Annotated in this window: 95 protein-coding genes, 1 tRNA gene, 2 pseudogenes and 1 riboswitch; of the genes and pseudogenes, 65 read left to right on the top strand and 33 right to left on the bottom strand. The window is 66.1% G+C overall.

Annotated elements, in window-relative coordinates:
- The 3 genes and pseudogenes from J8I82_RS30690 to J8I82_RS30680 form a co-directional block, all read right to left on the bottom strand.
- Positions 1-200: pseudogene (locus tag J8I82_RS30690) on the bottom strand (allantoinase); the annotation flags it as partial.
- A gap of 111 nt (positions 201-311) precedes the next feature.
- A complete protein-coding gene (locus J8I82_RS30685; RefSeq protein WP_209763311.1) occupies positions 312-1,718 on the bottom strand; it encodes a nucleobase:cation symporter-2 family protein in 1,407 nt (468 codons plus the stop codon).
- A gap of 194 nt (positions 1,719-1,912) precedes the next feature.
- Complete coding sequence (locus J8I82_RS30680; RefSeq protein ID WP_209763310.1) at positions 1,913-2,680, bottom strand: GntR family transcriptional regulator; 768 nt, start codon at positions 2,678-2,680, stop codon at positions 1,913-1,915.
- 310 nt (positions 2,681-2,990) lie between these two features.
- On the opposite strand from J8I82_RS30680, the gene uraH reads away from it, so the two are divergent.
- Together uraH and J8I82_RS30670 are read left to right on the top strand one after the other, a co-directional pair.
- Positions 2,991-3,344, top strand: coding sequence for a hydroxyisourate hydrolase (gene uraH / locus J8I82_RS30675; RefSeq protein ID WP_209763309.1), 354 nt, complete (start codon positions 2,991-2,993; stop codon positions 3,342-3,344).
- A 31-nt stretch (positions 3,345-3,375) separates the two neighbouring features.
- Positions 3,376-4,581, top strand: coding sequence for a urate hydroxylase PuuD (locus J8I82_RS30670; protein ID WP_209763308.1), 1,206 nt, complete (start codon positions 3,376-3,378; stop codon positions 4,579-4,581).
- Between the two features lie 266 nt (positions 4,582-4,847).
- Here J8I82_RS30670 and J8I82_RS30665 read toward each other — a convergent pair whose 3' ends face one another.
- From J8I82_RS30665 to xdhA, 7 genes are all read right to left on the bottom strand, one after another.
- Positions 4,848-5,423, bottom strand: coding sequence for a TMEM165/GDT1 family protein (locus tag J8I82_RS30665; protein WP_209763306.1), 576 nt, complete (start codon positions 5,421-5,423; stop codon positions 4,848-4,850).
- A 31-nt stretch (positions 5,424-5,454) separates the two neighbouring features.
- Positions 5,455-5,686, bottom strand: a riboswitch (yybP-ykoY riboswitch).
- Positions 5,687-5,738: 52 nt separating this feature from the next.
- Positions 5,739-6,899 carry a fatty acid desaturase gene (locus J8I82_RS30660; protein ID WP_245180305.1) on the bottom strand — a complete coding sequence of 387 codons (1,161 nt, stop codon included), beginning with the start codon at positions 6,897-6,899 and terminating at the stop codon, positions 5,739-5,741.
- 204 nt (positions 6,900-7,103) lie between these two features.
- Entirely contained in the window at positions 7,104-8,423 is a 1,320-nt protein-coding gene (gene guaD, locus J8I82_RS30655; RefSeq protein WP_209763304.1) for a guanine deaminase, read from the bottom strand.
- Positions 8,424-8,488: 65 nt separating this feature from the next.
- Positions 8,489-9,544 carry an adenosine deaminase gene (locus J8I82_RS30650; protein WP_209763302.1) on the bottom strand — a complete coding sequence of 352 codons (1,056 nt, stop codon included), beginning with the start codon at positions 9,542-9,544 and terminating at the stop codon, positions 8,489-8,491.
- Between the two features lie 51 nt (positions 9,545-9,595).
- Positions 9,596-10,585, bottom strand: coding sequence for a xanthine dehydrogenase accessory protein XdhC (gene xdhC, locus J8I82_RS30645; protein ID WP_209763300.1), 990 nt, complete (start codon positions 10,583-10,585; stop codon positions 9,596-9,598).
- Positions 10,586-10,738: 153 nt separating this feature from the next.
- Positions 10,739-13,093, bottom strand: coding sequence for a xanthine dehydrogenase molybdopterin binding subunit (xdhB, locus tag J8I82_RS30640; protein ID WP_209763298.1), 2,355 nt, complete (start codon positions 13,091-13,093; stop codon positions 10,739-10,741).
- A gap of 19 nt (positions 13,094-13,112) precedes the next feature.
- Positions 13,113-14,615, bottom strand: a complete 1,503-nt coding sequence (gene xdhA / locus J8I82_RS30635) for a xanthine dehydrogenase small subunit (RefSeq protein ID WP_209763297.1) — start codon at positions 14,613-14,615, stop codon at positions 13,113-13,115.
- 220 nt (positions 14,616-14,835) lie between these two features.
- Here xdhA and J8I82_RS30630 point away from each other — a divergent pair, with 220 nt between their 5' ends.
- A complete protein-coding gene (locus J8I82_RS30630; protein ID WP_063241445.1) occupies positions 14,836-15,783 on the top strand; it encodes a LysR substrate-binding domain-containing protein in 948 nt (315 codons plus the stop codon).
- 16 nt (positions 15,784-15,799) lie between these two features.
- Here J8I82_RS30630 and J8I82_RS30625 read toward each other — a convergent pair whose 3' ends face one another.
- Positions 15,800-16,645, bottom strand: a complete 846-nt coding sequence (locus J8I82_RS30625) for an ABC transporter substrate-binding protein (protein ID WP_209763295.1) — start codon at positions 16,643-16,645, stop codon at positions 15,800-15,802.
- A gap of 144 nt (positions 16,646-16,789) precedes the next feature.
- Here J8I82_RS30625 and J8I82_RS30620 point away from each other — a divergent pair, with 144 nt between their 5' ends.
- The 5 genes from J8I82_RS30620 (at position 16,790) to J8I82_RS30600 (ending at position 22,446) form a co-directional block, all read left to right on the top strand.
- Entirely contained in the window at positions 16,790-17,887 is a 1,098-nt protein-coding gene (locus J8I82_RS30620; protein ID WP_209763293.1) for a substrate-binding domain-containing protein, read from the top strand.
- A 113-nt stretch (positions 17,888-18,000) separates the two neighbouring features.
- On the top strand, positions 18,001-18,609 hold the full coding sequence (locus J8I82_RS30615) for a DUF4126 domain-containing protein (RefSeq protein WP_209763292.1): 609 nt from the start codon (positions 18,001-18,003) through the stop codon (positions 18,607-18,609).
- A gap of 120 nt (positions 18,610-18,729) precedes the next feature.
- On the top strand, positions 18,730-21,351 hold the full coding sequence (locus tag J8I82_RS30610) for an ABC transporter permease (protein WP_209763291.1): 2,622 nt from the start codon (positions 18,730-18,732) through the stop codon (positions 21,349-21,351).
- 25 nt (positions 21,352-21,376) lie between these two features.
- Positions 21,377-21,805 (top strand): group II truncated hemoglobin, encoded by a 429-nt coding sequence (locus J8I82_RS30605; RefSeq protein WP_209763290.1) that lies wholly within the window; start codon positions 21,377-21,379, stop codon positions 21,803-21,805.
- 44 nt (positions 21,806-21,849) lie between these two features.
- Positions 21,850-22,446, top strand: coding sequence for a DUF924 family protein (locus tag J8I82_RS30600; RefSeq protein ID WP_209763289.1), 597 nt, complete (start codon positions 21,850-21,852; stop codon positions 22,444-22,446).
- A 24-nt stretch (positions 22,447-22,470) separates the two neighbouring features.
- On the opposite strand, the gene J8I82_RS30595 is transcribed toward J8I82_RS30600, so the two are convergent.
- The 10 genes from J8I82_RS30595 to J8I82_RS30550 all read right to left on the bottom strand — a co-directional run bounded on the left by J8I82_RS30595 (position 22,471) and on the right by J8I82_RS30550 (position 29,957).
- The gene (locus J8I82_RS30595) at positions 22,471-23,055 is read right to left on the bottom strand and encodes an LOG family protein (RefSeq protein ID WP_209763288.1); all 585 of its coding nucleotides are present in this window, start codon (positions 23,053-23,055) and stop codon (positions 22,471-22,473) included.
- The gene (locus tag J8I82_RS30590) at positions 23,052-23,753 is read right to left on the bottom strand and encodes a TetR/AcrR family transcriptional regulator (RefSeq protein WP_209763287.1); all 702 of its coding nucleotides are present in this window, start codon (positions 23,751-23,753) and stop codon (positions 23,052-23,054) included. The genes J8I82_RS30595 and J8I82_RS30590 overlap by 4 nt, the downstream gene beginning before the upstream one ends.
- A 111-nt stretch (positions 23,754-23,864) precedes the next feature.
- The gene (locus tag J8I82_RS30585; protein WP_084402327.1) at positions 23,865-24,347 is read right to left on the bottom strand and encodes a diacylglycerol kinase; all 483 of its coding nucleotides are present in this window, start codon (positions 24,345-24,347) and stop codon (positions 23,865-23,867) included.
- Positions 24,277-25,389 carry a glycosyltransferase family 4 protein gene (locus J8I82_RS30580; RefSeq protein ID WP_209763286.1) on the bottom strand — a complete coding sequence of 371 codons (1,113 nt, stop codon included), beginning with the start codon at positions 25,387-25,389 and terminating at the stop codon, positions 24,277-24,279. Before J8I82_RS30580 ends, J8I82_RS30585 begins: the two co-directional genes overlap by 71 nt.
- Positions 25,390-25,446: 57 nt before the next feature.
- Positions 25,447-26,430, bottom strand: a complete 984-nt coding sequence (locus J8I82_RS30575; RefSeq protein WP_209763285.1) for a UDP-2,3-diacylglucosamine diphosphatase — start codon at positions 26,428-26,430, stop codon at positions 25,447-25,449.
- A gap of 132 nt (positions 26,431-26,562) precedes the next feature.
- Positions 26,563-27,543: a lipase family alpha/beta hydrolase gene (locus J8I82_RS30570; protein WP_209763284.1), complete on the bottom strand. Its 981-nt coding sequence runs from the start codon at positions 27,541-27,543 to the stop codon at positions 26,563-26,565.
- Entirely contained in the window at positions 27,540-28,079 is a 540-nt protein-coding gene (locus tag J8I82_RS30565; protein ID WP_209763283.1) for an RDD family protein, read from the bottom strand. Before J8I82_RS30565 ends, J8I82_RS30570 begins: the two co-directional genes overlap by 4 nt.
- Positions 28,080-28,175: 96 nt before the next feature.
- On the bottom strand, positions 28,176-28,958 hold the full coding sequence (locus J8I82_RS30560; RefSeq protein ID WP_209763282.1) for a DUF3106 domain-containing protein: 783 nt from the start codon (positions 28,956-28,958) through the stop codon (positions 28,176-28,178).
- Position 28,959: 1 nt separating this feature from the next.
- Positions 28,960-29,391: a DUF3619 family protein gene (locus J8I82_RS30555; RefSeq protein WP_209763281.1), complete on the bottom strand. Its 432-nt coding sequence runs from the start codon at positions 29,389-29,391 to the stop codon at positions 28,960-28,962.
- Positions 29,388-29,957 carry an RNA polymerase sigma factor gene (locus tag J8I82_RS30550; protein ID WP_209763280.1) on the bottom strand — a complete coding sequence of 190 codons (570 nt, stop codon included), beginning with the start codon at positions 29,955-29,957 and terminating at the stop codon, positions 29,388-29,390. Before J8I82_RS30550 ends, J8I82_RS30555 begins: the two co-directional genes overlap by 4 nt.
- Before the next feature lie 98 nt (positions 29,958-30,055).
- Here J8I82_RS30550 and J8I82_RS30545 point away from each other — a divergent pair, with 98 nt between their 5' ends.
- The 8 genes from J8I82_RS30545 to J8I82_RS30510 all read left to right on the top strand — a co-directional run bounded on the left by J8I82_RS30545 (position 30,056) and on the right by J8I82_RS30510 (position 38,095).
- Positions 30,056-30,343 carry a hypothetical protein gene (locus J8I82_RS30545; protein WP_209763279.1) on the top strand — a complete coding sequence of 96 codons (288 nt, stop codon included), beginning with the start codon at positions 30,056-30,058 and terminating at the stop codon, positions 30,341-30,343.
- 1 nt (position 30,344) lies between these two features.
- Complete coding sequence (locus tag J8I82_RS30540; protein ID WP_209763278.1) at positions 30,345-32,108, top strand: acetolactate synthase 3 catalytic subunit; 1,764 nt, start codon at positions 30,345-30,347, stop codon at positions 32,106-32,108.
- On the top strand, positions 32,108-32,599 hold the full coding sequence (gene ilvN, locus J8I82_RS30535) for an acetolactate synthase small subunit (protein ID WP_012352317.1): 492 nt from the start codon (positions 32,108-32,110) through the stop codon (positions 32,597-32,599). The genes J8I82_RS30540 and ilvN overlap by 1 nt, the downstream gene beginning before the upstream one ends.
- Positions 32,600-32,716: 117 nt before the next feature.
- Entirely contained in the window at positions 32,717-33,733 is a 1,017-nt protein-coding gene (ilvC, locus tag J8I82_RS30530; protein ID WP_209763277.1) for a ketol-acid reductoisomerase, read from the top strand.
- Positions 33,734-33,988: 255 nt separating this feature from the next.
- Complete coding sequence (locus tag J8I82_RS30525) at positions 33,989-34,639, top strand: phosphatidylserine decarboxylase (RefSeq protein ID WP_209763276.1); 651 nt, start codon at positions 33,989-33,991, stop codon at positions 34,637-34,639.
- 42 nt (positions 34,640-34,681) lie between these two features.
- Complete coding sequence (gene pssA / locus J8I82_RS30520) at positions 34,682-35,596, top strand: CDP-diacylglycerol--serine O-phosphatidyltransferase (protein ID WP_209763275.1); 915 nt, start codon at positions 34,682-34,684, stop codon at positions 35,594-35,596.
- A gap of 125 nt (positions 35,597-35,721) precedes the next feature.
- A complete protein-coding gene (lysM, locus tag J8I82_RS30515; RefSeq protein ID WP_209763274.1) occupies positions 35,722-36,225 on the top strand; it encodes a peptidoglycan-binding protein LysM in 504 nt (167 codons plus the stop codon).
- 328 nt (positions 36,226-36,553) lie between these two features.
- On the top strand, positions 36,554-38,095 hold the full coding sequence (locus tag J8I82_RS30510) for a 2-isopropylmalate synthase (RefSeq protein WP_209763272.1): 1,542 nt from the start codon (positions 36,554-36,556) through the stop codon (positions 38,093-38,095).
- Positions 38,096-38,196: 101 nt separating this feature from the next.
- On the opposite strand, the gene J8I82_RS30505 is transcribed toward J8I82_RS30510, so the two are convergent.
- Entirely contained in the window at positions 38,197-38,730 is a 534-nt protein-coding gene (locus tag J8I82_RS30505; RefSeq protein WP_209763270.1) for a hypothetical protein, read from the bottom strand.
- A 199-nt stretch (positions 38,731-38,929) separates the two neighbouring features.
- Between J8I82_RS30505 and J8I82_RS30500 the strand changes: the two genes are divergently transcribed.
- The 32 genes from J8I82_RS30500 (at position 38,930) to cyoD (ending at position 71,168) form a co-directional block, all read left to right on the top strand.
- Positions 38,930-40,207 (top strand): branched-chain amino acid ABC transporter substrate-binding protein, encoded by a 1,278-nt coding sequence (locus J8I82_RS30500; protein WP_209763268.1) that lies wholly within the window; start codon positions 38,930-38,932, stop codon positions 40,205-40,207.
- 176 nt (positions 40,208-40,383) lie between these two features.
- Entirely contained in the window at positions 40,384-40,653 is a 270-nt protein-coding gene (gene rpsO / locus J8I82_RS30495; RefSeq protein ID WP_010809136.1) for a 30S ribosomal protein S15, read from the top strand.
- Positions 40,654-41,098: 445 nt separating this feature from the next.
- Complete coding sequence (gene pnp / locus J8I82_RS30490) at positions 41,099-43,273, top strand: polyribonucleotide nucleotidyltransferase (protein WP_209763266.1); 2,175 nt, start codon at positions 41,099-41,101, stop codon at positions 43,271-43,273.
- Between the two features lie 145 nt (positions 43,274-43,418).
- Positions 43,419-44,423: an NAD(P)H-quinone oxidoreductase gene (locus tag J8I82_RS30485; RefSeq protein ID WP_209763264.1), complete on the top strand. Its 1,005-nt coding sequence runs from the start codon at positions 43,419-43,421 to the stop codon at positions 44,421-44,423.
- A gap of 143 nt (positions 44,424-44,566) precedes the next feature.
- Positions 44,567-45,304 (top strand): triose-phosphate isomerase, encoded by a 738-nt coding sequence (tpiA, locus tag J8I82_RS30480; RefSeq protein ID WP_209763262.1) that lies wholly within the window; start codon positions 44,567-44,569, stop codon positions 45,302-45,304.
- An 82-nt stretch (positions 45,305-45,386) separates the two neighbouring features.
- The gene (gene secG, locus J8I82_RS30475) at positions 45,387-45,761 is read left to right on the top strand and encodes a preprotein translocase subunit SecG (protein ID WP_133094161.1); all 375 of its coding nucleotides are present in this window, start codon (positions 45,387-45,389) and stop codon (positions 45,759-45,761) included.
- A 186-nt stretch (positions 45,762-45,947) separates the two neighbouring features.
- Positions 45,948-46,032 (top strand) — tRNA-Leu (locus tag J8I82_RS30470).
- A gap of 166 nt (positions 46,033-46,198) precedes the next feature.
- Positions 46,199-46,558: an NADH-quinone oxidoreductase subunit A gene (locus J8I82_RS30465; RefSeq protein ID WP_010809131.1), complete on the top strand. Its 360-nt coding sequence runs from the start codon at positions 46,199-46,201 to the stop codon at positions 46,556-46,558.
- 6 nt (positions 46,559-46,564) lie between these two features.
- Entirely contained in the window at positions 46,565-47,047 is a 483-nt protein-coding gene (locus J8I82_RS30460) for a NuoB/complex I 20 kDa subunit family protein (RefSeq protein WP_011297145.1), read from the top strand.
- Position 47,048: 1 nt separating this feature from the next.
- Positions 47,049-47,648, top strand: a complete 600-nt coding sequence (locus tag J8I82_RS30455) for an NADH-quinone oxidoreductase subunit C (RefSeq protein WP_209763260.1) — start codon at positions 47,049-47,051, stop codon at positions 47,646-47,648.
- A 9-nt stretch (positions 47,649-47,657) separates the two neighbouring features.
- Entirely contained in the window at positions 47,658-48,911 is a 1,254-nt protein-coding gene (locus J8I82_RS30450) for an NADH-quinone oxidoreductase subunit D (protein ID WP_209763258.1), read from the top strand.
- Positions 48,912-49,095: 184 nt separating this feature from the next.
- A complete protein-coding gene (gene nuoE / locus J8I82_RS30445; protein ID WP_029044768.1) occupies positions 49,096-49,593 on the top strand; it encodes an NADH-quinone oxidoreductase subunit NuoE in 498 nt (165 codons plus the stop codon).
- Between the two features lies 1 nt (position 49,594).
- Complete coding sequence (gene nuoF, locus J8I82_RS30440; protein ID WP_092314050.1) at positions 49,595-50,890, top strand: NADH-quinone oxidoreductase subunit NuoF; 1,296 nt, start codon at positions 49,595-49,597, stop codon at positions 50,888-50,890.
- Positions 50,891-50,902: 12 nt separating this feature from the next.
- Positions 50,903-53,269, top strand: a complete 2,367-nt coding sequence (gene nuoG, locus J8I82_RS30435) for an NADH-quinone oxidoreductase subunit NuoG (RefSeq protein WP_209763256.1) — start codon at positions 50,903-50,905, stop codon at positions 53,267-53,269.
- A 21-nt stretch (positions 53,270-53,290) separates the two neighbouring features.
- Positions 53,291-54,355: an NADH-quinone oxidoreductase subunit NuoH gene (nuoH, locus tag J8I82_RS30430; RefSeq protein ID WP_209763254.1), complete on the top strand. Its 1,065-nt coding sequence runs from the start codon at positions 53,291-53,293 to the stop codon at positions 54,353-54,355.
- Positions 54,356-54,426: 71 nt separating this feature from the next.
- A complete protein-coding gene (gene nuoI / locus J8I82_RS30425; protein ID WP_022534067.1) occupies positions 54,427-54,918 on the top strand; it encodes an NADH-quinone oxidoreductase subunit NuoI in 492 nt (163 codons plus the stop codon).
- Between the two features lie 175 nt (positions 54,919-55,093).
- Positions 55,094-55,738 carry an NADH-quinone oxidoreductase subunit J gene (locus J8I82_RS30420; RefSeq protein WP_209763251.1) on the top strand — a complete coding sequence of 215 codons (645 nt, stop codon included), beginning with the start codon at positions 55,094-55,096 and terminating at the stop codon, positions 55,736-55,738.
- Positions 55,739-55,754: 16 nt separating this feature from the next.
- On the top strand, positions 55,755-56,060 hold the full coding sequence (gene nuoK, locus J8I82_RS30415; protein WP_029044763.1) for an NADH-quinone oxidoreductase subunit NuoK: 306 nt from the start codon (positions 55,755-55,757) through the stop codon (positions 56,058-56,060).
- A 58-nt stretch (positions 56,061-56,118) separates the two neighbouring features.
- The gene (gene nuoL, locus J8I82_RS30410) at positions 56,119-58,206 is read left to right on the top strand and encodes an NADH-quinone oxidoreductase subunit L (protein ID WP_209763249.1); all 2,088 of its coding nucleotides are present in this window, start codon (positions 56,119-56,121) and stop codon (positions 58,204-58,206) included.
- A 27-nt stretch (positions 58,207-58,233) separates the two neighbouring features.
- Positions 58,234-59,700: an NADH-quinone oxidoreductase subunit M gene (locus tag J8I82_RS30405; RefSeq protein WP_209763248.1), complete on the top strand. Its 1,467-nt coding sequence runs from the start codon at positions 58,234-58,236 to the stop codon at positions 59,698-59,700.
- Between the two features lie 18 nt (positions 59,701-59,718).
- Positions 59,719-61,194 carry an NADH-quinone oxidoreductase subunit NuoN gene (gene nuoN, locus J8I82_RS30400; protein WP_209763246.1) on the top strand — a complete coding sequence of 492 codons (1,476 nt, stop codon included), beginning with the start codon at positions 59,719-59,721 and terminating at the stop codon, positions 61,192-61,194.
- 13 nt (positions 61,195-61,207) lie between these two features.
- The gene (locus tag J8I82_RS30395; protein WP_209763244.1) at positions 61,208-61,516 is read left to right on the top strand and encodes a DUF2818 family protein; all 309 of its coding nucleotides are present in this window, start codon (positions 61,208-61,210) and stop codon (positions 61,514-61,516) included.
- A 43-nt stretch (positions 61,517-61,559) separates the two neighbouring features.
- Positions 61,560-62,195 carry an NUDIX domain-containing protein gene (locus tag J8I82_RS30390; protein ID WP_209763242.1) on the top strand — a complete coding sequence of 212 codons (636 nt, stop codon included), beginning with the start codon at positions 61,560-61,562 and terminating at the stop codon, positions 62,193-62,195.
- Positions 62,196-62,365: 170 nt separating this feature from the next.
- Complete coding sequence (locus tag J8I82_RS30385; protein WP_209763240.1) at positions 62,366-62,821, top strand: DUF1178 family protein; 456 nt, start codon at positions 62,366-62,368, stop codon at positions 62,819-62,821.
- Positions 62,822-62,918: 97 nt separating this feature from the next.
- The gene (locus tag J8I82_RS30380) at positions 62,919-64,121 is read left to right on the top strand and encodes an acyl-CoA dehydrogenase family protein (RefSeq protein ID WP_133094174.1); all 1,203 of its coding nucleotides are present in this window, start codon (positions 62,919-62,921) and stop codon (positions 64,119-64,121) included.
- A gap of 13 nt (positions 64,122-64,134) precedes the next feature.
- Positions 64,135-65,253 carry an acyl-CoA dehydrogenase family protein gene (locus tag J8I82_RS30375; RefSeq protein ID WP_209763238.1) on the top strand — a complete coding sequence of 373 codons (1,119 nt, stop codon included), beginning with the start codon at positions 64,135-64,137 and terminating at the stop codon, positions 65,251-65,253.
- A gap of 353 nt (positions 65,254-65,606) precedes the next feature.
- Positions 65,607-66,050, top strand: coding sequence for a MaoC family dehydratase (locus tag J8I82_RS30370; RefSeq protein WP_029044754.1), 444 nt, complete (start codon positions 65,607-65,609; stop codon positions 66,048-66,050).
- Positions 66,051-66,086: 36 nt separating this feature from the next.
- Positions 66,087-66,563 (top strand): MaoC family dehydratase, encoded by a 477-nt coding sequence (locus J8I82_RS30365; protein WP_209763236.1) that lies wholly within the window; start codon positions 66,087-66,089, stop codon positions 66,561-66,563.
- A 642-nt stretch (positions 66,564-67,205) separates the two neighbouring features.
- A complete protein-coding gene (gene cyoA, locus J8I82_RS30360) occupies positions 67,206-68,165 on the top strand; it encodes a ubiquinol oxidase subunit II (protein WP_209763234.1) in 960 nt (319 codons plus the stop codon).
- A gap of 14 nt (positions 68,166-68,179) precedes the next feature.
- A complete protein-coding gene (gene cyoB, locus J8I82_RS30355) occupies positions 68,180-70,153 on the top strand; it encodes a cytochrome o ubiquinol oxidase subunit I (RefSeq protein WP_209763315.1) in 1,974 nt (657 codons plus the stop codon).
- Between the two features lie 5 nt (positions 70,154-70,158).
- The gene (gene cyoC / locus J8I82_RS30350) at positions 70,159-70,800 is read left to right on the top strand and encodes a cytochrome o ubiquinol oxidase subunit III (protein ID WP_151071395.1); all 642 of its coding nucleotides are present in this window, start codon (positions 70,159-70,161) and stop codon (positions 70,798-70,800) included.
- A complete protein-coding gene (gene cyoD, locus J8I82_RS30345) occupies positions 70,800-71,168 on the top strand; it encodes a cytochrome o ubiquinol oxidase subunit IV (RefSeq protein ID WP_209763232.1) in 369 nt (122 codons plus the stop codon). Before cyoC ends, cyoD begins: the two co-directional genes overlap by 1 nt.
- Positions 71,169-71,253: 85 nt before the next feature.
- On the opposite strand, the pseudogene J8I82_RS30340 reads toward cyoD, so the two are convergent.
- A pseudogene (locus J8I82_RS30340) lies at positions 71,254-72,535 on the bottom strand (gamma-glutamyltransferase); the annotation flags it as partial.
- Between the two features lie 334 nt (positions 72,536-72,869).
- Between J8I82_RS30340 and urtA the strand changes: the two are divergent.
- The 13 genes from urtA to ureG all read left to right on the top strand — a co-directional run bounded on the left by urtA (position 72,870) and on the right by ureG (position 84,918).
- The gene (urtA, locus tag J8I82_RS30335) at positions 72,870-74,126 is read left to right on the top strand and encodes an urea ABC transporter substrate-binding protein (protein ID WP_209763230.1); all 1,257 of its coding nucleotides are present in this window, start codon (positions 72,870-72,872) and stop codon (positions 74,124-74,126) included.
- A 95-nt stretch (positions 74,127-74,221) separates the two neighbouring features.
- Entirely contained in the window at positions 74,222-75,874 is a 1,653-nt protein-coding gene (urtB, locus tag J8I82_RS30330; RefSeq protein ID WP_209763228.1) for an urea ABC transporter permease subunit UrtB, read from the top strand.
- Positions 75,874-77,082 (top strand): urea ABC transporter permease subunit UrtC, encoded by a 1,209-nt coding sequence (gene urtC, locus J8I82_RS30325; protein ID WP_209763313.1) that lies wholly within the window; start codon positions 75,874-75,876, stop codon positions 77,080-77,082. The genes urtB and urtC overlap by 1 nt, the downstream gene beginning before the upstream one ends.
- Positions 77,079-77,927: an urea ABC transporter ATP-binding protein UrtD gene (gene urtD / locus J8I82_RS30320; RefSeq protein ID WP_209763226.1), complete on the top strand. Its 849-nt coding sequence runs from the start codon at positions 77,079-77,081 to the stop codon at positions 77,925-77,927. Before urtC ends, urtD begins: the two co-directional genes overlap by 4 nt.
- 2 nt (positions 77,928-77,929) lie before the next feature.
- Positions 77,930-78,622, top strand: a complete 693-nt coding sequence (gene urtE / locus J8I82_RS30315) for an urea ABC transporter ATP-binding subunit UrtE (RefSeq protein WP_209763224.1) — start codon at positions 77,930-77,932, stop codon at positions 78,620-78,622.
- A 104-nt stretch (positions 78,623-78,726) separates the two neighbouring features.
- Positions 78,727-79,596: an urease accessory protein UreD gene (locus J8I82_RS30310; RefSeq protein ID WP_209763312.1), complete on the top strand. Its 870-nt coding sequence runs from the start codon at positions 78,727-78,729 to the stop codon at positions 79,594-79,596.
- A 49-nt stretch (positions 79,597-79,645) separates the two neighbouring features.
- Positions 79,646-79,948, top strand: a complete 303-nt coding sequence (locus J8I82_RS30305; protein ID WP_209763222.1) for an urease subunit gamma — start codon at positions 79,646-79,648, stop codon at positions 79,946-79,948.
- Positions 79,949-79,997: 49 nt separating this feature from the next.
- A complete protein-coding gene (locus tag J8I82_RS30300; RefSeq protein WP_209763220.1) occupies positions 79,998-80,609 on the top strand; it encodes a HupE/UreJ family protein in 612 nt (203 codons plus the stop codon).
- 11 nt (positions 80,610-80,620) lie between these two features.
- Complete coding sequence (locus J8I82_RS30295; protein WP_209763218.1) at positions 80,621-80,926, top strand: urease subunit beta; 306 nt, start codon at positions 80,621-80,623, stop codon at positions 80,924-80,926.
- Entirely contained in the window at positions 80,926-82,641 is a 1,716-nt protein-coding gene (ureC, locus tag J8I82_RS30290) for an urease subunit alpha (RefSeq protein WP_209763216.1), read from the top strand. The genes J8I82_RS30295 and ureC overlap by 1 nt, the downstream gene beginning before the upstream one ends.
- Positions 82,642-82,670: 29 nt before the next feature.
- Positions 82,671-83,285 carry an urease accessory protein UreE gene (gene ureE / locus J8I82_RS30285; protein WP_209763214.1) on the top strand — a complete coding sequence of 205 codons (615 nt, stop codon included), beginning with the start codon at positions 82,671-82,673 and terminating at the stop codon, positions 83,283-83,285.
- Positions 83,286-83,581: 296 nt separating this feature from the next.
- Positions 83,582-84,274: an urease accessory protein UreF gene (locus J8I82_RS30280; RefSeq protein ID WP_209763212.1), complete on the top strand. Its 693-nt coding sequence runs from the start codon at positions 83,582-83,584 to the stop codon at positions 84,272-84,274.
- Positions 84,275-84,288: 14 nt separating this feature from the next.
- Entirely contained in the window at positions 84,289-84,918 is a 630-nt protein-coding gene (gene ureG / locus J8I82_RS30275) for an urease accessory protein UreG (protein WP_209763210.1), read from the top strand.
- On the opposite strand, the gene J8I82_RS30270 is transcribed toward ureG, so the two are convergent.
- Positions 84,915-85,355 (bottom strand): helix-turn-helix domain-containing protein, encoded by a 441-nt coding sequence (locus J8I82_RS30270; protein WP_209763208.1) that lies wholly within the window; start codon positions 85,353-85,355, stop codon positions 84,915-84,917. The genes ureG and J8I82_RS30270 overlap by 4 nt on opposite strands.
- A gap of 268 nt (positions 85,356-85,623) precedes the next feature.
- Between J8I82_RS30270 and J8I82_RS30265 the strand changes: the two genes are divergently transcribed.
- Entirely contained in the window at positions 85,624-86,475 is an 852-nt protein-coding gene (locus J8I82_RS30265) for a hypothetical protein (protein ID WP_209763206.1), read from the top strand.
- Between the two features lie 37 nt (positions 86,476-86,512).
- On the opposite strand, the gene J8I82_RS30260 is transcribed toward J8I82_RS30265, so the two are convergent.
- Together J8I82_RS30260 and J8I82_RS30255 are read right to left on the bottom strand one after the other, a co-directional pair.
- The gene (locus tag J8I82_RS30260; protein ID WP_209763204.1) at positions 86,513-87,205 is read right to left on the bottom strand and encodes a glutathione binding-like protein; all 693 of its coding nucleotides are present in this window, start codon (positions 87,203-87,205) and stop codon (positions 86,513-86,515) included.
- 173 nt (positions 87,206-87,378) lie between these two features.
- On the bottom strand, positions 87,379-88,641 hold the full coding sequence (locus tag J8I82_RS30255; protein WP_209763202.1) for an acyl-CoA dehydrogenase family protein: 1,263 nt from the start codon (positions 88,639-88,641) through the stop codon (positions 87,379-87,381).
- Positions 88,642-88,818: 177 nt separating this feature from the next.
- Between J8I82_RS30255 and J8I82_RS30250 the strand changes: the two genes are divergently transcribed.
- Entirely contained in the window at positions 88,819-89,757 is a 939-nt protein-coding gene (locus J8I82_RS30250; RefSeq protein ID WP_063241508.1) for a LysR family transcriptional regulator, read from the top strand.
- A 225-nt stretch (positions 89,758-89,982) separates the two neighbouring features.
- A complete protein-coding gene (locus J8I82_RS30245; RefSeq protein ID WP_209763200.1) occupies positions 89,983-91,173 on the top strand; it encodes a CAP domain-containing protein in 1,191 nt (396 codons plus the stop codon).
- 30 nt (positions 91,174-91,203) lie between these two features.
- Here J8I82_RS30245 and J8I82_RS30240 read toward each other — a convergent pair whose 3' ends face one another.
- The 3 genes from J8I82_RS30240 to J8I82_RS30230 form a co-directional block, all read right to left on the bottom strand.
- The gene (locus J8I82_RS30240; RefSeq protein WP_209763198.1) at positions 91,204-92,445 is read right to left on the bottom strand and encodes a hypothetical protein; all 1,242 of its coding nucleotides are present in this window, start codon (positions 92,443-92,445) and stop codon (positions 91,204-91,206) included.
- Positions 92,442-93,056: a sigma-70 family RNA polymerase sigma factor gene (locus tag J8I82_RS30235; protein ID WP_209763196.1), complete on the bottom strand. Its 615-nt coding sequence runs from the start codon at positions 93,054-93,056 to the stop codon at positions 92,442-92,444. The genes J8I82_RS30240 and J8I82_RS30235 overlap by 4 nt, the downstream gene beginning before the upstream one ends.
- Positions 93,057-93,123: 67 nt before the next feature.
- Entirely contained in the window at positions 93,124-94,875 is a 1,752-nt protein-coding gene (locus J8I82_RS30230; protein ID WP_209763194.1) for a vWA domain-containing protein, read from the bottom strand.
- A 195-nt stretch (positions 94,876-95,070) separates the two neighbouring features.
- On the opposite strand from J8I82_RS30230, the gene ggt reads away from it, so the two are divergent.
- Positions 95,071-96,966 carry a gamma-glutamyltransferase gene (ggt, locus tag J8I82_RS30225; RefSeq protein WP_209763192.1) on the top strand — a complete coding sequence of 632 codons (1,896 nt, stop codon included), beginning with the start codon at positions 95,071-95,073 and terminating at the stop codon, positions 96,964-96,966.
- A 979-nt stretch (positions 96,967-97,945) separates the two neighbouring features.
- On the opposite strand, the gene J8I82_RS30220 is transcribed toward ggt, so the two are convergent.
- The 4 genes from J8I82_RS30220 to J8I82_RS30205 all read right to left on the bottom strand — a co-directional run.
- The gene (locus J8I82_RS30220; RefSeq protein WP_209763190.1) at positions 97,946-99,022 is read right to left on the bottom strand and encodes a phosphotransferase; all 1,077 of its coding nucleotides are present in this window, start codon (positions 99,020-99,022) and stop codon (positions 97,946-97,948) included.
- A gap of 53 nt (positions 99,023-99,075) precedes the next feature.
- Positions 99,076-99,801, bottom strand: coding sequence for a histidine phosphatase family protein (locus J8I82_RS30215; protein WP_209763188.1), 726 nt, complete (start codon positions 99,799-99,801; stop codon positions 99,076-99,078).
- 81 nt (positions 99,802-99,882) lie between these two features.
- Positions 99,883-100,662, bottom strand: coding sequence for an oxepin-CoA hydrolase, alternative type (locus tag J8I82_RS30210; protein WP_209763186.1), 780 nt, complete (start codon positions 100,660-100,662; stop codon positions 99,883-99,885).
- A gap of 32 nt (positions 100,663-100,694) precedes the next feature.
- The coding region (locus J8I82_RS30205; RefSeq protein ID WP_245180302.1) for a 3-hydroxyacyl-CoA dehydrogenase family protein at positions 100,695-101,195 on the bottom strand (501 nt) is incomplete at its 5' end.

Here is a 101,195-nt window from a genome sequence, read left to right as displayed (position 1 = left end):
CGGTCGGGGTAGGCCGCGGCGCCGACGATCTCGGAGAGGAACTGCTCGGAAGCGGCGTCGCCGTGCAGCACGCAGTTTTCGCCGCCTTCCTCGTAGTTGAGCACGAACTGCACGGCGACGCGCGCGCCGCCCGGCCAGCGGGCGTGGGGAGGCTGGGCGCCGTAACCGATGAGATCGCGTGGATAGTTCTCTGTTGTCATGGTCGTTGCTTGCTTCAGGGGGAACCGTCCGGGCCGCGGCGCCCGCAAGCGCCGTCGACTGTGCAATGCGCGTGCCAGTCACTGGCCCGGCGGCATACTTCGATATAACCGTTATTCGGTGCCGTGCGAATTGGCGGCGGCGTTGCGCATCGCTTCCTCGCGCGACTGGATGCCGTTGTAGAACAGGTTCAGCGCTACGGCCACGATCGTGCCGAGCACGATGCCGCTATGGGTAAAGGGGTCAGTCCACTTCGGCAGATATTGGAAGAAAGTCGGCGCCAGCGTCGGGATCATGCCGAAGCCGATGGCGATGGCGACGATGAACAGATTGTGGCGATTGCGGTTGAAATCGCACGAGCCCAGGATGCGGATACCGGTGGCGGCCACCATGCCGAACATCACGATGCCGGCGCCGCCCAGCACGAACTGCGGCACCGAGGCCACCACGTGAGCCATCTTGGGGAACAGGCCGAAGGCGATCAGGATCAGGCCACCCGCTGCCGCCACATAGCGCGAGCGCACGCCGGTCACGGTGACCAGGCCCACGTTCTGCGAGAACGAGGTGTACGGGAAGGTGTTGAAGATGCCGCCGATCACGGTGCCCAGGCCATCGGCGCGCAGGCCGCGGGTCAGGTCGTCGTTGCTCAGCTTCTTGCCGGTGATATCCGACAGCGCCAGGAACATGCCGGTCGATTCCACCAGCGTGATCAGCATGACGATGCACATCGACAGGATCGCGGTCACCTCGAAGGTGGGCATGCCGAAATGCAGCGGCGTGATGACGGCGACGAAGCTGGCGTCTTCCAGGCCCTCGAACGACACCTTGCCCATGGCCATCGCCACCAGCGTGCCGATGATGATGCCCAGCAGCACCGCGCAGTTGGCCACCAGGCCGCGGCCGTATTTGGTCAGCAGCAGGATGATGACCAGCGTCAGGCCGGCGATGCCAAGGTTGGCCAGGTCGCCATAGGCCAGGTTGGGCACTTCCTTGACGACGCCGTCGATGACGGCGCGCGTGGTGGGCTGGCCGCCGGCCGACCAGTTGATGGCCACGCGCATCAGCGACACGCCGATCAGGGTGATCACCGTGCCGGTCACCACCGGCGGAAACAATCCGAGCATGCGCCCCATCATCGGCGAGATCAGGATGCCGAAGATCCCTGACGCAATCACCGCGCCGTAGATGCCGAGCAGGCCGACGTTGGGATCGGTGCCGATGGCGATCATCGGCGCCACCGAGGCAAAGGTCACACCCATCATCACCGGCAGGCGGATGCCGAATTTCCAGAAGCCGATGGCCTGGATCAGCGTGGCCAGGCCGGCCGCGAACAGGTCGGCATTGATCAGGAAGGCCAGCTGGTCCTTGGGCAGCTTGAGCGCGCCGCCGACGATCAGCGGTACGGCAACCGTGCCGGCGTACATCACCAGAACATGCTGCAAACCAAGCGCGAGCAGGCGCCCTGAAGGCAAACGCTCGTTGGTGAGGTCCGTTGGGACCGTGGTGCTTGCGGAATTCATTGGTGCGTCTCCTCTCCTTTGGTTTGATGGGAACGCCACGTCCGTGCCAGTTCTGTGCCAGCAATGCGTGTTGCCGGCTTTGCTATGGTTGTTGTCGGCCTGCCGTCGCTGCGCTCTCGTTTGCACTGCCTGGGCGCGGTGCGGACGACGGGCGTTCGGCCTTCTTCTTGCGGGGGCGTGGCGGGAACACCGTGCTAGGTGGAGCGGCCTAGTACGCTGCGAAGATCGAAGTTGCCCGGCTCATCCGGCTGCACGCGGTCGGCGCAGGCGCCGAGGTGGTGCGCCATGCGCGACTGGGCCAGCGCGGCATCGCCCTGCTCCAGTGCGTCGAGGATTTCCTCGTGTTCGTCGAACGAGCAGGCGTTGTTGCCCGGGGCTTCTACGCTGGCGATCATCAGCGTGGTGCGCGACACCAGCCGGCGCATCATGTTGACTAGCAGGGCGTTGCCCGACAGCTCCGCCAGCGCCGTGTGGAATTCGGCGGACAGGCGGATCCATTTCGGGCGGTCGTGCGTCAGGAAGGCCTGGCGCTCGCTGGCGACCATCTTGCGCAGCGGCGTGATCACGGTCTTCACGTCGGGCATGCTGGCGAGTTTTTCCAGCACCGCGCGCTCCAGCATCTGGCGCAGCTCGAACATGTCGTGCGCTTCGTCGGTGGAGGGGCTGGCGATAAAGGCGCCGCGGTTGGGTTCGAGGTCGACCATGCCGTCGGCGGCCAGGTGCGACAGCACCTTGCGCACGGTGTGGCGCGCGGTGGCATAGATCTCGCAAAGCGAATGCTCGGTGAGCTTGGTGCGCGGCGGCAGCCGATGCTCCATGATCGCGTCGTAGATCTCGTGGTACATGCGCTCTTCGACCGAGCCCTTGCGCGCGGGCTTGTCCGGCCTGGTGGGCAGGGACCCGGTCGGATCGGCATCGGAAACGCCGGTGGCACCGGCAATCAGCTTCAGGCTCTTGGACATCTTGGCACCAGCAGTCATGCAATCAGGTCGATCCGGACCCCCGTTATCCCCTGTATCAGGGTCTGGTGATCCGAAAATTGTTGACAATTATTTGGTTGAGGCTGCAATATTGTCAACAAAACCAGCTCAGGTTTTCGACAACTCAGGGAAATCCCTGAATTGCCAAGCGGGTCGGGCAGGCGCATTGTCGCCACGCACCACCCAGCGCCGGGATGCGTTACCAGACGTACCGAGCGGGCACCATTCCCATAAATGGTGCTAGTGAAGGCAGCGGCGCCCCTCACAACCCAATCGCAAAAGGACAAATACGATGGGACGCTTGACCACCCACGTTCTTGACACCGCTGCCGGCACGCCCGGACAAGGGATGTCGATTACTCTCCATAGAATTGTCGACAATCGTCGCGAAACGCTGAAGACCGTGGTCACCAACCACGACGGCCGCTGCGACCAGCCGCTGCTGGAAGGCGCCGACGTTGCCGCCGGCGTGTACGAACTGGAGTTCGCCGCGGGCGACTATTTCCGCGCACAGGGTACGAAGCTGCCCGAGCCGGCTTTCCTGGACGTGGTTCCCCTGCGCTTTGGCATTGCCGATGTCAACGCGCACTACCACGTACCGCTCCTGGTTTCGCCCTGGTCGTACTCGACCTACCGCGGCAGCTGACGCGGTGGCATAGGGAAACAGGAGACAAGACATGGAAGGCTATATCCTCGACTGGGCCAATATGCTGCTGCGGTGGGTGCACGTCATCACCGCCATCGCATGGATCGGCTCTTCGTTCTATTTCGTGTGGCTGGACAACAGCCTGACCAAGCCCACCGCGCCCGACCTGAAGGAAAAGGGCGTCGACGGCGAGTTGTGGGCAGTGCACGGCGGCGGCTTCTACAACCCGCAGAAGTACCTGACCGCGCCCAGGCAGTTGCCGGAGAACCTGCACTGGTTCTACTGGGAGTCGTACTCGACCTGGATGAGCGGCTTCGCGTTGCTGGTGGTGCTGTACCTGTTCAACGCCAGCACGTTCCTGATCGACAAGAATGTGTTCGACATGTCGCCTGGCGCGGCGGTCGGCTTCGCGGTGTCGTACCTGCTGATCGGCTGGATCGTCTATGACAGCATCTGCCGCCTGTTCAACAAGAATGACCGCCTGGTCGGCATCCTGGTGGCGATCTACATCGCGGCAGCCGCTTACGTCGCATGCCATGTCTTCTCCGGCCGTGCGGCGTTCCTGCTGACCGGCGCGATGGTCGCGACGATCATGAGCGCAAACGTGCTGGCGTGGATCATCCCGGGCCAGCGCAAGGTGGTGGCGGCACTGAAGGCCGGCCAGCCGGTGGATCCGATCCACGGCAAGCGCGGCAAGCAGCGCAGCGTGCACAACACCTACTTCACGCTGCCGGTGCTGTTCGCGATGCTGTCGAACCACTACAGCATGACGTACGCGTCCAAGTACAACTGGGTGGTGCTGATCCTGATCATGCTGTCGGGCGTGCTGATCCGCCAGTTCTTCATCCTGAAGCACAAGGGCAAGATCAACGTGCTGTGGCCGGCTGCGGGCGTTGCCGCGCTGGGCGTGGTGGCAGTGATGATCGCGCCGCAACCGCGGCCGGCGGTGGCCAAGGGTGGCGAGGCAGCCGCTGCGTCCGTCAGCTTCGCCAAGGTCCAGGAAGTGATGAATGCACGCTGCGTGCAGTGCCATGCCGAGCAGCCGAAGATGATGCCGACCGCGGCCAAGGGCATCAAGCTCGAGACGCCGGAAGACATCAAGGCCCACGCCCAGCTGATCTACCAGCAGGCGGTGCAGCAGAAGGCGATGCCGCTGGGCAACGTGACGCAGATTACCGACGACGAACGCGCGCTGCTGGGGCAGTGGTTCGAAGGCGGTGCCAAGACCACCAACTGATTGGTGGCATGAGCTGAAAAGTATTGGGGCCGGCTTTTGATGAGCCGGCCCGCGAAATCCGAGCATCGGTGATCGACGGTCTGGAGGGGTGTGCTGTTGGCATCCGTTAGTACCGGACCGGCGAGGGTTTGGACGGGGCCTTTGGGTCCCGTTTTTTTTGCAGGCTACGACACTTGACGGTGCCGACAGCATGTCACCAATGGCAACAACGCAGCTTCAACAGCCAACTGCACGTCATATCACCAGCAGCGACTAAAAACGCATAGTCACCCACCGATATTCATCAGCGCCAGCACGCCAAGCGCCACGAAGATTGCCGCAGCAATCTTATGCACCAGCCCGATCGGCATCTTGTTGGCAAACTTGTCGCCCAGCAGCACGGCCGGTGCATTGGCGATCATCATGCCGAAGGTCGTGCCGGCCACCACCGCGACCACCGCGTCGCTGAAGCGCGCCGCCAGCGCCACCGTGGCGATCTGCGTCTTGTCGCCCATTTCGGCGAAGAAGAAGGCCACGATGGTGGTGCCGAGCACGCCGATTGCGCCCTTTGCCGGCCTGGCCTGCTCGGCATCGTCGAGCTTGTCGGGAATCAGCATCCATGCGCCCATCGCGATAAAGCCCAGGCCCAGGATCCAGCGCAGCAGGTTTTCTCCGACCACATGCGTGATCCATCCGCCAAGTGCGCCGGCAAAGCCGTGGTTGACCAGGGTGGCGATCAGGATGCCAAGGATGATGGGAAGGGGTTTGCGATAGCGTGCCGCCAGAACCAGCGACAGCAACTGCGTCTTGTCGCCCATTTCAGCAAGGGCGACGATGCCTGTGGAGACGAGGAAGGCTTCCATGTTGTTATGTGGAATAACCGGGCCGCAATGCATCGCGAGATGCCAATGACGCACACCTTTCCCGGCCCGGCCAGAAAGGTATGGTCATCGGTCTCGCCAGGCATGGACGCTGCCTGGGCCAGTCTGGCCAGGCGGGTCCGGAGCTGCGCACGCCATAACCGCAAGCGGTCAAGTCTGTTGACGTACGCCCCTGTCCCCCGAAGTCCGCATTGCGCGGCGCGGTGAGAGCAGGGCGGCTACTCCCCAATGGAAGCGGCGATTATACCCGCGGCGGCGCTGGATCGTCCACCGCAGCCGCCGAGGTCGGCACAGTGATCAGGCCGGCACCGGCGCGTTCTCGCTGGTCTGGCGGCCGCGGAAATCGGTCCAGCACAGCGCCTTGAAGTCATACAGCTTGCAGCGGCGCGCCGTATCGAAATACCAGCGCCAGGAGAAGTTCTCGATGATGATGCGGCCAGGCAGCGCGTGCTCCAGAAGCGCCTGCGCGCGCTTGAGGCGATACAGCGGCACGCTCATGTCGACGTGGTGCGCGGTGTGCTCCATGATGTGGTGCAGCGCGGAGCCGATGCCATGGCGGAAGCGCAGGTGCACGGTGGTCGAGACAAACGGCTGCGCCTTGGCCCACATGGTCTTGGTGTCGTACCACGCCACGCTGGCATGGGTATGGTGCACGTACAGCACGAAACCCACGGTCACGTTCCACACCAGGAAGGGCAGCACGAAACCGGCGCCGACCAGCATCCAGGCCGACTGGCCCGTAGCAAAGGCCAGCGCCACCAGCCCGCCGATCCAGGCTGCGCCGAAGGCCGCCACCAGCAGGCAATCGCGCACGAACACCGGGCGGCGTGAGGCCATCTGCTGCTTGCTGGGAAAGAACAGCTTGCTCCACCAGATCTCGACCAGGTAATACAGGCCCGGGCCAAAGCCGGTGCGGTAGATGCGCTCCATCGCACGGCGCCAGCGCGGCAGCGCGTTGAATTCTTCCAGCGAGTAGGGCGCCCAGACGAAGTCGAAGCCTTTCAGGTTGGTATAGCCGTGGTGGACCACGTTATGGCCGACTTCCCACAGGCTGTACGGCGTCAGCGACGGCAGGAAGCTCAGCCGGCCCAGCCATTTGTTCAGGCCGCGGCGCGGTGTCAGGCTCTGGTGGCAGGCATCGTGGCCGATGATGAACAGGCGCGCGATCACCAGGCCGGCCAGCACGCCCAGCGCCAGCTTGGCGGCCCAGTGCGGGGCCAGCACCACGCCGGCCAGCACGGCGGCGAACAGCAGGTAGTCGAAGGCGAACAGCGCCAGCGCGCGCGGCGTGCTGCGCTCGCCCAGCGGGATCAGCCAGCTGCGGATGACCTTGCGCGACGGGAATGGCGCGTCCGGGGCGACCGGCTCGGGCAGCGGCAGCCGCCCCGGCTTGGCGGACTGCCGGGCATGCGCGGCATGCTCGGGATGCGCTGAGGGCGTGGATGGGATTGCGGTCATGCGGAACCTTCTGGGTTTGCGGTCGAATGGTGTCTGCCATGCGGCCGACGCATGCCGGCCATGGCGAAACCGCAAGGTTAGAAGGCTTTGCCGGTGGAGTTCTTGACGGGCGTCAATCCGGGGGGACGCGCTAAGCGGTAAAAGCGCGCCCGCCGCGAAGGGCGGGCGCCGTGGTCGCCGGACAGGAGTGCCGGATGTGACGGATCAGGCGGTAGCGCGCGCCGGCTCGCCCATGATGTAGACGCTGTCGATCACGCGGTCGTCGCCCAGCATGGCAAAGGCGAACAGTTCTTCTTCCAGCGTTTCCGAGCGGTTGCTGCGGCGGGCGATCAGCGGCGTGGCCTTGGGATCGAGCACGATGAAGTCGGCCTCGCAGCCCTCGCCGAAGCTGCCGACGCGGCCGGTCCAGCCCAGCGCCTCGGCGGCGGCGCGGGTGGCCAGGTAGAACATGCGCAGCGCGGTCAGGTAGTAGCCGCCCATGCGCGCGACCTTGTGCGCGGCATTCATGGTGCGGAACATCGAGAACGAGGTGCCGCCGCCGACGTCGGTGGCCAGCGTCACCTTCAGGCGGTTGGCGTCGGACTGGTGGAAGTCGTAGAAGCCGCTGCCCAGGAACAGGTTGGAAGTGGGGCAGTGCGCCACCGCGGCGCCGCTGTCGGCCAGCCGGCGGCGGTCGTCCTGGTCCAGGTAGATGGCGTGGCCGTACATCGCGCCGGGGCGCAGCAGGCCGTAGCGGTCGTAGACGTCCAGGTAGCTGCGCGCGTCCGGGAACAGCTCGGCGACCCATTTGACCTCATCGCGGTTCTCGGCCACGTGGGTCTGGATGAATGCGTCGGGGTAGGCGCGCGCCAGTTCGCCGCAGGCGGCCAGCTGCGCTTCGGTCGAGGTCGGGGCGAAGCGCGGCGTGATGGCGTACGACAGGCGGCCCTTGTTATGCCAGCGCGACAGCAGGTCGGCCGAGTCCTTCGCGCCGGTCTCGGCGGTATCGCGCAGGAATTCAGGGCAGTTGCGGTCCATCATCACCTTGCCGGTGACCATGCGCAGGTTGCGTGCCTCGCTTTCGGCGAAGAGCGCGTCGGCCGAGGCCTTGTGCACCGTGCTCCAGACCACCGCGCTGGTGGTGCCGTTGCGCAGCAGTTCTTCGGTGAAGAAACCGGCCACGCCGCGGGCGTAGTCGGCATCGGCGAAGCGGCGCTCTTCCGGGAAGGTGTAGGTGTCGAGCCAGTGCAGCAGGCCCGGCGACGGCGACGCGATCATGTCGGTCTGCGGGTAGTGCACGTGGGTGTCGATAAAGCCCGGCACGATCAGCTTGCCGCGGTGGTCGACGATCTCGGCGCCGGCCGGGATGCGGTCTGCCAGCTTCACATACTCGCCGGCGGCGGCAATGCGGCCGTCGGTGACGATCAGTACCCCGTCGTCCCAATACTGGTACGCATCCTCATGGAATTGCGGGTCGCGCAGGAAATGCAGCACGCGGCCGCGGATGGCACGGGTGGTGGACTCAGTCGTGGGGGTGGTCGTCATCGTTTGTCTCTTGTGGCCGGCCCGCGCGTGAACACGCGGCGGGCCGGGCTATTGGCATGCGCCGCTCAGGCCGTGGGGGCCTTCACGGGCGGGGATTTGGGCTTGGCCGACCAGAAGTGGTCGACCTCGGCCAGGAACTCGGCCTTCTGCACCTCGGACAGGAAGGCCGCTTCAAAGCTGTTGCGCGCCAGCTTGTGGGCGTCGGCGGCATCCAGCGGCAGTGCGTCGAAGGTGGCTTCCCAGTTGGCGTTCATGTAGCCGCCAAAGTAGGCCGGGTCGTCCGAATGCAGCGTGATCGCCACGCCCGCATCGAGCATGCGCTTGAGCGGGTGGTCGCGCAGGTCGGGGTAGACCTTGAGCTTGACGTTGGACAGAGGGCATACCGTCAGCGCCACGCGCTCGCGCGCCAGGCGCTGGACCAGCCCGGCGTCGTCAATGGCATGCACGCCATGGTCGATGCGCTCCACCTTCAGGATGTCGAGCGCATCGGTGACGTATTGCGCCGGGCCTTCCTCGCCGGCGTGCGCGACCAGGTGCAGGCCCAGCGCCTTCGCCCGCGCGAACACGCGTGCGAACTTCTCCGGCGGGTTGCCTTGCTCGGACGAATCCAGCCCCACGCCGACGAAGCGGTCCCGGTAGGGCAGCGCGGCTTCCAGCGTGGCAATGGCGTCTTCCTCCGGCAGGTGGCGCAGGAAGCACAGGATCAGGCTGCTGGAGAAGTCATACTCCGTGCGTGCCTGGGCCAGGGCGTCGGCAATGCCGTCGATCACCACGCCGATCGGCACGCCGCGCGCGGTATGGGTCTGCGGATCGAAGAAGATCTCGGCGTGGCGGACGTTGTCGGCGACGGCGCGCTTGACGTACGCCATGGTCATGTCGAAGAAATCTTCCTCGGTCAGCAGCACGCTGGCGCCGGCGTAGTAGATGTCGAGGAACGACTGCAGGTCGGTAAAGGCGTAGGCGGCGCGCAGCGCCTCCACGCTGGGGTAGGGCAGCGCCACCTGGTTGCGCTGGGCCAGCCGGAAGATCAGTTCCGGCTCAAGCGTGCCTTCGATATGCACATGCAGTTCGGCCTTGGGGGTACGGCGGATTTTGTCCGCCAGTGCGGCATCGATGGTCATGGGGGCCTCGTGTTCTCTATGCCCGCCGGCCAGGGCCGGCGGCACGGGTTCTCAGGGATGCACCGCCTCCGCCAGGCCCGCACGCAGCGCGGCTAAGCGCTGTTCGCGAACCTGGAGCAGCTGGGCGACGATGGCAACCGCAATCATAGCCGGAGCCTTGTCGGTGATCCCGGGAACCCCCATGGGGCATGTCATTTCCGCAAACCTGGCCGGGTCGATGCCGTGCTCGGCCATGCGGTGTTCAAAGCGTGCGCGCTTAGTCTTGGAACCGATCAGGCCGAAGTAGGCGAAATCGGTGCGCTTCAGGATTTCTTCGCACAGGGTCTGGTCGAGCGCATGGCTGTGCGTCATCACCAGGAAATAGCTGCCCGCGGGCGCCTGCGCGACCACGGCCTCGGGCGTATCGCTGGCCTCGGCCTCGACGCTGTCCGGCAGCCCGCCGGGGAACAGCGTGTCGCGCTCGTCGACCCAGTGCACGCGGCACGGCAGCGTCGCCAGCACCTTGACCAGCGCGTGGCCGACGTGGCCGGCGCCGAACAGCACCACGTGCATGGCGTCGGGCACCAACGTGTCGGTCCAGCTGCCGTCCGGCCGCAGGTCGACCGCGGGCAGGACGGCGCGGCTATCGGCAAAGGTCACCGCGCCGCTGGCCGGCACGTGGCGCTGCAGCGCGCGATGCACGGCGAAATTGCGTTCGACCGCATCGAGCCAGGGCAGGTCGGCCTCGTCCAGCACCTCGAACGCCAGCTGCACCACGCCGCCGCAGCACTGGCCCAGCGCCGGGCCGAGCGGGATGCGCTCGACGCGGCGCTGCTCATGCCGCACCAGCATCGCGCGCGCGATATCCATGCCGCGCCATTCCAGGTGGCCGCCGCCGATGGTCCCGACCAGGTCGTTGGGACTGACCAGCATGCGGATGCCGGGCTCGCGCGGGGCCGAGCCCTTGACCTCGACGATGGTGACCATCACCACCGGCACGCCGGTGCGCACCATGCGGGCGGCGTCGGCGAAGCGGAAGGGTTTGAGCGGTGCGTCCTGCATGTCGGGGCCTTTTGGAAATACTTGGTCTTGCTGGGGCGGGGTGGGCGCGCGCCTGCTTCGTCCGCCGGCCCCGTGCCTGTCAAGGCAGGCACGGGGGGAAAGTCCGGGGCGCCCGCGGGCGCGCGCTTCCTTGCGATCGCTTCGTTGCCGCGATCAGGCGGCCGGGGCTGCCGCTTCGCGTACCGCTTCCACGGCGTCGAGGATCGCCTCGCTGGTGGCGGGTGCCTTCAGCGGCGGGTTGATGCGGTAGTCACCCACCGCCGCAATCGCGTCGCGGATCGCGAAGAACACGGAGAACGGCAGCAGCAGCGGCGGTTCGCCCACCGCCTTGGAGCGGTGGATGCTGTCCTCGACGTTCTGGTTCTGGAACAGGCGCACGTTGAATTCCTCGGGGCAATCGTTGACCGTCGGGATCTTGTACGTGGACGGGGCGTGCGTCATCAGCTTGCCGTCCTTGTTCCACCAGAGTTCCTCGGTGGTCAGCCAGCCCATGCCCTGGATGAACGCGCCTTCGACCTGGCCGATATCCAGCGCCGGGTTCAGCGAGCGGCCGGCGTCGTGCAGCGCGTCGGCACGCAGCAGCTTCCATTCGCCGGTGAGCGTGTCGACCAGCACCTCGGAGCAGGCGGCGCCGTAGGCGTAGTAGTAGAACGGGCGCCCTTGCAGCTTGCTCTGGTCCCAGTGCAGCTTGGGCGTGGTGTAGAAGCCGTCCGACCACAGCTGCACGCGCGCCACGTAGGCCTCGCGCGCCAGCTCGCCGAAGGACACGCGCAGCTCGCCCGCGCTGACCAGGTCGTCGTTGAAGCGCACTTCGGAAGGCTCGACGCCTGCCTTGCGCGCGGCGAAGGCTGCCAGGCGCTCGCGGATCTGGCGCGCGGCATCCTGCGCGGCCTTGCCGTTCAGGTCGGCGCCGGTCGATGCCGCGGTCGCCGAGGTGTTGGCCACCTTGCTGGTATCGGTCGCGGTCACGCGCACGCGTTCCATGCGGATGCCAAGCTCATGCGCCACCACCATCGCCACCTTGGTGTTCAGGCCCTGGCCCATCTCGGTGCCGCCGTGGTTCACCAGCACCGAGCCGTCGTTGTAGACGTGCACCAGCGCGCCGGCCTGGTTGAAGTGGGCCACGTTGAACGAGATGCCGAACTTCACCGGGGTGATGGCGATGCCCTTCTTCAGGATCGGGCTCTGCGCGTTGAAGGCGCGGGTGGCTTCGCGACGGGCGCGGTATGCGCTGGACGCGACCAGTTCGTCGATCAGCTCATGGATGACGTTGTCTTCCACGGTCTGGCCGTAAGGCGTGACGTTGTTCTCGGTCTTGCCGTAGAAATTGGCGCGGCGCACCTCGAGCGAATCCTTGCCGACGTTGCGGGCCACGTTGTCGAGGATGTACTCGATCGCAAACGCTCCCTGCGGGCCGCCGAAGCCGCGGAAGGCGGTGTTGCTCTGCGTATTGGTCTTGCCGCAGTAACCGTCGATCTGCACGTTCGGCAGCCAGTAGGCGTTGTCGAAGTGGCAGATGGCGCGGGTCATCACCGGGCCGGACAGATCGGCCGAGAAGCCGGCGCGCGACACCATCTGGACCTTGACGCCCTCGATGTGGCCTGCGTCATCGTGGCCCACTTCGTAGTCGAACACGAAGTCATGGCGCTTGCCGGTGATCATCATGTCGTCGTCGCGGTCCGGACGCAGCTTGACCGGGCACATCAGCTTCCACGCGGCCAGCGCGGCGCAGCAGGCGAACAGCGCCGACTGCGATTCCTTGCCGCCGAAGCCCCCGCCCATGCGGCGGCACTCGACCAGCACCTGGTGCGCCTGCCAGCCCAGCATATGGCACACGGCGTGCTGCATCTCGGTCGGGTGCTGGGTCGAGCACCACACCTGCATGCCGTCGTTCTCGCGCGGGGCGGCGTAGGAGATCTGGCCTTCCAGGTAGAACTGTTCCTGCCCGCCAAGGTGGATCTTGCCGCCGTCCTGGTGGGCAGCGCCGGCGATATGGCGGGCCGCCTCGCCGCGCTTCAGGTGCATCGGCGGCAGCACATAGCTGCCGGCTTCGTGCGCGGCTTCCGGCGACAGCACCGGCGCCAGGTCTTCATACTCGATCACGCCCAGGCGGGCGGCGCGGCGGGCGGCGTCGTGCGAGGTCGCCACCACGATAAAGACCGGCTGGCCGATGAACTGCACCACGTCGCGCGCCAGGATCGGGTCGTCGTGGATGATCGGCCCGCAGTCGTTGGTGCCGGGGATGTCGTCCACCGTCAGCACCGACACCACGCCGGGCGCGGCGCGGACCTTGTCGAGCGAGATCGATTGGATGCGGGCGTGCGCGCGGCTGCTCATGCCGAGCGCGGCGTGCAGCGTGCCGGCCAGCTCGGGGATGTCGTCCGTATAGGTGGCGGTGCCTGCCACGTGGAGGTGGGCGGATTCATGCGGACGCGAGATGCCGACCTGTGGCACTGCCTCGGCGGCGATGCCGGCGTCAAGCAGGAAGGGTTCGGTTTGCTTGTTCATGCCGATTTTCCTTTTTCTCTCAGGCCGTGACGATTGCGATGGTGCCGGCGCCGGGCGCACGGACATTGACGGCTGCCGCGGGCAGCGCTTCGCTGGTGGTTTCCAGCCAGAAGCGGTACAGCAGGTTGGCGGCGCCGCGGCTGCGGTACGACGCGGTCGCGCGCATGTCGGTCAGCGGGGTGTAATCCTGCGCCAGCGCGGCCATGCCGGCGCGGGCGGTGGCTTCGTTCCACGGCTGGCCGGTCAGGGCCGCTTCCGTGGCGGCCGCGCGCTTGGGCGTGGCGGCCATGCCGCCGAAGGCGATGCGCGCCTCGCTGACGATGCCGTCCTGCACGGTGATGCCGAATGCGGCACACACGGCCGAGATATCCTCGTCAAAACGTTTGGACAACTTGTAGGTGCGGAAGTGCTGGGGCCCCGCCACCGGCACGCGCAGCGCGGCGACGAATTCGCCTGGCTGCATGGCGGTCTTCTGGTAGGCCAGGTACAGGTCTTCCAGCGGCAGCGTGCGGCGGGTTTCGCCACGCTGCAGCACCACTTCCGTACCCAGCGCAATCAGCGCCGGCATCGAGTCGCCGATCGGCGAGCCGTTGGCGATATTGCCGCCCAGCGTGCCGGCATTGCGGATTGGCAGGGAAGCGAAGCGCTTCCACAATTCTTCCAGTTCCGGATGCGCGGCATTCAGCGCGGCGTAGGCCTTCTCCAGCGTGACCGCGGCGCCGATCTCGACCATGCCGTCGCGTTCCTCGATCCGGTTCAGCTCGTCCACCTGGCCGACATAGAGCAGGTTGCCCAGCTCGCGGAACTGCTTGGTGACCCACAGGCCGACGTCGGTGCTGCCCGCCAGGATGCGGATATCGGGCTGCGCCGCCTTGATGGCGCCGAACTCGGCCGCGGTGCGCGGGGCGAAGAAATCCTGGCCCTGCGCGCGGTAGCGGAAGGTCTCGCCGCGCTTGAGGTTGCGCAGCGTGTCGGCGATCTGCTTCGGGTCGAGCTTGCCGTCCGTCGGGGCGGGCAGGGCCATCATGCGCTCGCCGGCGTCGATGATCGGGCGGTAGCCGGTGCAGCGGCACAGGTTGCCGGTCAGCGCGTCGCAGATGGTCTGGCGCGAAGGCGCCTCGCCACCGGGGATGTGCTGCTGGTACAGCGCCCACAGCGACATCACGAAGCCGGGGGTGCAGAAGCCGCACTGCGAGCCGTGGCACTCGACCATGGCTTCCTGCACCGGGTGCAGGGTGCCGTCGGCCTGGCGCAGGTCCTCGACCGTGATCAGGGCCTTGCCGTCGAGCGTGGGCAGGAACTGGATGCAGGCATTGACCGCCTTGAATTCGACGTCGCCGCCGTCCTGCAGCTCGCCGATGACGACGGTGCAGGCGCCGCAGTCGCCTTCGGCGCAGCCTTCCTTGGTGCCGGTGCAGCGGGCGTCTTCACGCAGGTACTGCAGCACGGTGCGGGTAATGGGGGCGTCGGATACTTCCTTGACCTGGCCGCGGTGGAAAAAGCGGATGGTTTGCGTCTCCATGGTCTTCTCTCTCTTGGGGATGGCGGAAACATAGCATCGCCACGTTTCTTGCAATATTCGGCCCAGGTGATATGCGCCATCAGCGGGCACGCCAGTCGGTGCCCGGCCGCACCGAGCGGGATGCGGATTTGACCGATTGTGGGGTGCGTGTCATACACTATGCGCCGTTCCCATCCCCCACGCCACCCATCCGGCCCCCGCCGGAGGGCTGCCCATCGCCATGCACGGACGCGACCATCTCGATACTTATTTGCTGCGGGTGCTCCACACCCTGCTGACCGAGCAGAGCGTGACCCGTACCGCCGTGCGCCTGGGCCAGTCGCAGCCCGCCATCAGCAACACCCTGAAGCGCCTGCGCGAGATCACCGGCGACGCCATTCTGGTGCGGGGCAAAAACGGCATGGTGCCGACCGAGCGTGGCCGCGAGCTGCTGGCGCTGGCCGAGCAAAGCCTCGCGGCGATGGACCGCATTGCCCGCCCGCCGCAGCAATTCGACCCGGCCACCACCACGCGCACCTTCCACCTGGGCGCGCCGGACTATCTTGACGCCTTCTTCCTGCCCAATATCGTCGAGCGCGTGCGCCGGCTGGCGCCGGGCGCCAAGCTGTTCGTCCATCCGATGACATCGTCGTCGGACTTCCTGGACGACCTGGAACAGGGCCAGCTGGATATCGTGGTCGGCAACTGGCTGTCGCCGCCGGAACACCTGCATATCTCGCCGCTGTTCGACGACGAGGTGGTGTGCATGCTGGGCGCGCAGCACCCGCTGGCGCGCAAGGGGCTGACGCTCAAGCACTACCTGGAAATGCCGCACCTGGCGCCCGCGCCGTACGCATCGATGCAGCGCAGCATGATCGACCAGGCGCTCGCCGAGCAGGGCTACAAGCGCAATATCCAGGTGACGCTGCCGTACTTCGGGCTGGTGCCGTATGTGCTGATGAAGACCGACATGGTCTTCACCACCGGCCGCCAGTTCGCGGCGCACTATGCGCAATACCTGCCGATCCGCATGGTGCCGTCGCCGGTATCGTTCCCGCGCATGCGCTTCTACCAGCTGTGGCACGAGCGCTGCCATGCGGCGCCGGACATCATGTGGATCCGGCGGATGATCGCGGAGGTGGCCGCAGACCTGCCGCAACTGCCGCGGCTGGAGGCGGAGGCAGGGTGATGCCCCCGCCGGCGTCTTACTTCTGCGCGGTCTGCGACTTGTGGTTCGGGAAGAACAGCTGTTCCCCTTCCACCTTGTACCCGGCGATCGCGTCCTGCCCTTCCTTCGACGTGATCCACTCCACCAGCTTCATCGCATCCGCATAGTTGGTGCCCGCATGCCTGGTCGGATTGACCGCGATGATCCCGTACGGGTTGAACATCTTCGGGTCGCCCTCGATGGCGATGGCCAGGCCGGTCTTGGCGCGGTAGGCGCCGTAGGTGGCGCGGTCTGACAGCGTGTAACCCGGCATCTGCGCGGACATGGTCAATACCTCGCCCATGCCCAGCCCCGCGCTGACATACCACGGCTTGCCCTTGGGCTCGATGCCGATCTCTTTCCAGTACTCCTTCTCCATCACGTCGGTGCCGGAGTTGTCGCCGCGCGAGATGAACTTGCTGCCGCTGCCGGCGAGCTTGCGAAAGCCGGCGAGCACGTCCTTGCCGCCCTTCAGGCCGGCCGGGTCGCTGGCCGGGCCGACCACGATGAAGTCGTTGTACATCACGTCGCGCCGGTTGACGCCGTAGCCGGCGGCGACGAAGGCGTCTTCCATCTTGCGGGCGTGGACCAGCAGCACGTCGACGTCGCCCATCTCTCCCATTTTCATCGCCTTGCCGGAGCCGACGGCGATCACCTTGACGGTGACGCCGGACTTCTGCTCGAAGCGCGGCAGCAAGTACTTCAACAGGCCGGAGTTCTCGGTGCTGGTGGTGGTGGCGAGCTTCAGTTCGCCGGCGTGTGCGGCCGACATCAGGGCGAGGCAGGCAACAGCGGCAATGCGGCGCAGGCGGCGGAACGGGCTGGAGGTGTGGCGCGGCTGCATGATGGGATCCTTCTAAATTATGTTTTTATGGACATAATTGCCTTTCGACAATGGTCTCAGGGAGAATGCGTCGAAAGACAAGAAACATGGGGTGTTCATTGTGGTTCAGCAAGTTTTCCCAAGTAAATATGAGGCGGAGAACATATGAGCTTTCGCTTTGACTTGTTCCCCGTCATCGCGCCCGACGACAATCCGCGCGCCAACGACAAGGTGTTCCAGCTGCTCAAGGCAGTGCGCGAGACCGGCTCGCTGCACCGGGCCGCGCGCGAGATCGGTTTGTCGTATCGCCATGCATGGGGCGTAATGCGAACGTGGGAGGAGATGCTGGGGCGCACCATGCTCGACATGGAGCGCGGCCGCGGCGCGTCGCTGACGCGTTTTGGCGAGAGACTGTTGCGCGCCGAGCTGCGCCTGCGCGAGTCGGTCGAACCGGTGGTGCAGAAGGCCATGGCGGATTTCATCGCCGAGCTTGACGATGCGCAGCAGCCGCAATCCAGCGTGCATTTCACCGGCAGCCATGATCCGGCGGTGGAACTGCTGGCCACAGCGCTTGGGGAGGCGGCCACGCCGCTGCAGCTCGACACCGTCTTCTGCAGCAGCGTAGAAGGGCTGGTCTGCCTGCAGGAGCGGCAGTCGGAGCTGGCGGGCTTCTATGTTTCTCCAATACAGACGGCGGGGTCGGTGGCGCATGTGACCCTGCGCAAGTGGCTGCGGCCGGCGTCGGTGCGGCTGCTGCGCCTGGCGTGGCGCGAGCAGGGGCTGATCGTGGCGCCGGAGCTGGCGCGCGAGATCCGCGACCTGCGCGACCTGGTGCGCACGCAGGCGGGTTTCGTCAACCGCCAGCGCAGTTCGGGCACGCGCATGCTGTTCGACCAGCTGCTGGCGGCGCAGGGTCTTTACCCTGACCAGATCGCCGGCTATGACGAAACCGAGTTCAGCAACGAGAAGGTGGCTGAAGCGGTGCATGGCGGCCGCGCCCAGGTCGGCTTCGGCTTGCGCATGAATGCCGAAAGCCACGGCCTGGCCTTCGTGCCGCTGACGCGCGAGGCCTATTACCTGGCGCTGCGCAAGAACGACCAGACCGCCGGCTGGCTGGCGGCGCTGATGGCCTTGCTGGCCGATCCGGCCTTTGCCAAACGCATCGAAGCGCTACCTGGCTACGCCATGGCGGAGCCGGCCGGCGTGCTGACGCCGCAGGAGGCGCTGCCCTGGTTCGGGCCGGATGGCAAGGAAGGCAGCTGAGCGGCGGCTTGCGGAGGGCGGCGGGAGGGTGGGCACGCTGCCCGCCCGCCCCGGTCGTATTACACTCCTTGCCAGGGCGTGCTCCGCGCGCGCCCGGCCTTGCAAGGAGCAACATGCTGGAAACCGCCGCGCTGGCCGCGGGCATGTCCTGGGCCAGCGGTTTTCGCCTCTACCTCGCCGTGTTCGCTGCCGGCGTACTGGCACGCCTGGGCTGGCTGGAACTGCCACCCGGGCTGCAGCCGCTGGAATCCTGGTGGGTAATCGGCATTGCCGCAGTGCTGGCCGTGGCCGAGTTCGTTGCCGACAAGGTGCCGGGGTTCGACTCGGTCTGGGACGGCATCCATACCTTCGTGCGCATCCCCGCCGGTGCAATCCTGGCGGCCGCCGCGTTTGGGCAGCTCGATCCGCATTGGGTAGTGGCAGCCGGCCTGATCGGCGGCACGCTCGCCGGCACCGCGCATGCGGCCAAGGCCGGTACGCGCGCGCTGATCAACGTCTCGCCGGAACCGTTTTCCAACTGGACGGCCTCATTCACCGAGGACCTGACCGCGACCGGCAGCCTGATGCTGGCGTTCTTCCTGCCAGTGGTATTCCTGGTCGTGCTGGTCCTGTTCCTGGTTGTCGCGGTCTGGCTGTTGCCCAAGTTGTGGCGCGGCTTGCGCCGGGTGCATGCCACGCTGCGCGGCAGCAGCGCGCGGCCGGGGCGGCAGGGACCTCCGTAGTGCTTTGCGTTCGCGCCGAACCGTATCCCTGACCGGCTTTCCGACTGAACCGAGGCGCGCCGGCGCCACGCAATAGCCGAACAAATAACCGAACAAATAACCGAAGACACCGAACCACCGATGCCCCCCGAGTCCGCCATCGACGCCCCGACCACCAACGCCAGTCCCGCCGCCAGCGCGAGCGCCGCGCAAGCGGGCAGGTTTTCCGCCTGGCGCCAGGCGTTGCGCATGGCACGCCGCGACTGGCTCGCCGGCGAGCTTTACCTGTTGCTGTTCGCGCTGGTGCTGGCGGTGGCGGCGCTGTCCAGCGTTGGCTTCATGGCCGACCGCATGCGGCTGGGGCTGGAGCGCGATGCGCGGCAAATGATTGCCGCCGACGTGCTGCTGGTCTCGGACCAGCCGTTCGATGCCGCCTTCGCACAGCGTGCCGGCCAGCAGGGACTGGCGGTGGCGCAGACGGTGACCTTTCCGAGCATGGCCACGGCCAGCGGCAAGCCGCGCCCCGCCGGCGCCGATGCGCCCAGCCAGCTGGCCGCGCTCAAGGCGGTGACCGACGGCTATCCGTTGCGCGGCAAGCTCAGGGTGACCAGCACGCCGGGCACGCCGGACGCGCCCGCCGAAGGCATTCCCGCCCCGGGCACGGTATGGGTCGACGAAGCGCTGCTGGGCGCTCTCGGTGTGAGCGTAGGCGACGCGCTGCAGCTCGGCAGCCGCACTTTCCGCATCGACCGCATCATCACGCAGGAGATGGACCGCGGCACGGGCTTCATGAACTTCGCACCGCGCGTGCTGATGCCACTGTCGGACCTTGAAAGCACCGGCCTGGTCGGCTGGGGCAGCCGCGTGACCTACCGGCTGCTGGTGGCCGGCCCAGACGGCGCCGGTGCCGCGTACCAGAAATGGGCGCAAGAGGAAATCGGCAGCCGCAAGCTGCGCAACACCCGCGTCGAGTCGCTTGAATCCGGCCAGCCGCAGATGCGCGCGACGCTCGACCGGGCCGAGCGCTTCCTGTCGCTGGTGGCGGTGCTGTCGTCGATGATCGCGGCGGTGGCGATTGCGATGTCGGCGCGCCGCTACATGCAGCGCCATACCGATGCCTGCGCGGTCTACAAGTGCCTGGGGCTGTCGCGCGGGCAGATCCTGCGCGCATTCGGGCTGGAATTCCTGCTGATCGGCGCGGCTGGTGCGCTGGCCGGCGTGCTGATCGGCTACGCGGCGCACTACGGGCTGCTGCTGTCGCTGGGCGGGCTCCTCAAGGTGTCGCTGCCGCAGCCGTCGGCGTTGCCGGCGTTGGTGGGTGTGCTGGCGGGACTGGTGCTGCTGACGGGGTTTGCGCTGCCGCCGCTGCTGGCGCTGACGCGCGTGGCGCCGCTGCGGGTGCTGCGCCGCGATATCGGGCTGCCGCCGGTATCGGCGTGGGTCGCGTACGCGCTCGGCCTGGGTGCCTTCGTCGCGCTGCTGCTGGTGGCGGCGCGCGACCTGCGGCTGGGGCTGACCACCGCGGGCGGCTTCGTCGGCGCCGGCGTGGTGTTCGGCTTGCTGGCGCTGGGGCTGCTCACGCTGCTGTCGCGCCTGCTGCGCGGACGCCTGCGCGGGGCCGCTTCGATGGGCTGGCGCTTTGCCCTGGCGGTGCTGGAGCGCCGCCGCGGCGTCACCGTGCTGCAGACCGTGGCGCTGGCGGTGGGGCTGATGGCGCTGCTGCTGCTCGGCATGACCCGCAACGACCTGGTCGATTCCTGGCGCAGCGCCACGCCGGCCGACGCGCCCAACCGCTTCATCATCAATATCCAGCCCGACCAGCGCGAGCCGCTGCGCAAGATGCTGGCCGGCGCGGGTATCAACGACCTGCTTTATCCGATGGTGCGCGGGCGCCTGACCCATATCGGCGAGCGCGCGATCCAGGCCGGCAGCTTCGAGGAAGGCCGCGCGCGCAACCTGGTCGAGCGCGAATTCAACCTGTCTTATACCGATGTCCTGCCGGAGGGCAACCGCGTGATCGCCGGGCGGTGGTCGGACGGCAGCGCCGGCGCCGAGGCGGGTGCTTCGGTGGAGGAGGGCATCGCCAAGACGCTGGGGATCCACCTTGGCGACACGCTGCGCTTTGACGTGGCAGGCCAGGCGGTGCAGGCGCGCGTGACCTCGCTGCGCAAGCTCGACTGGGGCTCGATGCGGGTCAATTTCTTCGTGATCCTGCCGCCGTCGGCGATGCAGGGCATGCCCGAGACCTACATCACCTCGTTCCACCTACCGGCGGCCAGTGCGCCGCTGGGTAACCGGCTGATCGCGGCCTTCCCCAACATCACGGTGGTCAACACCGACATGATCCTGCGCCAGATCCAGGACATCCTGGACCAGGTGATCGCGGCGGTCGAGTTCCTGTTTATCTTCACGCTGGCGGCCGGGGTCACGGTGCTGTACGCGGCGCTGTCCGGCGCGCGCGACGAGCGCATGCGCGACGCCGGCCTGCTCAAGGCGCTGGGGGCGTCGGCGGCGCTGGTGCGGCAGACGCAATACGCCGAATTCCTCGTGGTGGGCGGCCTGGCAGGATTGCTGGCCAGCCTCGGAGCGATCGCGGTGGGTTGGGGACTGTCGCAGTTCGTTTTCGATTTCCCCTACCGCTTCAACGCGTGGATCGTGCCGGTCGGCGTGGTTTCTGGCATGCTGTGCGCTTTTGCCGGCGGCTGGCTGGGCCTGCGCGAAGTGCTGCGCCAGCCGGCGCTGGCGACCTTGCGTGACGCCTGAGCGGCGCCGCGTACCCGAGTGTGTGATGAGTACTGAATCCAATCAACAATCCGGCAACGCCGACGGCACCCCCGAGGTCACCGCGTTCGAACTCGTCGGCGGCGAGGCGCGCGTGCGCGAGCTGGTCGACCGCTTCTATGACCTGATGGACCTGGAAACCCAGTTTGCCGGGCTGCGCGCGATCCATCCGCCTTCGCTGGAAGGCTCGCGCGACAAGCTGTACTGGTTCCTGTGCGGCTGGCTGGGCGGCCCCAACCACTTTATCGAGCGCTTCGGCCATCCGCGCCTGCGTGCGCGCCACATGCCGTTCGAGATCGGCGTCAGCGAGCGCGACCAGTGGATGCGCTGCATGGCACTGGCGATGCAGGACATCGGCCTGCCCGAGGACCTGCAGCTGCGCCTGATGCAGGCGTTCTTCCAGACCGCCGACTGGATGCGCAACGTGGCGCGCTGAGGCGCCTTAACGCCCTTTTTACTGTCAAAAAAAATCCAACCGCCATGTCCGTGCAACTGCCTGAAGCTGCCTGTCGCGTGCTCGATTTCTGGTTTGACCAGCCTGGTTCAGCGGCCTGGAATACCGAGCGCCGGGCATGGTTCACCAAGTCGGATGAGTTCGACGCCCGCATCCGCACGCACTTCCTGTCCGACTGGCAGGTCGCCAGCGAGGGCGCGCCGGACAACTGGTCGGTCACGCCCGCAGGCGCCTGCGCCCGCGTGGTGCTGCTGGACCAGTTCCCGCGCAACATGTTCCGCAACGACCCGCGCAGCTTCGGCACCGATGCGCAGGCGCTGGCGCTGGCCAAGCGCATCGTCGCCACGGGCATGGATCGGGCGCTGCCAACGGACTACCACCGCATGTTCTGCTATATGCCGTTCGAGCATTCGGAAGCGCTGGAAGACCAGCACGAGGCGGTGCGGCTGATGACGCAGCTGCGCGAGTCCAGCGGCGGCAAGGTGGATGTGGTGGAGTGGGCCGACAAACACCGCGAGATCATCGCGCGCTTTGGCCGCTTCCCGCACCGCAACGCGGTGCTGGGCAGGCCGAGCACGGCGGAGGAACTGGCGTTCCTGCAGCAGCCGGGCTCGTCGTTCTAGGCGCGGCGGAATCCGCGCCGGGCCTCAGGTCTTGTCGCGGGCCTGCTGCCACTTGTCGACGCGCACGCGCGGCGCGGCGGCCAGCTGGTCCAGCAGCGTGCCGGGCAGGTCCGCTATGTGCAGCAGGTCGGCATGCATCCGCTTCAGGAAACCTTCCTGGACGGCATGGCCAAGGAAACCCAGCATGCCGTCATAGAAGCCGCCGACATTGAGCAGTCCCACCGGCTTGTCGTGATAGCCCAGCTGCAGCCAGGTGAAGGTCTCGAACAGCTCTTCGAAGGTGCCCACGCCGCCGGGCATGGCGATAAAGGCATCGGCACGGTCGGCCATCATCTGCTTGCGCTCGTGCATGTTGCGCACCACGTGCAGCTCGGTCAGGCCGCGGTGGCCGACTTCCTTCTGCATCAGCGCTTCCGGGATGATGCCGATGACGGTGCCGCCGTGTTCCAGCACCGCGTCGGCCACGGTGCCCATCAGCCCGACCTTGCCGCCGCCGTAGACCAGCGCCAGGCCGCGCTCGGCCAGCGTGCGGCCGAGCAGGCGCGCGCCTTCGGCATATTCGGGGCGGTTGCCGGGGCTGGAGCCGCAATAGACGCAGACAGATTTCACTTCTTTTCCTTTGCCGCCTCGGCGGCTGCCTTGGACGCCGCGTAGTCGCGGGCCAGCTGATCGAACGCCTCGCGCGCGCGGCCGCGCAGGTAGGGCGCGAGGATCGAGAAGATGTGGTAGCTCGAGCCGTGCAGGTAGCCGCGGATCTGCTCGGGATCGTTGTACTGGCGCGGATGCTGCACGAACTGGAACGACAGCCAGTAGGTGGCGATCACCACCATGTTGGTGCAGATCGCCTCGACCTGCTCGGGCGTGGCTTCCATCTCGCCGTCTTCCAGGAACTGCCGGCAGATCTCGTGCGCGAAGCGCTGCTTCTGCTCGACGATGCGCTTGAAGTTGGTCTCCAGCATCCGGTTGCGCGCCAGCAGGTCGTTGATGTCGCGATACAGGAAGCGGTAGTTCCACAGGAACTCGGACATGTACTGCAGGTAGCCCCAGCTTTCGTCCAGGGTAGCCTTGTGGTCGTCCGGCATCTTCAGGCGGCGCTCCATCTCCTGCTCGAAGCGCACGAAGATGGAGTTGATGATGTCGTCCTTGTTGCGGAAGTGGTAGTAGAGATTGCCTGGGCTGATCTCCATCGCTTCCGCGATCGTCGTGGTGGTGACGTTCGGTTCGCCGACTTCGTTGAACAGGCGCAGCGAGACGTCGAGGATGCGGTCCCTGGTGCGGCGGGGGCCGGTTTGCGGTTTCGGTTCCATGGGCGGCGTCCGGGCGATGGGTCGATCGGTGAATCGTGGCAGGGTAGCGATTATAAGCAATCGGCCCGCGCCACGGCCCGGCGGGCCCCCGGCTCGTACCTCGCCCGGAAATCAGCCCGCCAGCGCCCGCACCCAGTGCACCACATGGGGCCCGGCAATGGCCAGCCAGGTGCCGCCGCAGAGCACCAGCGCCAGCATCACCGCGGCGCTGCCGAAATCCTTGGCGCGCTTGGACAGGCTGTGGCGTTCCAGCGAGATCCGGTCGATGGCCGCCTCGACGCTGGAGTTGAGCAGTTCCACGATCAGCACCACCAGCAGCGTGCCGAGCAGCAGGATGCGTTCGACCACCCCCACCGGCAGCAGGAAGGCGCATGGCGCCAGGATCGCCACCAGCGTCAGCTCCTGGCGGAACGCGCTTTCCTCCAGCACCGCGTAGCGCAGGCCGGACAGCGAGTTGATAGCGGCGTGCCAGGCGCGTGCCAGGCCGCGGTTGCCTTTGTGAGGGTTCTGCTCGATCGTGTAGTCAGCGCTCTGGGCTGCCGGCGGCCTCTGCAGGGGCGGGTCGGACGGCAGTTCCGGATGGGGTTTCGGCATGGCTTTGCGATGCGGGTTGGGCCGCCGCGCCGCCGGGCTTGCCGGCAGCGAACGGCCGCAAGTGGGCCAGGAACTGCTCGGAGGCGGCGCGCCATGAAAACCGCTCGGCATGGGCGCGGGCCGTGGCGCGGTCGATGCGCAGCGCTTCCAGGCAGGCTTCGCGCAGGTCTTCGTGCATCACGCCCGCGGGGCTGTCGCCCAGCACGTCGATCGGGCCGGTGACCGGGTACGCCGCCACCGGCAGGCCGCTGGCCAGCGCTTCCAGCAGCACCAGCCCGAAGGTGTCGGTGCGGCTGGGGAACACGAAGACATCAGCCGAAGCATACACCCGGGCCAGTTCTGGCTGGCTCAGCACGCCCAGGTAGTTGGCGCCCGGATAGCGCGCGCGCAGCGCGGGAAGCGCGGGACCGTCGCCGACCACCCACTTGGAGCCGGGCAGGTCGAGCGCCAGGAAGGCCTCGACGTTCTTTTCCACCGCGACGCGGCCCACGTACAGGAAGATCGGGTGCGCCGTGTTGAGCACGTTGGCGCGCTGCGGCGTGAAGATGTCGAGATCGACGCCGCGCGTCCACAGCACGCCGTGGTCGATGCCGTGCTGGTGCAGGTCATCGAGTACCACCGGAGTCGGTGCCATCACCGACTGCGCCGGGCCGTGGAACCAGCGCAGGAAGCGGTAGGTCCAGGCCAGCGGGATGCCGAAGCGCGCCTGCACATACTCCGGAAAACGCGTGTGGTAGGCCGTGGTGAAGGGCAGGCGCCGGTGCAGCGCGTGGCTTCGCGCGGCCAGGCCGAGCGGGCCTTCGGTGGCGATATGCAGGGCATCGGGGCAGAAAGCTTCGATGCGCCGCCGCACCCGCGCCGACGGCAACAGCGACAGCCGGATCTCGGGGTAGGTGGGGCACGGCACCGTGCGGAATTCCAGCGGCGTGATCATGTCGACCGTGTGGCCCAGTGCCTCCAGCTCGCGGCGTGTGGACTTGAGCGTGCGCACCACGCCGTTGACCTGCGGTTCCCAGGCATCGGTGACGATCAGGATCTTCATGCAGCCTCCTAGGGGGCGTTGGAAGGGCAATGCGGATTCAGGGTTGGCGGGCCCGTATCAGCCCGCCACCGCGGCGCGGCGCCGCCGCCGGGTGGCGGGTTCGGGCGGATCCAGCAGCGTGGTCCAGTAAATGATCTTCAGCTCGCCTTCCATGGTCTCGACCAGCGCCGACAGGCTTTCCACCCAGTCGCCGTCATTGCAGTAGAGCTGGCCGTTGACTTCGCGGATCTCGGCCTTGTGGATGTGGCCGCAGACCACGCCATCGCAGCCGCGCCGGCGCGCTTCGTCGACCATCGCGGTCTCGAAGGCGCCGATGTAGCTGACCGCGTTCTTGACCTGGTGCTTCAGGAACTGCGACAGCGACCAGTACGGGAAGCCCAGGCGCGCACGCAGCCGGTTGAAGTGCCGGTTCAGCGCCAGGATCATCGTGTACAGCGAGTCGCCCAGGTACGCGAGCCAGCGCGCATGCTGCACCACGCCGTCGAACAGGTCGCCATGCACCACCCACAGCCGGCGTCCGGTGGCGGTGACGTGGACCGCCTCTTCGCGCACCGTGATGTCGCCGAACGCCATGCCGTCGAACTGGCGCGCGGCTTCGTCGTGGTTGCCGGGCACGTAGATCACCTCGGTGCCCTTGCGCGCCTTGCGCAGCAGTTTCTGCACCACGTCGTTGTGGCTTTGCGGCCAGTACCAGCCGCGGCGCAGCTGCCAGCCGTCGATGATGTCGCCGACCAGGTAGAGCTGGTCGGATTCGTTGTGCTTGAGGAAGTCGAGCAGGTACTTGGCCTGGCAGCCGGGCGTGCCCAGGTGGATGTCGGACAGCCAGATGGCGCGATAGCGGTGGACCTGGTGCGGCTCGGGCGGATAGGTGTCCGGCTGCTCGCGCAGCGGCGCGAGTGCGGCGGCGTCAAGGCCCGGCGGCAGGAACGCGCTCAGCGGTGCCGCGGTATCCCAGCCGTTGCCGGAGCTGCGGCGCAGCCGTTGCTTCAGTTGCGCGGCCTTCGACAGGTATCCGCGGGCGGATCGGAGTGCTTGCACCATGGCAGTCCCGGTAGCGGCGATGGCTGCATTCAGCCAGCGCGCGATGACGGCGCCGTGACGGAAACATGACTGACTTGTGAAGCGTGGGAAACCGTGGCGCAAGCGGGACAGCGGCGCTGCCGTCGATGTCGGCTAGCGTCCGCGTGCCGACAGCTCCGCCAGTGCATCCAGCACCGCCCGGATCGCCGCGGGATGCCGCAGCAGCGACACATGGCCGATGCCAGACAGCGCGATATGTCCGGCACCATCGAGCCAGCCGGTGCAGGGCGGCCCGGCGATCGAGTCGTGCCAGCTGAACACCGAGATCATGCGGGCGCGCAGGCGCGGGCTTTCCGCGCTGGCAAGCGCGCGCAGCCACGGGCTGCCGCAGCGCATCTGCGCGGCGTTGTGCCCGCCGCCGAAGCGCGCCAGCGCGCTGCCATGGTGCGGGGTGCCGAGGGTCACGATGCCGGCGCAGATGTCTTCGTCGCCAGCCAGCCGCAGCGCCGCGCGTGCCACCAGCCCGCCCATGCTGTGGCACACCAGCAATGGCGCACGGCCATATGCCGCGGTCACACGCCGCATCGCGCCCAGCAGCGCGTGCGCGTAGTCGTCGATATCGCCGAAGACCGGCAGCAGGTCGATCCCTTCGCAGCGGTAGCCCGCGGCCGCCAGCGCGGGCTGCATGTCGAGCCAGATTGCCTGCCCGCAGGCGTAGCCGTGGACCAGCAACACCGGCGGTGCGTCGCGGCCGGGCAAGGCGGCGGCGGGCGGGGCAAAGGGCGCGCGGGCGCGGAATGGCTGCAGCCAGTCGAACATGCGCAGCACGGACCGGATCTCGTTCAGGTAGCAGCGCAGCGCTTCGGGCAGGCGCAGCGGGCGGCGGGTCGCAGCAAGTTCTTGCGGCGGTGCGGGCGGGCGATGGCCTGACGCCACCCAGAGCCCTCGCCCGGTAAAGGCGAAGGCAATGGCGATGCCTGCTGCGAAGCCGCCGAGAATGGCTGCCACGCCGGCGGCGATCGCGCCTGGCCAGGGCCATCCCGCCAGCCGCACCAGGGCGGCGCCGATGCCAAGCGCCGCGGCGGCCTGCGCGGTCACCGCCAGGCGGCGGATGCCGGCGGCGCCGAGCGTCATGCCTTGGGCGTGCGCAGGTCCGCGAGCCGTGTGCCGGCGAGGCGGTCGTGCAGGAACTGCCGGCGCGGGTCGAGCCAGGCCAGCAGGATCCAGACCAGCAGGCCGGCGCACAGCACGCCGACAAAGGGACCCTTGACCAGCCCCAGCCAGTGCCCGAGCGCCGCCGATGGCGGCAGCCATAGCCAGGCCAGCACGTAGCGCAGCGCCGCCTGCGGCCAGCGCGGCGGCGCGCCCGCGGCGTTCTCGACACGGATGCGCCAGGTCTGCATGGCCAGGGTCTGGCCGTTGCGCTGCCAGAACCATGTGAAATACAGGCCCATCACCACGAAGCTCCACAGCTGGATCGTCAGCGGACCGTCAATGCCGGCATGCCGCAGCAGCGGACGCAGCAGCAGGTAGCAGGCCGTGGAGGCGCTCAGCACGCCGAACAGCAGTACGCCTTCGTAGAGCATGCAGGCAAGACGACGGCGCAGCGGCGGTGCCACGCGTGCGGGGGCCGCGGCGGGCTTGGGGTCGAGGGTGGTGGCAGCGGGCATGTCAGGCGAAGAAGGGCGGCGCAAGCGGGCGCGGCGCGGGCCGCGCAAGACAGCCATTATGCCAAAGGGCATGCCGGCCACCAGTCGGGCGGGCGACTACTGGCGCGCCGTGCCTTCGGAGGCCGCGGCGGCCTCGGTAGCGGGTTCCGGGGCGGACGTTGCTGTGCTGGCGGCCGCCGCAGTCGGGGCGCTGGCCGGGTTGGCTGCGGGGAGCGGCAGCGCAGCCGGTGCGGATGCCGTTGCCGGCGACGCCGCCACGGCAGAAGCGGCCTGGGCTTCGCTGGCTGCCTTGCCGGCCGCGCCGGCGGCCCTCGGCTCGTGCCGAACCGCGTGGCTGGTGCCGCCTGGCAGGCGCCTGGTGCTCGGCAGCGCGCTGACGGCGCCGGGCCGGCTGGGCACGCGCTCCGCGGCGGCCAGCTTCTTCTTCTGCTCTTCCGGCAGTTGCTGGTACTTGTCCCAGGCCTCGGCCTTCTTCTCGGCCGGCAGCGCGCGGGTGATCTGGTAGTTCTCGCGCGCCAGGCGCCGTTGCTGTGGCGTCATCTTGACCCATTCGGTCATGCGCGCCTGCAGCCGTGCCTCTTCCTCCGGCGAGAACTTCGGGTAGCGCTCGGCGATGCGCAGCCACTTGCGGCGGTTCAGTTCGGGCAGGGTGTCCCACAGCGGCTGCAGCGGCGCCAGGATGCGCTGGTTCACCGGGCTCAGTTCGGACCACGCCGGGCGCGCGCTGGCTGCCGCGTGTGCCGGCGCGGTGCCGGAAGCGGCTTGTGCGTGCGCGGCGGCCGGCAGCAGGCTCCAGCCGGCGGCGGCGCCGGACACGGCCAGCAGCAACGCGGCCAGCCGGCGGCGCAGGGCGTCGGGGCGGGACAGTGCGGGCGCCATGCTATTGCCCGCGTTTCAGGAAGACGTGGAAGCCCTCGTCGGCGTAGGCCGTGGGCGGCAGGTCGTCGAGCAGCATGGCCGCATCGACATCGGCCAGTTCTTCGACACGCTTCTGCTGCTGCCAGTGATAGATGCCCATCAGGCCGGCGGCCAGGGCCACCAGCGTCCAGACCAGGCCCAGGCGGCGCAGCCACGCACCGGCGCGGTGCAGCGGCGAGTCGTCCTCGTCGAACATCGGGACGTGCGGTCCCGGCATGGCGAATTGCGGCACCGGCACGGCCGCTTCTGCCTTCTTGCGCGCGAGCGCAATCCGGCGCGCGGCGGCGAGCCGTTCGGCAATGTCGGCCGGCAACGCATCGGCACTCGCATCGAGCGCCGTGCAAATCTCATGCGCGAACCGGCGTTCGCGGATATCTCTCTCGTTTATGCTCATAGTCGGACTCCCCGTGCGCGCAGGGCTTGCGCCAGGGTATGCGTGGCACGGGAACAGTGCGTCTTGACGCTGCCCTCGGAGCAGCCCATGACGGCTGCAGTTTCGGCGACGTCCATATCTTCCCAGTAACGCATCAGGAATGCCTCGCGTTGACGCGCCGGCAGGCGCTGGATCTCCTGCTCGATGATGTGCATCACCTGCGCGCGCTCCACCTTGTCAGCGCTGCTTTCCGCTGATTCGGAGCCGGCCTGCGCCTCCAGTGTCTCCAGCAGGTCATTGTCGTCGCCGCCGTCGCGGTCGTCGCGCAGGCTGGAGAACAGCGTGACCCAGGTGTTGCGCACCTTCTGGCGGCGGAACCAGTCGTGGATGGTGTTCTGCAGGATGCGCTGGAACAGCGGCGGCAACTCGGCGGCGCTTTTGTCGCCATACTTCTCTGCCAGCTTGATCATCGCGTCCTGCACGATATCCAGTGCCGCCTCGTCGTCGCGGACCGCGAACACGGCCTGCTTGAAGGCGCGGCGTTCGACGCTGGCGAGAAAATCGGTCAGTTCCTGGTCGGTGGCCATTCAGGCGGAATGCGGCTTGGTGTGCAGCTTGTTGCGGCGGCGATTGCTCGGCTTGCGAATGTGCTGCGTAGGACCCGTAGCACGCGCAAGGTGCTGCGATGCTAGCAAAAAAACCTGCGCATGTACCACTTTGTATGGAGGAGAATACATTGCGCGGCGGGGAAACCGTCATCCGCCCCCGTAAAACCCTGATAAACGGGCGCAAAACAACCATAGACCGCGCTGGTGCATTGCAGTATCATCGACGGTTCACACGACATCAGTGGTTGTCTCATCCGGCCGCTTATGAGGCGGTCTTCCATGCAGACGCGCACCGCTTGAACCCGAGCCACAAGTTCGGCAGAGAGCATCCAAACAATTTTTTGCCGAAAATTGCAAAGGACTGAAATGAACATGCCCAGCGCGGAATTCTCCCACGCAGACAGCAATTCATCTGCCGCACCCGAAATGATCGGAGCGGAAATCCTCGTTCACGCACTTGCCGAAGAAGGCGTCGAGTACGTCTGGGGCTACCCCGGCGGCGCAGTGCTGTATATCTACGACGAGCTCCACAAGCAAAAGAAGTTCGAGCACATCCTGGTGCGACACGAGCAGGCCGCGGTCCATGCCGCGGACGGCTATGCGCGCGCAACCGGCAAGGTGGGCGTTGCCCTGGTGACCTCCGGTCCCGGCGTGACCAATGCCGTCACCGGCATTGCCACCGCGTACCTCGACTCGATCCCGATGGTCGTGATCACCGGCAACGTGCCGACCCACGCCATTGGCCAGGACGCCTTCCAGGAGTGCGACACCGTCGGCATTACCCGTCCGATCGTCAAGCACAACTTCCTGGTGAAGGACGTGCGCGACCTCGCTGCGACCATCAAGAAGGCGTTCTTCATTGCCTCGACCGGCCGTCCGGGCCCGGTGGTGGTGGACATCCCCAAGGATGTCTCGCGCAACGCCTGCAAGTACGAGTACCCCAAGTCGATCGACATGCGCTCGTACAACCCGGTGAACAAGGGTCACTCGGGCCAGATCCGCAAGGCGGTGGCGCTGCTGCAGAACGCCGAGCGTCCGTACATCTACAGCGGCGGCGGCGTGGTGCTGGCCAATGCCAGCGATGAACTGCGCCAGCTGGCGGCGATGACCGGCCACCCGGTGACCAACACGCTGATGGGCCTGGGCGCGTTCCCCGGCACCCACAAGCAGTTCGTCGGCATGCTCGGCATGCACGGCACGTATGAAGCCAACATGGCCATGCAGAACTGCGACGTGCTGATCGCCATCGGTGCCCGCTTCGACGACCGCGTGATCGGCAACCCGTCGCACTTCACCTCGCAGGCGCGCAAGATCATCCATATCGATATCGACCCGTCGTCGATCTCGAAGCGCGTCAAGGTCGATATTCCCATCGTCGGCAACGTCAAGGACGTGCTGCAGGAACTGATCGCCCAGCTCAAGGCCAGCGACGTCAAGCCCAAGCGCGAAGCCCTGGCCAAGTGGTGGGAGCAGATCGAGCAATGGCGCTCGGTCGACTGCCTGAAGTACGACCGCAGCTCCGAGATCATCAAGCCGCAGTACGTGGTGGAAAAGATCTGGGAACTGACCCACGGCGACGCTTTCATCTGCTCCGACGTCGGCCAGCACCAGATGTGGGCCGCGCAGTTCTACAAGTTCGACGAGCCGCGCCGCTGGATCAACTCCGGCGGCCTGGGCACGATGGGCGTGGGCCTGCCGTATGCAATGGGCATCAAGAAGGCATTCCCGGAGAAGGAAGTCGTCACCATCACCGGTGAAGGCTCGATCCAGATGTGCATCCAGGAACTGTCCACCTGCCTGCAGTACGACACCCCGGTGAAGATCTGCTCGCTCAACAACGGCTACCTCGGCATGGTGCGCCAGTGGCAGGAGATCGAGTATGACAACCGCTACTCGCATTCCTACATGGACGCGCTGCCCGATTTCGTCAAGCTGGCCGAGGCCTACGGGCATATCGGCATGCGCGTCGAGAAGACGTCCGACGTCGAGCCCGCGCTGCGCGAGGCGTTCCGCCTGAAGGACCGTACCGTGTTCCTGGACTTCCAGACCGATCCCACCGAAAACGTCTGGCCGATGGTCCAGGCGGGCAAGGGCATTTCCGAAATGCTGCTCGGCGCGGAGGACCTGTAATGCGACACATCATTTCGGTCCTGCTGGAAAACGAAGCCGGTGCGCTGTCGCGCGTGGTGGGCCTGTTCTCGGCCCGCGGCTACAACATCGAGACGCTGACCGTGGCGCCCACCGAGGACTCCTCGCTGTCGCGCATGACCATCGTCACCACCGGTTCGGATGACGTGATCGAGCAGATCACCAAGCACCTGAACCGTCTGGTGGAAGTGGTCAAGGTGGTCGACCTGACCGAAGGCGCGCACATCGAGCGCGAGCTGATGCTCGTCAAGGTGCGCGCGGTCGGCAAGGAGCGTGAAGAAATGAAGCGCACCGCCGACATCTTCCGCGGCCGCATCATCGATGTCACCGAGAAGACCTACACCATCGAGCTGACCGGCAACGGCGTCAAGCTCGATGCGTTCCTGGACGCGATCGACCGTACCGCCATCCTGGAGACCGTCCGTACCGGCGGCTCGGGCATCGGCCGCGGCGAGCGCATCCTGAAGGTCTGATCCAGCGCCGCTCGCACAGGTTCAAGCAGTATCCCCGGGCGGCGCGATCCGTGCGCACACAATGCGCACGAGGATGCCGCCCCCCTCATATAAAAGACAGAGATTGAAGGATTTATCATGAAAGTGTTTTACGACAAGGACGCCGACCTCTCGCTGATCAAGGGCAAGAACGTCACCATCATCGGTTATGGCTCGCAGGGCCACGCCCACGCGCTGAACCTGAAGGATTCGGGCGTCAACGTGACGGTCGGCCTGCGCAAGAGCGGCGCGTCGTGGAACAAGGCCGCCAACGCCGGCCTGCAAGTCAAGGAAGTGGCCGAGGCAGTCAAGGGCGCCGACGTGGTCATGATCCTGCTGCCGGACGAGCAGATCGCCGACGTGTACAAGAACGAAGTGCACGCTAACATCAAGGAAGGCGCAGCGCTGGCCTTCGCCCACGGCTTCAACGTGCACTACGGTGCCGTGATCCCGCGCGCCGACCTGGACGTGATCATGATCGCGCCGAAGGCCCCGGGCCACACCGTGCGCGCCACCTACACGCAAGGTGGCGGCGTGCCGCACCTGATCGCCGTGCACCAGAACAAGTCCGGCGCCGCCCGTGACATCGCCCTGTCGTACGCCACCGCCAACGGCGGCGGCCGTGCCGGCATCATCGAGACCAACTTCCGCGAAGAAACCGAAACCGACCTGTTCGGCGAGCAGGCCGTGCTGTGCGGCGGCACCGTCGAGCTGATCAAGGCTGGCTTCGAGACGCTGGTGGAAGCCGGCTATGCGCCGGAAATGGCCTACTTCGAGTGCCTGCACGAGCTGAAGCTGATCGTCGACCTGATCTACGAAGGCGGCATCGCCAACATGAACTACTCGATCTCCAACAACGCGGAATATGGTGAGTACGTCACCGGCCCGCGTGTGGTGACCGAAGAGACCAAGAAGGCGATGAAGCAGTGCCTGACCGACATCCAGACCGGCGAGTACGCCAAGAGCTTCCTGCTGGAGAACAAGGCCGGCGCCCCGACCCTGATCTCGCGCCGCCGCCTGAACGCCGAGCACCAGATCGAAGTGGTGGGCGAGAAGCTGCGCGCGATGATGCCGTGGATCGCCAAGAACAAGATGGTCGACCAGTCGAAGAACTAAGCTGTAGCGCTGCCTGATGGCCCGCGCCGCACGGCGGCGGGCCGAAGCCGTTCAGCGTTCCGTGCCTTGCCCTTCTATCATCGGAAGGGGATTGCCGGGACCTGAACGGCTTTTTGTTATCCTTGTCGAACTTTTCGGGCAAGGCGTGCGCCTGATGCTGCTCCGCGACATTGAGCTGGCAAGCGCCGCCCCGGCGGATATCTCCGCCGCCGCACCGCCTCGCCCTGGTTCTGACTCCACCGAATCTCGTACTGCATGAACTATCCTCATCCGCTGATCGCCCGTGAAGGCTGGCCGTTCCTGGCCGGCGCCTTTGTCATTTCGCTGCTGGTGCACGCCAGCGCGGGCTTCTGGTGGGCGCTGCCGCTGTGGATCATCACGGTGTTCGTGCTGCAGTTCTTCCGCGATCCGCCGCGCCCGATCCCGTCGGCGCCCAACGCGGTGCTGGCGCCGGCCGACGGCCGCATCGTCGTGGTCGAAAAGACCATGGATCCGTACGCCAATCGCGAGGCGCTGAAGATCAGTGTCTTCATGAACGTCTTCAACGTGCATTCGAACCGCGTGTCGGTCGACGGCGCGGTCGAGAAGGTCGAATATTTTCCGGGCAAGTTCGTCAACGCCGACCTCGACAAGGCTTCGGTCGAGAACGAGCGCAATGCCGTGGTCATCCGTCGCGCGACCGACGGCCAGGTGGTCACGCTGGTGCAGGTGGCCGGCCTGGTGGCACGCCGTATCCTCTGCTACACCAAGGTCGGCGACAAGCTCGCGCGCGGCCAGCGCTATGGCTTCATCCGTTTCGGCTCGCGCGTGGACGTGTACCTGCCGCTCGACGCGCGCCCGCGCGTGACCATTGGCGAGAAGGTGTCGGCGTCGTCGACGATCCTCGCCGAACTCGACGTGAAGTGAGCGAAGGCCTGACCAGGACGACAGCAAGACAGGAGGACTGCGATGGTTGCCTTCCATCGACGTAACAAGCGGGGCAGCAGCGGCAACGTGACGCACCTGCGCCCGTTCCGCCATAACCAGCTGCGCGGCGCCGAGGACTATGACGACGATGCCGCGGACGACCACGACATCGCCTACGAGCGCCAGCGGCCGCGCCGCCGCGGCATCTACCTGCTGCCCAATGCGTTCACCACCGCAGCGTTGTTCGCCGGCTTCTTCGCCATCGTGCAGGCGATGAACATGCGCTTCGACGTGGCCGCTATCGCGATCTTCGCGGCCATGGTGCTTGATGGCATGGATGGGCGCGTGGCGCGCATCACCAATACGCAGAGCGCGTTCGGCGAGCAGTATGACTCGCTGTCGGACATGACCTCGTTCGGCGTCGCGCCGGCGCTGGTGATGTACGAATGGATCCTGCATGACCTCGGCAAATGGGGCTGGATCGCAGCCTTTGTCTACTGCACCTGCGCGGCGCTGCGGCTGGCGCGCTTCAACGCCAATATCGGCGTGGTCGACAAGCGCTTTTTCCAGGGTTTGCCAAGCCCGGCTGCCGCGGCACTGGTCGCCGGCTTTGTCTGGCTGGTGATCGACAACAAGCTGCCGGTCAAGGAACTGTGGATGCCGTGGGTTGCGTTCGGCATCACGCTGTACGCGGGCCTGTCAATGGTGTCCAACGCGCCGTTCTACAGCGGCAAGGCGCTGGATGTCCGCTACCGCGTGCCGTTCGGCATGATGGTGCTGGTCCTGGTGCTGTTCGTGGTGGTGTCGACCGACCCGCCGGTGGCGCTGTTCGGGCTGTTCGTCGCCTACGCGATCTCGGGCTACGTGCTGTGGGGCTGGCGTGCCCTGCACGGGCAGCCGGGTGGCGTCCGCAAGGCGCGCGAAAGCGGCAATGGCGGAAACGGCGGCAACGGCTGATTGTTGCAGGCAGGGAAGGGCGCTACGGCGCCCTTCGTGCTTTTCCGCTTTCACAATTGTTTTCACGCCGCGGCCACCGGCCGTGGCACTCTGCAGTGTTTTCCACTTACCGTCAGGAGGATGTCATGGGCATGTTCGACTTCATCAAGGAAGCGGGGGAAAAGCTGTTCGGCACCGGCGAGGCCAAGGCGGCGCAGCAGGCCGCGGCGGCGGATGCATCGGCCGAGAAGGTCGATGCCGCCAACCGTGCCGCCGGCGATGCGATCGAGGCGTACATCAAGAAGATGGGGCTCGATGCCACCGGACTGATGGTGCAGGTGGATGGCTCGCAGGGTCTGGTGACGGTGTTCGGCGTGGCGCCGGACCAGGCCACGCGCGAGAAGATCATCCTGTGCGCCGGCAACGTCGAAGGCGTGGACAAGGTCGAGGACAAGATGTCGGTCAATGTCGAATCGGCCGAGTCGCAATGGCATACCGTGGTCAAGGGCGATACGCTGTGGGCGATCGCGCAGGCCGCCTACGGCAACGGCGCCGAGTACAACAAGATCTTCGAGGCCAACAAGCCGATGCTGTCGCATCCGGACAAGATCTACCCCGGCCAGAAGCTGCGCATCCCGCCCAAGGGTTGAGGCACGCACAGATCCGCGGGCGCGTGCGGCAAAACCCTGTATTGCACGTGCGCGCCAAACCGGCTATAGTCGCTTCCATGATTTCGCGCCAAGTCCTACTCGCCCGCACCACCCTAGGTGGCCTACTAGGCCATCAGGTCGGGACGCGCGCGCGCTGAGGATAACGCTACCCTTAGCGCGGAATCCGTAAGGAACACCAACGCCCCGGCCTGCTCGTGCACGCCGGGGCGTTTTGCATTCCACAGCCGTGGAGCGCGGAACAGGCGGTAAGCCCCGGACACAGCATGCCGGGGACAGCACAGCAGAAGCTACTCAGGAGCTCCACAAAATGTCTGACAAACTCATCATTTTCGACACCACCTTGCGTGACGGCGAGCAGTCGCCCGGCGCTTCCATGACCCGCGAGGAAAAGATCCGCATCGCGCGCCAGCTGGAACGCCTGAGGGTCGATGTGATCGAGGCCGGCTTTGCGGCCAGCTCCAATGGCGACTTCGAAGCCATCCGCTCGATCGCGCAGGTGGTCAAGGACTCGACCATCTGCTCGCTGGCCCGCGCCAACGACAAGGACATCGCCCGCGCGGCCGAGGCGCTCAAGCCCGCCAACTCGTTCCGCATCCACACCTTCATCGCCACTTCCGCGCTGCACATGGAGAAGAAGCTGCGCATGACGCCGGACCAGGTGTATGAGCAGGCCCGCCTGGCAGTGCGCTTTGCGCGCCAGTTCACCGACGATATCGAGTTCTCGCCCGAAGACGGCAGCCGCTCGGACATGGACTTCTTGTGCCGCGTGCTCGAAGGCGTGATCGCAGAGGGCGCGACCACCATCAACCTCCCGGACACCGTCGGCTATGCCGTGCCGGAAGGCTATGCGGAGCTGATCCGCTCGGTGCGCGAGCGCATCCCCAATTCGGACAAGGCGATCTGGTCGGTGCACTGCCATAACGACCTCGGCATGGCCGTGGCCAACTCGCTGGCCGCGGTCAAGCTGGGCGGCGCGCGCCAGGTCGAGTGCACCATCAACGGCCTGGGCGAACGCGCTGGCAACACCAGCCTGGAGGAGGTGGTGATGGCGGTGAAGACCCGCCGCGACTACTTCAACATGGACGTCGGCGTGGACACCACGCAGATCGTGCCGGCCTCCAAGCTGGTATCGCAGATCACCGGTTTCGTGGTGCAGCCGAACAAGGCTGTGGTCGGCGCCAACGCCTTTGCGCATGCCTCGGGCATCCACCAGGATGGCGTGCTCAAGGCGCGCGACACCTACGAGATCATGCGCGCGGAGGACGTGGGCTGGACTGCCAACAAGATCGTGCTGGGCAAGCTGTCGGGCCGCAATGCCTTCAAGCAGCGCCTGCAGGAACTCGGCATCGAACTCGACAGCGAGAGCGAAGTCAACGCCGCCTTCACCCGCTTCAAGGAACTGGCTGACCAGAAGGCCGAGATCTTCGACGAAGACATCATGGCGATCGTCTCGAACGAGGCCCAGCATGACGCGAACGAGCACTTCCGCTTCATCTCGCTGTCGCAGCGTTCCGAGACCGGCGAGCGCCCGCATGCGCGCGTGGTGTTCAGCATGGACGGCAAGGAGCAGAGCGGCGAAGGCGAGGGCAACGGCCCGGTCGATGCCACGCTGCATGCGATCGAGTCGCGCGTGTCCAGCGGTGCCGAGATGGTGCTGTATTCGGTGAACGCGATCACCGGCGGCACCGAGGCCCAGGGCGAAGTGACCGTGCGCCTGTCCAAGGCCGGCCGCATCGTCAACGGCGTGGGCACCGACCCGGATATCGTCGCCGCATCGGCCAAGGCTTACCTGGCCGCATTGAACAAGCTGCACGACAAGGCCGTGCAGAAGATCAATCCGCAGATCTGACCAAGGCTTCTGCGTTAGACGGCGGACGGCTTACCCGGCCTGAGCGTACGGACCAAGCCCGCCATTCCCGATCCGGGGATGGCGGGCTTTTTCATGTGCGCCTACCATCGGCGGAATCTTTCATCGGGGTCGTAGAGCGGGTCGGGCGTGATCTGGGTCCGGCGCAGCACGCCGGCATCGTCGAAATAGAAGTGGAACAGCGACGGCCATACGTCTTCATGGCGGAAGCGGTAGGACCAGACCTCATTGCGCATCCGCGGAAAATACTCGACCGGCAGCCGAGTCACGCCGAAATGCTCGGCGACGTCCTCCCGGGTCCAGGTGCCGACCTGCGCCTTGTACAGCTCCAGCGTCGACAGCATGTTGCGGAAGCTTGTGAGGTTGCCGTTGCGGTCGAATTCGGCGCCATAGGCGTACTGGCCCATCGGCTGCTGGGAATAGATCCAGCGCGAGGTGCCGTCGGGCAAGTTGTAGATGTCCGTGGGCGGCCCGAACCTCGCCTGGACCACAGCCTTGGGTTGGCCGACCAGCTTGGTGCCTTCCTGGACCGGCATCAGCGTGGTGCAGGCACAGAGCATGGCTGCGGCAAGCGCCAGGGTGAGCCGGCGGGCACCGCCGCCGATTGCAGGGTTCATGACGGCCTCGGTCAATGCTTTGGTGATATCCAGAGTGTAGTCTCGCGCCTGCCATGTGTGGCCTTGGCGCTGCTTTCTGCTGCTACTTCGCCCAATATGCCGGGATCCGCCCCCAAGCCCGCCAGGCGCACCGCAAGCGGCCGTCATTTGCGCCCTACCTGCGTGCTGCCGTACCATCCACCGCTTTCCGGGAGAGACTATGCAGGGTGTGGCGCGGTTGCGAGGTTGGCTAGGGGGCTTGTTGTTGTTGGCAGGGGCAGTGGCAGTGGTTGCGCCGACTGGCGTGTCCGCTCAGGAGCCGATCCGGCTGGGAATGATCGACGGTCTTTCGGGTCCGTTCGCCAATGCGGGTGAAGCGGTGGCGCGCAACCTGCGCCTGGCAATCGAGCGCGTCAATGCCCGCGGCGGCGTCAAGACCGCGGAGGGCGCGCGGCCCTTCGAGCTGGTGACGTTCGACAGCAAGGGCAATGTCGACGAGAGCCTGATCCAGTTCCGCGCCCTGACCGACCGGCGCATTCCCTTCGTCCTGCAGGGCAACAGTTCGGCCGTGGCCGGGGCACTGGTGTCTGCCATCAATCGCCACAATGCGCGCCAGCCCGATGCGCGCGTGCTGTTCCTGAACTATTCGGCGGTCGATCCCAGCCTGACGAACGAGAACTGCAGCTTCTGGCATTTCCGTTTCGACGCCAGCGCCGACATGCGCATGCAGGCGCTGACCGAGGTGATCCGGCAGGACCAGTCCGTGCGCAAGGTCTACCTGATCGACCAGGACTACAGCTTCGGCCATCAGGTGGCCCGCTCGGCGCGCGAGATGCTGGCCGCACGTCGCCCGGACATCCAGATCGTCGGCGACGAATTCCATCCGATCGGCAAGATCAAGGATTTTGCCCCCTATATCGCCAAGATCAAGGCGAGCGGCGCGGACGCGGTCATCACCGGCAACTGGGGCAACGACCTGACCCTGATGGTCAAGGCAGCGCGCGAAGGCGGGCTGCAGGCCAAGTTCTACACCTTCTACGGCAACGGCCTGGGCGCCCCCGCGGCGATGGGCGATGCCGGCGTCGGCCGCGTGCTGGCGGTGGCCGAGTGGCACCCGAACGTGGGCGGCGCTGCCTCGGATGCGTTTTACCAGCAGTTCCGCGCACGTTATCCCGAGCCGAAGGACGACTATGTGCATCTGCGCATGCAGATGATGGTGGAAATGCTGGCACGCGCCATCGAGAAGGCGGGCACCACCGACCCGGTCAGGGTGGCGCGGGCTCTCGAGAACATGCGCTACGTCAACGACTTCCATGAAGCCACCATCCGCGCGGAGGACCACCAGGTACTGCAACCGCTCTATGTGTCCGTGATGGACAAGCAGGGCGGTTCGGTGCGGTTCGACAACGAGGGCTCGGGCTACGGCTTCCGCACCGTGCGCAAGCTGAAGGCGGCGCAGACCACGCTGCCGACCACGTGCCGGATGGAGCGTCCTTGATGGAGCGCCCCTGGGCGCCGGAAGGCCGCGCGGGGGCTCCGATTCTCCTCGCGCGCCTTTTCGGCTATAATGCGCGGCTGTCGTCGCCTGGCCGCTGGCCGGATGGCGGCAAATCCGTGACACGACGCATGCGGCGCATCCCGCGCTGTGGCGGTCGCAAGTGAAAGGAAATCATCATGGCAGTCGCCGATATCAACAAGTCCGAAGTCATCAAGCAGTTCGCCCGTGGCGCCAACGACACCGGCAGCCCCGAAGTGCAAGTGGCCCTGCTGACCACCCGCATCAACGAACTGACCCCGCACTTCAAGGCCAACATGAAGGATCACCACAGCCGCCGCGGCCTGCTGCGCATGGTGAGCCGCCGCCGCCGCCTGCTGGACTACCTCAAGTCCAACGACGCCGACCGCTACCGCGCCCTGATCGAAAAGCTGGGCCTGCGCAAGTAAGCTTGCGCAAGAGGTTGCGTACGATGGCAGCGCGATTCCTGGGGTTGCACGGTTTCGCGTGAGGCCTGGATGCCTGCTTCAGCATTGCTGGGGCAGGCATTTTGCATTTCTGGCCAGGCGATTCTGCCCCCGGCCGGTAATGCTGCAGGTTGTTGGAGTGATTTTCGCTTCACTGCTTCCGGCGAGGATCTGGATTCGCCGGAACCCCGTTGCGGCAAGGCGCGCAACGGAGTAAGTTGTTCTTTTTTCTGGGTTTAGTATCCGGATCGGCCAAGGAAACAGGGCTTTGTGTCATTCCAGCACGGCATCGGCAACAGTGCCGCGCTGGAATGGCATAGCACTTCCCTGCGACTGCAGCTGTCTCCGGCAGTTAGCCTGCGGCTGAGAACGCAGGCGTGGCACGCTGCGCAACGATTGCGGCGTGCACGCAAGACAAGGAATGCACATGTCCATGTTCAACAAGGTCGTCAAGGAATTCCAGTGGGGCCAGCACACGGTCCGCATGGAAACCGGCGAAATCGCCCGCCAGGCTGGCGGCGCCGTGCTGGTCGATGTGGAAGACACTGTGGTGCTGGCGACCGTGGTCGCCGCCAAGAACCCGAAGCCGGGCCAGGACTTCTTCCCGCTGACCGTCGACTACATCGAGAAGACCTACGCGGCCGGCAAGATCCCCGGCGGCTTCTTCAAGCGTGAAGGCCGTCCGTCGGAAAACGAGACCCTGACCTCGCGCCTGATCGATCGCCCGCTGCGTCCGCTGTTCCCGGAAGGCTTCTACAACGAAGTGCAGGTGGTGGTGCACGTGGTGTCGCTGAACCCTGAAGTGCCGGCGGACATCCCCGCGCTGATCGGTGCGTCGGCCGCGCTGGCCGTGTCGGGCATTCCGTTCAGCGGCCCGGTGGGCGCCGCACGCGTGGGCTACAAGGACGGCCAGTACCTGCTGAATCCGACCCGTGCGCAGATCGCCACCTCGGACCTGGACCTGGTGGTCGCCGGTACCGAGCGCGCCGTGCTGATGGTCGAATCGGAAGCCAACCAGCTGTCGGAAGACGTGATGCTGGGCGCCGTGGTCTATGGCCACGAGCAGATGCAGACCGCCATCAACGCCATCCATGAACTGGTGCGCGAAGGCGGCAAGCCCGAGTGGGACTGGACCGCAGCCGCCAAGAACGAGCCGCTGATCGCCAAGGTCACCGAAGTGGCGCTGCCGCTGCTGCAGGAAGCCTACCAGCTGCGCCAGAAGTCGGCCCGCAGCCAGAAGCTGAAGGAAGTGTCGGCCAACGTGGCCGCTGCGCTGGCCGAAGCCGGCGTGGAAGCCGACAAGGTGGAAGTCGGCAACATCATGTTCGACCTGGAAGCCAAGATCGTCCGCGGCCAGATCCTGAACGGCGAGCCGCGCATCGACGGCCGCGACACCCGCACCGTGCGCCCGATCGAGATCCGTTCGTCGGTGCTGCCGCGCGCGCACGGCTCGGCGCTGTTCACCCGCGGCGAGACGCAGGCGCTGGTGGTGGCCACGCTGGGCACCAAGAGCGACGAGCAGATCATCGATGCGCTGGCCGGCGAGTACCGCGACCGCTTCATGCTCCATTACAACATGCCCCCGTTCGCCACCGGTGAAACCGGCCGCGTGGGCAGCCCGAAGCGCCGCGAAATCGGCCATGGCCGCCTGGCCAAGCGCGCACTGATCCCGGTGCTGCCGAAGGACGATGAATTCGCCTACACCATCCGCCTGGTTTCGGAGATCACCGAATCCAACGGCTCGTCGTCGATGGCTTCGGTCTGCGGCGGCTGCCTGGCACTGATGGACGCCGGCGTTCCGGTCAAGGCGCACGTGGCCGGCGTGGCCATGGGCCTGATCCTGGAAGGCAACAAGTTCGCCGTGCTGACCGACATCCTGGGCGATGAAGATCACCTGGGCGACATGGACTTCAAGGTGGCGGGTACCGACAACGGCATCACCGCGCTGCAGATGGACATCAAGGTCCAGGGCATCACCAAGGAGATCATGCAGGTTGCGCTGGCGCAGGCCAAGGAAGGCCGCCTGCACATCCTGTCGAACATGCAGGAAGCGATGGGCCACGCCCGCACCGAGCTGTCGGAGCACGCCCCGCGCATGATCACCATGAAGATCCATCCGGACAAGATCCGCGAAGTGATCGGCAAGGGCGGTTCGACCATCCAGGCGCTGACCAAGGAAACCGGCACCACCATCGACATCCAGGAAGACGGCACCATCACCATCGCCTCGACCTCGACCGAAGGCATGGCCGAAGCCAAGCGCCGCATCGAGGGCATCACCGCGGAAGCCGAAGTGGGCAAGATCTACAACGGCACCGTGCTGAAGCTGCTGGACTTCGGCGCTATCGTCAACATCCTGCCGGGCAAGGATGGCCTGCTGCACATCTCGGAAATCGTCAACGAGCGTGTGAAGGATATCAAGGACTGGCTGAAGGAAGGCCAGCAGGTCCGCGTCAAGCTGATCCAGGCCGACGAGAAGGGCCGTCTGCGCCTGTCGCTGAAGGCCGCGCTGGCCGAAGAGGGCGGCAGCATCAGCCCGATCAACGCTGGCGAAGGCGCTGCCCCGGCGGCACCGGCCGGCGGTTCGGAGCAGCAGCAGTAAGCGGGCAAGTGACTGTCCCAATGGGGCCGCCGCAAGGCGGCGCCGCGGAAAAACGGCCGGGCGATGCCCGGCCGTTTTTTTGTTTACACTGCGGCAACCCATCGAGCCAAGGCTCACACCGAGCAAAGACAAGGAGCAAAGAAGCATGCAAGCCATCGAGATCCGCGAATACGGCGCCCCTGAAGTCCTCCAGCTGACCGAGCGGCCCGATCCGGTGCCCGCCGCGGGCGAGGTGCTGATCCGCGTGGCGGCCGCCGGCGTGAATCGCCCGGACGTATTCCAGCGCACCGGCAACTATCCGGTGCCGCCGGGTGCGTCGGACCTGCCTGGCCTGGAAGTGGCGGGCGTGGTGGTCGGCGGCGACCTGTCGCATGCCGACAACCGCTTCGGCCTCAAGGTGGGAGACCGCGTCTGCGCGCTGGTGCAGGGCGGCGGCTACGCGCAACTGTGTACCGCGCCGCTGGCGCAGGTATTGCCGGCGCCTGACGGCCTCAGCGATATCGAAGCTGCCGCGCTGCCGGAAACCTTCTTCACGGTGTGGAGCAATGTGTTCGACCGTGGCTACCTGGGCCAGGGCCCGCGTGGCAAGGACGAAGCGCTGCTGATCCAGGGCGGTTCCAGCGGCATTGGCACCACCGCGATCCAGATCGCCAAGGCGCTGGGCTTCAAGGTGTTCGTCACCGCCGGCACCGATGAAAAGTGCAAGGCTTGCGAGGACCTGGGCGCCGATCGCGCGATCAACTACAAGACGCAGGACTTCGTTGCCGAGGTCGCGGCGCTGACCGCCGGAAAGGGCGTCGACGTGATCCTCGACATGGTTGCCGGCCCGTACCTGGCGCGCGAGCTGAAGTGCATCGCCGACGACGGCCGCATCGTCATCATCGCGCTGCTGGGCGGCGCCAAGGCCGAGATCCCGCTGGGCGATATCCTGCGACGCCGCATCACCGTGACCGGCTCGACGCTGCGTCCGCGCCCGGCCTCGTTCAAGGGCAAGATCGCCGCGGCGCTGCACGAGCAGGTCTGGCCGCTGCTGGCGGCGGGCAAGATCAAGCCGGTGATCCACCAGGTCTTCCCGGCCGCGCAGGCCGCTGACGCGCACCGCCTGATGGAGTCGAGCGAGCATATCGGCAAGATCGTGCTCACCTGGTGATGCCGCGCTTCCGTGCTGGCGCATGAAGATGCCGGCACGGAAGCGGCGCAACAAAGTGCCGCCGCCTGCCGTTGTCGGGCGGCGGTAGCGTCCCGCCCCTGGCACACGCTACAATAGCGGGTTTGATTTTGGAGGGGCACCACGTGAGACAAAAGCTCGTCATCGGCAATTGGAAGATGCATGGCAGCCTGGCTGCGAACGCGGCGCTGCTGGAGGGAATCAAGGCCGGCGTGGCGCGTGCGTCGCTGGCGGTGTGCGCGCCGTTCCCCTATCTTGCACAATGCCAGGCGGTGCTGAACGGCTCGCAAGTGGCCTGGGGTGCGCAGGATGTGTCGGCGGAGGCGCGTGGTGCTTTCACCGGCGAGGTTGCGGCCTCGATGCTGGGTGAGTTCGGTTGCACTTATGCGCTGGTCGGCCACTCGGAGCGCCGCACTTACCATGGCGAAACCGACCAGGTCGTTGCCGCCAAGGCGCTGCGTGCTCTGGAATTCGGTATTGTCCCGGTGGTCTGCGTCGGCGAAACGCTGGCCGAGCGCGAGGCCGATCAGACCGAGGCCGTCGTCGGCCGCCAGCTACAGGCAGTGCTGGACGCGCTGTCGGTAGAGCAGTTGAGCCGCGTGGTGCTGGCCTACGAGCCGGTCTGGGCGATCGGTACCGGCAAGACCGCGACCAGCGCCCAGGCGCAAGCCGTGCACGCTTTCCTGCGCAGCAAGGTGACGGCGCGCGACGCCGGCGTGGCCGAGCGCATGGCCATCCTGTACGGCGGCAGCGTCAAGCCGGACAATGCGGCCGAACTGTTTTCCATGGCCGATATCGACGGGGGGCTGATTGGCGGCGCCTCGCTGAAGTCGGAAGATTTTCTCGCGATCGGCAACGCCTGAATGCCGGCCGTTCCGATCGTACCGTTCGGTCCGTTCGTTTCGATCAGGAAGTAACCAGGCAAGTAACGCTTATTTAAATCAAATGGCAATCTTCAAGACTTTGTTGGTGGTGTTGCAGGTGCTGTCGGCCCTGGGCGTGATTGGCCTGGTGCTGATCCAGCATGGCAAGGGCGCCGATGTGGGCGCGGCATTCGGTTCGGGCGCCTCGGGCAGCCTGTTCGGTGCCACCGGCTCGGCAAACTTCCTGTCGCGTACCACTGCGGTGCTGGCCACGCTGTTCTTCGTGTGCACGCTGGCGCTGACGCTGCTGGGCAACTACAAGCCCGCTGCATCGCTGGGCGTGATGGGTGCCGCCCCGGCCTCGGCGCCGGCCACGGCGGGCGCATCGGCTCCGGCCGCTGCCCCGGCCGCCGCTGCTGACGCTTCGGCGCCCGCAGGTCCTGCTGTACCGAAATAATCCGATTGCCTTGCGGCGGATTCCTGAGTTTTTTTGCAGTTGTGCGTTGAACAAAGCAAGAAATTTAGGTTAAAATGCAAGGCTTGAAACGATTCCCCAGCGATGGGGCTTAAGCGAAGGCGAAACGCCCAGCGAGAGTCCTGAAGGGCCTGAAAACCCGGCGCCAGGCAATATGTTTCTCCCCCAGCCGACGTGGTGAAATTGGTAGACACGCTATCTTGAGGGGGTAGTGGCGAAAGCTGTGCGAGTTCGAGTCTCGCCGTCGGCACCAAACAACTTGATCGGAGTCCCTGGCCGGGCAATGCACCCGCGCATGGGACTCCGGCAGTCCGCAAGGCGGCGCGCCATGATTCTCGTGGCTTAGCGCCTGGGGTGGGCAACAGGACGCCGCTTCAGCTGGTGCTGTTGACAACATTCCAGATAAGGCTGGCCGTACCTTGAATCTCGAAGCCTACTTCCCCGTTCTCATCTTCATCATCTTCGGTGTCGTGCTCGGCGTGGCACTGATGTCGATTGGTCGGATCCTCGGTCCGAACAAGCCCGATCCCGCGAAGCTGTCTCCGTACGAGTGCGGCTTCGAAGCGTTCGAGGATGCGCGCATGAAGTTCGACGTGCGCTACTACCTCATCGCCATCCTGTTTATCCTGTTCGATCTCGAAACCGCCTTCCTGTTTCCGTGGGGTGTTGCCCTGAGGGATATCGGCTGGCCGGGTTTCATCGCCATGGGCGTGTTTCTGCTGGAATTCATCGTGGGCTTCGTCTACATCTGGAAAAAGGGCGCGCTCGATTGGGAGTGATGTGAAATGGCAATCGAAGGCGTTCTCAACGAAGGCTTTGTCACGACTACCGCTGACAAGCTGATCAATTGGACCCGCACCGGGTCGCTGTGGCCGATGACCTTCGGCCTGGCCTGCTGTGCCGTGGAAATGATGCATGCCGGCGCCGCGCGCTATGACCTGGACCGCTTCGGTGTGGTGTTCCGCCCGTCGCCGCGCCAGTCGGACGTGATGATCGTGGCCGGCACGCTGTGCAACAAGATGGCCCCCGCGCTGCGCAAGGTCTACGACCAGATGGCCGAACCGCGCTGGGTGATCTCGATGGGCTCGTGCGCCAACGGCGGCGGCTACTACCACTATTCGTACTCGGTGGTGCGTGGCTGCGACCGGATCGTGCCGGTGGATATCTACGTGCCGGGCTGCCCGCCGACGGCCGAGGCGCTGATCTACGGCGTGATCCAGCTGCAGAACAAGATCAAGCGTACCAACACCATCGCGCGCAAGGGCTGAAATGGCGAAGCTCGACATCCTGAAGGCCGCGCTCGAGAAGGCTCTCGGCAAGCGCGTGCAGAAACTGATCGAGGCGACCGGCGAACTGACGCTGATCGTCAAGGCCGACGACTACCTGGAAGCCGCTCGCATCCTGCGCGACGATCCCTCGCTGCGTTTCGAGCAGCTGATCGACCTGTGCGGCGTGGACTATTCCGACTTCGGCGACGGCGCCTGGGACGGCCCGCGCTTTGCCGCCGTCTCGCACCTGCTGTCGATCACCCACAACTGGCGCCTGCGCCTGCGCGTGTTCGCCCCGGATGACGATTTCCCGGTGGTGGCCAGCCTGATCGACGTGTGGAACTCGGTGAACTGGTTCGAGCGCGAAGCCTTCGATTTCTACGGCATCGTGTTTGACGGCCACCCGGACCTGCGCCGCATCCTGACCGACTACGGTTTCGTCGGCCATCCGTTCCGCAAGGATTTCCCGGTCTCCGGCTATGTCGAGATGCGCTACGACCCCGAACAGAAGCGGGTCATCTACCAGCCGGTCACGATCGAGCCGCGCGAAATCACGCCGCGCGTGATCCGCGAGGACAAGTACGGCGGTTTGGAGCACTGAGAACGCGCCATGGCAGACATCAAGAATTACACCCTGAACTTCGGCCCGCAGCACCCGGCCGCGCACGGCGTGCTGCGCCTGGTGCTCGAGCTGGACGGCGAAGTCATCCAGCGCGCCGACCCGCATATCGGCCTGCTGCATCGTGCCACCGAGAAGCTGGCCGAACAGAAGTCCTGGATCCAGAGCGTGCCCTACATGGACCGTCTCGACTATGTGTCGATGATGTCCAACGAGCACGCCTACGTGATGGCGATCGAGCGCCTGCTGGAACTGGAAGTCCCGGTCCGCGCGCAGTACATCCGCGTGATGTTCGACGAGATCACCCGCATCATGAACCACCTGATGTGGATCGGCGCGCATGCACTCGACGTGGGCGCGATGGCGGTGTTCCTGTACGCCTTCCGCGAGCGCGAAGACCTGTTCGACATGTACGAGGCGGTATCGGGCGCGCGCATGCACGCGGCCTACTATCGTCCGGGCGGCGTCTACCGCGACCTGCCTGACACGATGCCGCAATATCGTGCCTCGAAGATCCACAACGAGCGCGCCATCAAGGCGATGAACGAAGCGCGTTCGGGCTCGCTGCTGGACTTCATCGAGGACTTCACCAACCGCTTCCCGAAGTACGTCGACGAGTACGAGACGCTGCTGACCGACAACCGGATCTGGAAGCAGCGCCTGGTGGACATCGGCGTGGTCAGCCCGGAACGTGCAATGCAGATGGGCTTTACCGGCCCGATGCTGCGCGGCTCGGGCATCGAGTGGGACCTGCGCAAGAAGCAGCCGTACGAGGTGTACGACAAGATGGACTTCGACGTGCCGGTGGGCGTGGGTGGCGACTGCTACGCGCGCTACCTGGTGCGCGTGGAAGAGATGCGCCAGTCCAACCGCATCATCAAGCAGTGCATCGAGTGGCTGCGCCGCAACCCGGGCCCGGTGATCACCGATAACCACAAGGTGGCGCCGCCCTCCCGCGTGGACATGAAGTCCAACATGGAAGAACTGATCCACCACTTCAAGCTGTTCACTGAAGGCATCCACGTGCCCGAAGGCGAAGCGTACGCAGCGGTGGAACACCCGAAGGGCGAGTTTGGCATCTATGCGATCTCGGACGGCGCGAACAAGCCGTACCGCCTGAAGATTCGTGCGCCTGGCTTCCCGCACCTGGCCGCGCTCGACGAAATGGCCAAGGGGCACATGATTGCTGACGCGGTAACGATCATCGGCACGCAAGACATCGTCTTCGGCGAGATCGACCGCTAATCACGGACCGCCGGCCCGGACGACGATCCGGGCGCTTTCCGGGGAGCTCCGCCGAGCGGAGCGGCCCGGAAGACCCGCGGCGGACCGGCAAGGCCTAAGGCCAGCCGGCGGAACGGCAGCGACGGCTGCAAACCTGCGGATGGACGCCCAGTGGCGCTGCCTCCGCCGTTTTACTGCAATGACCATGCTATCAGCAGAAGCTCTCAAGGAAATCGATCGCGCGATCGCGAAGTATCCGGCCGACCAGAAGCAGTCGGCCGTGATGGCGGCGCTTGCCGTGGCACAGGGCGAGGTGGGCTGGGTTTCCCCCGAAGTCATGCAGTTCGTCGCCAACTACCTCGAGATGCCGCCCGTGTGGGTGGAAGAGGTGGCGACCTTCTACAACATGTACGACACCAAGCCGGTGGGCAAATTCAAGCTCGCCGTCTGCACCAACCTGCCGTGCGCCCTGTCGGGCGGCGAGCGGGCTGGCGAGTACCTGAAGCGCAAGCTCGGGATCGACTACAACGAGACCACCGCTGACGGCTGCTTCACCCTGAAAGAGGGCGAGTGCATGGGCGCTTGCGGCGACGCGCCGGTGATGATCGTCAACAACACCCGCATGTGCAGCTTCATGAGCGACGACAAGCTCGACGCGCTTGTCGACGAGCTCAAGAGCGAAGCCGCCAAGGGGGGCAAGTAACATGACCAGTCTGCACGACCGCCATATCCAGCCGCTGATCCTGGCCGGCCTGGACGGCAAGAATTGGCACCTGGAAGACTACGTCAAGCGGGGCGGCTACCAGCAACTGAAGCGCATCCTGACCGAGAAGATCCCGCCCGAGCAGGTGATCGCCGACGTCAAGGCCTCGGGCCTGCGTGGCCGTGGCGGCGCGGGTTTCCCGACCGGGCTGAAGTGGAGCTTCATGCCGCGCACGTTCCCGGGTCAGAAATACCTGGTCTGCAACACGGATGAAGGCGAGCCTGGCACGTTCAAGGACCGCGACATCATCCGCTACAACCCGCATTCGCTGATCGAGGGCATGGCCATCGGCGCGTATGCGATGGGCATCACCGTGGGCTACAACTACATCCACGGCGAGATCTGGAACGAGTACAAGATCTTCGAGGAAGCCCTCGAAGAAGCGCGTGCTGCCGGCTTCCTGGGCGACAACATCCTGGGCTCGGGCTTCAGCTTCCAGCTGCACGCCCACCACGGCTACGGCGCCTACATCTGCGGCGAGGAAACCGCGCTGCTGGAATCGCTGGAAGGCAAGAAGGGCCAGCCGCGCTTCAAGCCGCCGTTCCCGGCCAGTTTCGGCCTGTATGGCAAGCCGACCACCATCAACAACACCGAGACCTTCGCCGCGGTGCCGTTCCTGCTGGCCGTCGGTCCCGAGAACTACCTGAAGCTGGGCAAGCCGAACAACGGCGGCACCAAGATCTTCTCGGTCTCGGGCGACGTCGAGCGTCCCGGCAACTACGAGATCCCGCTGGGCACGCCGTTCGCCAAGCTGCTGGAACTCGCCGGCGGCATGCGCGGCGGCAAGCGCATCAAGGCGGTGATCCCGGGTGGTTCGTCCGCGCCGGTGGTGCCGGGCGACCTGATGATGGCGTCCGACATGGACTACGACTCGATCGCCAAGGCCGGCTCGATGCTGGGCTCGGGCGCGGTGATCGTGATGGACGAGACGCGCTGCATGGTCCGCTCGCTGCTGCGCCTGTCGTACTTCTATTTTGAGGAATCGTGCGGCCAGTGCACGCCGTGCCGCGAAGGCACCGGCTGGCTCTACCGCATGGTCAATCGCATCGAACACGGAGAAGGGCGCCAGGAAGACCTGGACCTGCTCAACAACGTCGCGGAAAACATCATGGGCCGCACCATCTGCGCGCTCGGCGATGCCGCGGCGATGCCGGTCCGCGGCATGCTCAAGCACTACTGGAAAGAGTTCGAATATCACGTCGAACACAAGCAGTGCATGGTTCCGGCCTACATCTAAGCGTGGCAGAACATGGTTGAACTAGAGATCGACGGCAAGAAGGTTGAGGTTGCTGAGGGCAGCCTGGTGATGGAAGCGGCCCGCAAGCTGGGCACCTACATCCCGCACTTCTGCTACCACCGCAAACTGTCCATCGCGGCCAACTGCCGCATGTGCCTGGTCGAGGTCGAGAAGGCCCCGAAGGCGCTGCCTGCCTGCGCCACGCCGGTGACCCCCGGCATGAAGGTCTTCACCAATTCGGAGAAGGCAGTCAAGGCGCAGAAGTCGGTGATGGAATTCCTGCTGATCAACCACCCGCTGGATTGCCCGATCTGCGATCAGGGCGGCGAGTGCCAGCTGCAGGACCTGGCCGTGGGCTACGGTGCCTCGGAGTCGCGCTACAAGGAAGAGAAGCGCGTGGTGTTCCACAAGAACGTGGGCCCGCTGATCTCCATGGAGGAGATGACCCGCTGCATCCACTGCACCCGTTGCGTGCGCTTCGGCCAGGAAGTGGCCGGCGTGATGGAGCTGGGCATGCTCAACCGCGGCGAGCATTCGGAAATCACGACCTTCGTCGGCAAGACCGTTGACTCGGAACTGTCGGGCAACATGATCGACCTGTGCCCGGTCGGCGCGCTGACCAGCAAGCCGTTCCGCTACTCGGCCCGTACCTGGGAACTGGCCCGCCGCAAGTCGGTGTCGCCGCACGACGGCCTGGGCGCGAACCTGGTGGTGCAGACCAAGAACCAGCGCGTGATGCGCGTGCTGCCGCTGGAAAACGAAGACATCAACGAGTGCTGGATCTCCGACAAGGACCGCTTCTCGTATGAAGGCCTGAACAGTGCCGACCGCCTGACCCGCCCGCTGCTCAAGCAGGGCGGCGAGTGGATGGAAACCGACTGGCAGACCGCGCTCGAATACGTGGCCAATGGCCTTGCCGGCATCAAGCGCGAGCACGGCGCCGACCAGATCGCCGCGCTGGCCAGCCCGCACAGCACGCTGGAAGAACTGTTCCTGCTGGGCAAGCTGGTGCGTGGCCTGGGCAGCGACAACGTCGACTTCCGCCTGCGCCAGTCCGACTTCTCGGCCGCGCTGAAGGGCGCGCCGTGGCTCGGCCTGCCGGTGGCCGACGTCACCGCGCTGCAACGCGTGCTGGTGATCGGCTCGTCGCTGCGCAAGGATCATCCGCTGCTGGCCTCGCGCCTGCGCCAGGCGACCAAGAAGGGCGCCCGCGTGGCCGTGCTGGGTGCCGGCGGTGAAGACCTGCTGATGCCGGCGACCCGCATCGACGTGGCGCCGTCCGGCTGGACCGCCGCACTGGCCGGCGTGGCCCGTGCCGTTGCCGCCGCCAAGGGCGTCGCGGCCCCGGCCGGCACCGATGGCTTCGATGGTGGCGACGCCGCCGCCAAGGTGGCAGAAGCGCTGCTGCAGGGCGAACGCCGTGCCGTGTTCCTCGGTAACGAGGCGGTGCGTCATCCGCAGTTCTCGGCGCTGCACGCGCTGGCACAGTGGATCGCCACCGAGACCGGCGCGACGCTGGGCTTCCTGACCGAAGCCGCCAACACCGTCGGCGGCTACATCGCCGGCGCGCTGCCGAAGCAGGGCGGCGCCAATGCGCAGGCGATGCTGGACGCGCCGCGCAAGGCCTACATCCTGCTGAACACCGAGCCGGAATTCGACACCGCCGATCCGGGCAAGGCCCTGGCCGCGCTGTCGCAGGCCAACACGGTGGTGGTGCTGTCGCCGTTCCGTTCGGAAGCGGCCATGCAGTACGCCGACGTGATCCTGCCGGTTGCGCCGTTCACGGAAACCTCCGGCACCTTTGTCAACTGCGAAGGCAAGGCACAGAGCTTCAACGGCGTGGTGCGCGCACTGGGCGAGTCGCGCCCGGGCTGGAAGGTGCTGCGCGTGCTGGGCAACCTGCTGGATGTCGCCGGCTTCGACTACGAGACCGCCGAGTCGGTCCGTGCCGAAGCGCTGTCGGCCCCGGTCGAGGCCCAGCTGGACAACGCCACCGATGCGCCGATCCGCGTTGCCGCCGCTGCCGCCAACGGCATCGAACGCATCGCCGACGTGCCTATCTACCACGCCGACCCGATCGTGCGCCGCGCCGACTCGCTGCAGCTGACCGCGGCCGCGCGCCGCGCCATGCAGATCGCGCTGCCGGCCGACCTGTTTGCCCGCCTGGGCATCCAGTCGGGCGACCCGGTCCGCGTCACGCAAGGGCAGGGCAGCGTGGTGCTGCCGGCCGTGCTCGAAGCCACGCTGCCGGCCAACACCGTGCGCGTGCCGGCGGCAACGCCGGCGGCCGTGGGCCTGGGCGGCATGTTCGGCACGGTCACCGTAGAGAAGGCCATCGACCTGGCACCGGCCAAGGCCGGCGCCGTGGCCACGGCGTAAGAACAAGAGCGAGAAGAAGACATGATTGACTGGATTACCTCGCAAGGGCAGGGCGTGCTGGGCGCGTACTGGACGCCGCTGTGGATCCTGATCCGCGCCGTGCTGATCGTGGTGCCCCTGCTGCTGTGCGTGGCTTACCTGATCCTGTGGGAGCGCAAGCTGATCGGCTGGATGCACGTGCGCCTGGGCCCGAACCGCGTCGGCCCGCTCGGCCTGCTGCAGCCGATCGCCGACGTGCTGAAGCTGCTGCTCAAGGAAGTCATGATGCCGACGCAGGTCAGCCGCGGCATGTACCTGATCGCGCCGCTGATGGTGCTGATGCCTGCCGTCGCGGTCTGGGCCGTGATTCCGTTCCAGGCCGAAGTGGTGATGGCGGACGTCAACGCCGGCCTGCTGTACGTGATGGCGATCAGCTCGGTTGGCGTGTACGGCGTGATCCTGGCCGGCTGGGCCTCGAACTCCAAGTACGCCTTCATCGGCGCCATGCGTGCCGCGGCACAGATGGTGTCGTATGAAATCGCCATGGGCTTCGCGCTGGTGACGGTGCTGATGGTTGCCGGCAGCCTGAACCTGTCGGCCATCGTCAACGGCCAGAACACCGGCTACTTCGCCGACATGGGCATCAACATCCTGTCGTGGAACTGGCTGCCGCTGCTGCCGATGTTCGGCGTCTACTTCATCTCGGGCGTGGCCGAAACCAACCGCCACCCGTTCGACGTGGTGGAAGGCGAGTCGGAAATCGTGGCCGGCCACATGATCGAGTATTCGGGCATGGGCTTCGCGCTGTTCTTCCTGGCCGAGTACATCAACATGATCATCATCTCGGCGATGACCGCGCTGATGTTCCTCGGCGGCTGGGCGCCTCCGTTCTCGAGCGTGATCACCAACGCGGTCCCCGGCTTCTTCTGGCTGCTGATCAAGGTTTTCCTGCTGTTGTCGGTCTTTATCTGGATCCGTGCCTCGTTCCCGCGCTACCGCTATGACCAGATCATGCGCCTGGGCTGGAAGGTGTTCATTCCGCTGACCGTGGCATGGCTGATCATCGTGGCGATCTGGATCAAGTCGCCGTGGAACATCTGGCACTGAACAGCCAGACGACGGTGCGTCGTTGCAATGCCGCAGTGCGCACCGCGTGGAAATACTAGGAAGCAATCGTCATGCTGCTCGCCATCAAGGACTTCTTCAACAGCCTGCTCCTGAAGGAACTCTTCAAGGGCATGGCGCTGACCGGCCGCTATCTCTTCGCGCGCAAGGTCACCGTCCAGTTCCCGGAAGAGAAAACGCCGATCTCGCCGCGCTTCCGTGGCCTGCACGCGCTGCGCCGTTATCCGAACGGCGAAGAGCGCTGCATTGCCTGCAAGCTGTGCGAAGCGGTGTGCCCGGCGCTGGCCATCACCATCGAGTCGGACGTGCGCAACGACGGCACGCGCCGTACCACCCGCTACGACATCGACCTGACCAAGTGCATCTTCTGCGGTTTCTGCGAAGAGGCCTGCCCGGTCGACGCCATCGTGGAAACGCAGATCCTGGAGTACCACGGCGAGAAGCGCGGCGACCTGTACTTCACCAAGGACATGCTGCTGGCAGTGGGCGACCGCTACGAGCCGCAGATCGCGGCGGCCAAGGCTGCCGACGCCAAGTATCGCTGACCGGCGCATGCGCCAAACGGCAGGGCGGCCACCAGTATCAGACCTGGCTGCTTCTGCCACCGAATTTGAATACGGTCCCTTCAACATGAGGGGCCAAAGCAAGGATGCCGCAGGAGCGGGCCACCCGAAGGGGAAGGCTTGTGCCGGACGGCCCTGAGAGGATCCGATAGGAACCATGGAACTCACGACCACCATCTTCTATGTCTTTGCGCTGGTGCTGGTGCTCTCCGCACTGAAAGTCATCACTGCGAAGAACCCGGTGCATTCCGCACTGTTCCTCGTGCTGTCGTTCTTCACGGCAGCCGCGATCTGGATGCTGCTCAAGGCGGAATTCCTCGCCATCCTGCTGGTGCTGGTCTATGTCGGCGCGGTGATGGTGCTGTTCCTGTTCGTGGTGATGATGATCGATATCGATATCGAGCACCTGCGCCGCGACTTCTGGACCTACGTGCCGATGGCCTCGGTGGTGGGTGCGCTGATCATTGCCGAGATGGCGATCGTGCTGGTGCGCAACTTCATCGGCACCACCACGCCGGTCGCCGCCAGTGGGTCGCACGAGCCGGGCTACACGAATACCGGCGCGCTCGGCAAGCTGATCTACACCGACTACATCTACGCCTTCGAAGTGGCCGGCATCATCCTGCTGGTGGCCATCATCGCCGCCGTGGCGCTGACCCTGCGCCGCCGCAAGGACACCAAGGCCCAGGACGTGTCGGCGCAGCTGCGCACCCGCCGCGACGAGCGCGTGCGCCTGGTGCCGATGCAGGCCGAAGTCCAGAACCCGCAGACGGAAGCCGCGGCTGCCGCCAATAAGAACTAAAGCCCGGAGAAACGCTGTGCTCTCTCTCGCCCACTTCCTCGTGCTCGGTGCGATCCTGTTTGCGATCAGCATCGTCGGCATCTTCCTGAACCGCAAGAACGTGATCGTGCTGCTGATGGCGATCGAACTGATGCTGCTTGCGGTGAACATCAACTTCGTCGCCTTCTCGCATTACTTGGGCGACCTGGCTGGTCAGGTTTTCGTTTTCTTCATCCTTACGGTGGCCGCCGCCGAGTCGGCAATCGGTCTGGCAATCCTGGTCGTGCTGTTCCGCAACCTGGATACGATCAACGTGGACGACATGGACACCCTGAAGTACTGATCCGTGCCGCACTACGCAGATAACCCAGACTCACCGACCGCACACCAATAAGCGTCCTATGGCAACCACGCTCAACCCCAACCTGCTGCTCGCGATTCCGCTGGCGCCGCTAGTCGGCTCCGCGATCGCCGGCCTGTTCGGTACCAAGTTCTTTGGCCTGTTTTCCTCGGAGTCGCGCGGCGGCCGGACCGTGGCCCACACCTCGACCATCCTGGGCGTGGCCATTGCCTGCGTGCTGTCGGTGATGGTGCTGCTCGACGTGATGAACGGCGCCGGCTACAACGGCACCGTGTACGAGTGGATGGCCATTGGCAGCCTGAAGATGGAGGTCGGCTTCCTGGTCGACTCGCTGACGGCGATGATGATGGTCGTGGTGACCTTCGTCTCGCTGATGGTGCATATCTACACCGTCGGCTACATGGACGGGGATCCCGGCTACAACCGCTTCTTTGCCTACATCTCGCTTTTCACCTTCTCGATGCTGATGCTGGTGATGAGCAACAACTTCCTGCAGCTGTTCTTCGGCTGGGAAGCGGTGGGCCTGGTGTCGTACCTGCTGATCGGCTTCTGGTACACGCGCCCGACCGCGATCTTCGCCAACCTGAAGGCGTTCCTGGTCAACCGCGTCGGTGACTTCGGCTTTATCCTGGGCATCGGCCTGCTGCTGGCCTACAGCGGCAGCATGAACTACACCGAAGTATTCGCTGCGCGCGACCAGCTGGCTACCGTGGTTTTCCCGGGCACAGACTGGATGATGATCACTGTCGCGTGCATCTGCCTGTTCATCGGCGCGATGGGCAAGTCGGCGCAGTTCCCGCTGCACGTCTGGCTGCCTGACTCGATGGAAGGCCCGACCCCGATTTCCGCACTGATCCACGCGGCAACGATGGTGACCGCCGGCATCTTCATGGTCGCGCGCATGTCGCCGCTGTTCGAGCTGTCGGATGCCGCGCTGTCGTTCGTGCTGGTGATCGGCGCCATCACCGCGCTGTTCATGGGCTTCCTGGGCATCATCCAGAACGACATCAAGCGCGTGGTCGCGTACTCGACGCTGTCGCAGCTGGGCTACATGACCGTGGCGCTGGGCGCATCGGCCTACTCGGTGGCCGTGTTCCACCTGATGACGCACGCCTTCTTCAAGGCGCTGCTGTTCCTGGGCGCGGGCTCGGTCATCATCGGCATGCACCACGACCAGGACATCCGCAACATGGGCGGCCTGCGCAAGTACATGCCGATCACCTGGATCACGTCGCTGGTGGGTTCGCTGGCGCTGATCGGCACGCCGTTCTTCGCGGGCTTCTATTCCAAGGACTCGATCATCGAGGCCGTGGCCGAGTCGCACATCGCCGGTTCCGGCTTTGCCTACTTCGCCGTGCTGGCCGGTGTGTTCGTGACCGCGTTCTACTCGTTCCGCATGTACTTCCTGGTCTTCCACGGCAAGGAGCGCTGGGGCCAGAACCATGCGCACCAGCACCATGAGGGCGACCACGAGGACGAGGAAGTCTCGCACGACCATCACCATGGCCTGGCCGCCGGCGAGAAGCCGCACGAGTCGCCGTGGGTGGTGACGCTGCCGCTGGTGCTGCTGGCGATCCCCTCGGTGATCATCGGCGCCATCGCGATCGAGCCGATGCTGTTCGGCAACTTCTTCAAGATGGGCATCGCCTTCAAGGACGTGATCTTCGTCGGCGAGAACCACCACGCCATGGCCGAGCTGAAGGAAGCCTTCCACGGCTGGGTGCCGATGGCGATTCACTCCCTGACCACGCCCGTGCTGTGGCTGGCCGTTGCGGGTGTCGTGCTGTCGTGGTTCTTCTACATGAAGCGCCCGGATATCCCCGAGGCTATCGCGAACCGCTTCTCGGGCCTGTACAAGCTGCTGGACAACAAGTACTACATGGACGCCATCAACCAGGCCGTGTTCGCCCGTGGCGCACGCCTGCTCGGTACCGGCCTGTGGAAGGGCGGCGACCAGAGCCTGATCGACGGCCTGTTCGTCAACGGCGCGGCGCGCGTGGTGGCTTCGTTTGCTTCGGCCAGCCGCTACCTGCAGTCGGGCTATATCTACCACTACGCATTTGCGATGATCGTCGGCATGCTGGTGCTGCTGACGCTGACGGTCACCGGTGTGATCGGCACCAAGTGATAGGCACCAAGTAAGGAAAACATAGAAATGGTTCTGTCTTTCTCAATCTGGCTGCCTGTCTTTTTCGGCCTGCTGATCCTGGCCTTCGGCTCGGACCGCAGCCCGGGCTTTGTGCGGTGGATGTCGCTGTTCGGCTCGATCGTCAGCTTCGTCGTCACGTTGCCGCTGGTGTTCCACTTTGACCGCGCCACCGCGGCGATGCAGTTCGTCGAGAAGGCGGACTGGATCCAGCGCTTCAACATCCAGTACCTGCTGGGCGTCGACGGCATCTCGATGTGGTTCGTAGTGCTGACCGCCTTCATCACGGTGATCGTAGTGATCTCGGCCTGGGAAGTGATCACCGAGCGCGTGGCCGAGTACATGGCCTCGTTCCTGATCCTGTCCGGCCTGATGGTCGGCGTGTTCTGCGCGCTCGACGGCATGCTGTTCTACGTGTTCTTCGAGGCCACGCTGATCCCGATGTACATCATCATCGGCGTCTGGGGCGGCGCGAACCGCGTCTACGCGGCCTTCAAGTTCTTCCTCTATACGCTGCTGGGCTCGCTGCTGACGCTGGTTGCGCTGCTGTACCTGTACAACAAGACCGGCACCTTCCAGATCCTGGAATGGCACCAGGCCAAGCTGTCGATGAACGAGCAGATTGCGCTGTTCATTGCCTTCTTCGCCGCCTTCTCGGTCAAGGTGCCGATGTGGCCGGTGCACACCTGGCTGCCCGATGCCCACGTGGAAGCGCCGACCGGCGGTTCGGTGGTGCTGGCCGCCATCATGCTGAAGCTGGGCGCCTACGGTTTCCTGCGGTTCTCGCTGCCGATCGCGCCCGACGCGAGCCACTACCTGGCTCCGTTCATCATCACGATCTCGCTGATCGCCGTCATCTACATCGGCCTGGTCGCGCTGGTGCAGGCCGACATGAAGAAGCTGGTGGCATACTCGTCGATCGCCCACATGGGCTTCGTCACGCTGGGCTTCTTCATCTTCAGCGACATCGGCATCGAGGGCGGCATTGTGCAGATGATCTCGCACGGCTTTATCTCGGGCGCCATGTTCCTGTGTATCGGCGTGCTGTATGACCGCGTGCACTCGCGCCAGATTGCCGACTACGGTGGCGTGGTGAACACCATGCCGAAGTTCGCGGCACTGGTGGTGTTCTTCGCGATGGCCAACTGCGGCCTGCCTGCCACCTCGGGATTCGTTGGCGAATTCATGGTGATCCTGGGCGCGGTCAAGTTCGACTTCTGGATCGGCCTGCTGGCCGCCACCGCCCTGATCTTCGGCGCCGCCTACTCGCTGTGGATGGTCAAGCGCGTGATCTTCGGCGACGTCGTGCACCAGCACGTGCACGAGCTGGTCGACCTGAACAAGCGTGAGTTCGTCATGCTCGGCCTGCTGGCCATCATGACGCTGTACATGGGCCTGCACCCGAAGCCCTTTACCGACGTGATGCACCCGTCCGTGGTCAACCTGCTGCAGCACGCGGCGCAGTCGAAGCTGTAATCGGGGAGAGATATCAACATGCAACCGTCCTCGACACTCGCCCCCGTGGCGCCGATTATCTTCCTGGCGATCGCCATCGCCGCGATCAACTGGATCGACCTGGCCCGGGGCAAGGGCAAGCAGAGCGTGGCCTATCCGCTGTCGCTGCTGACCACGGCGGTGCTGACCGTCTGGTTCGGCATGAATGCCGCTGCCGGCGAAACGCACTATGCGTTCTCCAACCTGGTGGTGATCGACCCGATGGCCAACGTGCTGTCCGCGTTCTGCGCGGCCGGCCTGTTCATCACGCTGGTCTATACGCGCAGCTACCTGGCCGATCGCGACATGTTCGCCGGCGAGTTCTACATGCTGGCGCTGTTCACGCTGGGCGGCCAGATCGTGATGATCACCGGCAACAACTTCCTGACCCTGTACCTGGGCCTGGAACTGCTGTCGCTGTCGTCCTATGCGCTGGTGGCGCTGCGCCGCGAGTCGCGCGTGACGTCTGAATCGGCGATGAAGTACTTCGTGCTGGGCGCGCTGGCTTCGGGCTTCCTGCTGTACGGCATCTCGATGATGTACGGCGCCACCGGTTCGCTGAACCTGGGCGAGGTGTTCCGCGTGGTCGAGTCGGGCCGCGTCAACACCACGATGCTGGCGTTCGGCGTGGTGTTCATCGTCGCCGGCCTGTCGTTCAAGCTGGGTGCCGCGCCGTTCCACATGTGGATTCCGGACATCTACCAGGGTTCGCCGACCGCCGTGACGCTGCTGATCGCGGGCGGCCCGAAGGTTGCCGCGTTCGCGCTGATCATCCGCGTGCTGGTGGAAGGCCTGCTGCCGCTGGCCAATGACTGGCAGATGATGCTGGTGGTGCTGTCGATCGTGTCGCTGGCGATCGGCAACCTGACCGCCATCGTCCAGTCCAACCTGAAGCGGATGCTGGCGTATTCGACCATCTCGCACATGGGCTTCGTGCTGCTGGGCATGCTGTCCGGCGTGGTAGCCAACAAGGCTGATGGCGCCGCCGATGCGTACAGCGCGTCGATGTTCTACTCGGTGACCTACCTGCTGACCACGCTGGGCACCTTCGGCATCATCCTGCTGCGCACCAACAAGGGCTTCGAGGCGGAGACGCTGGAAGACCTGAAGGGCATGTCGCGCCGCAATCCTTGGTTCGCCTTCCTGATGCTGGTGATGATGTTCTCGCTGGCCGGCATCCCGCCGACCGTGGGCTTCTACGCCAAGCTGGCGGTGCTGGATGCGGTGGTCAAGGCCGGCATGAGCTGGCTGGCCGTGGTCGCGGTGATGTTCTCGCTGATCGGCGCCTTCTACTACCTGCGCATCGTCAAGCTGATGTACTTCGATGAGCCGGCTGGCGAAGAGCAGCTGGAAGCGACCGCCGGCCTGCGCTCGATGCTGACGCTGAACGGCGCCGCCGTGATCGTGCTGGGCTTTTTCCCGGCAGCGCTGATGAACCTGTGCTACCAGGCCATCCGCTCGACCCTGGGCTCCTGATCCGCCAACTTCCATGAGCGCATCCGCAAGCGGCTGGTTTGTCATCCTGCTGGCACTCGTCAGTGCGAACCTGCCGTTTGTGAACCAGCGCCTGTTCATGGCGATTCCGCTCCGGTGGGCGCGCAAGCCGCTGTGGCTGCGCCTGCTGGAGCTGATCGTCTGGTACACGGTGGCCGGTGCCGCCGGTTTCGCGGTCGAGGCCAGCCTCGGCAATGCCTTCCCGCAGGGCTGGCAGTTCTACGCCATCACCGCCTGCATGATGCTGGTGTTCGCCTTCCCGGGCTTCACCTGGCAATACCTCGTCAAACACCGCACGGCCTGAAGCCGGTCTTGTCGGCGCCGGGCCTGCCTGATCCGGAGCGTCCATGACCGACAAGATCCAACGCGGCACCCACTCTCTCGCCGATCCCGCCGGCCACACCGCGAACGACGACGCACTGAAGGAAGTCTGCGTCGCCTCGGCCACGGTCCATCGCGGCAAGTTCCTCACGCTGAAGCAAGACATCGTCCGCCTGCCCGATGGCAAGCAGACCGGGCGCGAATACATCGTACATCCGGGCGCGGTGATGATGATCCCGTTGTTCGACGACGGCACCGTATTGATGGAAAGGCAGTTCCGCTATCCGGTCGGCGAAGTCATGCTGGAATTCCCGGCCGGCAAGCTCGACCCGCAAGAGGGCGCGCAACGCTGCGGCGAGCGCGAGCTGCAGGAAGAGACCGGCTATACGGCCCGGCGCTGGGACTACCTGACGCGCATCCACCCGGTCATCTCTTACTCGACCGAATTCATCGATATTTTCCTGGCGCGCGACCTGACGCACGGCGAGGCGCAGCTGGACGACGGCGAGTTCCTGGAGACGTTCATCACGCCGGTGGGGCAGGTGATCGACTGGGTGCGCAGCGGCCGCATCAGCGATGTGAAGACCATCATCGGCGCTTTCTGGCTGGAGAAAGTCATTTCCGGCGCGTGGCAGCCGGGCGAGCAGGCGCTGCCGCGCTGAGTCTCGCCGGCAGCGGGGCGCGCACTGCGTTAAGCTGGTTGTGGGGCGGGCAATGCAGGTGCCGAAAACTGCATGTTCGTTCTACGAACGGTCGTTCGAAAAAATTTAGCACGACCGTTCACAAAATTTCGATTCGCGGATAATATAGCTTTTGACGGGCTGGAAAGATCATGAAGGTGCTCGACCTGCGCTGCGCGCATGACCATCGTTTCGAGGGCTGGTTTGCCTCGGAGGAAGAAGCGCAGTCGCAAATCGCGCGCGACCTCGTCCAATGCCCGGTCTGTGGCGACCACGCCGTAACCCGGCTGCCCAGCGCGCCGCGCCTGAACCTGTCAGGCGCGAACGCGCCGAAGGCCTCAGCCAGGCCGGCGCAGCCAGCGGCAACCGCCGCCGCACCGGCGACACTGCAGGCGCTGTACACGAAGGCAGTGAAGCAGGTGCTGGCACAGACCGAGGACGTTGGCGACCGCTTTGCCGAGGAGGCAAGGCGCATGCACTACGACGAAGCGCCGGAGCGCGGGATCCGCGGCTCGGCTTCGCCGGAGGAAGTGCAGGCGCTGGCCGAGGAGGGCATCGAGACTTTCCCGCTTATCGTGCCGGATGCGCTGAAGCAGACGGCTCACTGAATTGCGTCCTGTGCCCGTTGCTGTCGGCGCATGACGCGCAAGGCAGAACAAACCGCCGGCAGCCTGAGACGATGCCGGCACCATCATGGAGACGGGCATGGATCTCAACTACTCGGCGTCCGACAACGCCTTCCGCGAGGAAGTGCGTAGCTGGCTCGAAGCCAACTTGCCGGCGGACATCCGCAGCAAGATTCTCAACCACCGCCGTCCGAACCGCGATGACCTGGTGCGCTGGCACAAGATCCTTGCTGGCAAAGGCTGGTCGGCGCCGCACTGGCCCGTCCAGTTCGGCGGCACCGGCTGGAACGCCACCCAGCGCCACATCTGGGACGAAGAGAACGCCCGCGTCGGCGCGCCCGGCGTGCTGCCGTTCGGCGTGGCCATGGTGGCGCCCGTGATCATGAAGTACGGCAACGAGCAGCAGAAGTCGTACTACCTGCCGCGCATCCTCGACTGCACCGACTGGTGGTGCCAGGGCTACTCCGAGCCGGGCTCGGGTTCGGACCTGGCTTCGGTAAAGACCCGCGCCGAGCTGACCTCGGACGGCAAGCACTACATCGTCAACGGCCAGAAGACCTGGACCACGCTCGGCCAGCACGCCGACATGATCTTCTGCCTGGTCCGCACTGACCCGGAAGCCAAGAAGCAGGAAGGCATCTCGTTCCTGCTGATCGACATGAAGACTCCGGGTATCACCGTGCGCCCGATCATCATGCTCGACGAAGAGCATGAAGTGAACGAGGTCTTCTTCGACAACGTCAAGGTGCCGGTCGAGAACCGCGTCGGCGAAGAGAACAAGGGCTGGACCTACGCCAAGTACCTGCTCGGCCATGAGCGTACCGGCATTGCGCGCGTGGGCAACTCCAAGCGCGAGCTGGGCTTCCTCAAGCGCGTGGCGCGCCAGCAGCAGAAGAATGGCAAGCCGCTGCTGGAGGATCCGGTGTTCGGTGCCAAGGTGGCCGCGCTGGAAATCGAACTGATGGCGCTGGAGATCACCGTGCTGCGCGTGGTGTCGAGCGAAGCCGCCGGCAAGGGCCCCGGTCCCGAGGCGTCGATGCTCAAGATCAAGGGCACCGAGATCCAGCAGCTGCTGACCGAGCTGATGGTCGAGGCTGTCGGCCCGTACGCCCAGCCGTTCGACACGGCCTACCTGGAGTGCGAGACCGAGCACGCGGTGACCGGCTACGACGACGCCGCGCCGCTGTCAGCGTACTACTTCAACTATCGCAAGACCTCCATCTACGGCGGGTCCAACGAAATTCAGAAGAACATCATCAGCCAGATGATTCTGGGGCTGTGAGGAGACACGTAACATGAACTTCAATCTCAGCGACGAACAGAAGCAACTGGCCGACGCCGTCCGCCGTTTTGTCGAGAAGGACTACGGCTTCGAGGATCGCAAGAAGAACTACGAAAGTGCCGCCGGCTACGGCGAATCCGCATGGGGCTCGCTGGTCGAGCTTGGCCTGACCGCACTGCCGGTGCCGGAAGCGCAGGGCGGTTTCTCGGGCAAGGCGCTCGACATGATGGTGGTGCAGCAGGAACTGGGCCGCGGCCTGGTGGTGGAGCCGTACCTGGCCACCGTGGTGGGTGCCTACGCACTGGGCCTGGCCGGCGGCCAGGACGCGCTGCTGGAGCAGGTCGCCGGCGGCGAGCTGAAGCTGGCGGTGGCCTTCAACGAGCCGCAGGCGCGCTATGAACTGAACAACGTGCGCGTCAGCGCCCGCGACGGCAAGCTCAACGGCCGAAAGACCGTGGTGCTGCATGGCGCGCAGGCCGACAAGCTGGTCGTGTCGGCGCGCAGCAGCGGCGGCGATGCCGACCAGGATGGCATCTCGCTGTTCCTGGTCGATGCCAAGGGCGCCGGTGTCAGCATCAAGGACTATCGCACCATCGACAACCTGCGCGCGGCCGACATCACCTTCCAGGACGCGCCGGCGCAGCTGCTGGGCGAGGCCGGCAAGGGCTTCGCGCTGGTCGAGCAGGTGGCTGACTATGCCGCGGTGCTGCTGTGCGCCGAGGCCGTAGGCGTGATGGACACGCTCAACGCGGCCACGCTGGAATACGCCAAGACGCGCCAGCAGTTCGGCCAGCCGATCGCACGCTTCCAGGCGCTGCAGCACCGCATGGTCGAGATGTTCATCCATGCCGAGCAATCGCGCTCGATCACGCTGCTGGCCGCGGCCCGCTTTGAAGAGGCAACGCCGGAAGAGCGCCGCCGCTACGTCTCCGCCGCCAAGGCGCGCGTGGGGCAGGCAGCGCGCACGGTCGGCCAGGAAGCGGTGCAGATCCATGGCGGCATGGGCGTGACCAACGAACTGCCGGCCGCGCACATGTTCAAGCGCCTGACGCTGATCAACACTACGTTTGGCGACGTGGATCACCACCTGGGCCGGTTTGCTGCCCAGCCGGGGTTCCAGGAAGCAGCCTGACGCAAATTGCCGGGAAGCCATGCATTCCGCCGGTTTGCTCCCCTCTCCCGCTTGCGGGAGAGGGGCAGGGGGTGAGGGCAGGCGCTGGCAAACCGACGCGCTGTGCTTCGTTGATGCTCAGGCCCTCACCCCCACCCCTCTCCCACTTCGCGGGAGAGGGGAGCCTTCACCAGTGGAGGTGGCTTGCGTACCGCGTCCTGACCGCGCCATAGGCCTCGGCCTTGGCGCGGTTTTTCTTTGCGCGCTGTTAGGGGCGGGTTCGGCAAATACGGACGCTCGCCCCTGGCATGCATGCGATCATCGTCAGAACAGGCCATGGCCATCCCAAGCTGACAGTTACGGAGAGACAAGCAATGCTGTATTTCGAGGATTTTGAGGTCGGCAGCCGCCGCGAACTGGGCTCCTACGTCGTCACCGAGGAAGAGCTCCTCGCCTTTGCCCGCCAGTACGACCCGCAGCCGTTCCATATCGACAAGGAAGCCGCCGCCAGCAGCATCTACGGCGGGCTGATCTCGAGCGGCTGGATGACGTGCTCGATCATGATGCGCCTGCTGGTGCTGAGCACCACCGGCAAGTCGGCCAGCATGGGCTCGCCCGGCGTGGACGAGATCCGCTGGATCAAGCCGGTCTATGCCGGTGACACGCTGACCGTGGTGCTCAACGTGCTGGACACTCGGCCCTCGCAATCGAAGCCGGACCGCGGCATCGTGCATACCCAGTGGGAAGCCACCAACCAGCGCGGCGAACTGGTCTGCACCGTCAAGGGCATGGGCATGTACGGCCGCCGCCCCGCATAACGACACATCCACACACCCATCGAGGAGACAACCAAAATGCGTACCATCGCAACGCTGGAAGAACTGGAAGGCCTGCAGGGGCAGGAAGTCGCGGTCAGCGACTGGATGGAGGTGACCCAGCAGCAGGTCAACCAGTTTGCCGAGGCCACCGGCGACCACCAGTGGATCCACGTCGACGTGGAACGCGCCAAGAAGGAGTCGCCCTATGGCGCCCCGATCGCCCATGGCTTCCTGACGCTGTCGCTGTTGCCCAAGTTCATGCATAACGCGCTGCACATGCCGTCGAAGATCGGCGTCAACTACGGCCTGAACCGCGTGCGATTCACTGCGCCCGTGCCGGTGGGCAGCAAATTGCGGGCACGAATCAAGCTGCTCAAGGTCGAACGGCTCGATCCGCTGCCGAAGTCGCCGGAGCTGGCGGGTGCCCAGTCCACCTGGGAGGTGACGATCGAGCGCGAGGGCAGCGACCGTCCGGTATGTGTCGCGGAGTCGATTTCCCGCCGTTACGGATGACCTGGGAAATTGCCGTGTGAGGTTGTCGTGCGACAAAGTTTCTGGTGCACTGCGACAATATGCCACACAACAATGCCGCACCCACAAAGCCGCGCCAATGCGCGGCTTTGTGCATATTTATAGTCGAAATTGTGATCTTGACGGCAATCAAGTGCTGCGATGCGACGACAGCACATGATTGTCCGTTTATCTGAACTCTGTGTTCTGTGGCGTTGGGTTTACCCTCAATGTTGCGTTGCGGTACATTCGCGCCCACGATGTTTTACGTGTTGCGCTCCCCGGCCGAAAACCGCGCTTGCCACCAGGTCACTGAAGGCGAGTCCGTCGGGAAGTGCAAAAACCTCGTACTCCAACGCTACCCGGCCGCTGTACTGAGCCGGGACCGTTCGCGGTTTCGGCCACCAGGTGCCGCAGCGCCGGCAAGGTCCCACAGGGCCTGCAGCGCGCGCAGTCAGTTGTCCTTCCGTGTTCATGGCGTTGCAAGGCCGCATGGTCCTCCGGCGTTAGATCCGCCGCCCGACCGCAACGCCAGCTAAGGACACGTCCTTCCGGTTTTCCCATAGCCCCACGCCTCTTGCGCGAGCATCAGGCGGTTTAGCCACGCTTTTGCCCAAAGCGCGGTGTAACCAAACCAGTCGTGACATGAAGAAACCCATACTGCCGCGTTGGACGCGGTTCCTGCCCTGCCTCGGCCTGCTCCTGCTGGCCGGCTGCAACATGACGCTGCTCGACCCGAAAGGGCAGGTCGGCGTCGACATCAAGAACATCATCCTGATCGCTACCTGGCTCATGCTACTGGTGGTGGTGCCGGTGATCGTGCTCACGCTGGTGTTCGCCTGGAAGTACCGCGCGTCCAATACCAAGGCGCGTTATGAGCCGGACTGGTCGCACTCGACCGCGATCGAAGTGGTGGTGTGGCTGATCCCCTGCCTGATCATCATCGCGCTGGGCATCATCACTTGGAAGTCGTCGCACGACCTGGACCCGTACAAGCCGCTGGAATCGAACAAGAAGCCGGTCACCATCGAGGTGGTCGCGCTGAACTGGAAGTGGCTGTTCATCTATCCGGAACTGAAGATCGCCACGGTCAACCAGATCGCGTTCCCGGTCGACACCCCGGTGAACTTCAAGATCACCTCGGATTCGATCATGAATTCGTTCTTCATCCCGCAACTGGGCAGCCAGGTGTACGCCATGGCAGGGATGGAGACCAAGCTGCACCTGATCGCCAACCATGCCGGCTCGTATGACGGCGTGTCCGCCAACTACAGCGGCGGCGGCTTCTCGGGCATGAAGTTCAAGGCGGTCGCCATGTCGAACTACGAGTTCGACGACTGGGTCGCCAAGGTCCGCGCCTCGTCGACCGAACTGGGCGTTGACGGTTACAAGACGCTGGCACAGCCCAGCGAGAAGGAGCCGGTCACGTACTACGGCAAGGTGGAAGACCAGCTCTTCCACAACATCCTGCACAAGTACATGGGCCACAGCGGCACGGCAGTCGCCGCGGACGGGTTCAAGGGCGGCCCGATCTGCACGTCGCGCAACACCCTCGGCGAAGAGCAGCTGTCGATGACCACGCCGGCCAAGCCGGCGGGCGCGTAATCCTGGGAGCAATGATGTTTGGCAAGTTGAGTTTGTCGGCGATTCCGTTTCATGAGCCGATCATCATGGTCGTGCTGGCCGGCGTCGCCCTGGGCGGTGCCGCGCTGCTGGGCGCGATCACATATTTCAAGAAGTGGGGCTATCTCTGGAACGAGTGGTTCACGTCCGTCGATCACAAGAAGATCGGCGTGATGTACTGCCTGGTCGCCCTGATCATGCTGCTGCGCGGCTTTGCCGACGCGGTCATGATGCGTACCCAGCTGGCGCTCGCCACCAATGGCGCCACCGGCGTGCTGCCGCCCGAGCACTACGACCAGATCTTCACCGCCCACGGCGTGATCATGATCTTCTTCGTGGCCATGCCGCTGATGACCGGCCTGATGAACCTGGTCGTGCCGTTGCAGATCGGCGCGCGCGACGTGGCCTTCCCGTTCCTGAACACGCTGTCGTTCTGGCTGTTCGTGGCGGGCGCCATGCTGGTCAACGTCTCGCTCGGCGTCGGTGAATTCGCCAAGACCGGCTGGCTGGCCTACCCGCCGCTGTCGGGCCTGGACTACAGCCCTGGTGTAGGGGTGGACTATTACCTCTGGAGCTTGCAGATCTCGGGCCTGGGCACGCTGCTGACCGGCGTGAACTTCCTGGTGACGATCCTGCGCATGCGCGCCCCGGGCATGACCCTGATGCGCATGCCGGTGTTCACCTGGACCGCGCTGTGCACCAACGTGCTGATCGTGGCCGCCTTCCCGGTGCTGACCGTGACCCTGGCGCTGCTGGGCCTGGACCGCTACATGGGCACGCACTTCTTCACGAATGACGGTGGCGGCAACGCCATGATGTACGTGAACCTGATCTGGATCTGGGGCCACCCCGAGGTGTACATCCTGATCCTGCCGGCGTTCGGCATCTTCTCTGAAGTGATTTCCACGTTCTCCGGCAAGAAGCTGTTCGGCTACAAGGGCATGGTGTACGCGACCGCCGCGATCATGGTGCTGTCGTTCATCGTGTGGCTGCACCACTTCTTCACGATGGGCTCGGGCGCCAACGTCAACGCATTCTTCGGCATCACGACCATGATCATCTCCATCCCGACCGGGGTGAAGATCTTCAACTGGCTGTTCACCATGTACCGCGGCCGGGTCCAGATGACCTCGCCGGTGCTGTGGACGCTGGGCTTCATGATCACCTTCGTGATCGGCGGCATGACCGGCGTGCTGATGGCCGTGCCGGCTGCCGACTTCGTGCTGCACAACAGCCTGTTCCTGATCGCCCACTTCCACAACGTGATCATCGGCGGCGTGCTGTTCGGCTACCTGGCCGGCATCACCTACTGGTGGCCGAAGGCGTTCGGCTTCACGCTGAACGAGCGCCTGGGCAAGTGCGCCTTCTGGTGCTGGCTGGTCGGCTTCTACTTCGCCTTCATGCCGCTGTACGTGCTGGGCCTGATGGGCATGACCCGCCGCCTGAACCACACCGACAACCCGGCCTGGACGCCGTGGCTGTGCCTGGCCGTGGTGGGCGTGGTGTTCGTGGCGCTGGGCATTTTCTTCCAGGTGCTGCAGATCGTCGTCTCGATCCGCGACCGCAAGAAGCTGGCCGACGTGACCGGCGACCCGTGGGGCGGCCGTACCCTGGAGTGGGCCACCTCTTCGCCGCCGCCGTTCTACAACTTCGCGCACACCCCGGTGGTGCGTGACCTGGACGCGTTCGCCGACATGAAGGCCCGTGGCGAGACCCTGCCGACCGAAGGCTACGAGAAGATCCACATGCCCAAGAACACGGGCGCGGGCTTCATCATCGGCGCCTTCAGCCTGGTGTTCGGCTTTGCCCTGACCTGGCATATCTGGTGGATGGCCATCGTTGGCCTGGTGGGCATGGTGTGGGCGTTCATCCACCGCAGCAACGACGACCATATCGACTACTACGTGCCGGCCACCGAGGTCGAGCAGATCGAAACGCGCCATCTGCAGCGCATTGCTTCGCAGGCCTAAGAACCATGTCGACTCAAGTCCTAGACCGCATCCCCGCGCAGGGCGCCTCGGCCCACGCTGACGCGCATGGCCATGACCATGCGCACCACGATACCAGTGCCAATACGGTGTATGGCTTCTGGATCTACCTGATGAGCGACTGCATCATCTTCGCCGGGCTGTTCGCCACCTTCGCCGTGCTGCGCGGCGAACTGGCGGGCGGGCCGTCGGCGAAGGAGCTGTTCGAGCTCAACTACGTGCTGGTGGAGACCTTCATCCTGCTGTTCTCCTCGATCACGTACGGCATGGCGATGATCTCGCTGCAGAACCGCAGCCTGAAGCACGTGCAGACCTGGCTCGGCGTGACGTTCCTGCTGGGTGCGGCGTTCATGGCGATGGAAATCAACGAGTTTCATCACCTGATCGCAGAAGGCGCCGGCCCGGGCCGCAGCGCGTTCCTGTCGTCGTTCTTCACGCTGGTCGGCACCCACGGCCTGCACGTCGCCAGCGGCATGCTGTGGATGATCGTGCTGATGTGGCAACTGGGCAAGAAGGGCATCACCCCGACGCTCAGCAAGCGCCTGATGTGCCTGTCGCTGTTCTGGCACTTTCTGGACGTGGTCTGGATCGGCGTGTTTACCGTGGTCTACCTGATGGGACATCTGTGATGGCACAACACAACGCACCGGCGGCGCACGGCGCCCATGACGCGCATGCCGCGCACGATTCGCACAGCACGCACGCCAGCTTCAAGGGCTACGCGATCGGCTTCATCCTGGCGGTGATCCTGACCGTGATCCCGTTCAAGCTGGTGATGGACGGCAGCATGGACAAGGGCACGATCCTGTGGATCATCCTCGGCATGGCCGCGGTCCAGATCCTGGTCCACCTGAAGTACTTCCTGCACCTGGACACGTCGTCCGACCAGCGCAGCAATGTGATCGCGCTGCTCTTCACGGCGCTGATCCTGGTGATCGTGGTGGCGGGTTCGCTGTGGATCATGTACAACCTGAACGCCAACATGATGCCGATGTAAGGACTGCGCTGTCCTGGCATCCTGGCATCGAAAAACGGGGCCCCGCGAGGGGCCCCGTTTTTTTGCTGCGACTGCGGCCAAGGCGTCAAGGCTTGAACGTATCGCCCAGCACCACGCCTTCGCGGCGCCGGTCGGCGCCGCCCACCAGCACCGCCGAGCCGCAGATGATGGTGCGGATGATCGCGCTCAGGCCGCTCGACTGCGCGGCGGTGTTCACCGTGTGGCCAAGGTTGCGCAGGCCCTTGACCAGCGGGTCGTTGTCGCCCGCCAGTCCGCCGGACGGCACGCTGAGGTCGACATTGGGGTGCTCGCCGCCGACGATCATGGGCGAGCCCGCGCTCGCGTTATTGCCGCCGAAGTCGATCATCGACACCGCCTGCTGCGCGTCCATGCCCCAGTCCAGCGCCGCCACCAGCGTCTTGGCCACGTACTGGATGATGGTCGCGCCGCCGGGCGAACCGGTGGTCATGTAGAAGTCACCGCGCGACCCGTCGGCATTGCGCTTGAACACCAGCGTCGGCGACATCGAGCTGCGCGGCCGCTTGCCCGGCTGCACGCGGTTGGCGACCAGCACGCCGCCCACGGCAGGCGCGGCATTGAAGTCGGTCAGCTCGTTGTTCAGCAGGAAGCCGTTGGTCATGTGGTACGACCCCAGCCCCGACTCGATGGTGGTGGTCATCGCCACTACGTTGCCGTACTTGTCATGCAGCGACAGGTGGGTAGTGCCGCGCTCCTGCACGAACGACGGCGACAGCGGCACGTCGCCGAGGTTGCCTGCCGCCACCGGCGTGGTCAGCACGCCGGTGGTGCTGATCAGCGCGGCGCGCTGGCTCAGGTAGGGCTTGTTCAGCATGGTGTCCCAGTTGCCGCCCGGCAGGCCGATGAAGTCGGTGTCGGCCACGTACTTGTTGCGGTCTGCATAGGCGAGGTGTCCCGCTTCGCCCAGCAGGTGCGCGCCCAGCACGCTGGGCCGGCCGCCATTCTGGTCGACCAGCGTGGGGCCATGGCTGGCCATGTCGAAGTTCTCGACGATGCCCAGGATCTGCGCAACCGCGATGCCGCCGGAGGAGGGCGGGGGCATGCCGCAGATCTCGTACTGGCGGTAGGTGGTGCAGACCGCCGTGCGCTTCCAGTTCCAGCACGCGCAGCGTGCCGGGCGTGCCGATCGAGCGGCCGCTGCGGACAGCGTTGGGCGCCGGTGCGGTCTGGTCGGTGGCCGACTTCCACCGGATGTAGTTTTCGTCGGCACCAGCCGGGGCGGTCTCGCGGCCGTCGTAGGCGGTCACCGCCCTGGTCGTCGCGTCGTAGTGCATGATGAAGGCACCGCCGCCGATGCCGGAGGACTGCGGCTCGAACAGGTTCAGCAAACCTCCGCTTACTTCCGCGCCGGGTGTCGCCATTGGCAAGCCGCGCACCGTCCTCGCCGCCGGACCGGTGCGGGCGGCACGATCAATTCTGGCGCATGGCCGCGACCCGCTCGCGTGCACCATGCACCGTCACTGCTCCCATTTCTGCTGTTGCACTGTCTCAGTGCCGACCTGCGCTGCACGCTCGTGGTGCGTGAGGGTTCTCGCGGCCCGGTAAAGCCATGCGCGCCGCGCCGGGCGGGCGGGTTGCGGCCCGAAACCGGTGGCACGCTAGTTGCAAATGCATCACCCCGGGGAGCGTAGTCCCTACTAACACCACAAACGGGAGCTGCAAATGCAACGACGTGACATGCTGAAGCTGTCGGCCATCGCCGCCGCAGCAATGATCGGTACCAGCCCGCTGGCCATGGCGCAGTCCAGGGAACCGATCAAGGTCGGGATCCTGCACTCGCTGTCCGGCACGATGGCCATCTCGGAAACGTCGCTGAAAGACGTGGCCCTGATGACCATCGACGAGATCAACAAGAGCGGTGGCGTGCTCGGCCGCAAGCTCGAGCCGGTGGTGGTGGACCCGGCCTCCAACTGGCCGCTGTTCGCCGAAAAGGCGCGCCAGCTGGTCAGCAAGGACAAGGTCGCGGTCACGTTCGGTTGCTGGACCTCGGTGTCGCGCAAGTCGGTGCTGCCGGTCTATGAAGAGCTGAACTCGCTGCTGTTCTACCCGGTGCAGTACGAAGGCGAGGAAATGTCCAGGAACGTCTTCTACACCGGCGCCGCGCCCAACCAGCAGGCGATCCCGGCGGTGGAATACCTGATGAGCAAGGAAGGCGGCGGCGCCAAGCGCTTCTTCCTGCTTGGCACGGACTACGTCTACCCGCGCACCACCAACAAGATCCTGCGCGCCTTCCTGAAGAGCAAGGGCGTTGCCGACAAGGACATCGAAGAGGTCTACACCCCGTTCGGCCACAGCGACTACCAGACCATCGTCGCCAATATCAAGAAGTTCTCGCAGGGCGGCAAGACCGCGGTGATCTCCACCATCAACGGCGATTCCAACGTGCCCTTCTATAAAGAACTGGGCAACGCCGGCCTGAAGGCGAAGGACGTGCCGGTGGTGGCGTTCTCGGTGGGCGAGGAAGAACTGCGCGGCATCGACACCAAGCCGCTGGTCGGCCACCTTGCAGCGTGGAACTACTTCATGTCGGTCAAGAATGCGCAGAACGACGCCTTCAGGAAGCAATGGGCGGCCTGGGTCAAGGCCAACAACCTGCCGGGCGGCGACAAGCGCGTGACCAACGATCCGATGGAAGCCACCTACGTCGGCATCCACATGTGGGCGCAGGCGGTGAAGAAGGCTGGCACCACAGATACCGACAAGGTGCGCGCGGCGATGTACGGCCAGACCTTCAAGGCGCCGGATGGCTTCACGCTGACCATGGGCGAGAACCATCACCTGTACAAGCCGGTGATGATCGGCGAAGTGAAGGGCGACGGCCAGTTCTCGGTGGTGTGGAAGACGCCGAAGGCAGTGCGCGCGCAGCCGTGGAGCCCGTTCATCGCGGGCAATGAAGGGAAGCCGGACAAGGTGATGTAAGCCAGCTCATCTGCCGCTGGTTTTCTCCCCTCTCCCGCTCGCGGGAGAGGGGAGAAAACACCCAGTCTGCCGACACTCTCGCACTTGCCAGCCCTATGCGCTATCCAATATCCCGAACGGCCATGCCCTGGCTGCGCGCCCTGGTGGCAGCGCTGCTACTGGCCTCAGCGCCCTGGGCCATGGCGCTGACGCAGGCCGACCTGAAGCCGCTGGCCGAAGACGACTTCGATGCCAAGACCGCGGCGTTGTCCGCGTTGGCGAAGGCATCGCCCGCCGAAGCCGCACCGATCCTGAAGGCCCTGCAGGACGACACGCTGCAATATGCGCCGTCGGTCGGCATGGTGCGCCAGGATGGCGACAAGGTGGTCGACGCCATCACCGGCAAGCCGGTCACGGTCAAGCCGGACGAACTCGAATCCCTGACCCTGAACAACAGCCTGCGCGCGCTGGTCGACAGCGCCGCCAGCAGCCTGCTGCTGCAATCGCCCGACATCGCGGCGCGCGCGCAGGCCATCGGCACCTTGCGCGACCAGCCGGAAAGCGCCTCGCTTGCCGCCGTCGAAGCCGCGCGCAAGGCCGAGGCCGATGCCGGCCTGCGCGCCAGTCTGGACGTGATCTGGGCCAACCTGGTGCTGGCGGAGCCCGCGGATGGCGCGAATCCCGCCGCGCACGATGCGCGGCTCGAAGCGATCCGCATCCTTGCGAGGGACAGCAACCCGCAGAGCCGCCAGAAGCTGGCGCCGCTGGTCGAGCGCGACAGCGCCGGCAACTACCGCGAAGCCGATGCCGACGTGCGTTTGGCCGCGCAGCAGGCGCTGGACCAGCTGCGCGGCGACCAGCGCCGTGCCGAGCTGATCGGCAACCTGTTCGCCGGCCTGAGCCTGGGCAGCGTGCTGCTGCTGGCCGCGTTGGGCCTGGCCATCACCTATGGCCTGATCGGCGTCATCAACATGGCGCACGGCGAGTTCCTGATGATCGGCGCCTATGCCACCTATGTGGTGCAGTCGCTGTTTCGTACCTATGCGCCGGAGGCGTTCGCGTGGTACCTGCCAGCAGCGCTGCCGGCATCGTTCCTGGCGGCGGCGGTGGTGGGCTTCGTGCTGGAGCGGCTGGTGCTGCGCCACCTGTACGGCCGCCCGCTCGAAACGCTGCTGGCCACCTTCGGCATCAGCCTGCTGCTGATGCAGGCGGTGCGCACGCTGTTTGGCGCGCAGAACGTGGAAGTGGCCAACCCCGGATGGATGAGCGGCGGCTTCGAATGGATGCCGGGACTGGTGATCCCGTACAACCGCGTGGTCATCATCCTGTTCGCGCTGGCGGTGGTGGCAGTGGCGTGGGCGGTGCTCAACCGCACGCGGCTGGGGCTGTTCGTGCGCGCCACCACGCAGAACCGCACCATGGCGGCGTGCGTCGGCGTGCGCACCTGGAAGGTCGACAGCTACGCCTTTGCCTTTGGTGCCGGCATCGCCGGGCTCGGCGGCTGTGCACTGTCGCAGATCGGTAATGTCGGTCCCGACCTGGGCCAGGCGTACATCATCGATTCATTCATGGTGGTGGTGCTGGGCGGGGTGGGGCAGCTGGCCGGCACCATCGTGGGCGCGTTCGGGCTGGGCATCATCAACAAGTTCATCGAGCCGTTCTATGGCGCGGTGCTGGCCAAGATCTTTGTCCTGGTGCTGATCGTGCTCTTTATCCAGAAACGGCCGCAGGGACTTTTCGCGCTCAAGGGGCGCAGCGCGGAGGCATGATGCAGCGATTCCAACCTGACTCTTCCGCGACGCCTTTCCGGCTTGCCGTGCCGGAACGCCAGTCGCTGTTCTCGCCGCGCGGCTGGATGGCGCTGGCGGTGCTGACCGTGATCGTCGGCATCGGCGTGCCGGTGTGCGCGCTGCTCGTGCCGGAAGGCCATCCGCTGCACCTGTCGGCCTACGCGCTGACGCTGGTCGGCAAGATCATGTGCTTTGCGCTGGCGGCGATTGCACTCGACCTGGTGTGGGGCTACTGCGGCATCCTGAGCCTCGGCCATGGCCTGTTCTTCGCGCTGGGCGGCTATGCCATGGGCATGTACCTGATGCGTTCGATCGGGCGCGAAGGCGTGTACAAGAGCGACCTGCCGGACTTCATGGTGTTCCTCGACTGGAAGGAGTTGCCGTGGTTCTGGCACGGCACCGACCACCTTGGCTATGCGCTGCTGCTGGTGGTGCTGGTGCCGGGGGTGCTGGCGTGGCTGTTCGGCTTCTTTGCCTTCCGCTCGCGCATCAAGGGCGTGTACCTGTCCATCATCACGCAGGCGATGACGTATGCGGCGATGCTGCTGTTCTTCCGCAACGAGACCGGCTTCGGCGGCAACAACGGCTTCACCGATTTCAAGCGCATCGCCGGATTTGCCATCGCCGCGCCGCAGACCCGCACGGCGCTGTTCGTGCTGACCTTCCTGGCGCTGCTGGGCGGCTTTGTTGCCTGCCGCTACATCGTCACGTCCAAGCTGGGCCGCGTGGTGACAGCGGTGCGCGATGCCGAGATGCGCGTCATGTTCTCCGGCTACAACCCGCTTGGCTACAAGCTGTTCGTGTGGACCTTTTCGGCCGTGCTGTGCGGCATCGCCGGCGCGCTGTACGTGCCGCAGGTCGGCATCATCAACCCGGGCGAGATGTCGCCCGGCAACTCGATCGAGATGGCGGTGTGGGTCGCCGTGGGCGGGCGCGGCACGCTGCTCGGGCCGGTCATCGGCGCGTTCGTGGTCAACGGCGCCAAGACGCTCTTCACCGCCCACTTCGCCGAGTACTGGCTGTTCCTGCTGGGCGCGATGTTCGTGCTGGTGACGCTCTACCTGCCCGACGGCGTGACCGGCCTGTGGAGGCGCCTGCGCGAGCGCCGCGCTTCCACGGTGACGCCATCCGGGCCGGAGCCAGTTTCCACGCCCGCGGTGGCGGGCAGCACCGGAGGTGAAGCATGAACGCGGCACTCGAACACGGCCAGGCCGAAAGCGGCGATGCCACCGGGCTGGGCCGGGTGCTGGAGCCGGGCACCATCGATGTGTCGCACGGCCCGATCCTGTACCTGGAAGACGTCACCGTGCAGTTCGACGGCTTTCGCGCGCTCAACAAGCTGAACCTGTCGATCGACCATGGCGAACTGCGCTGCGTGATCGGCCCCAACGGCGCGGGCAAGACCACGATGATGGATGTCATCACCGGCAAGACCGGCCCGCGCAACGCCAGTGTCAGCGGGCGCGTGTTCCTGGGCCAGACCATCGACCTGATGCGGATGACCGAGCCGCGCATCGCGCAGGTCGGCATCGGCCGCAAGTTCCAGAAGCCAACCGTGTTCGAGCAGCACGCGGTATGGGAGAACCTGGAGCTGGCGATGAAGGCGGACAAGCGCTGGTGGTCGTCGCTGCGCGCGCGGCTGACTGGCGAGGGTCATCGCCGCATCGAGGAGACGCTGGCGCTGACCGGCCTGGAAGACGAGGCGTACCGGCCCGCCGGCCTGCTGTCGCACGGACAGAAGCAGCGGCTGGAGATCGGCATGCTGCTGATGCAGCAGCCACAGCTGTTGCTGCTCGACGAACCCGTGGCCGGCATGACCGATGAGGAAACCATGCAGCTCGCCAGCCTGCTCAACGGACTGCGCGGCAGCTGCTCGATGATGGTGGTCGAACACGACATGGAGTTCGTCGCCGCGCTGGCCGGCGATGCCGGCAAGGTCACAGTGCTGGCCGAGGGCAGCGTGCTTGCCGAAGGCACGCTCGACAGCGTCAAGCGCGACGAGCGCGTGATCGAATCCTACCTGGGGAGATAGGCATGCTGCAGGTCAATGCACTGAACCAGTTCTACGGTGGCAGCCATATCCTGCGCAACGTCTCCTTCGACGTGCCGGCGGGCAAGCTGACCACGCTGCTGGGCCGCAACGGCGTAGGGAAAAGCACACTGCTGAAATGCCTGATGGGCGTGGTGCCGACGCGCAGCGGCAGCATCCACTGGGACGGCAAGCCGCTGGAGAAGAAGGCGCCATATGAGCGTGTCTCCGCAGGGCTGGCTTATGTGCCGCAGGGGCGCGAGATCTTTCCGCGGCTGACGGTCGAAGAGAACCTGCTGATCGGTGCCGCCAGCCGCGCGCGGCCAGCGGGTGTGCCGGATCGCATCTATCACTTGTTCCCGGTGCTGCGCACCATGCGCCAGCGCCGCGGCGGCGACCTGTCCGGCGGCCAGCAGCAGCAACTGGCGATCGGCAGGGCGCTGATGAGCGATCCGCAGCTGCTGATCCTCGACGAGCCGACCGAGGGCATCCAGCCATCGATCATCCAGGACATCGGTCGCGCGCTGCGGCTGCTGGTGGATGAGTTCGGCATGACGGTGCTGCTGGTCGAGCAGTACTACGAGTTCGCGCGCCATATCGCCGATCACTATGTGGTGATGAGCCGGGGCGAGGTGGTTGCGCGCGGTGCCGGGACCAGCATGGAGCAGGACGGCGTACGGGAGCTGATCGCCGTGTAAGGGGGGATGGGAAATGCGCATCGCACGCCGCTTCCACACGGTCAAAGGGGCGCGCTATGATTGGCTACAACCCCCGCCATCGCGCCCGCCGGCATTGCTACGCCATGCGTCATCCCGATTTTCCTTCGTCACTCGCCGTGCCTGCCGCATGGCAGGCCAGCTTGCGGCTGCGCTTTGCACAACGCAGCCAACGCACCGCGCTGGTCGAGCGCCGTCACCAGGGGCCATTGCTGGTGCAGAAGCCGCTTTATCCCGAAGGCGGCATCTGCCATGCCGTCATCCTGCATCCGCCGGCAGGCATCGCGGGCGGCGACAGCCTGGATATCGATGTGACGGTCGAAGCCGGCGCCCATGCGGTGCTGGCCACGCCCGGTGCCACCAAGTGGTACAAGTCGCTCGGCCGCGACGCGGCGCAGCAGGTGCGGCTGTCGGTCGGGGCGGGGGCGCGGCTGGACTGGCTGCCGCAGGAGAACATCGTGTTCGACGCTGCGCGCGCGCGCATCGCGACGGTGCTCGACGTGGCGCCGGGCGGCAGCGCGATCGGCTGGGATGCCGTGGTGCTGGGCCGGCAGGCATCGGGCGAGCAATGGGCGCGCGGGGTGCTGTGGCTTGATACACGCATCGGTGCGGGCGAGCGCGCGTTGTGGGTCGAGCAGTCGCATCTCGAAGCGGATTCGCCGCTGCGCACCGCGGTGGCGGGACTGGACGGACTCAATGTGCTGGGCACGCTGTGGGCGGTGGGCGAGGGCGCCACGCAGCAACTGGCGGAAGCGCTGGCCGAACGGTTGCCCTACGGCCCGGAACTGCGCGCGGGCGTGACCTGCGTGGCAGCCCATGGCCAGTCGATGCTGCTGGTGCGCGTGCTCGGCCGGCAGATGGAAGCCGTGCGCCACGTGATGGTCGACAGCTGGAGCGCGCTGCGCGAGCCGATGCACGGCGTGGCGGCGCGGCCGCTGCGCCTGTGGGCGACGTAGGGCCACGATCGGCTAACAACACAGACAAAAGACATAGAAGGAACAAGCGATGGAACTGACGCCGAGAGAGAAGGACAAGCTGCTGATCTTCACGGCTGCGCTGCTGGCCGAACGGCGCAAGGCGCGCGGACTCAGGCTCAACTATCCGGAAGCGGTGGCGCTGATCACAGCGGCCATCATGGAAGGCGCGCGCGACGGCCGCACCGTGTCCGAGCTGATGCACGAAGGCACCACCGTGCTGACGCGCGACGACGTGATGGACGGCGTCGCCGAGATGATCCCGGAGATCCAGGTGGAAGCGACGTTCCCCGACGGCACCAAGCTGGTGACCGTGCACCATCCCATCGTCTGAGCCTGCACTGCGACGATCTATCCGAACAACAAGCTGACCGAGAGCCGACATGACCCGTTCCGCCTGCCTGCGCCTTGCCCTGGGCACCACCCTGACCGTTGCCGCCACCGCCGCGCTGGCGCACCCCGGCCATGACGCCGCCTCCGTCGGCGCCAGCGTGTGGGCCGGCCTGGCCCACCCGTTCACCGGTGCCGACCACCTGCTGGCGATGGCGGCGGTGGGCATGTGGAGCGCACTGGTGGCGCGCTCGGCCGCCGATACGCTGCGCCTGCCGCTGGTCTTCGTCGCGCTGATGCTGGCCGGTGCCGCGCTGGGGCTCGCCGGCATGGCGCTGCCGGCAGTCGAGCCGATGATCGCGGCATCGCTGTTGGTGGTAGGCCTGCTGCTGGCGCTGCGCGCCAGGTTGCCGGCCTGGGCCGGCGCCGTGCTGGTAGGCGGCTTTGCGGTGTTCCACGGCTATGCGCATGGCGCCGAGCTGCCGGCTACCGCCGAGGCGATGCCCGCCGTGCTGGCCTACGTCGGCGGCTTCGCCGTCGCCACCATGGCGCTGCACCTGCTCGGCATTGGCGCCGGCACGCTGCTGCGCCGCCATGCCGGCTGGCTGGCCCGCATCGCCGGTGCCGGCGTGGCGCTGTATGGCGCCGGCCTGCTGGTGGCCTGAGGAGGCACGCCATGATCCCCGGTGAACTGATACCCGCCGATGGCGAGATCGAACTTAACGCCGGCCGCGCCACGGTCAGCGTGACGGTGGCCAATACCGGCGACCGGCCGATCCAGGTTGGCTCGCACTTCCACTTCTACGAGACCAACCCCGCGCTGTCATTCGATCGCGAAGCCACGCGCGGCTTCCGGCTGAATATCGCGGCGGGTACGGCGGTGCGCTTCGAACCGGGGCAGACCCGCACCGTCGAACTGGTGGCGCTGGATGGCGACCGCGTCGTCTACGGCTTCAACGGCAAGATCATGGGAGCGCTGTGATGGCAAGGATCTCGAGGCAGGCCTATGCGGAGATGTTCGGCCCTACTACTGGCGACCGCGTGCGGCTGGCCGACACCGGGCTCATCATCGAAGTCGAGAAGGACTTCACCATCTACGGCGAGGAAGTGAAGTTCGGCGGCGGCAAGGTGATCCGCGACGGCATGGGCCAGAGCCAGCGCATGGCGAAGGACTGCGTCGACACGGTCATCACCAATGCGCTGATCGTCGACCACTGGGGCATCGTCAAGGCCGATATCGGGCTGAAGGACGGTCGCATCGCGTCGATCGGCAAGGCCGGCAACCCGGATATCCAGCCGGGCGTGACCATCGTGGTCGGGCCGGGCACCGAGGTGATTGCGGGCGAGGGCATGATCGTCACGGCAGGCGGTATCGACAGCCATATCCATTTCATCTGCCCGCAGCAGATCGAAGAGGCACTGATGAGCGGCGTCACCACCATGATCGGCGGCGGCACCGGGCCGGCGACGGGCACCTTCGCCACCACCGTGACGCCGGGGCCGTGGTTCATGGAGCGGATGCTGCAGGCGGTGGACGCCTACCCGATGAATATTGGCCTGCTCGGCAAGGGCAACGCCAGCCAGCAGGCACCGATCCTGGAGCAGGTGGAGGCCGGTGCGATCGGGCTGAAGCTGCATGAGGACTGGGGCACCACGCCGGCGGCGATCGATGCGTGCCTGTCAGTGGCGGATGCGACTGACACGCAGGTGGCGATCCACACCGATACGCTGAACGAGGCCGGATTTGTCGAGGCCACCATTGCCGCGTTCAAGGGCCGCACCATCCATACGTACCACACCGAAGGCGCCGGCGGCGGCCATGCGCCGGACATCATCAAGGTCTGCGGCGAGGCCAATGTGTTGCCGTCGTCGACCAACCCGACGCGGCCGTACACGGTGAACACGCTGGACGAGCACCTCGACATGCTGATGGTGTGCCATCACCTCGATCCGTCGATCGCCGAGGACATCGCCTTCGCCGAAAGCCGCATCCGCCGCGAGACCATCGCCGCGGAGGATATCCTGCACGACCTCGGCGCGTTCTCGATGATCTCCAGCGACTCGCAGGCCATGGGCCGCGTCGGCGAGGTCATCATCCGCACCTGGCAGACCGCGCACAAGATGGCGCTGCAGCGCGGCAAGCTGCCCGGCGATCCGCACGATGCGCGCGGCGGGCATGACAACTTCCGCGTCAAGCGCTATGTCGCCAAGTACTCGATCAACCCGGCGCTGACGCATGGCATCGCGCATGAGGTGGGCTCGGTAGAGGTCGGCAAATGGGCCGACCTGGTGCTGTGGCGTCCGGCGTTCTTCGGCGTCAAGCCCAGCCTGATCCTGAAGGGTGGCATGATCGCCGCCGCGGCGATGGGCGATCCCAATGCGTCGATTCCGACACCGCAACCGGTGCATTACCGGCCGATGTTCGCATCGGCGGGCGGGGCGCTGCACCGGTCTTCGCTGACCTTTGTCTCGCAGGCGGCGCTTTCGGCCAATGTAGGCGAGCGCTATGGCCTGGCCAAGACGCTGTCGGCGGTGCGCGGCACCCGCACGGTCAGCAAGCGCGACATGGTGCACAATGACTGGCAACCGCACGTCACGGTCGATCCGGAGACTTACCAGGTTGTCGCCGACGGCCAGCTGCTGACCTGCGAGCCCGCCACCGAGCTGCCCATGGCGCAGCGCTATTTCCTGTTCTGAACCGCCGGGGCCCGCGCCCCGCATCGCGCATGCTGAAGATCGACAAACTCCTGAGCGCCCCCCACGGCATCGCGCCGGTGCTGGTGCGCCGTGCCCCCAAGCTGGTCCTGCCATTCAACGAACGCAGCAAGAGCCGCCTGCGCGCAGTGCTCGACAACGGCACCGAGGCCGCGCTGTTCCTGCCGCGCGGTACGGTGCTGCGGGGTGGCGACTTGCTGGTGGCCGAGGATGGCAGCCTTGTCGAGGTGCAGGCTGCGGCGGAGGCCGTGCTGGACGTGCGTTCGGAGAATCCGCACGCGCTGATGCGCGCGGCGTATCACCTTGGCAACCGGCACACGCCGGTGGAGATCGGGCGCGACTATCTGCGGCTCGAGTACGACCCGGTGCTGGCCGACATGCTGCAGCGCCTGGGCGTGCGCGCCGAGCGCGCGGAGCTGCCGTTCGAACCGGAAGCCGGGGCGTATGGCGGCGGGCACAAGCATGGGCACGATGCCACGTTCGCGGAGGACTATGCGGCGGCTCAGGCGGTGTTCCATGAGCATCATGGGCACTCGCACTCGCACTCGCACTCGCACTCGCACTCGCATGATCATGGCGAAGGGACTCCTCATGTGCATGACGAGAGTTGCGGACATGGACACTAGGTAAGGGTGATGAACAAAGGGAAGCCTGGGCAGGCGGCCGCACCGTACTTCGTCGACGTGCCAGGCCCTCACCCCGACCCTCTCCCGCAAGCGGGAGAGGGAGCACACAAGCGGCAACTGAACGATGCTACGGCCTTTTCCGGCACCGATGGTTCGCTCCCCTCTCCCGCTTGCAGGAGAGGGGCCGGGGGTGAGGGCGAGCGTATCCCGAAGCCGGAATTCGCGCGCACACTGAGCGACCCCTCTCCCGCGCACGGGAGAGGGGAGCAAGACGAAGGCAAACGGGGACTGTAGCCATGACCGGCCTCCACCAACTCATTTCCCTGCTCCACCTGGCATCCCCCGCCTTGCCCATCGGCGGCTTCAGCTATTCGCAAGGGCTTGAAGCCGCGATCGAAGCCGGCTGCGTCCATGACGCCCAGACCGCCGAGCGCTGGATCCGCGACCACCTGCTGCACGTCCAGGCGCAATGCGAGGCACCGCTGTGGCTGCTGTTGCATCGCCACTGGCGTGCCGGTGACACGGCAGCTGTGCAAGCGTGGAATGACTGGTTCCACGCCACCCGCGAAACCTCGGAGCTTCGCCTCGAGACCGAGCAAATGGGCTGGTCGCTGGCGAAGCTGATCGCCCAGATGGAGTGGGGCACGCCGGCATTGCGCGAGGCGCTGGCAACGCTATCGCCGGTCTGCCTGCCAACCGCCTTTACCGCAGCGTGCGTTGCGCTGGACGTGGACGCCCGTGACGGCCTGGCCGCCTATTGCTTCAACTGGGCCGAGAACCAGGTTGCTGCCGCGATCAAGGCGGTGCCGCTGGGCCAGGTCGCCGGGCAACACATGCTGCGCCGTCTTCACGCAGCGGTGCTGGAAACCGTAGACGAAGCCACGCACCGCGCCGATGCCACGCCGCCGCAACTGTCGACCTTTTCCCCGATGCTGGGCCTGCTTTCCGCACGCCACGAAACGCAGTATTCCCGGCTGTTCCGTTCCTGAATCCACACCCCACCATGACCCAGGCTCGTTCCAAGAAGAACCCTCCGCTGCGCGTCGGCGTCGGCGGCCCGGTTGGCTCCGGCAAGACCACGCTGCTGGAGATGCTGTGCAAGGCCATGCGCGACCGCTATGACCTGGTCGCGATCACCAACGACATCTACACCAAGGAAGACCAGCGCCTGCTGACGATTTCCGGCGCGTTGCCAGCGGAACGCATCATGGGCGTGGAAACCGGCGGCTGCCCGCACACCGCGATCCGTGAGGATGCGTCGATCAACCTGGAAGCGGTGGACCGCATGCTGGCGAAATTCCCGGACGCCGACGTGGTGTTCATCGAATCCGGCGGCGACAACCTCGCGGCAACATTCAGCCCAGAACTTTCTGATCTGACGATCTACGTGATCGACGTAGCCGGCGGTGAGAAAATTCCGAGAAAAGGCGGCCCGGGAATTACCAAGTCCGACCTGCTGGTGATCAACAAGACAGACCTCGCGCCGTACGTCGGCGCGTCGCTGGAAGTGATGGAGAGCGATGCCCGCAAGATGCGCGGCACCCGGCCGTTCGTGATGGGCAGCGTCAAGTCCGGACAGGGCCTGGACGAAGTGATCCGCTTCATCGAACGGCAGGGCATGCTTGGGGTCTAGCGCTCGATGTCGCCCGCTGCGGCCCTGGCGCCGGGTTTGACATAGCTCACCGGCGGGCGGAAGCTGCCCTTGCCCGCCAGCGCCCGCGCAACCGCCGCCACCAGGTTCAGCTCCGGCTCGTTGAGTTCGGCCATATGGCGCACGGTGGCCTCGATGGCTGCCTGCTGCCGGTTGCCGTAGGGCATCGGCGGCTGTTCCACCTGCAACTCGCTGACATCATGGCGTGCGAAGTCCAGCATTTCGGACGGCGGGACCGCAAGGGTCTCGGCCAGCGTGCAGATGTTGATCAGCGCCAGGTTGCGCTTGCCACCTTCAATGCCGCTCAGGTAGGAACGCGCCAGACCGCTTTCCAGCGACAACGTTTCCTGGGACCAGCCGCGCTGCTTGCGCAGCCAGGCGAGATGCAATCCGAAAAGTCTGAGATGTCGAGTAGTCATGGGATCGTAGGAAGTTCAGAGTGTTCTGAGGCTAAGGGTTTGACCTTGAGGCCACGACAACTTATTCTCCCCCTCACTATCGATGCCCGATCCGCGGAATAAGGGATGCGCCAGTGCATATGGCGCGGCACGATGGCATGACACCGGGCGGCTTGCATGGCCGTGCCAGACGGGACCACTGCGCGATGCCGGCGCGATGCGTTCGCGCGTGCGCGGGGTTGCGCGGACAGGATGACCGCATCCTGTCGCCCTGCTCAGGGGAATTGGCATGCAGATCTTCACGCAGTTCGAGGCGCAGATGCGCGCCGTCCACTCCGGCCACCATCCGGTGACGGGTCTGACCATCGGGTTCCAGTCGCGCTTGCTTTCCGCTGCGGCAGGGCTTGGCGAAACCTGCGACTACGTATTTCTCCGCGCGGGCGAAGTCCAGCCCGAATTCGTCGCGCAGCGGCCCGAGTGGTGGGCCTGCCTGCGCGGCGGGCTGCGCATGTCGGCGCCCGGGCGCGGCAGCCTGCTGGCGGGCGGCGGCGAGTTGTTCGCGCCTGCCACCGGCGTGCCGATACAAGTCCGCGCGACGGTCGACACGATCCTGGTGCGGACGGTGGCGCAGGGTGCCGCCGCGGCGCAGGTGTTGCTGCCCGGTGGCGCGCATCGCTGCACACTGGGGGAAGTGGGTGCGGACGACCCTGAAGCTATGACCGGCGCATCCCCGGGCGGCGTGGCCGCGCTGCCAAGCCCGTCAGGCATGCGGCCCGGGTTCGTCCAGCTCGATGACGCGGGCGGCGATTGGGCGCAGCGGCTGCGCGCGCATGGCTTGCGCTGGGCACTGTGCTATCGCGGTGCCGCAGGCTTGTATTGGCACCAGCCGGAGGCGCCAGCAGCGGACGAGGCGGCGTTTCTGCAGCCCGGCGCGCTTTACGTGCCGGATGCGAATGAAACCTGTCGTCTCGACGTGCTCATCCCCGGCACGGCCCTGCTGTGCTGCTTCGGGCCGCCGGACGAGCGCGGAAACGAAAACGAGGGCCGGAACGAAAACGAAGGCAGGAACGGCCAGGCCGCGCGGTGTGCCGGCTTGCTGGGCAGGGAGCGTGCCAGCAAGCCGCCACTGATGGCGGCGTGAAAACCGCGGCGGCCCGGGTCCATGCCCGGGCCAGCGCTCAATGGCGCTTGTACTGCGTGGCGCCGAACAGCATCTCGCGCGCCTTGTCGTCCTGCAGCGCCTTGCGCGCGCTGGCCAGCACCTCGACGCCGCGCTTGACCGCGGGACGCTCGGCGATCTCGTTGAACCAACGCTTCAGGTTCGGATATTCGTCAAGCTCGACGCCCTGGTTCTGCCAGCTGCGCAGCCACGGGAAGGTGGCGATGTCGGCGATGGTGTACTGGTCGCCGGCCAGCCATTCGCGCTTCGACAACTGCGTGTCGATCACGCCGTAAAGGCGCCTGGCTTCGTTGGTGTAGCGATTCACCGCGTACTCGATCTTCTCCGGCGCGTAGATGCGGAAGTGGTGCGCCTGCCCCAGCATCGGGCCGACGCCGCCCATCTGGAACATCAGCCACTGCAGCGCGTCGTACTTGCCGCGCACGTCCTCGGGCAGGAACTTGCCGGTCTTGCCAGCCAGGTACAGCAGGATGGCGCCCGATTCGAACAGCGAGATCGGCTGGCCGTCCGGGCCGTCGGGGTCGACGATGGCGGGAATCTTGTTATTGGGGCTGATCTTCAGGAAGTCCTCGCCGAACTGGTCGCCGGCGCCGATGTTGATCGGATGGACCCTGTACTCCAGGCCGCATTCTTCCAGCATGATGTGGACCTTGTGCCCGTTGGGCGTTGCCCAGGTATAGACGTCGATCATCGCAATGGCTCCTGGCTGCGATCGTAGTGACTGCCACGTCAACCACTGACGTGGCGAACCGGGCGATTTAAGCACAGAAGAAAAAAACGCGCAGACATGCTGCGCGTTTCCATGCTGGCGTCAGGGGCGGGGCCCCGGGGCTGGCGCGCGAAGCGCCCGCCCCCGGCGGGCGCTCAGAAGCCGCGTGCCACCGGCATCCTGATGCTGTCCGGGTTCACGTTCATGTGCTTGGCCAGTTCCAGCTTGGCGATGGCGTTTCGGTGCACCTCGTCCGGACCGTCGGCCAGGCGCAGCGTGCGCTGGTGCGCCCACCAGCTGGCCAGCGGGAAGTCGCTGGAAACACCGGCGGCGCCATGCACCTGGATGGCCCAGTCGATCACCTTCAGCGCCACGTTCGGTGCCACCACCTTGATCATCGCGATCTCGGCCTTGGCCACCTTGTTGCCGACGGTGTCCATCATGTACGCGGCCTTGAGCGTCAGCAGGCGCGCCATCTCGATCTCGCAACGCGCTTCGGCGATGCGTTCCTGGGTGACGCCCTGGCTGGCCACCGGCTTGCCGAAGGCCACGCGCGACAGCGCGCGCTTGCACAGCAGCTCCAGCGCGCGCTCGGCCACGCCGATGCTGCGCATGCAGTGGTGGATGCGGCCCGGGCCGAGGCGGCCCTGCGCGATCTCGAAGCCGCGGCCTTCGCCCAGCAGGATGTTCGAGGCCGGGACGCGCACGTTCTTCAGCTCGATCTCCATGTGGCCGTGCGGCGCGTCGTCATAGCCGAACACCGGCAGGAAGCGCTTGATGGTGATGCCCGGGGTATCGGCCGGCACCACGACCATCGACTGCTGCTCATGGCGGCCGGCGTCGGGATTGGTCTTGCCCATCACGATGTAGACCTTGCAGCGCGGATCGCCGGCGCCCGAGGACCACCACTTGGTGCCGTTGATGACGTAGTGATCGCCGTCGCGCTCGATTCGGCATTCGATATTGGTGGCGTCGGACGAGGCTACCGCCGGCTCGGTCATCAGGAAAGCCGAGCGGATCTCGCCGGCGAGCAGCGGCTCCAGCCACTTGTCCTTCAGTTCCTCGGAGGCATAGCGCTCCAGCGTCTCCATGTTGCCGGTGTCGGGCGCGGCGCAGTTGAACACCTCGGCCGACCAGGGCACCCGGCCCATGATCTCGCACAGCGTGGCGTATTCCAGGTTGGACAGGCCCTGCGGCGCGCGCGGCGAGCGCGGCAGGAACAGGTTCCACAGGCCGGCTTCGCGCGCCAGCGGCTTCAGTTCCTCGATCACTTTGGTCGGGATCCAGGCGTCGCCGGCGCGGCGGTTCGCGTCGATCTCCTCGGCGAAGCGCTTTTCGTTCGGATAGATATGCTGGTCGAAGAAGGCCAGCAGCTTGGCCTGCATTTCCTTGACCTTCGGGCTGTACTCGAAATCCATGTGGTCTCCTCGCTACGGGATCTATGGGCGCAGGGTGGGCAACGGCGCCGGTTGGTTTCGTCGTTCGGGCAGACTTCGCCGATGCAATGCACTCTATCTGAAAGACGGTAATTAGAAAAATGAATTTTCTGGATTTGGCAGTATCAATTCCCTGCATTCCATGACAGAATCGCTGTCATGCAGCTCTCCCGCATCGACCTCAACCTCTTCGTGGTGTTCGACGCCATCTACAGCGAAGGCAGCATCACCGCGGCCGCGCGTCAGCTCAACCTGACGCAGCCGGCGGTCAGCCATGCGCTGGGTCGATTGCGGACGCTATTCGATGACCCGCTGTTCGAGCGCCGCGGGCAGGGCATGGCGCCTACGCCGCTGGCTCGTTCGCTGGCCGGCGAGGTGCGCGGCGCGCTGCAGTCGTTTGCCCGGACGCTGCAGGACACGCCGCACTTCGATCCCACCAATACGGTGCGGCGCTTCACCATCGGCATGCGCGACGCGCTGGAATCGACACTGCTGCCGCCGCTGATGGCGCGGGTGACGGCGATGGCGCCGCACGTGGAAATCGCCGCGATCCGCTTTGACCGGCGCGAGATGGAGTCCGAGCTGCTGGCGGGGACCATCGATACCGCGATCGATATCCTGCTGCCAGTCTCGCCGGCCATCCACCACGCGCCGTTCATGAACGACCCGATGGTGGTGCTGGCGCGCCGCGACCATCCGCTGGTGAAGAAGGAGCTGACGCTGGAGCGTTACCTTGCGGCCGAACACGTGCACGTGTCCTCGCGCCGGCGTGGCGCCGGGCTAGAGGACCAGGCGCTGCATCGCATGGGCCTGACCCGGCGCGTGCGGCTGCGCTGCCAGCACTATGCCGCTGCGTGCCGCGTGGTCAGCTGCACCGATCTTCTGGCCACGCTGCCCCTGCGCTATGCGCGCATCGCCAACGAGCCTTACGCCAACCGGCTGCTGTCCCTGCCGTTCAAGGTGCCGACGCTGGAACTGCACCTGTACTGGCACGCGGGCGGCGAGAACGATGGCGCCAACAGGTGGCTGCGCGAGCAGTTGATGGCGGTGATGACGTCGCTCGGAGGCGGCACCGCGGATGTGACGCCTGCGGGCTGAGTGGAGTGCGCGTCGCATGCAGGTTGTGCCAATGTGTATCGGGCGTTGCCCCGGTGAAGCGCGCGCGGTGCACACGTAAGCAATTGTTCGCACGCTAGACCCTGCCGGGTCACCCTCATACCATCGTTCGGTCTTTCTGCCTCCGGCGCCTCATGCGTCGGTCGTCCGCGCGTGCGGATCCCTCAGGCAGATGCCTTATTCCACGACTACGACACATCCAGACCGATGACCGGGACACGCTTGCTTGCTGATTGCCAACCGACGCTGCCGCGACGCGCGCTGCACACCACGTTCACCCTGACCGGCCTTTGCGCCGCTGCCGTTCTGGCCCTGTCCGCCTGTGGCGGCGGCGGTGGAGAGGGCGGCGACGGCGCCACCTCGGGCGGGGCGCCGCAGGGCACCGCGCAATCCGGCACCCAGTCCAGCACGAGCCCCGGCTCCACGCCTGGGTCGACGTCTTCCACGCCGACCACGGCCGGCGGCTGCTACACCGTCAGCGGTGCGGCACCGGCGCCCGCGGCAGGCAGCGGCATCACGCTGTTGCCGGCGCGCGGCAGCGCGGTCAGCAACTACCGCGTGCTGGAGGAACCGCGCACTGCGGGCCTGTGCTACGCGAACTACCGCCGCGAACAGGTCGGCCTGCCGCCGCTGGCCGCGCGCGACGCGCTCAACACCGTGGCGCAGAACCACACCGCGTACATGCTGGCCAACGCCACGCTGACGCACGACGAAATCAGCGGCCGGACCGGCTATACCGGTGCCACGCCGAACGAGCGCATCCAGGCAGCCTACCCGACCAATGCCACCGCGGAAGTAGTGGCCGGCGCCAATCGCTGGACCTCGGTGGCCAACGCCAACCTGTCGATGACGCCCAAGGATGCGCTGGTTTCCGACCTGATCAACGCGCCGTTCCACCGCGCCGCGCTGCTGGGCAGCTACGGCTCGGCCGGCAGCGGCTTTGCCGAGAGCGTGGGCCCGAACGGCAGCGGCACCTCGGCAAGCTACTACCAGACCATCGACCTGGCCGATGCGTCCAAGGGCGGCAGCGACAACCAGATGGTGGCTTACCCGTTCAACGGCCAGGCCGACGTGCCGGCGAGCTGGGTCAACTCCGAAAGCCCCAACCCGGCGCCGGGCTACGAAGGCAAGACCGTGGGCTACCCGGTCTCGCTGCAGGCGATCAACACCTCGCTGCAGTTTGATGCCGACAACTTCGCCATCACCGACGCGCAGGGCAACAGCGTCAACTGCCTGAAGGTCGACAGCCGCACGTCGGGCCTTTCCAGCGCCGCGCGCGGCCTGGCGATCTGCACGCCGGTGGCACCGCTGGCCAGCGGCCAGCGCTACAACGTGCGCGTGACCGGCCGGCTGGGTTCGCAGCCGGTGGACCTGAGCTGGTCGTTCAACACGCGCTGATCTTCCCCGATCAGCCAGGCACCGCCGCGCTCATTGCGGCGCGCGGTGCTGCACCTCGATGCGCACCCGGCCCGGCGCCAGCGTGCGGTCAGGCTGCACGGCATACGGCAACGGCGGGCGCTGCCCCGCCGGCAGCGACTGCCACAGCCGTTCCACCCATTCCCTGATTTCCTCGCTGTCCGGTTCGGCCGCCCACACGCCGAGCGGCGTGGCTGCCTGCATGCGTGCCGCGATCGCCGCGGGATCTTCCTGTACCGATACGACCATCGCCGCGGCGGCAAGCGCAGCGGGTGCGCGCGCCGCTGCCAGCGGCGGGGCGGCCTTGCGCGCGAAATCGGCTCGCGGGGCGGCTGCCGCCGGCGGTGCTGGCGGTGAGGGCGGTGGGGGTGGGGGCGAGGGCGCACGCGCTGATTCCGCCATGGCGGAGTACGCGGGCATTGGCGGCGACGCCGCGACTGCCGGAGCCTGCGGCCGCAAGCTTTCGATGGCCGGGGCAGGGGCGGGCATGGCCGGCGTTTCGCCGCGTGGCGTCGCCTTGCGTTCGGCGGGCGGCTGCACGCGCGGGCGCGGAGTGGCTTCGCGTTCTAGCCGCAGCTCCTTCGACGCTGACGTCGATGCAGAGGCCTTGGGCGCCGGCGGGGCCGGCTTTGCCGGAGCGGCGACGGGTGCTTCATGCGTCGACGCGGGAGCGTCCCCGGCCGCCGGGGTCGCGTCCGGCGCGGTTGCCTCGCCGACTGCCATTTCAGCAGCCGGTTGCAAGGCGCCTTCGTCGATCTGCCGCAGCACGATGCTGGTGGTCAGCCCGGCCACGGCCGCTACGCTCGCTACGGCACCGAGTGACCGCCACCAGCGGCGTGCGCGCGCCGTTCGTGCCTGTTCCGTCCGTCCGGCATGATCCGTCCCTTCGATCGCCTGCGCGGCGGCAGCGCTGCGCGCCTGCGCCGCCAACCAGTCGCGCGTGGCAGCACTGACTGGCGCTCCCAGCGCCTGCGCCGCCGGCTGGCCTGCAACGACGCCGGCCAGCAGCGCATCGCGCCGGCCCGCCTGCGCTGCCTGCAGCCGCGCGGCTTCTTCCAGCACCGCGGACGCCAGCCCCGGCGGGGCGGCAAAAGGCAGGGTGCCGGCGCGGCGCGCGTCGGCTTCGTGCTGGGCCGCGTGTGCCGCGGCTTGCACGGCAGCGGCCAGCCGCTCCGGTGGCAGGTAGCCCGGCAATGCCTTCAGCAACGCGGCAAGCCGGTCCTGCCCGTCGATGAAGCGATCGGCGGCGCTCATGGCCGAGGCTCCCGCGCGCCCGGCACGCTGGCCGCCAGGTCGGCACGCAACCGCGCGAAAGCGTAGCGCAGCCGGCTCTTCACCGTTTCGAATTTCTCGCCCAGCATCTGCGCGATATCCTCGACGCTCATGTCGCTGAAGAAGCGCAGCACCACCACCTCGCGCTGCGCTGCCGGCAGTTGCAGCAGTGCGCGGTGAACGTAGTGCGCATGCTGCCGCAACTGCAGCTCGGCTTCCGGCGACAGGTCATCGGCGGGCAGTTCCGGCGGCTGGCCGTCGTCGGTGTCGTGGCGCTGGCGCGCATCCGCGCTGCGCACCTGGTCGAGCCAGGCATTGCGCGCGATCTGGTACAGGAAGGTGCGAAACGCCGCGGCAGGCTGGTAGTCGCCGCAGCGGGTCATCAGCTTGATCCACGTCTTCTGCGCAATGTCCTCGGCCTCGTCAGTGTTGCCCTGGCACAGCCATGCCACGTAGTTGTAGAGGCCGGCATTATGGCGGCGGAACAGTTCGCCGATTGGTTGCTCGATAATGCCGGACGCGACCAGCAGCATCAGGTCCTGGTCGGGCAGCGCGGCCAGCGGGGGAGGCGGGACGGGGGCTGGAGCTTGCATGCGCCCGAGTATAGGAGAGCGCAGGGCGGGGCGACAAAGCGCTGCGCCGCCCTGCGCCGGGACGTTGTCAGCGCGCCGCACGCTCGGGAACCGCGGCGGCACCGGCATCCGCCGGCTTGCTGGTTGCCAGGCTTTGCGCCAGGTTGACCAGCCTGAGGAATTCGCCGCGGTAGCCGAAGCGGTCGGCGCCGCGCGCGCCTTGCGCCAGTGCGTGTGCCTCGGCGTAGCCCCAGCTTCCAGTGTGTTTGCCGCCGCGCAGCGCCTGGCCGAAACCTGCTACGGCGGCCGAGAAACGGAAGTCGTCGTCGACCTGGGCCAGGGGCCGGATCGCCTGCCGCGCCACGGCGATATCCATCAGCTGGCTCGTGCTGGCCGTGGGCAGCTTGTAGCGCAGTTTCACATGCGCCAGTTCGCCGTCGCGGCCGGGCGCGGGCGTGGCGGGCTGGTAGCGCAGCGGATCGACCAGCCCGGGTTGGCCGGCCAGCGTCAGTTCGTACAACGCGGTCACCGTATGGCCCGCGCCAATGTCGCCGGCATCGACCTTGTCATTGTTGAAGTCCTCGCGCGCCAGCATGCGGTTCTCATAGCCGATCAGCCGGTATTCCTTCACCGTCGCCGGGTTGAATTCCACCTGGATCTTCACGTCGCGCGCGATGGTGGCCAGCGTCGAGCTGATCTCGCTCGCCAGCACCTTGTTGCCCTCCATCAGGTTGTCGATGTACGAGTACGCGCCGTCGCCGGCATCGGCCAGCTGCTCCATCAGCTGCTCGTTGTAGTTGCCGGTGCCGAAGCCCAGCGTCGACAGCGACACGCCCGACTTGCGCTTCTCTTCGACCATGCCCTTGAGCTGCCGGAAGTCTGTGATGCCGACGTTGAAGTCGCCGTCGGTGGCCAGCAACACCCGGTTGATCCCGCCCGCAATAAAGCTTTGCTGCGCGGCCTGGTAGGCCAGCGCGATGCCGCTGGCGCCGGCAGTGCTGCCGCCGGCCACCAGCTGGTCGATGGCGGCGCTGATCGCGGCCTTGTCGCTGCCCGGCGTGGGCGGCAGCGCCACGCGGGTGCCGCCGGCATAGGTGACCAGCGTGATGCGGTCCTGCGCGCGCAGCTTGTTCACCAGCAGCTTCAGCGAAGACTTGAGCAGCGGCAGCTTGTCGGGCGAGTCCATGGATCCTGACACATCGACCAGGAACACCAGGTTCGCCGGCGGCAGCGCACCGCCGGCGATGTCCTTGCCCTTGATGCCGATGCGCAGCAGCACGTTGGACGGATGCCAGGGCGCGGGCGCCAGCGCGGTGTGCACCGCGAACGGCCGCCCGTCCGCGGGCTGGGCATAGTCGTACGGGAAGTAGTTCAGCAGTTCTTCGACACGCACGGCATCCGCGGGCGGCAGGCGGCCGGCATTGAGCAGGCGGCGCATATTGCTGTAGCTGCCGGTATCGACGTCGATGCTGAAGGTCGACACCGGGGCCAGCGCGACGAGCCTGACGCCGTTCTCTTCGATCTGGCCATAGCGCTCGCGGTCCGCGGCCTGGGGTGGCGGCAGGTGGTAGGGGCGCGGCATGGCCAGCGGGGCATGGGGTGCGATGGCGCGCATTTCGGCCGTGGGGGCAGCATTTGCGGCCTTGGCCGCTTCGGCGGCGTGATCCCGGACCGGCGCGGGCGCCGGGGCCGGCGGAGCGGATTGCGGCGCCTGCGTCAGCGAAGGTGAATGCCCGCCGCAGGCCGACAGCGCTAGTGCCAGTGCGGTGGCGCAGCAGGCAGCGGCGGCCCGGGCCCGCCGGGTGCCAACGGTGTTCCTGACCGGTGCGCGAAGTTGCATGTTGTTCTCCTGGTGGGCCGCAGGCAGGACGCCGGTCGGCCTGTCCATGAAACGGCGCACGGTCCCCGGCGGGGTTAAACCGGCTGGTTTTTTTCGCTGCACGCTCAATCAGGTGACGGAAATCAGACTTCGCCCGACCCCCGCATGCGGCGATCGCCACTACAATCGCCTGATTCCTTCCCCAGGAGACATCGCATGGCCCGCATTGACCTCGATTCGATGGTGTGGCGCAGCACGCTGGCCCTGACTACGGCCGCGTTGCTTGCCGCGTGTGGAACGCAGGGCGGAGGGACAGGGACGCCCGCCGCAACGGCTGCGCCAGCTGCCGCCCCCCCGGCAGCGGCAGCGCCCGCGGCAGCCATGCCGCCTGCCCCGGAGGTCGCTTCCGGCTACCGCGCCGGCATGTCGACGGTCTATGCGCAGCGCTATATGGCCGCCGCGGCCAATCCGCTGGCGAGCGAGGCCGGGCGCGCCATGCTGCGCCAGGGCGGCTCGGCCATCGATGCCGCCATCGCCATGCAGGCCGTGCTGACGCTGGTCGAGCCGCAGGCCACCGGCATCGGTGGCGGCGCCTTCATCATGTACTGGGACGGCAAGCGCGTTCAGGCCTTCGACGGCCGCGAGACCGCCCCCGCAGGGGCCACTGAAGACCTGTTCATGCGGCCCGACGGCAAGCCGATGGAGTTCAGCGAGGCACAGATCGGCGGGCGTTCGGTCGGCACGCCGGGTGTCATGCGCGCGCTGGAGATGGCGCATCGGCAGCACGGGCGCCTGCCGTGGGCCAAGCTGTTCGAGCCGGCGATCTCGCTGGCGGAGAAGGGCTTCCCGATCTCGCAGCGCCTGTACACGCAAGTGGCCGCCGACAAGTTCCTGGCCAACTCGCCGGAGATGGCCGCGTATTTCCTCGATGCGCAGGGCAAGCCCAAGCCGGCCGGCACGGTGCTGAAGAACCCCAAGCTCGCCCAGACGCTGCGCGATATCGCGCGTCGCGGCGCGGGCGTGCTGTACGGTGGCCCGATCGCGCAGGACATCGTCGCCAAGGTCAACGGCAGCAACAATCGGGGCTCGCTGTCGATGGCGGACCTGCGGGGCTACCGGGCCAAGCAGCGCGTGCCGGTCTGCACCGACTACAAGCGCTGGAAGATCTGCGGCATGCCGCCGCCGTCATCGGGCGGTATCGCGATTGCGCAGATCCTGGGCACGCTGCAGGCGCTGGAGACCAAGAATCCCAAGTACGCGCTGGCAGCGCTCAAGCCGCAAAACGTCAACACGCCCGCGCAGGTGGAAGCCAATCCGGACGCGGTCCACGCCATTTCCGAAGCTGACCGCCTGGCCTATGCCGACCGCGGCCTGTACGTAGCGGATGCCGATTTCGTGCAGATCGATGTAGCCGGCCTGGTCAACCCGAACTACCTCGCGTCACGCGCCGAGCTGATCGGCGACAAGAGCATGGGCAAGGCGCAGCCAGGCGTGCCGCCGGGGCCTGCGGTGGCGTACGCCCCGGACCGCTCGCCACCGCGCATCTCCACCTCGCAGATTGTCGCGGTCGATGACCGCGGCGGCGCGATCTCGATGACCACGACGATCGAGTCGTACTTCGGCTCGCATCTGATGGTGCGTGGGTTCATGCTGAACAACCAGCTGACCGACTTCTCCTTCGTGCCGAGCGAGAACGGCAAGCCGGTGGCCAATCGCGTCGAGCCGGGCAAGCGGCCGCGTTCGTCGATGGCGCCTACGCTGGTGTTTGACCGCCAGACCGGGCAACTGGTGGCCACGGTCGGTTCGCCCGGCGGCTCGCAGATCATCGAGTATGTGTCCAAGACGCTGGTCGGCATGCTGGACTGGAACATGGATCCGCAGGCTGCGATCGGGATGGGTAACTTTGGCAGCCGGAACGGGCCTACTGAAGTGGAAAAGGGGCTGGTGTCGCCGGGGCTGGTGCAGGCGCTGCAGCAGCGTGGGCACCAGGTGGCGGAGATCGAGATGACCAGCGGGACGCAGGCTATCGTGCGGCGGCAGGGCCCGGATGGGAAGGTGGTTTGGGCTGGTGGGGCTGATCCGCGGAGGGAGGGGGTGGCGGTGGGGGATTAAGGGGGGCGGTTTTCACGTGCTGCTAGCGTGGTCGCTGTTTGTGACATGCTGTCGGCTGTTGAAGCGCCTGGTTCCGCCCTGCTGGGCGGGTCACTTTTTGGCCGAGCGCCAAAAAGTCACCAAAAAGCGCCTTACTGCCCTTGCGGGCGGCCACTCTTATCGTAGTGGACGACGGCTTTCGTACGGGGCTGCGCTTCCTCACATAGCAGGACTGCCTGACGCCTTGGTGCGCCACGGTGGCTCGGATTGATGCGGTGTTTGAACGAGCCCGGAGCTGTGGGTGGCTCCTGCTGCTGACGGCAACGTAGGGACGCCTTCGGCTGCGCTGCGCGCGGGCCCTAACGTGGCGGAGCTGGCGTCCATGTCCTGGCTTGCGCTTCGGACTTGGCGTCGCGCGCTTGGCGACGTGGCTCGTCCATACGAAGGTCTGGCGCATCAGCGGGAAATTGGCTGGCATTACTTCGTGGGGGCTCCGGCCCTCACCCCCGGCCCCTCTCCCGCAAGCGGGAGAGGGGAGCGCAAGCGGCAGGGAAAAGCTTGCGGGTTCACCCGCGATAGCGCCAAGCGAGCGTAGCGACGCATTCCGTGCCCGGGCCTCTGACCTGAGATACTGCCGGCGCGCAGCGCAGCCGTAGGCGTTCCTGCGTTGACCCAAGCAGCAGGGGCCACTCACGGCTCTGGGCTCGTTCAAACACCGCATCAATCCGAGCCACCGTGGCGCACCACGGCGTCAGGCAGTCCTGCTCTGCAACGAAGCAAAGCCCCGTATGAAAGCCCCCGGCCACTACGATAAAAGTGGCCGCCCGCAGGGCAGTAACGCGCTTTTTGGTGACTTTTTGTCGCTCGGCCAAAAAGTTACCCGCCCAGGAGGGCGGAACCAGGCGGTTCAAAGGCCGACAGCATGTCACCAATAGCGAGCGACCACAACGCTCCAAGCGACCGAAAGCATGTCACCAACGGCCACCCAGCGCCAAAACAATCACCCCTTAGCCTTCTTCGCATACTCCCACCCCATCTCCGCCATCGGCCGCGCCCGCTTACCCGCATCGGTAGCCTGCGCCGACGAAGCCGTCCCATCGACCACGCGCTTCATGATCCCTTGCAGAATCCCGGCAATACGGAACATGCTGAAGGCCAGATAGAAATTCCAGTCGCCAGTGATTGCGCGCCCGGTGCGCTGCTCGTACTTGCGGCGATACGTTGCCTCGTCCGGAATCCCCAACCCCGCATAGTCCAGCCCCGCAATCCCGCGGAACTGCCCCGGCGCGATATGCCAGCTCATGCAGTGGTAGCTGAAGTCCGCCATCGGATGCCCCAGCGTGGACAGTTCCCAGTCCAGCACCGCCAGCACACGCGGCTCGGTCGGATGGAACATCAGGTTGTCGAGCCGGTAATCGCCATGGACGATGGCCGTCAGGTCCGCGTCTTCCTGCGGAATATGCTGCGGCAGCCAGTCCATCAGCGCATCCATGGCCGGGATCGACTCGGTTTCCGACAGCTTGTATTGCTTGGTCCAACGCTCGATCTGGCGCTGGAAGTAGTTGCCTGGCTTGCCGTAGTCCCCCAGGCCAATGGCGTTGTAGTCGACGGTATGCAGCGCGGCGATGACGCGATTCATCTCGTCATAGATGGCACTGCGCTCGGCATTGGTCATGTCCGGCAGCGACTGGTCCCACAGCACCCGGCCGGCGACGAACTCCATGATGTAGAAGGCGCGGCCAATCACCGATTCGTCTTCGCACAGCGCGTACATGCGCGCCACCGGCACGTCGGTGCCGGCGAGGGCGGCCATTACGCGGTATTCGCGCTCGATGGCATGTGCCGACGGCAGCAGCTTGCTTTTGGGGCCGGGCTTGGCGCGCATTACGTAGGTCTGGCCCGGCGTGACCAGCTTGAAGGTCGGGTTGGATTGCCCGCCCTTGAACTGCTCGACGGTCAGCGGGCCGGCAAAGCCCTCCACGTGCTGGCGCATCCAGGCTTCCAGCGCGCCGGTGTCGAAGCGCTGCTGGTCTGCCACCGGGCGTGTGCCCTCGAAGTGCGATACGTTGCTCGTCATGCTGCTGTCTCCGTTGGTTTTCTGTTCGGGTTCGGTTGGATGGCTAGGGTGACTCAGGCGGCCGGCTGGCGTCCGCGCAAATACTGGTGCAGCAGCACTTCCATGGTGGTGTGGCGCGAGCCGCTGTGGACGGGGGTGGGGGGCGAGTAGTTGGTCATGCGGACCACCCAGTCGAGCGGGCCGTCGCCCATGTCTAGCACATTGATGCAGCCCGCGGTCTGCAGCAGCGAGCCGAACAGCACGCGCCGCCCGCAGGTGATGGCCTGCGACAGGATGGCGCGGTTGGTGCCGCCGTGCAGCACCATCAGCAGGGTGTCCCATTCCGGGTCGGCACGCAGGCGATCCAGCCCGGGCAGCACGCGGTCGAGAAAGGCGCCGATGGTTTCGCCGTTGAGAAAACGCTTGTCTTCCGGGACCTCGCCTTCGAAGGCGCCGACGAAGGCGTCGCGCAGGTCGGCGTCGGCGATCGCGGACAGATCGCCGCCTCGGATCTCCTGGAATTCGGGCCAGATCTCGGGCACCACGCCGTCCATTCCGGGCAGTTCGGCCAGCACGCGTTCGGCGGTCTCCACGGTGCGCGGCAGGCCGCTGACGATGACGCGATCGAAACGGATCTGCTCGGCGGCAAAGGCGCGCCCGGCGGCGGTGGCCTGCATGCGGCCGGTCTCGTTGAGCGGGACCATTTCCGGCAGCGCGGGTCGCCCGGTTTCATCGAAATACGAGACGGCGCCGTGCCGCATCAGGTAGATGCGGCGACGCGAGGACGGCGGCAATTCCATGCGTTGTCTCCTTGAGTTGTGCTGGCGTGTCCGTCTGCCGCGGGCTTGCCATGAAGACGGGCAGCGGCCCGTCCGAATCTGTCAGCGGTACTGCGGCTTGCGCTTCTCCAGGAAGGCGCTGATGCCTTCGCCGCCATCCGGGTGATGCAGCGCGGCGACAAAGTTGTCACGCTCGGCCAGCAGGTGCTCGTCGAGCGAAGCCGTGGCCGCATGGTTGATCAGGCCTTTGATGCGGCCGACCGCATGCGGCGATTGCTTGGCCAGCCCTGCGGCCAGGCGCAGCGACTCGGCCAGCGCCTCGCCCGGCGGCGTGACGCGGTTGACGAGGCCAAACTGGGCCAGCCGCTCGCCGCTGATCGGCTTGCCTTCCATCATCAGCTCGCTGGCGAGCTGGCGCGGCAGCGCGCGCGCCAGTTCGTACGAGCCGCCGCCATCGGGCGTGAGCCCGACCGAAACGTAGGCCATTACGAACTTGGCATCGCTGGCCGCGACCACGAAGTCGCATGCCAGCACCAGCGACAGGCCCGCGCCGGCGGCCGCGCCTTCCACCGCCGCGATGATCGGCTTGGGAAAGGCGTGCAGCGAACGGATAAAGCCGTTCAGCACCTCGATGCTGGCGGCCTGCACCTCGGGCGGCTGGCTGCGGTTGCCCAGCAGCCGGTTCAGGTTGCCGCCGGCGCAGAACATGCCGTCGGCGCCGGTGAAGATCACCGCGCGGATCGAAGCGTCGGCGGCGGCCGCGTCCAGCGCCGCCTTGGAGCCTGCATAGATGTCCGGGTGCAGCGCGTTGCGCGCCTCGGGGTTCGAGATGGTCAGGACCAGCGTCGAATCGACGCGTTCGGAAAGCAGTTGTGCGGGCATGGGGGCGACTCTGAAAACGGCAGGAAACGGGCTTACTGTTCTTCGGCCAGCAGCGACTGGCCGAGGCCGGCACGGCGCCACAGCCACGGGCTCGGGCGGTAGCGCATGTCGCCGGTCAGCGCTTCCATGTTGCGCAGCGTCTCGAGCACCAGCTGCGGGCCGACCGCGTCGCCGAGCGCCAGTGGGCCCTTCGGGTAGCCGAGGCCGAGGTTCACGGCAAGGTCGATGTCCGCCGGCGTGGCGATGCGCTGCTGGGCGATATCGCTGGCGATATTGATGATGCAGCAGAGCACGCGCTGGGCGACAAAGCCGGCCGAGTCGCGGATCAGCGTGACCGGCACGCCGTCGCTGGCAAAGAGGCCATGCGCGGCATCACGCGCGGCGGCGCTGGTGGCCGGTGTGGTCATCAGCGTGCGGCGCCTGGTGGCCTCGAACGGCAGCAGCGTGTCGATGGCAACGGTGCGGGCCGGGTCCAGGCCCTGCTGCAGCGCGCTGGTGGTGGCATCGAGGCCCAGCGGCGTGACGATGATCAG

It is taken from the genome of Cupriavidus consociatus, from assembly GCF_017814975.1.
GTDB classification, from domain to species: domain Bacteria; phylum Pseudomonadota; class Gammaproteobacteria; order Burkholderiales; family Burkholderiaceae; genus Cupriavidus; species Cupriavidus consociatus.
This window is presented reverse-complemented; position numbering and strand designations above follow the sequence as displayed.

Coding starts and splice junctions, on each gene's coding strand:
- J8I82_RS30685 (WP_209763311.1), bottom strand. CDS start 1,718: ATGAATTCCGCAAGCACCACGGTCCCAACGGACCTCACCAACGAGCGT.
- J8I82_RS30680 (WP_209763310.1), bottom strand. CDS start 2,680: ATGTCCAAGAGCCTGAAGCTGATTGCCGGTGCCACCGGCGTTTCCGAT.
- uraH (WP_209763309.1), top strand. CDS start 2,991: ATGGGACGCTTGACCACCCACGTTCTTGACACCGCTGCCGGCACGCCC.
- J8I82_RS30670 (WP_209763308.1), top strand. CDS start 3,376: ATGGAAGGCTATATCCTCGACTGGGCCAATATGCTGCTGCGGTGGGTG.
- J8I82_RS30665 (WP_209763306.1), bottom strand. CDS start 5,423: ATGGAAGCCTTCCTCGTCTCCACAGGCATCGTCGCCCTTGCTGAAATG.
- J8I82_RS30660 (WP_245180305.1), bottom strand. CDS start 6,899: ATGACCGCAATCCCATCCACGCCCTCAGCGCATCCCGAGCATGCCGCG.
- guaD (WP_209763304.1), bottom strand. CDS start 8,423: ATGACGACCACCCCCACGACTGAGTCCACCACCCGTGCCATCCGCGGC.
- J8I82_RS30650 (WP_209763302.1), bottom strand. CDS start 9,544: ATGACCATCGATGCCGCACTGGCGGACAAAATCCGCCGTACCCCCAAG.
- xdhC (WP_209763300.1), bottom strand. CDS start 10,585: ATGCAGGACGCACCGCTCAAACCCTTCCGCTTCGCCGACGCCGCCCGC.
- xdhB (WP_209763298.1), bottom strand. CDS start 13,093: ATGAACAAGCAAACCGAACCCTTCCTGCTTGACGCCGGCATCGCCGCC.
- xdhA (WP_209763297.1), bottom strand. CDS start 14,615: ATGGAGACGCAAACCATCCGCTTTTTCCACCGCGGCCAGGTCAAGGAA.
- J8I82_RS30630 (WP_063241445.1), top strand. CDS start 14,836: ATGCACGGACGCGACCATCTCGATACTTATTTGCTGCGGGTGCTCCAC.
- J8I82_RS30625 (WP_209763295.1), bottom strand. CDS start 16,645: ATGCAGCCGCGCCACACCTCCAGCCCGTTCCGCCGCCTGCGCCGCATT.
- J8I82_RS30620 (WP_209763293.1), top strand. CDS start 16,790: ATGAGCTTTCGCTTTGACTTGTTCCCCGTCATCGCGCCCGACGACAAT.
- J8I82_RS30615 (WP_209763292.1), top strand. CDS start 18,001: ATGCTGGAAACCGCCGCGCTGGCCGCGGGCATGTCCTGGGCCAGCGGT.
- J8I82_RS30610 (WP_209763291.1), top strand. CDS start 18,730: ATGCCCCCCGAGTCCGCCATCGACGCCCCGACCACCAACGCCAGTCCC.
- J8I82_RS30605 (WP_209763290.1), top strand. CDS start 21,377: ATGAGTACTGAATCCAATCAACAATCCGGCAACGCCGACGGCACCCCC.
- J8I82_RS30600 (WP_209763289.1), top strand. CDS start 21,850: ATGTCCGTGCAACTGCCTGAAGCTGCCTGTCGCGTGCTCGATTTCTGG.
- J8I82_RS30590 (WP_209763287.1), bottom strand. CDS start 23,753: ATGGAACCGAAACCGCAAACCGGCCCCCGCCGCACCAGGGACCGCATC.
- J8I82_RS30585 (WP_084402327.1), bottom strand. CDS start 24,347: ATGCCGAAACCCCATCCGGAACTGCCGTCCGACCCGCCCCTGCAGAGG.
- J8I82_RS30580 (WP_209763286.1), bottom strand. CDS start 25,389: ATGAAGATCCTGATCGTCACCGATGCCTGGGAACCGCAGGTCAACGGC.
- J8I82_RS30575 (WP_209763285.1), bottom strand. CDS start 26,430: ATGGTGCAAGCACTCCGATCCGCCCGCGGATACCTGTCGAAGGCCGCG.
- J8I82_RS30570 (WP_209763284.1), bottom strand. CDS start 27,543: ATGACGCTCGGCGCCGCCGGCATCCGCCGCCTGGCGGTGACCGCGCAG.
- J8I82_RS30565 (WP_209763283.1), bottom strand. CDS start 28,079: ATGCCCGCTGCCACCACCCTCGACCCCAAGCCCGCCGCGGCCCCCGCA.
- J8I82_RS30560 (WP_209763282.1), bottom strand. CDS start 28,958: ATGGCGCCCGCACTGTCCCGCCCCGACGCCCTGCGCCGCCGGCTGGCC.
- J8I82_RS30555 (WP_209763281.1), bottom strand. CDS start 29,391: ATGAGCATAAACGAGAGAGATATCCGCGAACGCCGGTTCGCGCATGAG.
- J8I82_RS30550 (WP_209763280.1), bottom strand. CDS start 29,957: ATGGCCACCGACCAGGAACTGACCGATTTTCTCGCCAGCGTCGAACGC.
- J8I82_RS30545 (WP_209763279.1), top strand. CDS start 30,056: ATGCTAGCAAAAAAACCTGCGCATGTACCACTTTGTATGGAGGAGAAT.
- J8I82_RS30540 (WP_209763278.1), top strand. CDS start 30,345: ATGAACATGCCCAGCGCGGAATTCTCCCACGCAGACAGCAATTCATCT.
- ilvN (WP_012352317.1), top strand. CDS start 32,108: ATGCGACACATCATTTCGGTCCTGCTGGAAAACGAAGCCGGTGCGCTG.
- ilvC (WP_209763277.1), top strand. CDS start 32,717: ATGAAAGTGTTTTACGACAAGGACGCCGACCTCTCGCTGATCAAGGGC.
- J8I82_RS30525 (WP_209763276.1), top strand. CDS start 33,989: ATGAACTATCCTCATCCGCTGATCGCCCGTGAAGGCTGGCCGTTCCTG.
- pssA (WP_209763275.1), top strand. CDS start 34,682: ATGGTTGCCTTCCATCGACGTAACAAGCGGGGCAGCAGCGGCAACGTG.
- lysM (WP_209763274.1), top strand. CDS start 35,722: ATGGGCATGTTCGACTTCATCAAGGAAGCGGGGGAAAAGCTGTTCGGC.
- J8I82_RS30510 (WP_209763272.1), top strand. CDS start 36,554: ATGTCTGACAAACTCATCATTTTCGACACCACCTTGCGTGACGGCGAG.
- J8I82_RS30505 (WP_209763270.1), bottom strand. CDS start 38,730: ATGAACCCTGCAATCGGCGGCGGTGCCCGCCGGCTCACCCTGGCGCTT.
- J8I82_RS30500 (WP_209763268.1), top strand. CDS start 38,930: ATGCAGGGTGTGGCGCGGTTGCGAGGTTGGCTAGGGGGCTTGTTGTTG.
- rpsO (WP_010809136.1), top strand. CDS start 40,384: ATGGCAGTCGCCGATATCAACAAGTCCGAAGTCATCAAGCAGTTCGCC.
- pnp (WP_209763266.1), top strand. CDS start 41,099: ATGTCCATGTTCAACAAGGTCGTCAAGGAATTCCAGTGGGGCCAGCAC.
- J8I82_RS30485 (WP_209763264.1), top strand. CDS start 43,419: ATGCAAGCCATCGAGATCCGCGAATACGGCGCCCCTGAAGTCCTCCAG.
- secG (WP_133094161.1), top strand. CDS start 45,387: ATGGCAATCTTCAAGACTTTGTTGGTGGTGTTGCAGGTGCTGTCGGCC.
- J8I82_RS30460 (WP_011297145.1), top strand. CDS start 46,565: ATGGCAATCGAAGGCGTTCTCAACGAAGGCTTTGTCACGACTACCGCT.
- J8I82_RS30455 (WP_209763260.1), top strand. CDS start 47,049: ATGGCGAAGCTCGACATCCTGAAGGCCGCGCTCGAGAAGGCTCTCGGC.
- J8I82_RS30450 (WP_209763258.1), top strand. CDS start 47,658: ATGGCAGACATCAAGAATTACACCCTGAACTTCGGCCCGCAGCACCCG.
- nuoE (WP_029044768.1), top strand. CDS start 49,096: ATGCTATCAGCAGAAGCTCTCAAGGAAATCGATCGCGCGATCGCGAAG.
- nuoF (WP_092314050.1), top strand. CDS start 49,595: ATGACCAGTCTGCACGACCGCCATATCCAGCCGCTGATCCTGGCCGGC.
- nuoG (WP_209763256.1), top strand. CDS start 50,903: ATGGTTGAACTAGAGATCGACGGCAAGAAGGTTGAGGTTGCTGAGGGC.
- nuoH (WP_209763254.1), top strand. CDS start 53,291: ATGATTGACTGGATTACCTCGCAAGGGCAGGGCGTGCTGGGCGCGTAC.
- nuoI (WP_022534067.1), top strand. CDS start 54,427: ATGCTGCTCGCCATCAAGGACTTCTTCAACAGCCTGCTCCTGAAGGAA.
- J8I82_RS30420 (WP_209763251.1), top strand. CDS start 55,094: ATGGAACTCACGACCACCATCTTCTATGTCTTTGCGCTGGTGCTGGTG.
- nuoL (WP_209763249.1), top strand. CDS start 56,119: ATGGCAACCACGCTCAACCCCAACCTGCTGCTCGCGATTCCGCTGGCG.
- J8I82_RS30405 (WP_209763248.1), top strand. CDS start 58,234: ATGGTTCTGTCTTTCTCAATCTGGCTGCCTGTCTTTTTCGGCCTGCTG.
- nuoN (WP_209763246.1), top strand. CDS start 59,719: ATGCAACCGTCCTCGACACTCGCCCCCGTGGCGCCGATTATCTTCCTG.
- J8I82_RS30395 (WP_209763244.1), top strand. CDS start 61,208: ATGAGCGCATCCGCAAGCGGCTGGTTTGTCATCCTGCTGGCACTCGTC.
- J8I82_RS30390 (WP_209763242.1), top strand. CDS start 61,560: ATGACCGACAAGATCCAACGCGGCACCCACTCTCTCGCCGATCCCGCC.
- J8I82_RS30385 (WP_209763240.1), top strand. CDS start 62,366: ATGAAGGTGCTCGACCTGCGCTGCGCGCATGACCATCGTTTCGAGGGC.
- J8I82_RS30380 (WP_133094174.1), top strand. CDS start 62,919: ATGGATCTCAACTACTCGGCGTCCGACAACGCCTTCCGCGAGGAAGTG.
- J8I82_RS30375 (WP_209763238.1), top strand. CDS start 64,135: ATGAACTTCAATCTCAGCGACGAACAGAAGCAACTGGCCGACGCCGTC.
- J8I82_RS30370 (WP_029044754.1), top strand. CDS start 65,607: ATGCTGTATTTCGAGGATTTTGAGGTCGGCAGCCGCCGCGAACTGGGC.
- J8I82_RS30365 (WP_209763236.1), top strand. CDS start 66,087: ATGCGTACCATCGCAACGCTGGAAGAACTGGAAGGCCTGCAGGGGCAG.
- cyoA (WP_209763234.1), top strand. CDS start 67,206: ATGAAGAAACCCATACTGCCGCGTTGGACGCGGTTCCTGCCCTGCCTC.
- cyoB (WP_209763315.1), top strand. CDS start 68,180: ATGTTTGGCAAGTTGAGTTTGTCGGCGATTCCGTTTCATGAGCCGATC.
- cyoC (WP_151071395.1), top strand. CDS start 70,159: ATGTCGACTCAAGTCCTAGACCGCATCCCCGCGCAGGGCGCCTCGGCC.
- cyoD (WP_209763232.1), top strand. CDS start 70,800: ATGGCACAACACAACGCACCGGCGGCGCACGGCGCCCATGACGCGCAT.
- urtA (WP_209763230.1), top strand. CDS start 72,870: ATGCAACGACGTGACATGCTGAAGCTGTCGGCCATCGCCGCCGCAGCA.
- urtB (WP_209763228.1), top strand. CDS start 74,222: ATGCGCTATCCAATATCCCGAACGGCCATGCCCTGGCTGCGCGCCCTG.
- urtC (WP_209763313.1), top strand. CDS start 75,874: ATGCAGCGATTCCAACCTGACTCTTCCGCGACGCCTTTCCGGCTTGCC.
- urtD (WP_209763226.1), top strand. CDS start 77,079: ATGAACGCGGCACTCGAACACGGCCAGGCCGAAAGCGGCGATGCCACC.
- urtE (WP_209763224.1), top strand. CDS start 77,930: ATGCTGCAGGTCAATGCACTGAACCAGTTCTACGGTGGCAGCCATATC.
- J8I82_RS30310 (WP_209763312.1), top strand. CDS start 78,727: ATGCGTCATCCCGATTTTCCTTCGTCACTCGCCGTGCCTGCCGCATGG.
- J8I82_RS30305 (WP_209763222.1), top strand. CDS start 79,646: ATGGAACTGACGCCGAGAGAGAAGGACAAGCTGCTGATCTTCACGGCT.
- J8I82_RS30300 (WP_209763220.1), top strand. CDS start 79,998: ATGACCCGTTCCGCCTGCCTGCGCCTTGCCCTGGGCACCACCCTGACC.
- J8I82_RS30295 (WP_209763218.1), top strand. CDS start 80,621: ATGATCCCCGGTGAACTGATACCCGCCGATGGCGAGATCGAACTTAAC.
- ureC (WP_209763216.1), top strand. CDS start 80,926: ATGGCAAGGATCTCGAGGCAGGCCTATGCGGAGATGTTCGGCCCTACT.
- ureE (WP_209763214.1), top strand. CDS start 82,671: ATGCTGAAGATCGACAAACTCCTGAGCGCCCCCCACGGCATCGCGCCG.
- J8I82_RS30280 (WP_209763212.1), top strand. CDS start 83,582: ATGACCGGCCTCCACCAACTCATTTCCCTGCTCCACCTGGCATCCCCC.
- ureG (WP_209763210.1), top strand. CDS start 84,289: ATGACCCAGGCTCGTTCCAAGAAGAACCCTCCGCTGCGCGTCGGCGTC.
- J8I82_RS30270 (WP_209763208.1), bottom strand. CDS start 85,355: ATGACTACTCGACATCTCAGACTTTTCGGATTGCATCTCGCCTGGCTG.
- J8I82_RS30265 (WP_209763206.1), top strand. CDS start 85,624: ATGCAGATCTTCACGCAGTTCGAGGCGCAGATGCGCGCCGTCCACTCC.
- J8I82_RS30260 (WP_209763204.1), bottom strand. CDS start 87,205: ATGATCGACGTCTATACCTGGGCAACGCCCAACGGGCACAAGGTCCAC.
- J8I82_RS30255 (WP_209763202.1), bottom strand. CDS start 88,641: ATGGATTTCGAGTACAGCCCGAAGGTCAAGGAAATGCAGGCCAAGCTG.
- J8I82_RS30250 (WP_063241508.1), top strand. CDS start 88,819: ATGCAGCTCTCCCGCATCGACCTCAACCTCTTCGTGGTGTTCGACGCC.
- J8I82_RS30245 (WP_209763200.1), top strand. CDS start 89,983: ATGACCGGGACACGCTTGCTTGCTGATTGCCAACCGACGCTGCCGCGA.
- J8I82_RS30240 (WP_209763198.1), bottom strand. CDS start 92,445: ATGAGCGCCGCCGATCGCTTCATCGACGGGCAGGACCGGCTTGCCGCG.
- J8I82_RS30235 (WP_209763196.1), bottom strand. CDS start 93,056: ATGCAAGCTCCAGCCCCCGTCCCGCCTCCCCCGCTGGCCGCGCTGCCC.
- J8I82_RS30230 (WP_209763194.1), bottom strand. CDS start 94,875: ATGCAACTTCGCGCACCGGTCAGGAACACCGTTGGCACCCGGCGGGCC.
- ggt (WP_209763192.1), top strand. CDS start 95,071: ATGGCCCGCATTGACCTCGATTCGATGGTGTGGCGCAGCACGCTGGCC.
- J8I82_RS30220 (WP_209763190.1), bottom strand. CDS start 99,022: ATGACGAGCAACGTATCGCACTTCGAGGGCACACGCCCGGTGGCAGAC.
- J8I82_RS30215 (WP_209763188.1), bottom strand. CDS start 99,801: ATGGAATTGCCGCCGTCCTCGCGTCGCCGCATCTACCTGATGCGGCAC.
- J8I82_RS30210 (WP_209763186.1), bottom strand. CDS start 100,662: ATGCCCGCACAACTGCTTTCCGAACGCGTCGATTCGACGCTGGTCCTG.